The sequence below is a fragment of the Streptomyces sp. Q6 genome (assembly GCF_036967205.1).
Lineage (GTDB): Bacteria > Actinomycetota > Actinomycetes > Streptomycetales > Streptomycetaceae > Streptomyces > Streptomyces citrinus.
This window is the reverse complement of the sequence record NZ_CP146023.1, coordinates 110625-225045: the sequence shown is the minus strand read 5'-3', so window position 1 is coordinate 225045 and position 114421 is coordinate 110625. Positions and strand designations below refer to the sequence as shown.

Genomic DNA, 114421 nt, shown 5'->3' with positions numbered 1-114421 from the left:
GGCCGGACGGCCGTCGCTGCCCAGCAGTTCGGACGGATCGCCGTGCCCCAGCGCTGCGGCGGCCTCCGGGTTCGCGTAGCGCACGGTGTGCGCGGCGTCCACGGCCCAGACAGGCTGCCGTACGACGTCAAGAACGCCTCCCCAGGCTTCGAGGGCGTTTCCCCAGCCATCGGCGATCAACGTCATCGCACAAGTCCTTCCCCCGGCCCGGCGGCTCGCCCGCCGTATGCCACCGCTGACACGACTCTGGCAGGCGATTCTCGGCCACGCATACGTCATTTGACTCGGCTTCGCGGCGTCGCCGTCACCGGTGATCACACGACGCCGGAGTCAGCAGGGTGCCGAGAAAGGCGGCAAACATCGCCAAACCAGACCTTTCTTCACCTACAAGGTGTGAAGAGTCTTCAGGTCGGCGTCGAAGAACGGCGTGCCGCGGTCAGCTCGTCGGCCTCGGGCGGGTGCAGATCGAGCAGCGGTCCGTCAGGGCGATGGGCCCGCACCGCGGCCAGGGCCGAGGCGCCGTTCTGGTCAGCCCCGCGCTCGCGGCGACTGTAGGGCAAACCCCACCCCGCCGTCCTGTGCGATGGAGTACGCCCGCCGATTGCCGCCGCGGGCGGGGCGCCGTCAAGCCGCCAGCCGAGCCGCGCGTAGAACTCCCTCGCGCGCTCGACGTCGCTCAGCGGGATGGTCACCACTTCCCATCGCTCCACTGCCACGACGGTCTACCTCTCCGTGCATCTACCCGACGGCACAAACAATTCCAAACACGTATTTAACTTTCAACGATGAACCTCCGGGTGTGCGATCCACACACATACCTCCGCACTGGAGATACATTGCACGCTCGGATACTTCATCTTCGTTCAATCGGCGGGCAAGGCATGAGTGCACAGCAGGAGTACAGAGGCCGACGACTGGGGCTGACGAGCCTCACGGTCGCGGCGAGCGGCCTGCTCGCCCTTCTGATCGGGGTCGCGTTCGCGGTGCTGTTGTGGGCGATCTCGGACGCGAACAGCTCCGTCTCCGCCCGCCGTGCCTCCCGCACGGCCCTGGTCGAGGTCGGGGCGATGGAACAGCTGCTCCTCGATCTCGAGACCGGGCAGCGGGGCTTTGTCATCACCAAGCAGGAAACGTTCCTTCAGCCGTGGCGCGAGGCCCGTGCCACGCTGCCCGCGGAGGCCCGGCGGTTCACCGAGAGCGCCACCTCCGCGGCACAGCGGCGCGCCTCCGAGCAGATCACCCGGGGCGTCGAGTCCTTCCTGAACGACTACTCGGTGCCGCTGGTCAAGATGGTCCGGCAAGGCGATCCGGCCGCGTCCTCGCTGGCGACGACCACCGAGGGCAAAAGACGCGTCGACGCCTTGCGGGGCCGGTTCGACCGCTACATGGCGGACGAGCGCACACAGCTCGCCGAGCGCACCGACGCCGCCGGGACGAACAGCCGGCAAGCGGTGCTCGCGGCGGCCATCGGGCTCGCCGCGTCGACCGCGCTCGTGGCAGTGTTCACGATCCTCCAGCACCGTGCGGTGGTCCGGCCGGTGCGCGGGGCGGCGGCCGCGGCGCAGGAACTGGCGGGCGGCGACCTGAGCATGCGGATCCCGCCCAGCAAAGTGGCGGAGATCGGGGCGCTGGGCAGCTCCTTCAACAGCATGGCCGCCTCGTTGCAGGACAGCCGCCGCCGGATCATGGAGAGCACCGAGGCCGTGCACCGGCGGACCGCCCGGGATCTGCACGACGGGGCGCAGCAGCGTCTGGTGAGCCTGATGATCGGGCTGCGGCTCGCGCGGGAGATGCTGCCCGAGACGGAGACGGCGACGGCCGACCTGCTGGACCAGTCCATCGACAACGCGCAGACAGCGATCAACGAGCTGCGGGAACTGGCGTCCGGCATCTACCCGCTGGTGCTGACGGTGAAGGGACTGGTGGCGGCGGTGCAGGACCTGGCCTCCCGGTGCCCGGTGCCCACGGTCGTTCAGAGCAAGGACGAGCGGCGGATCTCCTCCACCATCGAGTCCAACGCGTACTTCGTCGTGGCCGAGGCCGTGACGAACGCGGTCAAGCACGCGCAGGCGTCCCGGATCGACGTGTCCATCGAGTTCGGGGACGTCCTGCAGATCAAGGTAGCCGACGACGGCATCGGCGGCGTGGGCAAGGCCACCGCCGGCAGCGGGATGACCGGCCTGACAAACCGCGTGGCGGCGTTCGACGGCAAACTGGCGATCGACTCCCCGCCCGGCGGCGGCACCGCGATCCTCATCCAGATCCCGATCCGGCACTGAAAAGGGCTGCGTGGCGGCGTTCCGCTTGTCCTGACGTTGTCCTGGTACACCGACTGAGACTGCTGTCCACCGGCCCGCCCCCCTCATCGGCCACCGACGGCTCAGGCTCCGCGACACCGCCGCGAGTACCTGGACTCGCCCACCGCGCCCCACCGCTGACCCGACTCTCACAGCCGGGCCCTGGGCACGCATCAGCCACATGACGTGAAAGCGCGCCCAGGAGGGGGATCGACCGCTTTCAATCCTTCGTGAGGGACATGACCCCGGCGATGCGGTAGGCATCCGCCTCGTCCAGCGTCTCGTGCTCCAGCAGTGCGTGCGCGAGGGCATCCAACTGACTGCGGTGATCGCGGAGTTTGCGGCAGGCTTCGTCGTAGCACTCGTCGACGATCCGGCGCATTTCGCCGTCGATGACGTCGAGGGTGTGCGGGGCGGCCGAGAGACCGTAGGCCTGCCCGCCGTCGTTGGGCAGCGCGGACAGCCTGCCCACCCGTTCACTCATGCCCCACCGGGCGACCATTGCGCGCGCGATGTCGGTGACGTGCTCCAAATCGCTCTCCGCCCCGGTGGTGATCACGCCGTAGACAACCTGTTCGGCGGCCATGCCGCCCAACGCGCCGATGATCCGGCCGTGCAGGTACTCCTCGGTGTACGCGTACTTGTCGGAGTCCGGCGTCGACAACGTCACGCCCAGGGCCCTGCCGCGCGGCACGATGGTGATCTTGCGGACGGGGTCGGCGCCCGGCTGGAGCATGCCGAGCAGGGCGTGACCGCTCTCGTGATACGCGGTGCGGCGGCGTTCCTCCTCGGGCATCATCAGCGGGCGCTGCGCACCGAGTTGGACCTTCTCCAGGGCGTCGGTCAGATCGTGCCCGGTGCCCCGGGGCCGGTCGCGCTTGACGGCGAGGAGGGCGGCCTCGTTGGCGAGGTTGGCCAGCTCAGCACCGGTCATTCCGGGGGTCGTACGGGCGACTTGGGCCAGGTCGACGTCCGGGGCGAGCGGCATGGCGCGCGTGTGGATGCGCAGGATCGCCTCGCGTCCGGTGCGGTCCGGCGGGGAGACGGTCACCACCCGGTCGAAGCGGCCGGGGCGGGTCAGCGCCACGTCGAGGATCTCGGCGCGGTTGGTCGCGGCGACCACCACGACCCCGTCGAAGGCGGAGAAGCCGTCCATCTCGGTGAGGATCTGATTGAGGGTCTGTTCGCGTTCGTCGTGGCCGCCGACCGCGGCACCGGTGCGGGCCCGGCCGATGGTGTCGATCTCGTCGATGAAGACGATCGAAGGGGCCACCTTGCGGGCCTCGGTGAACAACTCCCGCACCCGCGAGGCGCCCACACCGACGATCATCTCGATGAACTCCGAGGCCGACGCCGAGAAGAACGGCACCCCGGCCTCACCCGCCACCGCCCGCGCAAGCAGCGTCTTGCCGGTGCCGGGCGGCCCCGCGAGCAGCACGCCCCGCGGCATCTTCGCGCCCATCCGACGGTAGGCGTCGGGGCGCTTGAGGAAGTCGACGACGTCGTTGAGTTCGTCCTGCACCTCGTCGATGCCGGCCACGTCGGCGAAGCTCGTGCGCCCCTGCTCCGCCTCCACCTGCTTGGGCGGCTTGCGGCCCAGCACGCCGCTCATGCCGCCCAGCCCGCCGCCTGCCTTGCGGGCCACGAATACCCACACCCCGATCAGCAGCACGGTAGGCAGCAGCGAGACCAGCAGGGACTGGCCGAGCCCGGGGCCCTGCGCCACCGGCGAGGCGGAGACCAACACCTTCTTCTGCTCGATCTCCTTCCACAGCTGGTCGTCGTCGGTGAAGGCGGGCTTGTACGTCTTGAAGCGGACGTACGTCGCCTTGTCCGTACTGCCGGGCACGGTGCCGGGCTTCTTGAACGTGCCCTGGATCTGCGAGCCGCGTGAGTAGACGGACTTGACGTTGCCCGCGTCCAACTGCGCGGTGAAGACCGTGTAGTCGACGGACGTGGTGCCGTCGCCGTGCATGCCGTTGTAGAGGAAGCCGGTCGCCACGTAGATGGCGAGGAAGATCACGATCTGCACGAGGCATCCGTTGCGGGAGCGGCGCCCGTCCTGGGTCGGTGAACTGCCCGGCACTCCCTCGGAGCGCCAGGGGGACCGCAGGTCGTGGCGGGGTGGTACGGGTGCGGCCATCGGGCCTCTCCTCACAAGCGGGCACGGACTTCAGGGGACGCGGTTGGCGCGGCGGACCAGGACGGTGGACACCAGGCCGAGAACCAGAGCGAGGACGCCGAGGACCACACCCGCGACCGCAGTGGCGCGGCCCGGGACCTCGCCCACCACCCAGGGCGAGACCGCCATCCACAGGCCGGTCACCCCGAGCGCGCCGCTCAGCCCGGTCATGCGCTCCGGGGCCACCGTGAAGCCTCCGGCCAGCAGACAGACCGCGCAGCCCACGACCAGGTCGTGCACCGCGAGGTCGTGGTGGGTACCGGCGAAGCCCAGCACCCAGGGGGAGACCGCGTAGAACAGGCCGACCAGGAAGACCGGTCCGTTCACCAGCGCCACGTCGTGCCCGCTCAGCACCCGGAGGCGGCGTCCCCCGGTCTCGAAAGCACCGGGAGGGTACGTGCCGTCGTCCCTTCCCTGCATGAAACCTGGCACCTGAGGGCTCCTCACAATTGCCGTCCCATGGGCTGCCTAGGGCACATGTTGTCGTCCGGGTCCGGGGCGGAACATCACACATGTGAGTGATTGGTGACCGCTGGACAGGAGCCGCCCACCATGTGCCCCTTTTGGCATATTTGTGTGATGTGGTCCGCCAGTGCGCGGAGCACCCTCGGGCGGAGCGCTCTCCACTTCCGAATGGAGGAACCCGTGTCCGACACACAGAACTCGGTCCGCAGGGACGACAGCAATCTGGGCCGGGTGGGCCGGCGATGGGGCTGGCTGGCCGTCCTCGCCATCGGCCTGCTGGTGTTCTGGCTGATCCACTCGGCGCTGATCTCCACCGCAAACCCCAATCTCGTCCCTGCGCTGCTCTTCTTCGGGGCGGCCCCGGTCCCGGCGGCGTTCGTCAGTTTCGTGGCCGGGCGGCGACTCGACTTCGGCGTCGGATCGGCCGCCGTGGGCATCACAGCGCTGGTCGGCGGTGCCATCGGCGTGACCATGGCCGGGTTCCTGGAGTACCGGACGCTGATCCTGCTGGACGTGCTGCCGATGACCGCCGTGGGGGTGATCGAGGAGGCGGCGAAGCTCGTCATGCCGCTGGTGCTGCTGCTGTTCATCCGGCGCCGGTCCACCGGCGACGGCCTGCTCATCGGTGTTGCCTCGGGCGCGGGCTTCGCGGTGTTCGAGACGATGGGTTACGCCTTCGTCGAACTCGTCCAGTCCGGCGGTGACCTGCATGTGGTGGACCATCTGCTGGTGGTCCGCGGCCTGTTGAGCCCTGCCGCCCACATGGCGTGGACCGGGCTGACCAGTGCCGCGTTGTGGTCGGCCATGGCGCATCACTGGCAGCGCCGCTCCGTCGGGGTCCTGGTCCTGGTCTACGCGATCGCCGTGGGCCTGCACACGGCCTGGGACAGCTTCGACGACGACACGGCCTACGTGGTACTGGCGGCCGTCAGTCTCTCCCTGCTGGTGTTCACCACCCACCGACTGGCCGGCCTGTCCCGGTCTGCGGGCATCACTCTGCCCGCCGCCACGTCGGCGGTGGCTCCCGCCTCGCACGGCTGATCCGCACCGGGCGGTCCCACCACGGATCCGGAAGGGGGGTTCTACGACTGATCCGCCGTCGGCTTGTTGGTGACGGCGGATCAGGAGGGGCGGAGGCGGGTACCGGCGGGCGGGTCTGTCCCGGGGCCGAGCCCGTGCGGTCACCCCGACGCAACGTCGTACGTGTTGGTCCTCCCACCCCTCCCGGTCGTCTCGGCGCTGTCCGCGCCCGGACCCGTGCCCGTACCGAGCTGTCGGCGATCGTCATCGGACAGCCCGCCCCAGACTCCGTAGGTCTCCCCATGCCTGAGAGCCGTGGCCGCGCAGATGTCGACGACCTCGCACCCGCCGCAGACTGCACGGGCCCGATCCTCGCGGATGCGGCGCGCCCGACCCCGCTCCCCCGGCGGCGAGAAGAAGGTGGTGCTGCTCATGCCGCGGCGCGCTGCTGCCACTGCCAGTCGACCAGCAAGGGACGCAGTGTGTTCTTGGGTGTGTTGCGCATGGTCCTCTTCCTCTCTGTCTGCGCCTGCCCGCCACGGCGGTCGGCCCCATAGACGTCACTCGGCCAGCTGGGCCCACTCGTCCCAGTCCACGCCGTCCATTTCGGTCCCCCGCGGGACCATGTCGTAGGTCCTCGCCAACCAGGTCACGACCGGCTCGGCAGGGATCTCGAACACCGCCCTTTGGGGGTTGCCCACGCGGACGCAGAAGGAGGACGGCTCGCCGTCGTATGCGTGCATCGGCCAGAACGTCACGTCGCCATCGCCCACACGGGCGGTCATGCCCTCGGCCAGGAGATCTCGAGACAGGATCCAGGTCACCGGCCGCACGCCCGCGGTGCCTAGAACCAGGGTGACGGCGAGCGGGTCCTGGGCGTCGTAGGAGAACTCGCACTGCAGTGACAGGTCGAGTTCGGAGGACACCCAGTGCGTGATCTCCAGTACGAGATGGCACTTCTTCATAGTCGCCTCCCAGAAGGGCCTCAGCCGGTCATCCGGCGGGGAACGTAGGTTGTTGTGCTGCTGCGTCGTGCCGGGCTCAGCCGATGGCACGCAGAGCCCGGGTGTTTCGGCGTGCGGCGGCGATCAGTTCGAAGACCGCGGTGGCCAGCAGGACAAAGCCGCCGACGTCGGCCAGCTGCGCCGGTGATTCGTAGGGGAAGCCGGTCAAGAACAGGCCTGCCGAGACGATCACCGCGGTCAGGACGTCGTAGACGAGGACGTGGCTCACCGAGGGCGAGGTCACAGAGATCGCCATGGTCAGTCCCCGCAGCAGCCAGCCGCAGCCGGTCCACAGGCCGAGCAGGAACACCGTGTCGGCGCGGCCGGTGAGGAGGACCGCACCCAGCGGCAACGCGGCGCACCCGCCGACAGCCAGCAGCCACCGGACGGCCGCCGAGGCCGTGGACCGGCGCACGGCCAGCAGCTGGAGCACCCCCTGCACCGCGATGTGCACCCCGAACAGCGCCCCGGTCGCGGCCGGTGTGGGTACGGGTACGACGATCAGCAGAGCGCCGGCAGAAGCCGAGACCAATGAACCCGCCAGCATCGTCGCCCGGGTGAGGGCACCGCTCGGGCGGGCGGACCAGCGGGAAGGCTCGGAGTGCGGCGCGGGCCGGCGCATCCGGTCGCCCACCTCAGCGTGAGGTGTTTCCAGGTGAACCATGTCCACTCCCCGTTCCTGGCCACAAGTGTTCGGTCCGCTGCGGCGTATTTCTCTACCTGCCGGTGAGCGCCAAGTCTCAAAGTGGCCGACATCCCGGTCTGTCGTGTGCTCCCTCGCCCTTGCTCGGGGTTCCCCCGAACCCTTGTAGGGCCCACCCCACCTTCGGGCCGACTCCAATCGTTTGACCTGCGGCGGCGTCCGGCCGTCCGCGCAGGCCGCGACCGCCGGGAACGACCCGACCCTCGCCCGGAGCTCGGGTTTTCCCTACACCGACCGTCAGGTGGGCCCGCTGTGGGCGCTCCGGAGTCCTTGACAGCCACCGGGCGCAGCAAGGACACATGCTGGTAGCGGGCCACACACTCCATGTGTGCCGGCCGTGGACACAGCACGTGTGAGTGCGCGGGAGGCACGGCACACGGAACAGTGGAGGCTGCCTTGCTGAAGGCGACGACGACCGACATCCCTGACCAGCTTCTACGGCGGGTGCGGTGTCTCGTCCACCGTCACGAAGGTGGGGTGCTGTGGATCGAGGGCCCCGCAGACGTCGGCAAGTCCTACCTGCTGGCAACGACCGCCGAGCGGGCGGCCCGGACCCGGGCGGCAACGGTTCTGACCGCCCCTCTGCTCAGTGCTCTCGCACCCCAGGGGGACGGGGAGCCCGACTCTCCGTACCTGTTGCTGCGGCAGGTCGAGGACGGTCTGCGGGAACTCGCCCGCCAGGGCCCGGTCCTCGTGGTCCACGACGACGTGCACCACTGCGACCACCTGACGCTTCTCGCTCTGCGCACACTCACCGCACGGCTGGTCGGACTGCCCCTGCTGTGGGTGCTCGCCGCACGCTCCCACCTCGACGCGCCGACGGTCACGGCCCTGCGCCGCGGCCTGCCGGCCGAGCAGACGGATGGCTTCGAGCTCACCGCCCTCGAACCCGATGCCGTACGGCGGCTCGTGGCGGACCTCATGGGTGCACGCGCCGCGGAGGCCGAACCGTATCTGCCACTGCTCGGCGGGTTGCCCGGCGTGATCAGGCACGCCTGTGCGCTGCTCGCCTCGTCACCCGGCAGTCAGGAGATGATCGCGGCCGTCGTCACCCGCCGCCTCGACCAATTGACACCGCCCGCCCGGGAACTGGTGCTGACCGCCTCGGTGTTGGGCGACCGCCTCGATGTACGGCAGCTGTCCCGGATGCTGGAGCGCTGGGAACCCGCCCTGCTGAGCCCTCTGCGCGAAGTGCTCGCGGCGGGGCTCATGCGCACCGAGCAACAACACCTCGCCTTCGCGCATCCGTCGCTGCGCGCGGCAGTCGCTGCCACACTGCCCCCGCCGGTGCGCCAGTCCGTGCGCCGTCGGTCGGTCGACCTGGGCCTCGCGGACGGCACGCCCGCCACGACGCTCGCGGCCGAGATCGGCGCGCCCGCGGACCTCGGCGACGAGCAAGCTATCCGCGCGCTGGAGGCCGCCGCCCGAGAGGTCGCGCCGCTCGCGCCGGCGGCAGGCGCCGCGTATGTACGCCGTGCGATGGAGCTGGCCCTACCCGCCACACCCCGGCGCTCGCGGCTGGCGGCACGGCTGGTCCCGCTGCTGTGGGAGTCGGGCGAATCCGCCGAGGCCCGCACCCTGGCCCGCGAGGTACTCCAAACGCCTCCCGACGCGGTCACCCACGCCCACGTGTGCCTGGAACTGGCCCGGATGGGCGGCCCGTTCCCCTTGCCTCAGGCCGACGCCCACCTGCGACGCGCCTTGCACCACCCTGACGTCCCGCTGCCGGTGAAGGACCAGCTGCGCTCGACGACCCTGCTGCACCGTCTGCTGTCGGGAGAGGCCGATGAATCCGGCGGGATCCTGACCGGGGCGCTGGCCCACGCCCGTGGCACCCACCCGCTGAACGATCTGACCCTGCGCACGCTCCGCTCGATCAGCGTCTGTCGTCGGCAGCGCTGGAGCGACGCCCTGCGGCACAGCGAGCCGGTGCCGGCGCAGGCCGCCGAACTCGATACGGCGTGCGGACCCATGCTTCCTGAAGTCGTCCTGTCGATGGCCTGGAGAGCCGAGCTGCTGGGCCTGGCCGGCGACACCCGAGGTGCCGAGGATCTGGTCGAGGGCGGTCTGGCGGAAGCGGAGCAGCGGGGCCGCCGGGCGTACGCGGCGCTGTGGCGCACCGCGCGGGCCCGGCTGCTGCTGAGCAGCGGCCAACTGCGGAAGGCAGCACGGGAACTCACGGCAGCTCAGGAATCGGCCGCAGAGCAAGACCAGGCCACGGCAGGTACGTCCGACGCCGCGCATGAAGCAGCCGTGCTGTGCGTGCGGGCCCGAACCGCCTTCCACCTAGGCGACGACCGCGAGGTAGAGGCGTGCGCGGCGCGCGCGGAGGCGTATCTCGCGAGTGGAGACCAGCAAACGCGCCGGGCCGGAGCGTGGGTGTCGCTCCTGATCGCCCTGTACCGGGACGAGCCCGTGACCGATGAACGGCTCACGTCCGCCGCCGCCCTCCTGCGCCGCGGTCTCCTGCACGTGTCCTGTGTCGATGCGGGGGACATCGTCCTGCTGGTGGCGGCGGCGCTGACCGCCGGGCAGCGTGACATGGCGGCGGCCGCGGTGGATTTCGCCGCGGAGCGGGCCCGGCTCAACCCCGGCCTGCCCCTGTTCGCCGCCGCCGCCACACACGTGCGGGGCCTGTACGCAGGGGACGCGGAGTTGCTCATGGCAGCAGCCGAAGGTCACGGGCAGGCCCGCCCACTGCTGCGGGCCCGCGCTCTGGAGGACGCCGGTGCATGCGGGGCAACGGCCAATGCCGGCCCACGCTTGCAGGAGGCGCTCAGCGGCTATGGCAGCTGCGGGGCCGAGCACGACGCTCAGCGGGTGCGCGGCAAACTGCGCGCACTCGGCGCCCGACCTCTCTCCGCGGCCTCCGCCACCGCGCCCGGCGTGAAATGGCGCGGGCTGACCCGGTCGGAACTTGGCGTGGTGCGGCTGATCGCTCACGGCGCCACCAACCGTGAGGCGGCGGAACAGCTGTTCGTCTCCCCACACACCGTCAACACCCATCTGCGGCACGCCTTCGAGAAATTGGGCGTCCGCTCACGGGTCCAGCTGGCCCGGCTGTACGCGCGGGAGGTCGACTTGGCCGACGCTCCTGTCCGGCCCCCCTCGAGGTCGGCTTCGCGGAGCGTCACCCTGGGTACTCCCCGCTCCGCGGCAGGAGGATGACGGTGCGGACGGGCCGAACCCCGAGGCCGCGGGCCCGGCTGGCGGTTCGTCCGTCCCTTGCGTGCTCAAAGTCGTGACGCCACAGGCAGCCTGCTGCCCGTTCCTGGCCAACTGAAGCGCATACGCCCCCGGTTAGGATCTCGCCATGAGGCAACCACTGCGTGCGGTGCTCGGAGAAGACCAGCCGTTCATGCGTGAAGGCATCGCGGCCATCCTGCGCAGGGCCGGAATCGACGTGATCGAGGCCGTCGACAACGCGGTGGATCTCGTCCGGGCCGCCGAGGAACACCACCCCGACGTGGTGATCACCGACATCAGGATGCCTCCCGGTTTGGAGGCGGACGGTCTGCGGGCCGCGCAGAAGATCCGCGCGACCCGGCCGGAGACCGCTGTCATCGTCCTCTCCCAGTTCCTGGAAGCCTCCTACGCGCTCGACCTGGTCGGGGACGACCCGAGCGGAGTCGGTTATCTCCTCAAGGAGAAAGTGGCCAGTCCGCAGATCCTCATCGACGCCGTCGAGCGGGTCCTGGCCCGCGACTCGGCCCTGGACCCCGATGTGATCGCGGCATTGCTGGGACGCAAGCGCCCGGAGGACCCGCTGGCCGCGCTCACGCCGAAGGAGCGGGAGGTCCTGGCGCTCATGGCGGAGGGCCAGTCCAACACGGGGATCTCCGAGCAGCTCTTCGTGAGCGTCGCCGCCGTGGAACGCCATGTCACCGGCATCTTCCTGAAGCTGGGCCTGAACCAGTCGGCCACCGGGCAGCACCGGCGGGTCCTGGCGGTGCTGCGCTACCTCGGTCAGTAGGCGCGTGGGCCGTCACGCAGCCGTCAGGGCGCGGTGGGTGTGAAGAGGCTCTTCAGGTCGGCATCGAAAAGTTTGTCCTTGGCCACGAAGGACTCGATGCCCGCGCGCCGGAGTTCGTCCGGTGACCAGAACGATTTGTCGGTGGAGGTCAGTACGATCCGCGGCCGGTCGCTCTCCTGTGCCAGCCGGCGTGCCACGGTCAGCCCGTCGGTGTCGGGCAGGTGTAGATCGAGCAGCAGTCCGTCAGGGCGATGGGCCCGCACCGCGGCCAGGGCCGAGGCGCCGTCCTGGGACTCCGCCACGACACGCAGGCCACGTGCCGTCAGCAGCATCATGGCGATGCGGCGGAACCCAGGGTCGTCGTCGACGACGACGATGTTGATGGACATGCCTTCAGCATGCCGAACCGCCTCGCCACGGGACCATAGGGGGAGCCCTACGCTTTATGTATCGCTCACGCAAAGAGAACCCCAGCAGACCTCTCACCACCCCTTCCTCGCCGGCCTGGTCGGCAAGGGCAGCACGATCTGGTTGCCCTTTAGACTGCACCCATTACATGACCGCATGGAGCCAGGTGCAGCGCAGCCGGGTCGGCGGATGTCACCGGGTCTCCGGACGTCAGCCATGGAGGCCGCTGGATGAATGACCTGGACTCGACCGTCTGTCCGGCCTCGACACGACTGGTCGGACGCGACAGGGACCTCGCCTTCATCCACTCCTTCTTCGGTAACTCCGAGGTCCAGGGCGCCGCCCTGCTGCTGTCGGGCGAGGCGGGGGTGGGCAAGACGGCCGTGCTCGACGCGGTGGCGGCCGGTGCCCTCCACAACGGCGTCCGGGTGCTGCGCGCGGCCGGTGTGCAGTTCGAGGCGGACATCAGCTACGCCGGGCTCAACCAGCTTCTCGTGCCGCTCTTCGACGACTTCGACGTCCTGGACCCCGTCCACCGCGACGCCCTGCGGGTCGCCGTCGGCATCGGCAGCGGCCCGGCGCCGGACCAGCTGCTGACCTCAACCGCGGTCCTGCTGCTGCTCCGGCTGACGGCGGCCCGTACGCCGCTCCTGCTCGTCGTCGACGACCTGCCGTGGCTGGATCGGGCGACCAACGCCGTGCTCGGCTTCGTCGCCCGGCGGCTGGTCGGCAGCACGATCAGTTTTCTCGCCGCCTCCCGTGAGGGCTCCGAGAGCTTCTTCGAGTCCAGCGGTCTGACCGAGCGCCGTCTCGAGCCGCTGGACGACGCCTCATCCACCGAACTGCTGGTCCTCGCACACCCCGACGTCTCCCCCGCCGTACGACGCCGTATTGCGGCCGAGGCGCGCGGCAACCCGCTGGCGTTGGTGGAGTTGCCGGTGGCGCTCTCGGCGGAGCAGCGGTCGACGCTGGCGGCGGTGCCGGCCGTGCTGCCGCTGAGTGAGCGGTTGCAGGCGCTGTTCGCGTCCCGGGTGGCGGAGCTACCCGCACGCAGCCGTGAGCTGCTGCTGCTCGCGGCCCTCGACGGGACGGGGGACCTCGCGTCCGTCGAGGCGGCGGCGTCCGGGCGGGCCGATGTCGACGATCTCGTTTTCGCCGAGCAGGCCCGGCTGGTGACGATCTCCGCAGGCAACCGGCGGCTGTCGTTCCGGCATCCGCTGATTGGTTCTGCGGTGGTGGAGCTGGCGACGCCGACGGAGCGCAGACGAGCCCATCGGGCGCTCGCGGACGTCCTCGGGGGCCAGCTGGAGCGGCGTGCCTGGCACCTGGGCGAGGCGGCGACGGGCCCGGACGAGACGGTCGCGGCCCTGCTGGAGGAGGCCGCGCGCGGCCGACTGCGCCGCGGGGACGCGTTGGGCGCGGTGGCGGCGCTGACCCGGGCCGCGGGCCTCAGTCCGGCGGCGTCGGACGAGAGCCGCAGGCTGGCGGTGGCGGCCTATGTCGGCGTGGACTCGGGCGGTGAGCTGGAGGACGCCACCCGGCTGCTGGCCGAGTCCCGGCTCGTCCATCCGATCGGCCATCAGTCGCTGCACGCGGCGACGGCGTCGGCGTTTCTGCTGATCAACCGAGACGGCGACATCGACACCGCCTACCGGCTGCTGATCGGCGCGATCGAATCCGCGCAACCCGATCACGGCTACAACGCCTCGGACGAGGGGCTCATCGAGGCGCTGCATCTGCTGATCCTGCTGTGCTGGTACGGCGGTGACCCGAAGCTGTGGGAGCCGATGCTGGCGTTCATGGACCGGCTCACTCCCGAACCGCCCGAGCTGCTCCAGGTGATCACCCAGACCTTCGGCGACCCGGCCCGCACCGGTGCGGCGGCGCTACCTCGGCTGACGGAGCTGATCGCCACGGTCGGGGACGACCCCACCCGGGTGATCCGGGTCGGAACCGCCTCGGTCTTCGCCGACCGGCTCGGGGACTTCCGGTGGGCCACGCGCCGGCTGGTGGAACAAGGCAGGGCCGGTACCGCGCCGGTGCGTCGGCACCTGGGTGCGCTGATGCACCTGGGCCTGGACTACTTCCATCTGGGCCGGTGGGACGACGCCGCGCAGCTGGCGGCCGAGGGGCTGACCCTGTGCGAGAACCACGACTACCGGTTCTTCGCGTGGTACTTCCAGTACATCCAGGCGGCGGTGGCGGCGGCGCAGGGGGACGCGGAAACCAGCGCCGCGCTGACCGAGGAGATCGTCCGGTGGGCGATGCCGCGCGGAACGTACGGCGCCCGATTCTTCGCCTGTCACGCACGGGCGCTGGCCGCGCTCGGCAGCGGCGACTTCGAGACCGCCTACAAGCACGCCTGCACGCTGAGCCCGCCCGGGACGGTGGCCCCCTATGTGCAGATCGCCCTGTGGGGCACGATGGATCTGGTCGAGGCGGCCATCCGTACCGGCCGGGACCAAGAGGCCGCGGCGCACGCGGCGGCGATGCGCGCGTCGTCAATGGCGGCCCTGTCGCCACGGCTGGAGATGCTGGTGCTGGCCTGCGAGGCACTGACCACGCCCGGCCGGCCGAGCCTGGCGCTCTTCGAGCAGGCGCTGTCGCTGCCCGACCCGGAACGCTGGCCCTTCGACGTGGCGCGGGTGCGGCTCTTCTACGGCGAACGGCTGCGGCGGCTGCGGGCCACGGCGGATTCCCGGGAGCAGCTGACTCAGGCACTGGAGACCTTCCAGCGCCTCGGTGCCAAGCCCTGGGTGACGCGTACGGTGGCGGAGCTGCGAGCCAGTGGCCAGTCCACGCCCGCTGCCGCCCGGCCGGGGCCGGTGGCGCTGACCGCGCAGGAGTTGCAGATCGCGACGCTCGCGGCGACCGGGCTGACCAACAAGCAGATCGCCGAGCGGCTCTTCCTGTCCCATCGGACCATCGGCACACACCTGTACCAGATCTATCCGAAGCTGGGCATCACTTCGCGGGCCGCGCTGCGGGACGCGCTGTCGGAGCTCGACGCGCGCAACGACGGCGGGTGAGGCAACCCTCGTGATCCCCAAGCGTTTGCCGTTTCCCCAAGTCATTTGACCTATGCCGGGTCGGGGCCAGACGGCCAGAGTGGGGCGGGAGGGCGCCCTTCCGGTACGCCCTCGACTGGTGGCCGTTCCCGAGGTCACCCGCATCACGAAAGGGGAACCGGATGCCCGGCGCGTCGGAGAGCCATCCGGACATCCACTGGCCCTCGGGCTTCTCCCCCGACCAGGCCCAGAATTTCTGTCAGGCGCAGGCCGTCGTGCACGCGCCACCCGATGTGGCCTTCACACTGCTGAGCGATGTGGGGCGGTGGCCACAGTGGGTACCGGGCATCGCCAAAGTGCAGGCCGGGCAGCTCCCCAGGACCTACCAGGTGTGGTTCCACCAGCACCGGTTCGAGATCTTCATGGGCGAGCACGTGCCGCATCACCGGCTCGGCTGGTCGGGCATCGGCGCCGGGGTGCAGCTGTATCAGGCGTGGCTGCTCGTCCCGGTCGAGGTCGGTACGCATGTAGTAACCGAGAACGTCGTGCGCGGTGCCGCCGCCAAGTCATTCCAGGCAGCGTCCCCGGTGTGGGCGCAGCGGATGAATTCCCTGTGGCTGGCCCAGCTCAAGAGGCTCTCGGAGACTCCCCCGGAAGGCGCTTCCGGCCGGCACCCGTGAGGGCGTCGGCCGGGCGAAACGTGCTGGGTGCGATCGGTCAGGCGGCGGATACGGGCTCCTCGGCGACGGTGGCGGGAGCGGAAGCGGCCTCGCCGCCCTTGCGGGTCGGCTTGAGGAAGAGGGCGAGCAGGATGCCGACGGCGAGGGTGGGGGCGATCCAGAGATAGCCGGTGGCGGTGGCGTGGGCGAAGGCGTCCAGGGCGGTGTCGCGGAGGGCGCCGGGCAGCTGCCCGATCGTGTCGGGGCGGGCGGCGTCGAAGCCGCCGGCGGTGGGCAGGGCGTGGGTGCGGTCGGCGAAGCCGGTGTTGAGGAGGGTGCCGAAGACGGCGACTCCGAAGGCAGCACCGATGGAACGGGCGAAGGTGACCACGGCGCTGGCGGCGCCGAGATCGGCGACGGGCACGCTGTTCTGGACGGTGGTCAGGACGACCATGGGGACCATGCCGATGCCGACGCCGGTGATCAGGAAGTAGACGCTCAGCACGAGGGTGTTGGTGGCGGCGCCGATGGTGCCGAGCAGGAGCAGTCCGGCGAGGTTGGCCGCCAGGCCGCCGAGCAGGATCCTCCGCAGCAGGCCGACGCGCGAGGCCCAGCGTCCGGCCAGGGACTGGCTGATGACCAGACCGGCGACCAGCGGCAGCATGTAGACGCCGGACAGGGTGGCGGAGACGCCGTGGACGATCTGGAGGTAGGTCGGCAGGTAGACCAGTACGGCGAACATGGCGGCGTTGGCGAAGAAGCCGATCAGCGAGGAGAACACGACGGTCCGGGAGCCGAGCATGGCCGGCGGCAGGACGGGGGCGGCGGCGCGGCGCTCGACCGGGACCAGGAGCACGGCCAGCGCGACGGTGGCGACGATCAGGCCGACGATGGCCGGAGAGCCCCAGCCCCAACGCTCACCGAACGAGGTGATCAGGACCAGGCCGGTGGCGATGGCAGCCAGCAGGGTCGCGCCGAGGTAGTCGATGCGGGCCTTGGTACCCCGGGTGGCGGCGGGCAGGGCGCGGGCGGCGATGATCAGGGCCACGATGCCGACGGGCAGGTTGACCAGGAAGGCCCACCGCCAGGAGAGCTGGTCAGTAAAAACACCGCCGAGCAGGGGACCGACGATGCTGGCGACGCCGTAAACCGAGCCGAACATGCCCTGGTACCGGCCGCGTTCGCTCGGGGCGACGATGTCGCCGACAAGGGCGAAGGTCAGCACGATCATGCCGCCGCCTCCGATGCCCTGGAGGACGCGGGCGCCGATCAGCTCGGGCAGATTCTGGGCCAGACCGCAGGCGACCGAGGCGATCAGGAAGACCGAGGTGGCGGTCAGGTAGAGCGGCTTGCGGCCGAACATGTCGCCAAGCTTGCCCCACAGCGGGGTGACGGCGGTCGAAGCGAGCAGGTATGCGGCGCTGACCCACGCGATGTCGTCGAACCCATTCAGATCCTGTGCTATCCGGGGCAGCGCGGTGGAGACGATCGTCTGGTCAAGAGAGGCGAGCAGAACGGCCAGGATCAGTGCGCTCATCGCGGCGGCGACCCCGCCGACCTTGGGTGACGAGGACTCGGTTGCCTTCGACATGGAAGGTGACCTTTCTAGAAGTGAAACACCAAAATGACGAAACCTCTAAGATCTGTCACTTTAATGTAGCACTTACAGGTGTGGGATCTACTCCCACGGGGCGGTAGATGTCTCAGGCATCACATTCCGGCACTAGACTCGGGCCGGTGAGAGCCGACGCAGCACGCAATCTCAAAGCAGTCTTGGCGACAGGGGCACGTATGCTCGCCGCCGATCCCGGCGCCAGCATCGCGAGCATCGCCACCGAAGCAGGTGTCGACCGGCGTACCGTCTACCGGCGCTTCGCCAACCGCGACGACCTCCTCGCGGCCATCTACGAAGCCCGTCTCACGGCCATCGAGGACGCCATCGAGGAGGCCCGCCTGTGCGAAGCCCCTGTCGCCGTCGCCCTGCACCGCTACGTCGAGAACATCATCGTCGTCAATCGGATCTGGCCCGTCGACCTCCCCCGCATGCTCGCCGACGACAGCGTCCACGCACGCCGCGACGCGGCCATCCACGCGGTCGACGCCTTCCTGCAACGCGCCACCGATGAGGGCCTCATGCGTCCCGGCCTCGCAGAGGGCTGGGCGAGCGCGCTGCTGCCGCAACTCATGCACCTGGTGAACCAGCAACTGCCCGAGCTGAGCCCGGGCCAGGCTGCGGACGTGGTCGTCGACACCCTGCTGAACGGTCTGGGGACGTCCTGACACACCGAAGGCCCTCGGCAGACACCTTCCTTCACGTCTCTGCCGAGGGCCTTCGGCGCGGGGTGGCGGTGTCACAAGGGCACCGCCACCCACCTCATTCCACGACCTGTCGAGTCGTGTCCACCTCGGAGGCCTCCCGCTTCTCCCCCGCCTTCCGTGGACGCTGGGCCCCCCTGGAGGGCGACGGCACGGTACCGGGCAGGCGGACGCGGCGGAGTCGGGGCTGTACGTTCGCGGCGGCGGAGCGCTTCAAGGTTTCTCCCATCAGGGGTGCGAAGAGATCCCCAGGCGGATAGATCGCGGGGCGAGGAGATCGCCGGGCGAGGAGTGGATGTCCCGCAAACCACAGAAGCAGCCGACACATTCCGCATCTGCTCAGCCCTGCCGTACTCCTTCGAGGAAACGGCCCGCCAGGTCGACGCGTTCGGCGAGCGTGGCGGGTATCTGCCCGAAATCCACGAAGAGTTCGTGCACGCCCGCCTCTGCGGCGGCCCGCGCGTAGTCGACGTACTGGGTGAGCGTGCCCGCCTCCGGCATCCGGTCCACGTCGGTCTTCGTGTCGGTCAGCTCGGGGTTGACGCGCAGAGCCATGTGCAGGGCCGCAGGGTCGCGTTCGGCCTGCACCGCCTCCTTCTGGATGACGTCCCACATGCCCAGCAGGTGAGGCAGCGGCATCGCCACGGGCAGCCAGCCGTCGAGACGCCGTCCGACGCGCCGCAGTCCGCCAGGGCTGAACGCCGCGAGCAGCAACGGCGGCCCGGGCCGCTGGCTCGGCTTCAGGCCCACCACGGTCTCCGGGATGGTGAACAGCGGCCCCCCGTGCGCGAAGACGTCGTTGGCCCAGTACGCCTCCAGGACGTCCAGCGTCTCCTCGAGCCGCGCTCCGCGTCCCTTCCAAGGCACGCCGACCGCGGTGTACTCGTCGGGCATCCAGCCCAGGCCGAGCCCGACGACCAGGCGCCCATGGCTGACGACGTCGAGGGTGGTCAGGGAGCGGGCCAGCATCAACGGCGACTGCCACAGGCCGTTGAGCGTGCTCGTACCCAGGCGGACCCGGGTGGTGTGGGCCGCGGCGAACGTCAGGGCGACCAAGGGGTCCATGTGGTTCTCGTAGGCACGCGGCATCGCGCCGGACGAACTCGGGTACGGGGCGGTCGGCACCCGAGGCGCGAGGACACGGTCGCCGGTCCACAGGGAGTCGTATCCCATCTCCTCCGCGGTGCGGCTGACGCGCTGGATGCCTTCCGGGCCGGCTTCGGGGCCGAAGGTCGGCAGGGCGAGGCCGAGTTTCACAGATGTCTCCTCATGGGGTGGCCCGGTCCGGGACCAGGTCCGGGTGTTCGTCCGTCAGTGGGATGCCGAGCAAGGTCTCCACGGCGGCCACAGTTCGGGCCGGGGCCACGGCGTGGACGGTTGCGAAGCCCAACTCCGCCGCGGGTGGCAGGTGCTGCTCGGTGTCGTCCACGAACACGCACTCCTCGGCGGTCAAGCCGAGTTCCTGCAACACGATCCGGAAGATCTCAGGTTCCGGTTTGCGCGTGCCGTGCCCTTCGGACAGCACCACAGCGTCGTAGCGCGTCTCCAGGTCGTAGCCGTCGTACAGGTTCCACGGGGCCAGGCCAACCGAGTTGGACAGGATCCCGACCTTGACCCCCGCGCGGCGGGCGGCGGCGGCCGCGGCGATCATCGCGGGCTCAGGGCGCAGGTCGGCGAAGATGCGACCCATCAGGTTGTCAGGCGGGATACCGAGACGGATAGCCGCCGCCTCGTTCCACTGGGTCTGGGTGAGGTTGCCACGTTCCAGTTCCTCGGTCAGCCGGAGCGCTTCGGGGTCCAGGTAGAGGCCGGTGAGCAGGGTTCCCTCGGCAAGCCCCGCGCGTCGCTCGAAGGCGAACGCGGCGGGCACCAGAGGTGTTGTCAGCACACCACCGAAGTCAAGGACGAGGCCTTTACGGTGCTGGGTCATGCTCACACCTTAAAAGATCGTCATGGGTTGCTTCCCACCAGGTCATGTTTCTCTTCGAGAGGTGTCGACGCCCATGAACATGTGTCAGGTGTGAACCTTCGGGGCACGTAGTTACGTGTTCCGGTGAGGGGTGCTCCTGTGCCACGGCGACGGAGGAACCAGGGAGAGGGCAAGTGAGCACCCCCCCTTTCCGGACCGCTCTGCTCCCTTCCTGGTCCGAGGAGCGGAGCGCGACGACCCCGCACGACGTGCTGGAAGGTCGGCTGATGCACGTCGGCGCGGGGCTGTTCGCCGTCTGCGGCCGCGTGGCTGGGGGGCGCGGTCAGTTGCTCGTGCGGTGCGGGTGCGCCAGGTAGACGCCCAGGATGCGCACCTGCGGTGTGTCGCGGGTCAACGAGCTCAGCTGCCGCGCGGGCGGTTTCGTCGCTGACGAGGGTGCGACGGTCGCCGAGTTGGAGCCGGTTCACCCCGATACGCGGCGGGCATCACCGTGGTCAGCCTTCATCGGGGAGGTCATGTCGCGGGCGGCAGAAGCTCCGTCGTGCAGCGGGCCAGTTGGAGTATCGGTGAGCCTGCTTCGATCAGGCTCAGCAGGGGGTGCCACCCGCCGCCACAGTCTGCCGTCAGCGCGTGTTCGTACGCCACGGCGACCAGATACTGAACGGCCCTCCCGGCACGTGGAACGCGCGCAACGAGCCGCTTCTCAACGGCGGTCGGCAGCCCCTTCCGGGCCGAAGGGGCGTCGTGCAGCGCCGCGGCCAGGCTCAGCCGCTCGTCGTGGAGTACGGTGGCGAGTTCCGTAGCTGTGGCGGCCGCTTGGGGGGTACTGGCCGCCCCGCCCGCATGCGGAGCGGCCAGTACGTCGGTGATACGGCGGGCCGTGCCCAGTGCCAGGGCGGTGACCGCCGTCCAGAGGAACGCCGCGTCGCCGACGCGCAGCGGTGCGCCCGCCGAGTGCGTGGCGAAGCCAGCGGGAACGTACAGGTCGTCGAGGCGGACCAGGCTCCCGGCCCCGCCCCGCCCCGACAGCGCCTTCGTGGCGACGACGAAGAGGTCGGGTTCGCCGGTCGCCGACGCGGGAAGCGGCAGGGCCAGCCAGAGGCCGGTCTCCTCGGCCGCGGGAAGGCTCCACAGTCCGGACAGCGTGAAGCCACCGGGAGTCGGCCGCGCGGTCGCTCCCGGGAAGTCCGCGTGGCACGCCGCGGTCGGCAGGGGCGCGGCCCAGCTCCAGGCGCCCGTCAATGCCTGCCATGCCTCGGCCGGGGCGGCGTGCCCCGCCGACTCGCAGGCCGTGAACACCTGCGCGAGAGGGCTCTCCGGTCCGAGCAGTCGGGGGTGCTGGTCACCATACGTGGGGGTCGAGGACCTAGGCAGCCTGCTCGCCTCCTTCAGCGGGCGTCGCCGTGAGGACGACGTTGTGCAGTTCCTCGCCGCGCGCGTAGCGGTGCAGCTGACGTCGGATGAAATCCGTGGTCCGGGTGGGAAAGGCATCGGTGAACGCGGCGACGTGCGGGGTGATGAGCGCGCCGGGCAGGCTCCACAGGGGGTGTCCGGCGGGCAGGGGTTCGGGGTCGGTGACGTCGAGTGCGACGCGCAGCCGCCCCGCCCGTACCTCCCGAACCACCGCGCTGGTGTCGACGAGTTCGCCACGGGCGACGTTGACGAGCAGCGTCCCGTCCTTCAGCCGGGCCAGCGCCTCCGTGCCGAACATCCCGTGTGTGCCCTCTGTCAGCGGCGCGCACAACACCACGGCGTCCACGGTCGGCAGCAGTACGGGCAGCTCCGCCGCCCCGTGCACTTGGCCGGCGGGTGTGGTGCGCGCGGTCCGGGCCACGAGGACGACCTCGCACCGAAACGCGCTGAGCCGGGCGGCGACCGCGGCGCCGACCGCGCCGTAGCCGACGACGAGGACCCTCTTGCCGACCAAGGTGGAGTGGACTTCAGGCACCCACTCCCCCTGTGCCTGGTGGGCGGTGAACCGGTCGAGGCCCCGGCACAGGGACAGCAGCAAGGTGACGGCCAGTTCGGCGGTGGTCTCGCGGTGCACGCCGCGCCCTGTGGCCAGCCGACTGCCGGCGGGCAGGTCCCCGAGCAGTGGCGTCATGTGGTCGTAGCCGGAACTGAGCAGTTGAAGCACTTCGAGGTTGCGCATGCGGGGCAGTACGGGGCGCAGGACCCGTTCGGCACCGGGCGCGGGGATGCCGACGAGGAAGCGGACGTCGGCGGGGTCACCGGGCAGCGGTCCGGTACCGTCCCAGTAAGCGTAGGAGAGCCGGTCAGGCAGGCCTGGAATCTGATTTCGGTGGTAGGGGAGCCAGACGGTCGCGCCGTCCTTCATCATGCATCAGCTTCTTCCGCTCTGGTGTCACACGCCTTTGGGACGTGTGTAACTGGGCCCGGGGTTCACGTGAGCCCCGCCAACCGCATATGTGGACTGGTTTCAGGTGCTACATGGTCGACCGGGGAAGGCTGATCAGCGCGGAGTCCTCGCGGGCCGTCCGGAAGATCTCCGCCCGACCCACCGACGTGCGCCGGCGTAGCAGAGCGCGACGCTCCCACTCGGTCATCGCGCCCCAAACCCCGTACGCCTCACGGTGGTCGAGGGCATGGGCGAGGCAGTCGAGCCGTCCGGGGCAGTCCAGGCACAAGGTCTTGGCATCGTTCTGGGCTGGTCCCTCGACGAACATTCGGTCCGACTGCGTCCGGCACAACGCTTGGTCAGCCCAGTCCATGCCATCTCGCTTCCCAGCGGACGCCGGTCGGGCCCGCCCTTGCGTCCGTACACACGCACAGGTAGATACGTGTGAGCCTATCTCACATGTGTCTTATTCGTCGCGCCGGGCATCGTGCAGGAGACGGCAGGTAAATACCAAACCCGGCATCACCTCGGGGAGTTCCTCGAACCGGCTCTCGCCGCTGATCAGAGCGTCCAACACCGGGTCGGCGAGCAGGTCGAAAGCTGGGGCGAGCAGGTCGGCATAGGAGTGGAAAGGGCGATGCGCCGGTCGCCCTACCAGCTCAGGTCGACCACGGCGGCCTCGGCCCGAAGCCGTTCCAGGGAGCGGGCGAGACCCTGTTCGGTGGCACTGGCGTGAAGGACGAGACCGCACTCCCCCAGTGCCTGGGGCGGCGGAGCGTAGTCGGCGCCGAGCACCTTCGCGGTCTCGGCCCGCCCCGGATCGGTCTCCATCAACTGCACCCGCACACCGGGGGATCGGGCCAGCAGGGCCGCCACCGAGCAGCCGACAACGCCACCGCCGACCACGGCGATCCGGCCCCCGACCAGGGGCGCGGCCGGCGAGCGCAGAGTCCGGTACGACAGTGACAGCGGCGGCCGGGACGACGTACCGCGTCTGATGGAGCGGAGACAGAACGCGCGCGCCGAGTGGCTCCTGGCAGTGTTCCTCCTCGTGGTCCGGGGCTGTCACGCCGCCGGAACATGTCTCGTGGCAGAAGGTACATATCCGCTCGCGGTGAGGCGTCGGGGGCGGTGCGGAAACCGCCGGTGGTGGGGCCAGCCCTACAGATGGCCTCTCCAGGCGTGTGGGCCAGCCGTACAACACGAACTTTCCGGCCATAGAGGCTGACGGATTCTTCCGTGCGTTCTAGTCTTCTGCATGAGGTGTGAGGGGGCGGACGGCCAGACGTATCACGAGCACGACCGCTCGCCCTCAGGGATCACACCGAGGAGGGCCGGACCGACCACCAGCCGCGATGTCCCCTGAACAGCCGTCCGAGACCGGTTGCGGGCACGCATCACCCTTGAGCCCGGGCGGCTGACCGAGGGGACACCTGTCACGACGGCAGGGAGGGACAACAACGTACCCTCACAAGTGCTTTGGCCTGTTCCATGCGCCTGAATGCGAGAGCGTTCGGGCCGGGCTGGTTCATCGGGGAAGGGAGTGGGGGACGGTGGAGTCAGTGATCGGGACGATGATCGGACGCGACAGCGAGCAGGAGGTGCTGTCCGCGTTCGTGGCGGCCCCCGGAGGCAGGGCGCTCGTGCTGCGCGGCGACTCTGGTGTGGGCAAGAGCGCGTTGCTGGGACATGTGTCGCAGCTCGCGGTGGCGGAGCGGTACCGGGTGATCCGGGCGGCCGGAGTTGAGGCGGAGTCGGAACTTCCGTTCGCCGGGCTGCACCAGTTCCTGTATCCGCTGTTGTCCTACATCGACCGGCTGGACCAGGTCCACCGCAAGGTCTTCGACGTCGTCTTCGGCAGGAGCGAAGGCACTCCCCCGTCGGTCATGACCCTCGGAATCGCCGTCCTCGACCTGCTCTCCTTGGCCGCCTCTCAGCATCCACTGCTGCTCGTTCTGGACGACGGGCAGTGGCTGGACGCTTCCAGCACCGAGGTGATCGGTTTCGTCGGGCGTCGCCTCACCGGCAGCTCGGTGAAGCTCGTCGTCGTCCTGCGGGCTGGTGTGCCCTCGGGCTTCGACACCGCTGCGCTGAAGGAACTTGCGGTGACCACACTGTCGGAGAAGGCCGCCGAGCAGATGCTGGACCTGCACCACCCCGGACTGGCCGACCGTGTGCGCCGCCTGGTCCTGGAGGAGGCTCAGGGCAATCCGCTGGCCCTGTTGGAACTGCCTCCGTACGTGCGCGACCGTCGAACGGGGCACGCGCCGGAGGAGCCCTTCGGCTACACCGGCATCCCCCTGCCGCAGCGCCTGCAACAGGTCTACGGCGCCCGGATCAAGGCTCTGAGCGACCCCGTCCGCGCGGAGCTGCTGCGCGGCGCCCTGGACGGTGTCGGGGCCGGTACGGCGGCCGGTCAGGCCAGGGGTGGCCGGTACCGGATGACTGACACCGACGAGGCCACCGACTATGGGCTGCTGGTGGTCGATCCGCTCAGTGGTGACTTCGTCTTCCGGCATCCGCTGGTGCGGTCGTCCGTGGTGCAGACGGCGACTCCGAACGAGCGGCGCGCGGCACATACCGTACTCGCCGACGTCCACCGCGACAACGTGGAGCGGCGGGCCACGCATCTGGCGGCGTCGGCCGTCGACCCGGACGAGGCGGTCGCCGCCGCTCTGGAAGCGGCCGCCGAGTCCGCCACCCGGCGCGGCGGCGCGGTCGCCGCCGTGGCCTGGCTGACCCGCGCCGCCGAACTGAGCGAAACCCACCAAGAACGGTCCCGCAGACTGGGCAGCGCGGCGTACGTCGCCGGACACTCGGGCCGGTTGGACCAGGCAAGGCAGCTGGTCCGCGCAGGTGCCGGCGTAGACACCGGCGGCTCCCCGGACTCGGTGGTCGCGTCGGGCTATGTCGCCTTCTTCGAGGACGGGGACATCCGCTCCTCGCAGCACCAGGTCTTCGCCGCGATCGAGAGTCTGCGCGACCGCGGGGTCGGCCAGTCGAACGAGGTGCTCACCCGGCTGATCGACCTGCTGCTGGCCATCAGCCAGTACGGCAGTGACGAGGCGTGGTGGCTGCGGGTCCACGAGTTGCTGGACAGCCTGGGCGACCTGGTGCCCGCGCACTCGCGCATCTACCAGGACGCGTGGGGTGACGTCGTCCTGCGCGGGGCCGGGGTGAACGAACGGCTGGAGCGTGCCTTCGCCGACGTGCACTCGCTGGAACCTTGGGACGTCACCCGGCTGGGCGCCGCCGCCTATCACGTGGACGCGCTCAGTCAGTACCGGCCACATTTGCAGCGCATGGTGGACCGCGAGATCGAGACGGGCGCCCTGGCGGACGCCATGACGATGCTGCATCTGATCATGCTGGACCAGATCGCGGTGGGTGAGTGGGACGAGGCGGAGCGCACTGGGCGGCGCTGCCTGGAGCTGACGACGACGCACAAGCACGCGTTGTTCGTCCACCACACGCATGCCTACTTGGGGTTGTTGGCGGCGTTGCGGGGCCAGGTCGAGCACGCACGCGAGTTGCAAGCCACCGTCGACACCTGGGCCCGCCCCCGCGGCATCGGCTTCCTCACCCAGATCACCGACACCATCGGCACCACCACCGCCCTCGCCGAAGGCGACTACGAAGCCGCATACCTCCACGCCATCGGCATCACACCCCCCGGCACCTTCCACCCCTACGCCCACCAAGCCCCCCGCACCCTCCTCGACCTCGTCGAAGCAGCCCTCCACACCGGCCGCACCCAACAAGCCCACCAACACGCCCAAGCCGCCCACCACGCAGGCCTCCCCCACATCAGCCCCCGCCTCGCCCTCACCACCTACGGCGCCCTCGCCATGACCACCCCCGACCCCACCCAAGCCGACCACTACTACCACCAAGCCCAAACCCACCCCCACGCCCACCACTTCCCCTACGAACTCGCCCGCATCCACCTCGCCCACGGCATCCGCCAACGCCACACCCACGGACCCAAAACCGCCCGCCCCTCCCTCACCCTCGCCGCCCAGACCTTCCAACGCCTCGGGGCCGCCACCTGGGCCGAACGCGCCCAAGCCGAACTCCGCGTCTCCGGCCTGGTCACACGCGCGACCACGCAACTGACCGAACTCACCTGGCAGGAGCGCCGGATCGCCGACCTCGCCGCAAGCGGCCTGACCAACAAGGAGATCGGCGAACGCATGCACCTCTCCCCACGCACCGTCAGCTCACACCTCTACCGAGTCTTCCCCAAACTCGGCATCACCTCCCGCGCCGCCCTCCGCGACGCCCTGGGCAGGATCCGCGACGACCAGAACGTGTGAGTGCGCCCTCCCGGGTTCCTACAGGGGGTGGGCCCGCAGACCGTGTTCGTCGAGCCAGCCGAGCACGTAGTCCGCGACGAACCTCCATCCGTTGTCGATGGTCAGTGAGTGCGCGCGGTCCGCGAACTGCTTGAGGTCGGTGACGGCCATGGAGTCGCCGTACTGCTTGTACGCCGCGCGCGTGGCGGCGTCAGGCACCAGCAGGTCCTCCTGTCCCGAGATCAGCAGGAGCGGGCCGCGGCCCGCGTTGCCGACGTCGGCCACCGCGCGCGGACTGCGCGCCGAGTCTCCGCAGCCGAGGTCGGCGAGCAGCCGGCGGGGTGTCGGCACGACATAGCGTTCGTAGAGTCGGGCGGACTCGTCCGCGGTGACGGTGTTCGCAAAGAGCCGATGGAACTGATCCGAGGACAGGGAAACTGTTGGATCAGTGTCGTCGGACTGGCCCGGGTGCCACAGCCCGGTCTGCGGGGCGGACACCGCGATGTCGTTGACCGGAGCGGGGGCGATGGCCACTGCGGCCTGGCCGATGTTGGCTCCGATGAGGTGTTGGGCGATGAGCCCGCCGACCGAGTGACCGATGATCACCGGCGCAACATCGAACGAGCCTACGATTTTGGCGTAGTGGTCCGTCAGCAGGTCCAGGCCGATGTCGGTGAGCCGGTCGGAGGACTTCCGCATCTCCCCCACGGTGAACGCCTCCCCCGGCCAGCCCGGTGTGAACGCGAGGAAGCCCCGGCTGGCGAAACGCTCCGCCCACGACTCCCATGACAACGCGTGAAGCCACGCACCATGGATGAAGACGACGGGGGTACGGTTCACGGCTGCTTCCTCCGAGCACGACGACCACCCGGCACCGGCACGCGGGCGACCGTTTCAGCATCCTTCAAGGGCAGGTCAAGGGCGACAGTCGAATGACTTAATGTTCTTGGTCCGTGGTGTCCGACAGCGCCGGACAGCCCGTTCCCGGCGCCCCGGCCAAGTCGCCGCAAACGGACACGGGGCCGTCTGGAGCCGATCCCCCGCCCGCCCGGCACGGCGCCCGGGGCCCAACTCGGTCAAGTTGACCGGTCAAGTGACTTATGTACGTCGCTCTCGTGGCGGCAACAGTGGACGAGGCCAGCTTCCGCCACAGAGAGGGGCCAACTCGCCATGAGCGGCAACCCATCGGATCGACAGACCTGCCGCGCGGTATCGCACGGCCGCTCCGAGCTGGTCCTGGACATCGAGCGCGTACTGAACCTCACTACTCGGCAGCCCGTACGCGCCGCATTCCGGTTCGCCCCGGACACTCCCTGGGTCGTGTCCGTGGAATTGGCCATCAAGGGCGGCCCCTGCGTCCAGTGGCGGATCAGCCGCGCCCTTCTGCACCAGGGGCTCTACTCGGTGAGCGGCCTCGGTGACGTCCAGCTCTGGCCGTCCTACCCCGCCGACGGCGCCACCGCACGGCTGCGGCTGACATCCCGCGACACCGCTGCGCTGTTCGAGCTGCCCGTGCCGCCGCTGGCAGAGTGGCTGGCCGAGACCTACGAGGTGGTACCCGCCGAGGCCGAACTCAGCAAGATCGACTGGGACGCCGCGACCGTGGATCTGCTCCAGGAGCCCCAGACTCACTGCGACTGACCATGGTCGAGGGTCCTAAGCCCGCCCGTCGACCAGTGGTCGTGCGGATTGCTGCGCCCCGAGCGCTCCGCACAGCCGCCGGTGCGAACGTGCTTTCAGGGCGAGCGCGCGATGCCCATGCCGATTGGTCGAGCCGATCCGCCGGCACACGTCGAACAGCCGCCACTCCACCAGCCAGCCTGCGGTGGTCAGTTGGTCATGGACGAACGCCACGCTCCATGCCCCGTGGGGTATGCATCCAGATGCGGCGTTCGCCAGGGGGAGCGCGCAGGGCTGAACAGGCCGCAGCAGGTCGTTCGCCATCCGGTGCTCCCGTCTCCCTGCGGCCATAGGGGACAAACATGTTGAAGTCTCCCACCAAAGCCGTTTGCTTCGCTTTCCTGTGAACCTGCCGTGCCCTCAACCCCGTTGCCCTGGTGAAGAGCTCCTGCGTCAGGGTGTTGGTTGGCTGGCCTGGACGCAGGACGGGGTGGTCGTCCTCGTGATCTTCCCCCGACGCGAGGGCGGCCGCCCCACTCACAATGGACTGTCAGGACCTTGGGGTGAGGTCCTGACAGTCTGCGGTTCGCGCGGCTTCGAAGTGGGCTCGCAGTCCGGCCGGAGGCGCGGTGATCTTGCGGGTGCCGAGGTCGATCCAGGCGCCCAAGGTGCGTACCTCGGCAGCCCTTTCACCACTCGCGCGCGTCAGAATGTGCTCGAACTGCCAGCGCGAACCGTCCTCGCTCAGTCCGATGACGTGGGTGCCCACGGTGACGACTTCGGCGGGGAAGACCTCGCGCCGATAGCGGACATCATCGCTGAGTGTCACGGGGGCGAGTCCTGCCTGGCGCAGGGCTTGTGGGCTCCAGTCCGCTTCCATCAGGATGGCGAGCCGGGCCGAAGCGGCGTACTCCAGATATCTCGTGTTACGCAGATGGCCGTTGGCGTCCACATCGTCCCAACGGACCTCGAAGGTTTTCGTGAATGCCTTTGACATGTCTGAGGACCAGCCTTTCCGCGTCAAGCAGCCTGTCGAGGCTGCGCGCTTCTTGATACACGTGTCGAACCCTTCAACGGGTTCAGCGTTCTCAGCCGCGCGAGCAAGAGCGATGTGTGAGTATTCGCACCTGCTCAAACATTTGGTCGTATCGGAAGGAAACCGCGTGAGCCTCATGTCGGTCCGGCGATTCGCCGTGGCCTCCGCCACAGCGGTCACCGCAGTCGGAAGCGTCGTCGGCGTCGCTGGTACCGAGCACTCAGTTCCAGTGCTTCAGCAACCTCGTCGTGGACCACGAGCCCAGCTAAAACTAGGCCGCCGTCAACGCCTCCTCAGGCGCCGGACCAACCCGGCCACCCAGATCAAGTGGGGCCTCAACTACATGAACAGCGCCTATGGAAGCCCGTGCGACGCATGGCCCTTCTGGCAGACCAACCACTGGTACTGAGGCCGTCTCCTGTAAACGTTCAAGATAGAAAACACGTGTCGCGATCGGGAGGACGAGGTATGAGCGGAATACCGGGAGACACCGGCCCCGCACAGGACGCGGCCCTGACCCGGGCGGCGCAGTCAGGCGACGTGTCGGCGCTGGCCCTGCTCCTCGAGCGGCACCGGCCCGGCATGCGGGCAGTGGCCCTCAGCCTGCTGGGACCGGGCCCGGACGTGGACGACGTCCTCCAGGAGGCGGCGCTAGTGGCGCTGCGCCGGATCGTGGACGTCCGCGATCCGGAGGCCGTGGGGCCCTGGCTGCGCATGGTCGTGCGCAACAACTGCCGCACGCTGCTGCGGGCCGCCCGGCGGGTCGAGCCCATGGAGGCGGTCCCCCTGCCCGCTTCCGGCGCCACGCCCGAACAAGTCCTCCAGAACCATGCGTTGCGGGACTGGGTCTGGGAGGCCGTGGAGGCGCTGTCGCCCACACTGCGCCTGCCGCTCGTGCTGCGGTACTTCTCCACCGGGGTGACCTCCTACCAGCAGATCGCCGAGGCCTGCGCGGTGCCGGTGAGCACGGTACGCAGCCGACTGAACCAGGCACGCGCGGCCCTCGCCCAGGCCCTCACCGCCGCTGCGGCCTCAGCCCACGACGACATGACACGCCGCACGGAAACCAGTTGGCAGGAGGCGCGCGAGACCCTCGCAGCCGCGGAACGCGGCGAGTTCGGCGCGGTGGTCAAGGACCGCTACTCCCCCGAGGTCTCGCTGCTGGCCGGAGGTCAACGGCTGGGTGGGGCCGGTCTGTTGCTCGCGGGCATGGAGGGGGACCTCTCAGCCGGGGTGCGTCAGCGCCCCCTGCATGTGGTGGCCGGGCGGTCGCTGGTGGTCTGGGAGATGGAACTGGTCAGCCCGCCCAACGACCCGGACCATTGCCCTCCCGGGGTGGCCTGGATCATGTCGCTGGAGGGCAGCCGCTTCGACCGGGTCTCCCTCTACCACGCGGCGCGTCCCCCGCACGCGCCCGCTCCCGCGGCAGCCTGAACACGGGCCCACCCCGGAGGAGTGACCCAGATCACCTGCCGCCGATAGAACTCCCCGGTGCCTGGTGCGTCGTGTCGGTGTCACAGACACCTGCGGATCCACGGAGATCTCCATGAACATACCCCTCGCACCCACCGGTCCCCTCTCCCTCGGCACCCACTCCTACCAAACGGGCGGAATCGTCCAGCGCTATCACGTCCACGGCAGCGGCCCCGTATGCGTGGCGCACTCCGGCGGTCCCGGCATCTTCTACGAGTACCTGCGCATGCCCGCTCTCGAGGAGCACCTGACGATGGTCTACGTCGAGCCCGTGGGCACCGCCGAGGACAGCCGGCTGCCCTCGCATCCGCACGGCTACACCCGCGAGCGCTACAGCCGCTTCCTTCAGGTGCTGATCAGCCGGCTCGGGGTGCCCCGGGTGCACCTGCTCGGGCACTCGCACGGCGCGTTCGTGACCGCCTATCACGCGCTGCACCGGCCTGAGCAGGTGGCGGGCGTCGTCCTGTACGAAGGCGCGCCCGTCACCGGGCCGGAGCACGGGGCGGAGGCGAGTCGCATGGTGGAGGCGTTCGTCGCCAAGCATGCGGGCCACCCGGGGCTGCCGGATGTGCTGGCCGCGTTCGGCGCCATGGCAGATATCTCCAGCGACGAGCAGACCGTTGCGGTAGCGCGCGGAGTCCTGCCCTCCTACTTCGCCGACTACTGGGGCAATGAGGAAAAATTGGCCCCCTTCCGGGACGCGGTGCAGGCCACCTACATCTCGGGCCTGGACGAGAACCTCGTACCGGAAAGCATCGACGACCGGACCGCGCTGAAGAGCCTGGAGCCGCCGGCTCTGGTCATCGTGGGCCGACACGACGTGATCTGTGGGCCGCGCTGGGCGTACGAACTGGCCGAGCTGATCCCCGACTCACGGCTGCTCGTACTGGAGAACAGCGGGCATATGGGGCACATCGAGGAGCCGGAACTGTTCGCGAACACCGTCCGTGACTTCGTCCTGCGGACCGGGCGGTAGCGCACAACAAAGGTTCACGGGCGTCGCCCTGCTCGATGGCGCCCGTGAACCCGGGACGGGAGACGGTCCGTCGTAGTCCTGTAGAACTGTCTCCCCGCTTCGGGGGTCGAAGCCCGTGAAATGCTGTGCACGACATGTCGATCAGGCCGTACAGAGCCGTAAAAAACGGTGACGAACCGTGGAGACTCAGGGCACCGAAGCCACGGCTGCCGATCCCGACTGAGACCGGGGCGTCTTCGCTCCCGGCTTCCTCGGCTCGATCGTGCGCGGGTCAATGGCCTCGCCCGGGGCGCCCTCACGGTAGAGGCCGTCGGGGAGGCTGTCACGGTCGTGCGGCAGCAGGAAGAACACGCGCCGCTTGTACAGGCCGCTGTCCGGGTCCGGCGAGGCGTCCTCGTCCAGCAGCGCGTAGCCCACCATGCGGCCGTCGCGCGCGTACGGCGGCTTGGTGTTGCGCCGCTTGGTCTTGTCCAGTGCCTGACGGACGTAGTCGAGCCGTTCGAGGTTCTCCAGCCACACCACCTCGGCCTCGTGGATGAGGTCGCTCTCGGTCAACAGCGAACTCATGGCCGCTGCCCCTCCTTCGTCGGCATGCTCCCCGGCGCCGGGGGCGTCCGGGCATCGATCCGTCCCGCTCGCCGCAAGGTGACGGGCCGCTCCGTGGGGACAACCGGGTACGGGGCCGGGCCCCCATCGTAGAGCGCACCTCGGCATGGGTGTAAGGCACGTCGGGTGGATGACTGCCCCACGCCAGCCCTCATGCCTGCCCCAACAGGCCGATTCCGGGGTAATACTTGCGGCCGTTCGACTTGATCATGTCGGTCGGCGAGGCGACGCCCACCTCCTGGCGGATCCGGTTCGCGAAAGCACGCGGGGTCGCGGGCCGAATGCCTTCGCCGGCGTTGCACCAGGAGCTGTACTCGGCGTAGAGCAAACCCTGCTCCACCCGCAGGTCCTTGCCCGGATCACAGTCCCGCGTGCAGCACTCGGCGAGGAAACGGCCGATGTGGTCCTCGGTGGTGGCATACGCCGTGGTGGCCATACGAACCCGGTCGGGGCCCTCCAGCGGATCTCTGGTGCCCAAGTAGCGCCGCGCCCCCTGGATCAGCCAGTGCAGGATTCCCGGGCCTTCGTCCCGTACAAGTTCGAAGGCGAGGTTGTCGATCCTGCGGTGCGCCGGAACCGTGCGGGTGAAAGGCAGCAGACGGATGCGGCGCCAGAAGGCGAAGCCGCCGGTAGAGACCTCCGGGCGGTGGTTGCCGAGCAGCCACAGGTGATGGGTGGGGGTGAACGAGAAGTAGTCCTGCCGCATCCGACGGGCCTTTATCTTGTCGCCGCCCGTCAGCAGCCGAACGCGTGCCTCGTCGAACTTGTCGTTCGGCTTCAGTTCGCTGCACACCACCAGACGGCGCCCATGTAGTTCGGTCAGTTCTGTGGAGTGCTCCGAGAAGGCGCCCCGGTCCATCAGAAAGCCCGGCGGGGCCGCGTCGGCGTAGTCACCGAGGACCTGAATCATGATGTCGAGCAGGACGGACTTGCCGTTCTTGCCCTCACCGTGCAGGAAGGGCAGCACCTGAGCGCCGACGTCGCCCGTGATGGAGTAGCCGAGCAGCAGATGCAGGAAGTCGATCATCTCCCGGCCCTCGTCGTCGTCCCCGAAGGTGTCGGCGAGGAAGCGGTGCCAGCGCGGCGTCTCCATGTCCTGCGGGGCAACGCTGGTGGCGCGGGAGTGGAAGTCGCGGGTCGGGTCGGGCTTGCGCAGATGCCCGGTGTTCAGGTCGACCACACCCACGGGAGTGCACAGGGCGTAGGGGTCTCCGTCGAGCCGGTCGGGATCGACGGATATGTCAGGCGATGCCTTCGCCTGTGTCAGGAGGGCCTTGAGGCCCGTTGTCGACAGGGTGCGCCGCTTGTGCTGGACGAGGTCACGGTTACTGAAGACACCGCGCGGATCGCTGACCGGCATGTCCTCGGCCATCTCCCCCGCAGCCCACAGGGCGGCCTTCTCCCCTCCCCCACGCTTCCACCGATAGCCGTCCCACGAGAACCAGCCCAAGCCCTCCACATGACGGAACTGGTCACGGTGCAGTTGCACGAAGAGCCGAGCGTTTCCCCGGTCGGAAAGCGAGGGAGGCAACGCGGCCGGCACACCGATGGCAGCCCCCGTGGGAACGCTCACCGTTTGCGGAGCCGACGAGACAAAGGGACCGACCTGCGCGGGAAACCGGGCGGTACTGGGCACCGCGTCCGCCGACCCAAGGTCGAGCATCTGCTGAGCGGCAGCCTGCGGATCAAAACGCGGGGAGTCTTCGGCACTGCTGCTCATGAACGTCCTTTGAGGTGAAGAGGGCGGACGGACCCGACGGCAAGGGGGTCGTCAACGATCTGTTCATCCCTGGACTGCTGCCAAGGGTGGGCACGGTGAACGGCATGGACACATTGCTCGCGACTGGCGGCGAGCTCAAGGCCCGCACCGACCGGGCCACAGGCTGTGCAGGTAACCCTGTTGAGCTTCTCCGAGAAGTCCATTCCCTCCGAAGTAGCAGCCCGCGAAAGGGAGGGCCCTCCGCGGCAGACGCCCTTGGGCATACGGGTACCCCGGGGCACGATGAGGCTGCGGCCCGCCCGCACATCGGCCTGCCGGCCACGCGCCATGTTTCGCCCGGACCCCGTTGAGCAGCGGTAGCGGGTGTTGGCATCAGGGTTCCGGTACGAGACATACAGGCCGCCCGATGAAGGACGCACCCGCAGTGTGTCTTCGTCATACGCCGGATCATGCTCACTTCGCTGGACCGCAAGGAGCGCCGACGTATCGAAGCCAGAGACCGCGGCGAGTTCAACCTGGTCCGGAGCAGAGACACCCGGAAGCGGATGAATCCGGTTTGCCACGGGCACATGGTGAGCACCGATGCCGCTCACGACAAGATCCTCAGAAACACAGGCAACACCCGGGCCCGCGGAACGTGTGTCTGGCCACCATCGCTCAATGAGTTCAGGATCAGTCGTCGCGAAGTGGAAACCATGACAGGGACGGCCTGTGTGGAAGCAGAAGCAGCTCGCCGACTCATGCGGGCCCCTTGAACAGGAAAAATGACAGCTCCTGACAGGCAGACTGCGGCCCGCGCGGAGAGGATGCGCCGCCCAGCCCTGCGCCGCAAACCAGCGGGCGACGGCCTGCGGAGGGGCAGGAGCCGCGGGCGCCACTCTGACGGCACTGTCTCGGTTCTCTCCTTCGCTCAGCACAGGAATCGTCCTCGTCACTTCTGTCTGCCCGCTTACTTCACACACCTGACACGTTGCCAAACCGTCAGGGACCGAAGGGACTCTGATGCGAGAAGAGTGTACGGTCCGCCTTCACAGAAGGAAGGTTGTTCGATCGCCACGGCGTTTTTATTGGGCCCCTCAGTCCCTTGGGTCCCTCAAGGACCACGGTAGGTGTTTCACCGGGCCGCTCGAGGCACTCAGGGGCCAGGGACCGAACGGCGGGGTCTGGATGGAATGAAGAGCACCCGCTCAATCCCTGGGCATCATTGCAGTTCAGAGGCGTACATCCGATCCCGAGAGGGACTGTAGGGACTCTACTTCTCCATTATGAGCTGAAGTTGACATGTGTGTCACATCCTCCCGCGTATATGGATACATGTCTTGCCTGCGTCATCATGGCAAAGTTCAGTCCCTACAGTCCCTGTCAGGTTCTGCAAAGAGCCCTCCGACCTGCGTAAACACCTGGGCCCGCCTCGAGGACCACAGCGCGCCCGGTCCCTCCCCGTGCCCGCCTTCAAACCCTTGGTCTCTGAGGGCTTGTCTCCTCCTATCCTTGAGATCAACATGAGCGTGAATGTTCCTGGTACTGGACTGGGTGCCTTGTTGACACAGCCTCACGCGGTGATTCGCGCCGTGACCCACACCTTCAGCAACCCGGGGCGCTCGCCAACCGCTCGGCCGGAGTGTCCAGGAGGGGTTCCGGTATGGCGAGCAGGTGGGCCGGTCCCCGGGTGGCCAGCCGCCTGCTGGGCTTCTCCTCACACAGCGCCCCGGTGGTCTACGAGCCCCTCCTGGCGGCGGGAGCGTCCGCGAATGCCAGAAAGCCTTCTACGAACCCAATCGGCTGCGGCCGGGTGAGGAGTTGGAACCGCTTGATCGGCCTTCCGGCCAAAGCCGCTGCCGAGTGGCCTAGGCCACTGATCCTGGGCAGGCGCGAACAGCTCGGAACATGTTGTGTCGAGCGTTCCGGCGATCCGATGGATCGGTGCCCGGGCCGCCGGATTCTCGACCCTACGAACCCACTGACCCAGGCCCTTACGTCCCGGGTCAGGTGCTGGTCGGAGCTATCTCCGGGGTGCCCTGCGACCGGGCCGTCTTCTCCCCGAGCCGGCCCGGTCGCAGGGTGCGGGGGTCGACGGCCTCGAGGGGGGAACCGACGGCGTAGGGGCAGTCCTCGGGGTCGTTGGGCCGGTCGTGCGGCAGCAGGTAGAAGGTGCGCCGGGCGAACAGGCCGCTGTCGGCGCTGCGGGGCGCCTTCGGGGTGAGGTTGGCGTATCCGATGAGACGGCCGTCCCGCTCGTAACGGGGCTTGCCGCGGCGGGTGTTGACCTTGTCGAGGGCCTGGCGGACGTAGTCGAGCTCCGCGGGGTCCTCCAGCCACACGAGCTCGGCCTCCTGGGCGAGATCGCCTTCCTGCGGCATCGCGCTCATCGGGCCTCCTTCGTGCGGGCGGCCGTCGGACGGCCGGCTCGGGTGGTCTTCGCTCGGCTGGGTCCAGCTCGGCCGACAAGCGACCGCTTCGGAGAGCCGTCTCCATGGTACGGGCGGTCCGCCAGGGCGGACCGGGGTCCGGGGAGCGTCATGAGGTGGTGTCCCTGTCCTCGGGAGCTTCGGGCAGCAGGGCGAGTCCGGGGTACAGCTTCTTCGTGTTGTTCTTGATCATGTCGTTGGGGGACGAGAGTCCCAGTTCCTGGCGGATGCGACTGGCGAACGCCCGGGAGGTGGAGGCCCGGATGTCCTCGTCGGCGCACCACTGGCAGTAGGCGATGTAGAGAAGCTTCTGCTCGACCCGCAGATCGAGGTCGGGGCGGCCTCCGCTGCCGGTGGTGCAGCGTTCGCCGAGGAAGCGCCCGATGTGGTCCTCGGTGGTCTGGTAGGCGGCGGTGGCGATGCGTACGGAGTCGGGTCCGCGCAGCGGATCGCGGGTGGCCAGGTACCGCTGGGCGCCCTCGATGAGCCACTGCAGGATGCCGGGGCCCTCGTCGGCGACGAGTTCAGCGGCCAGGTTGTCGATCTTCCGGTCGTCGGGCACCCGGCGCTCGAACGGGATCAGCCGCATACGGCGCCAGAACGCGTGCCCGCCGGTACCGACCTCCGGGCGATGATTGCCGAGCAGCCACAGCTTGTGCGTGGGCGTGAATGTGAAGAAGTTCTGCCGCATGCGGCGGGCTGTGATGGTGTCGCCGCCCGTGAGCAGTTTGACACGAGCCTCGTTGAACTTGTCATTGGGCTTGAGTTCGGAGCACACCACGATGCGGCGCCCGTGCAGCTCGGTCAATTCCGTCGAGTGCTCGGTGAACTTGCCCTTCTCCATGAGGAATCCAGGCGGCGCGGCATTGGCGTAGTCGCCGAGGATCTGCATGGTGACTTCCAGCAGGACGGACTTGCCGTTGGCCCCGGACCCGTACAAAAAAGGCAGGACCTGGGCGCCGACGTCTCCGGTGATGGAGTAGCCGAGGAGCAGGTGCAGGAACCGGATGGTCTCCTCGCCCCGGGAGTCGTCGCCGAAAGTGTCGGCCAGGAAGTTGTGCCAGCGCGGGACCGGCATCTTCTGTGGTGCGACGGTGGTGGCCCGCGAGTGCATGTCGGTCAGCGGGTTCGGCTTGCGCAACACCCCGGTGCGCAAGTCGACGACGCCGGACGGGGTGCACAGGGCGTAGTTGTCGCCGTCGAGCAGGTCGGGGTCCAGCCGCAGCGCCGGGGCCGCCTGCGCCTGGTAAAGCATGGCCTTGACCCCGGAGGTCGACTCGGAGTGGCGGCGGTGGGCAGCGACCTGACGGTCGGTGAAGCGGCCGGAGGGGTCGCGGTCGCCGATTTGCTCGGCCATCTCCCCCGCCGCCCAAACGGCGGCTTCCTCTCCCCCGGTGAGTTTCCAGCGGTAGGTGTCCCAGGTGTGCCAGCCCATCCCGAGCACATAGCGGAACTGGTCGGAGTAGAGCCGGGCGAAGAGCTTGGCGTTGCCCCGGTCGGTGAGAGAGTCCGGTACGAAACCTGGCTGGGACGTTTCGGAAACGGGGCTCTGGTCGCGCTGCTGCGCGGGCAGTTGGGGATGATGCGGCGCCGGCAGGGGGAAGTCGAGGGCCTGCTGGTTGATCTGCGCTGCTGCGGCTTCCGCGTCGAAGCGGGCGGGCGGTTCGGCGCTCATGAGCGTCCTCGGGGATGGAGCGGGCGCTGGGCGCCGGCGGACAGAGCGGACTCGATGATCGTGCGGCTGCGGCGTTCCTGGCCGGGGCGGGCGGTGCGCGCCACGTCCCACAGCAGGGCCAGGCCCTCGGCCTCCGTGAGATACCCACCCGCGGTCAGTCCGCCGACGGTGTAGGCGGCACGGTTGAGCTTCTCGGAGAAGCTCGCGCCTTCCGGTACGGCGGCGCATGCGGCGACTTCGGCGAGAAGCGGAGCGAGCAGCCGGTCGGCGCCCTTGCCCGGCCGGCTGCGCCGCGGTACCGGCACCGGTGCGGCTGCGGGCGAGGGCGGGACATGGCCGGTGCGCACGAGCTCCGCGGCAAGCCAGTCGGGCAGCAAGGCCGGGGTGCGGGCGGTGCCCAGGGGGCGGTAGCTCCCGGCGGTGGTGCGGGTGGCAGGCGCAACGATGTAGCCGTTGTCGGCCCGGACATCGACCTGCCAGGCCAGCGCGGTCTTCGGGCTGGAGCCGGTGGAAGAGCGATAGCGGATGCGCGGATCGGGGTTGGTGTACCAGACGTGCACCCCGCCCGAGGGAGTACGCACTCTCAGAGTGGTCTCGTCCTCTGCGGGGCTGGGCTGTCCTCGCAGCGCGGCAAGCAGGGCGAGCGTGTCAAAACCGGTGGCCAGGCCCGCCAGATCGACCTGGGGGCCGATCGGGATCCCGGGCAGCAGGCGCGAGCGGTCGGGGACCTGCGCGGCATGCGCGTCGACGTCGAGAACCACGAGGTCGGCCGGACCGCAGGAGACACCGACCCCGAAGCGGGGCTGAGCGCCCCACCAAGCGTCGATCAGAGCGGGATCCGTGGTCGCGGCGTGGAACCCGTGGCACCAGCGGCCCTGCGTGCGACACGGACAGTCGGCCGGCGCGTGCCGGTCCGCCTTGCAGGCGCCGCAGTTGGCCGGGGGGACTTTCTGGCGGGGGGCCAGGGGGTGGACTGGCCAACCTGCCCGGGCGCACCAGCGGGCCACCTCGTGCACGGCATGCACGGCAGAAGTCGCGGTCTCGCGGGGCACCTACGGTCCTTGTCATGGTTGAGGCGATGCTGTCGTCGTCGAAAAATCCCTTGTCTCCCCTTGTAAGAGGCGACTGCGCGGGCCCAACGGGACTGAAGGGACTGAGGTTTCAACTTTGCGGCACCGAGCGTAGCCCACAAGGGGAGGCAATCCGTGAGCAGGGCGGGGCGTGTCGCGAAAGTTCGGTCCCGTCAGTCCCGTGCAAGAGGGGGTGATGGGCCACTGACCTGGACTTTTAGTAACAGGACTCATCAACGGGACCCGGCCCCCCCCCGGGGGTAGACGCACGCAGCCCGCAGGTGGGGGTCCCTCTGGGTGTTCCCCCAGGGCGTCTCGCCGACGTCTTGAGTCCCGTCAGCCACTCAGCCACTTCGGTCCCGTGGAATAAAACCCCTGGTCAGCGGTGCTTTGCTCTCCCGTCACGGGACTGACGGGACCGAACCCTGTAGTTATCTGCTGTGTAAACACATCCTCTTCATGCATGCGTACGCGCGTACGAGACTGTGTTCTATGTAGCTGATAACTACAGGACTGAGTCCCGTCAGTCCCGTGCCCCACGGTGTGAGCGGCTCTGACCTGGGCTTTTAGCAACGGGACTGAGCAACGGGACTCAGCCCACGGGACTCAGCAGCGCACCTTGTCGGCGCCGTCAGGGCAGCCGCGGTGACCGTTGGACCATGGTTCCCTGTGGGAGCGAGCGGGCGTGACCGCGCCTCCGCCCTGGATGTCAGTGCCGGCTGCTTGCATGAGCCCATGGACACCGTGCACACGACCGCCGCCCTTCTCCCGGACCCCGCCGAGCTCCACGGGTACCTGCGTGCGCTGGCCGTGCTGGACCAGGCCATCTGCCGCGACCCGCGGTTCTCCCGCTACTCCTTCTTCACCGCCTGGGGGCCTGGGACGGAGGCGGCCCTGATGGACAACGGCTCGGGTGACGACTTCTCCGTCCTCTTCCCCTCGGCCGGTGTGCTCGTCCGAGGCTTCGACCACGAGTCGGAGATGAGCCCGTACGCCGCGGACGATGAACAGGTCTGGCCCGGTGTCATCGACGAGGTGCCCGCCGCGCTGCGCCCGCTCCTGGACGACCCGGCCTTCGTCGACGAGGGCATCGGCGTCCCGCGGGTCACCGCCTGCCTGTGGTGGGAGATTGGTGGCAGCACCTGGCGCACCGGCTCGGGCATCGAGTTCCCCTCGGGCAACCCGGACCCGGACGGCTCCGGGCGCCTCTTCCGCCTCCTCACCGACCGCTCCCCCGAGGCCGTCCAGGCGCACTTCGAGGAGGACTACGGGCGGCCCGTCCCCCTCGACACCGTCCGCCACGTCCTTGCGGGCCACCCCCTGACCCCCGAAGGCGCCCGCGGGCTCAACCCGGCCGCCCTCGCCGACGAGGCCCTGCTTCGCCGGATCGCCGCTGACCCCGAGGTCGAGGCGTACCTCGCCTGCGACGGCGAGTTCGACCTCACGCGGACCGACCCCATCGAGTCGATCGCCCTGCCAGCCGGTCTCCCGGTGGAACCCGTGGCCGGCTGCAACGCGGGAGGCACCCACTACCTCTGCGCCCCGGCTGGCTCCGACCGCGTCCGCCCCGTCCTCTACACCGACTCCGAGGGCCAGGCTTCCCTCATCGCGGAGTCCCTAGCCGAGGCCCTGACCCTGGCCATCGTCCTCCCCTCCTGGCACGACGCCCTGGCCGGCTTCCGTCCCCCCGCACTCAACGCCGACTACCTTGAGGACAACCCGGACCACTCCGAGGTCCGCGACCGCCTCCTCGCCGCCCTCCGACTCCCCCCGGCCACCGAGCCCGATGTCCTGGCCCGCCTCCTCACCACGGCCGCCCGCACCGTCCCGGACGGCTTCCTCCCTTCGGTCGAGGGCGAAGAGGACGCGGCCTTCGAACCGATGCTCCGTCTGCCGGCCGAGTAGGACAGCACCGCCGCGCGCCGCCTTCCGGACCCGACACACCGCCACAGCGAAGCCATGACCGCACTGCCCCACTGGATGTGCCTGCCCCGGGCGGAGGGCTGATTCACGGAGGACGTGGAGGGATGGCCGCCACCGGGCATCACAACGACGTCTTACCCATGGCGGCCCCGAAGAGCTTCAGGATCAGTCGTAGATCGCTTGGCGGACGCCTGGAGCCGATACGCCCCAGGTGACCAAAAGGCGTTGGGTGTGGATCCTTTGAAGTGACCGTCGGGACGGCGTGGGTCAGTCATGATTCGCGTCGGGGCGAGGTCCTCTCAGTCAGCATCGGCAGCGACGCCAAGTGCTCCTCGGGCACGTCGAATGCCTCCGTCAGGGCCGTCAGATGCGGCGCAAGCCTCACTGTCAGGTTGCGCACCGTGTCGGGGAGGGAGCGGACCTGATCGGCGCTAAGGACGCCCTCGGCCAGCAGGAGTCCGCTGATCGGGGCCAGCCGGTCGAGCAGGAACAGGGTGCGCAGATCTTCCAGGGCGGCGCGGGTATCGGGGTCGGTGACCTGGGAGCAAGCCGAGGCGAAGGCGTCGGCGGCCTGGCCCAGCGTGTAGGTCTCGACCAGGGCGAGGGCCGCGGCGGAGGCATGGTTCCAGCGCCCGAGCGCATCGCCTGTACCGCCTCGGACGTCGCGGCGCGCGGTCAGGTGCCAGTAGCGTTCGGCGGCGGCCAACGCGCGGCGCAGGAAGGCGGGGTCGGTCAGGGACTCCTGACCGGTCGCCGCCGTCTCCGGTTCCGGGGCGGCTGCGTGCCCGAAGATCATCTCGGCTCCCGCTTTGCACCAGATAGCCAGGTTGTCGCCCTCTGCGGTGATGGCGCCATCGGCGTTCGCGGTGAATTCGGCGAGGCCGTTCACAGGGAACAGCGCGCGGGCGCCGCACCGTTCGCGGGCCTCCGTGGTGATGTCGCGGGCCTGCCAGGTGATCCAGCCCTTGGCCATCGCCACCAGCCGGGCTGCTTCCGCCTCGTCCTCGGGGCCGTGGGTGATCCAGCGTTCGGTGACGACCCGGTGCAGGAAGGTCATGGCGTAGACGGTGGCCGCGCAGGACAGGAGACGGGCATGGTGGCTGCGGTGTGCCGCCAGTTGGACGCGCTCTCCGGCCACCGGCCCAGAGATGTGACGCAGGTACGCGTAACGCACCGCGATCGCCAGCGCCGCACGGCTGCCGCCCAGAGTGCTCGCACTCATACACAGCTTGCCGACCGTCACCCGGCGGATGGCATGCAGGAACCGTTTGCGCGGACTGCCCAAGGCGCTGGTGAAGATGCCCTCGTCCGTGAGCCGTCCGTGCGCGCCCTGGAGCAGTGCGGTTCGGGGCAGGCGCACGTGGTCGAAGCTGGTGACACAGTGGTCCACCGGGCTGCCGATCCGGTCCGGCAGCATCGTCACTGTCACGCCCGGCAGGGTTCCGCGCTGGTCGCTGAGCGGGGTGAGGAAGAGGAAGACGCCCTCGTCCCGGTCGTCGACCACCAGCCGCGCCGCGACCACCGCGGTCTTCGGTCCGCCCGCGGGGCTGGTGTTGGGCATGTACTTCCGCGCGCCCTCGTGCGGGGTGTGCAGCACGAACCCGTCCCGCTCACGGTCGTAGCGAGCGATGGTCTCCAGCGCCGCCGCATCGTTGCCATGCGCGTGCTCGGTGCACAGGAAGGTCCCGGTGGCCGCCAGTGCGGTGAACTCGGCCAAGTTGCGGGCGGGGGACACGTCGTCGTCGAGGAGGCTGCCGAGGAAGAGGTTGTAGTGGATGCCCGCCACCGTCGCCGTGGCCCCGTCCACCACCGAAGCCCACTCGTGCAGGGCGGCCAGCGCGCGCGGGTCCCGGGCCAGATCCTGCACGCACAGCACTTCCTCGTTCAGGGCCCGCAGCCGGTCATACGACTGTTGCCATCGCTCCTCGACATACAGGTCGGTACGGTGGCGGAACAGGTCCGTCGAAATCGCCTTGCGCCACGCCGCATGGAGGTCGGGCCCCGAAAGCGTGTTGCACAAGGCCGTGAACTGGGCATATCCGGTGTATGGCTGGGGTGTTGAGGGCTGAACGGGTGTGGGTGGAGACGTTCACGGGGCTGTCGATGGAGCAGTTCGGGCGGCTGCTGAGGGTGGTCCGTGACCGAGGCGGCAACGGCACGCTGCGGGGCCGTCCGTGGTGTCTGCCGCTGGCCGAACGGGTCTTGATCGTGGCCGTGTACTACCGCACCAACCTGACCATGCGGCAGCTCGGGCCGCTGTTCGGGACCTCTTCCTCGACCGTGTGCCGGGTGATCCAGAAGCTCGGCCCGCTGCTCGCGCTGGAGCCGGTGGCCCGTCCGGCCGACGCGGCGGACCGGTTGTGGATCGTGGACGGCACCCTCATCCCGGTCCGCGACCGGCACGTCGGCTCCTCCTCACGCAACTACCGGTTCTCCGCAAACGTGCAGGTCATTGTGGATGCCGACACCCGTCTCGTGATCGCCGCGGCCCGGCCGGTGCCGGGCACCACCGCGGACGCGCACGCCTGGCGGGCCTCCGGCCTGGCCCAGCACTGCCAGGGCGTGACCATGCTGGCCGACGGTGCCTACCTCAACTGCGGGATGGTCACCCCGCACCGCAAACGCCCCCGACGCGAGCTGCTGGCGGGCGAGGAGGCCGACAACGCCGCCCATCGCACGGTGCGGGCCCGGGTGGAGCATGTGATCGGCCGGATGAAGAACTACAAGATCCTCCGCGACTGCCGGCAGCACGGCGACGGCCTTCACCACGCCGTCCAAGCCGTCGCCCAGATGCACAACCTCGCCCTCGCCTCATGACCAGAGGACTGCCCTCACTAACCCTGACCTGCCCGAACACCGCCTTGTGCAACACGCTTGAATCGCCGTCCCGGAAGAGGATCCCGGTGAGCGCCTGCGAACGAAGCGCGCGCCGCGGACCGTCCTGGACCTGCCAGCTCATGTTGATCGTCATACCCGGCCAACGACATGATCCGCACGCGGAAACCAGGGCAAAGTAAACAATCGGTTAATGGTGACCCGCGACCACCAGGCGGCCGTCCCGGCCCACCCACCGTCCGTTCCTTCTTTGAGCGGCCTCGCCGCATGATCCCGATCGTCACTTCAAAGGAACCGCACCCAAAGGCGTTGACCCAGCGGACCTTGATCCTGAGAGCAAGAGGAAGGTTCCATCGCCGGATGGCTGAGAGTGACATTGACCTGGGAATCGTGACAGCGCCGTCGGGAGTCCTTGTGTTGGGGATGGCGTCGTGGATCGACTACTGGCCGCAGCTGGGCCAACCGCTGTCCGTACGCGCAAGTGCCGCGGCATCGGTCGGCGGCGGACACGTCCACGACTGGATGTGTGAGATGGCCGCAGTTCGCGCCGTCAGTGACAAGCCGTTGATGGTGCGGGCTGGCATGGCGCCGTCGCCCTTCGACGGAGGGCCAACCATCGCAGTCCTTGAGATCGATCTCGGTCTGCTCTGGACAGGCACCGCCGGGGACGAGCCGATCATCCTTGGCGACCTACCGGTCGACCGTTGCGGCATGGTGCTCGGTGACGCACTGGCCCTGGACTCCTGGACCGGAGACGGCCACCCCTCAACCGACGGCCTTGCCGACGTCGCCTACTGGGGAGCCCACGCGGAGGCCGCCCATCGTCAGTTCGGCGGAGACATGGTCTCGCGACATGGCAGCCAAGTGCGAGGGTGGCTGGACCTCCCGCTCGATGACGCCAAGAAGCTCGGCGACGCCCTCAACGGCTGGGAAGGCGACGAACAGGGCCGGGGCGTCATGGTCGCAGTCGACGAGCACACCGACTTCCACCGCTTCAACCGGGCGAGCTGGACGCACCCGCTTCGGATCGGCGCCGTCGAGGTCGCCGACTGCCCAGTGCTGGGAATCAACTGGGCCAGCGGCGACCACTCGATGAGACATCGCGGCCAACGCAGCTTCGGACAGGTCTATCCCGTGACCCTTCAGCCTGGCCCCACGGGCCAGGCAACGATGCGCTGGACGATCCCGCCCTACGAGCCCGGTGACCACGGCGCAGAGTGACCAGCAGGCACCACCGACTACTCAGGGTGGTCAAGGGCGAAACCGTCCGAGAACATGCGGGCTTACCAGTCCCGGGCAGGCGTCGGGAGTCAGCCCCGATGCCACGCGCGCGCCCATCCGATCCGGCCGGGCGCGCGCGTGGCCGGCAGCGGCGACTTGGTGCCGCATGCGCCCCGGCAGTGTGCCGGACCGTGTGCCGGATGAGAGCGCCTGCGCTGTTTTGCGAACTCAGGTGGTCAAAGCCGTGCAGGGACCACCTGACAACCGGCGGGTGAGTCGTGACCCCGTTCCCGGCTCACGCGTCCCGGCGCCCCGGCAGGAACTGGTCGAGCACCACCGCGAGGAACTTGGTGTGGTCGGGCAGCCCGGACTCGGCGACAAGACCGTCGATGATCCCGTACTGCGCCCGTGTCGGCTTGTACTGCAACTGCACCGGGCCCAGGCCCCGCAGATCCGAGTTGTCCGGTGCCACGGCGAACAGCTTGGACTGGAACTTGGGTGCGCGCCGCGCGTCCTCGACGACCTCCGTGAGCCCCTTGTCGATGGCGGCCTCGATGGCGAGGAACACGATCTGCGTGTGCGTCAGATCGGTCTGCTTGCGGTACTTGCGGAAGCGGTTGGCGACATTGGTCGAAACGTAGAAGCCGACCGCCCTGGCGGTGTCCGCGTCGTTCGCGGGTGCTGCGGGCTCCTCGGCGACCGTACGCGTCGGCTGCGGCACCACGGCCATCGGGCGCGGCGCCGCAGTCACGGGGGCAGGCTGAGCGGGCGTGGCGGCCGGCTGGGCGGCCGGGGCGGACGTCTGCGAAGTGGCCCACCCGGCGAGCGCTCCGGAGGGCGCTCCTCCCCCGCTGAACAGGTTGCCGACACCCTCGTCCGACATGCTCTGCTCGTCCTCGTCGGCGTGGGTCTTCTTGTTCTTCGGCGGGGTCATGCCGCGGCTTCCTTCCTCAGTTCGAGTGCCCTGGCGAACATCTCTTCAGTGAATCCCTCGTAGTCCGCTGCGAGTCCCTCGGCGGTCTCCGGGATGCCTCGCTCCCCCGCCGCTCGCCGCTCGGCCAGCTCCTGGACGAGCAGTCCGCGCTTGCGCACGAGGCGCGCTACCGACTCGGTGTGCCCGATCAGATGCTTGAACATGTGGGCTTCTTCGCCCAGCACCTTCTGTACCTGGCGCCGTACGTCGGCGTGGATGCCCGTGTACGTACGGCCGGTGTCGAACAGCAGCACCCCGAGCAGCGAGACGTACGGGTTGATCTGGCTGACGAACTTGACGTACGAGAACTCGAGGCCGATCTGGGCCAGTCCGTCCTCCGCGCCGCCGTCGCTCTTGACCGGGATGATCAGCCAGCGCGCGGCGGAGAGCGCGAGCCGCTGCAGAGAGGGGTTCTCCGGCGGCGTGTCGAGGATGATGATCTGGTAGTTGTGCGCGATCGGCAGCAGGCACATCAGCAGCCGCAGGTACGCGTGCGGGCCTTCCTTCGCGAGCAGCGTGTGGAAGAAGATCCCGAACTCGTCACCGAGGGCCGGACCGCCCATGACCACGTCCAGGTTCTCCCGGACGTTCTCCCGTGGCGTCAGCGGTGCACCGGTCCTGAGCGCCTCGAGCAGCCCCGCTCCCCCGTCGTTCCACTCCGCTCGCTTGTACCCGAGCTCGCGCGCGATGTTGCCCTGCGCGTTGCAGTCGATGATGAGCGTCCGCAGCCCGCTGCGCGCGGCCTTGCCCGCGGCGTTCGCCGAGACGGACGACTTGCCGACGCCTCCCTTGCCGTTGCCGAACATGAAGATGTGCGACAGCGACTCCCAGGGGATGCCGGGTAGCTGCGTTTGGATGTCAGGTGCTTCAAAGGGACTGGCCATGGGTCCTCTCACTCTGCTTCAGACCTGAGAACGGGGTTCGTTATGCCCCATTTGTTCTGGTTCGGATGGTCAAAACTTCGCTCAGAACGATCCTGCGCTCCGAAGGGCTCCGGAACAGGGTCCAGGAGGGCCCGAACCCGTCCCCAGAACCCGTAAGAACGCTTCAGGAACGCTGTCGTACCAGCTCAGGCCCGCTGTGCGAGACGGCGGAACCATGGACTTGATCGCGTGAGCACAAGCTGACGACCCCGCTCCTGGCCCCGCTTGTCGACATGCGGTGAAGGCAAGTGATCGCACCACGTGGGAATCAGCTGACGCTTCCACAAGAACATTCACCTCCAGAGCAGTTGTGCCACAAAGCGGTGATCACGCTACCAGGGATATGGAGCACCGTGTGACCGGACACGCCGTCAGACCGGCTTCCGGGCAAGGATTCCGAGGGGTATGCGAGCCTGCACCCGATCGTGCGGCCCGTTCCACTGCTTCGTCTGGTGGGGAGCCGACCGTCCTTCATGCCTTGTGGCTCACTCTCCGGGGTATCGCCGTATCAGCTGTGCGGCCGACTGCCGGACCTGGAGGTTCGCGAGCTCGTGACCCGGTGGGGGAACCGGGCGGTCGTCCTGCCGCACGGCCTGCCAGGATTCGGATCCGGTGACCAGCCGACGATTGGGTGGGCGGGCCGGTCAAAGTGCCTGTCTTCAGACGTACTTGCCGGGTTGGCGACGGGTGGGCAGGGAGGCGTGCAAGCACTCAGGCCTTTCCCTGTACTTGCGATTTCGTGTCCTCCCCTGCAGACGTATGGGTTGACCGGCCGAGTTGCAGACGCATCAGGGAACACGGATGCGGGCCTGTGCCGAGACAGAGAGGCGTTCCTGCATGTGGGTTGATGTGGAGTCATCGTTGCAGTGCGGTGGTGAGGCAGGTGGTGTGGCCAGCCTGTGTTCCTGTGCGCAGACCGGCAAACGTGCCTGCTGGGAAGCAGGCGGCTGCACCGGTGCGTCTGCCCGCCCTTCGTCCTGCCTGCAACCGGGCGAGCGGGCGTGCCTCGATGTCGGTACCCCGGCCAACCCTCCGACCGACCGATCGGCGTGCCCGTCCGCCTGCGTGTATTCAGGGTGACGTACGCGCAGTTGGGCCGGTCGACGTACGTGCAGCCCACGAACCCTTGACGCAGGTGGACATGCCAGCCCGCTTCCTGGTTACCGTGCGCACTTATAGGCAGGTCTGCCCTTCTGCCTGGATGCCAACCGGCACAGCAGCCCCCTGGTGTACTCGCAAACTGGCTAACGGCAATGCCCATGGAGAGGTGGTTGCAGTGGGGTGCCTCAAAGCTCAACTCTGCACGATTGCTCACGCCTTGAGATTCACATGTGGTTACGTTGATCCTGTGGCCTTGCCAGCGACAGGCTTCAAGGTGGAACCCAGTGTGTGTCACAACCCCTCCTTCCATGTTTGCTCGTCAATGGGTGGCGATGTTTGCAGGATTGTTTGTTTCCGCAGGTCAGAGGGTGTTTCTAACCTCAACTTGAGCCATCGTAACTGATCGTGAGGCTGTGTATTGGCGATGCTAAGAGTCGCCAAGGTGGTGGTGATGTCAGCGGGTTGAAGAGATTGAAACGCTGTCATGAGTCAAGGGCCTCGGATGCCGGGTGCGTTGGTCCATGGGCGTCCTCCGCGCCCTGATCCTCAAGCCCCTAGGGCGGGTCGGTAAGGGTGCTGAAGGGGGCTGATAGACCAGGAAATTCCGAGGTGCTCCAGCCGAGAGTTCTCCAAAGCCGGGTGGTCAGCTCGTACGCCTCGATCGTGATGCTCCTTCAGCCTGCGCAGGCGTTCGGACGATCTGAACCTGCCATGCGGGGTGGAACGACGCTGGATCAGGCCGCGGGGTCGCGCACGGTCATTACCGGGCTGAGGTCTCTCGCCGGCTTACTGAGCCTGTTGGAGCAAGCACAGTTCTGCTGTGGATTGGTCCGCGACTTGTGCCCTCCGGCCGTGACGGTCGTGTATGTCGCGGTGCGGATCAGGAAGCCGGGAGGCAGGTGAGCAGTCGCCCCTGTTGGCGTCGGATCGACGGTCGATTGCCGCGGGCAGCGACGGTCCTGCAGGGTGTCTGGCACGCTGGCCTGCGAGCTGCCGCTCCAGATGATTGCGTGGTGGGCGTGCGCTGCTGACGCGTGCTCAAGGCGTGTTGTGCGACAAGTCGCTGAGGGCAGGAGCAAGAACCAGTGGGGGAGTGCCGGTCGCGGACTTGTCGGTCCGTGAAGGGCCGTGGCCAGGTCGATCTGTGGTTCGTCATCTGTGACAAGTCCGAGCACGGCGCGTCCTGTGGCCGTCCTCGGCTGCGAGGGTTCGCATTCGCGGCAGAGTCCGGCCACCGTGATGGGGAGCCGTGGCCGCTGCGGCCGACAGGCTTCACCCGGCGTCCTTCGGCGGTGCTGATTAGCTGAGGAGGACCGTACGGCAGCGCGTGCATCAACTGTGCGTGCTGGGAAGCGTGCACGGCCCGGGGCTCAGCAGCCGATACCCAAGACCGCGCGACCGTGTCCGCCGCCAGACGTTCAGACGTTTCGCTCGCCTCCTGCTCGCCGGTGCCTCCAAAACTGTGCTTCGCTGCCGCAGCTCGTCCGGAGAGGGCAGGACCGTCGTCGGCGTGTTTTCTGCGTCTGCCGTTGGCTGTTTCGTGCCGCGACATTCCGGGGTGTGCGACGGCCGGGGGCCCGAGGCTGGTCACGATGGTGACCGATCGCAGGACGACTACGCCCGGGGCCGCGGCTTTCCGAGGGGCGACCCCCTTCGGCGCCAACCGGCACGGACGTCCGGGACTGACGCGCCAGGGGCACGCTCCATGCGCGGAGAGTTGAGACCGGGCGGCCGGGGGAATGTTCGTGCCCTCCGGGTGTTGACCCGCCGCCGTGGCCCGCTGTCCCGCATGCGGATGTGGGGGCGGCGGGGGAGTGGTCCCGCTTGGGCTCCCCTTTTGGGCCTGGGGGCGGCGGGACCGGAAACGGGCTCGGTTCGCGAGCGTGACGTGGGGGAGGGGTCCGGACGGTTCGCCTCGGACCTGACCTCTGTAGGGGCTGATTCCGGGAAATCGGTGCTCCGGGGTTCGCGCTCTCGATGGCTCTGACAGAAGTCATTGAGTGTTCAATGAAATTCGGCGGGTCCTGGCCTCGGCGATGCCCTTGAGCGGCTCCGCCGTGGTTGCGCCGCCCGCCCCTGACCGGCAGGAGCCAAGCGCTCGGTCTCATTCTCCCGAGAGGTATTCACAGAGGTATTCGCTCCAGTATGCTCAAGTCATGGCTGACACCACCCTCAAGATCGACACAGAGACCCGGGACCGGCTGGCCGCTCTCGCCGCGGAGCACGGCCAGAGCATGCGCTCCTACATCACCGAGCTGGCCATCGAGCAGGAGAACCAGCTCAAGCTCGGGCGGGCCACGGCCTCCTTCCGGGACGCCGTGTCGCAGCCAGGCATCGCGGAGGCATTCGACCGCGACTTCGGCGGACTGCCGACGCGCGCGGCGCGGCAGGCGGCCTGACCCTTGGACCTGACGATCGACATCCGGTGGCTGCTTGACCGCCAGGAGGACCTCCTCGGCAAAGACCTCGCCGTACTCGACTACTCGGCCCTGGTCGCCGCGGTGGCCCGCCACCGGGTCAACACCCCTCAGCTGGACGAGAGTTCGCCCGACGCCTACTGGCGGGCCGCGGCCCTGCTGGAGCAGATCGTGCTGCTGCGCCCGCTGCCCGCGCGCAACGAGTACTTCGGCTACGGCGTCGCCATCGCCTACATCGAAGCTTGCGGCGAGAGCGTCGACCACTCCTATGAGCCGTGGCGGGACCTCATCACCGACATCCGGGCCCTGCGGCTCACCGTCTACGACATCGCCGACCGCCTGCGCTCCTGGCGGACCTGAGCAGCACGGAACCCGGCACACCCCCGCGCGCTGTACCGCCCGGACGGGATGCACCTGATCCGATCCCAGGCCTTCAGTAACCTGTGCAGGAAAGCGCTCACGGCGCACGATGCGGATCTGACCGTCGTCCGCGCCAAGGGCACCGACGAACTCCACGTCATCGGGGAGTGGCGGCGTTTCTTCCCCGAAGGTCGCGGCGTTACCGAAGTCAGGATCAAGGACATCTGCACGGTGGGCACCCAGGACGCGGTGCCCCACACCGGGGAGGCGTAAATGCCGGACAGAAACCACGAGTTCGGCAAGTTCGGCGCCCGGGGGGTCAAGGGCTACGAGGCCGCCGCCCGCCAGCTCGACAACCTGGTCGAGTTCATCGCCACCCCCGTCACTCAGCGCCGCGGCATGCTGGCCCGCCTGAACTACCTCACCCGCACCGAACACGCCAAAGCCGCCGCCCGTGCAGCCGGCCTGACCGTCACGGACCGTACCCTCAAGCGCTGGGCCGACGGCAAAGCGGCACCGTCGAGGAAGAGCCTGGCCCAACTGGAGGGCGCCTACCGGCAGGTGCGCCGCCAGAACGTCGCCCGCCACCTGCTGCAACGCCTCAACCAGGACGGCCGCGGTACCCGGGTGGAGTTCCACCCCCTCAACCAGTCCCAGGTTTCCCGTCCTCACGTACGGGAGGTGTCCTTCCGCACGCTGAACGTGCGCCACTGGGACCGAATGGTCGAGGCATGGGCGGCCGGCGACGACGAAGCCATGGACGACGCCTGGTTCAGCGACATCACCGCCGACCTCGGCTCCGACTACGGCGCCTATGAGTACGTCATGAACATCGGTTTCGCCGCCTGAGCCCCCTTCCGGAGAACGGGGAAGGGGGTGGCTCTTCTGGAGGGATGACCGCCAAGGATCGGGCATGGGCCCCGTGTCGGCGGCGCTGTCATGCCAATGCGGGGGACGCAAGGGCAAGGACGAGTGCAACGCCCGCAGTGATCATGGGCGGCCTCGTCTGTCCTTGGGCAAGCGCGTACGCCCCACCAGCGATACCGCCCAGGGCAACGCCGAGCGTGAGCGGCCCATGGGATCACTACCACGCACACGGTGTGGCCAGTGGGGAGCTGACCGCACCAGTGAGCGGAAGTCACCTGCTTGACGGGTGACGCGAATGACCGTCATGATGGCGTTACCGCCTCCACCGGTGACATGGTGAAGGTCCTGGTCGGCGGGCGTGCAGAGACCTTGTGCACGCGCGAACCCTTCGGCGACGCGTATACGTGTGAATGCCGCCGAAAGCACCGCGCGCATGCCCGGCGCGCCCCGGCTGAACATGTTTCCGATGAGCACGCGTCTCGATCCGGCCCCGCCAGGTCCGAGTGCCGCCCTGACCGGCTCTCGGGCGAGCAGGTCTGTGGCCGGGCGGTCGGCGCAGTGCTGTCGGGGCAGGCCCCGGGCCCGCGAGCCTTCTGTGACCGCGGGCCCGGGTGACGTCGGTGACGAATGGGCCGAAGACGTACCCGCGATTCACCGTCAGTTGACTGAGGCCGCACATGTCGGCCGCGGCCGACACTGAGCGCACTGCGCCGCCTGCGCAGGCCCCACACCACCGGAAGCGAGAACACAGCCATGGATATGAAGCTCGAAGTCGTCATCCTGCCCGTCTCCGACGTGGACCGGGCCAAGGGCTTCTACGTCGAGCAGCTCGGCTGGCGCCTCGACGCCGACTTCCCGATCAACGACGGCTACCGGATCGTGCAGGTGACCCCGCCCGGCTCCGAGTGCTCGATCATCTTCGGGGAGGGGCTCACCCGGCAGGAACCGGGCACGCTCCACGGCCTTCAGCTGACCGTCACCGACATCCTCAAGGCCCAGGAGGAGCTGACCTCCTGCGGCGTGGAGGTCCACGGCCCGTTCCGCGACAAGACGGGCGCCTTCCACCACGCCGGTGACACACAACGGGTGCTGGGCCTGCATCCGGAGCGGGCCAGCTACGGCACCTTCGCCGCCTTCAAGGACCTGGACGGCAACGAGTGGTTCCTCCAGGAGGTCACCGAGCGCGCCCCCGGCCGCTGACAGGCGCCCGACCTTGCCCACTCATCCATCCGCCCGGCACACAGTCACCGGAGGACACATGACGACCGAGAACATCCGCACGTACGACGTCATCGTCATCGGCGCCGGCCCGGTCGGGGAGAACGTCGCGGACCGGACCACCGCCGCCGGCCTGAGCACCGTCGTCGTCGAGAGCGAACTGGCCGGTGGCGAGTGCTCGTACTGGGCCTGCGAACCCAGCAAGGCCCTGTTGCGGCCAGCCCTGTTCCGGGCCGACGCCGCACACATCCCGGGGCTTGCCTCGGCCGTCGCGGGACCGCTGGACGTCGACGCCGTCCTCGCGCACCGCGACCGCATGTCCGCCCACTGGAAGGACGACGGCCAGGTCGAGTGGATCAAGTCGGCCGGTATCGATCTGCTGCGCGGCCACGGCCGGTTGGCGGGAGAACGTCAGGTCACGGTGGAGACGCCGGACGGCGACGCCGTCCGGCTGCGGGCCCGGCACGCGGTCGCCGTCTGCACGGGCAGCCGCGCGGCCCTGCCTCCGCTGCCTCGCATCGAGGAACTGCGCCCCTGGACCAACCGGGAGGCCACCAGCGCCCACCAGGCGCCGGAGCGTCTCGTCATCGTCGGCGCCGGTGTGGTGGGCGTCGAGATGGCCACCGCCTGGCAGGCCCTGGGCAGCAGCGTGACCCTGTTGGCTCGTGAGGACGTACTGCTGCCCCGGATGGAGCCCTTCGCCGGGGAGTTGGTCACCGAGCGGCTTCGGGAGGCCGGCGCGGACGTGCGGTTCGGTGTCTCCGTCACGGACGCGAAGCGAGCGGATGGCGCAGGCGAGGTCCGGATCCGGCTGTCGGACGGCTCCGAACTCACCGCTGACGAGATCCTGTTCGCAACTGGCCGTGCCCCGCGTTCGACGGACATCGGACTCGACAGCGTCGGACTGACGCCGGGGGACTGGCTGACCGTCGACGACAGCCTCACCGTCACCGCCGTCCCGGGGGAGTGGCTGTACGCCGTCGGCGACGTCAACCGGCGGGCCCTGTTCACCCACCAGGGCAAATACCAGGCTCGCGTCGCCGGTGCGGTGATCGCCGCCCGGGCACGGGGCGAGCAACTGGACACGGGCCGCTGGGCACCGCACAGCAGCACGGCCGACATCGAAGCCGTCCCCGGCGTCGTCTTCACCGATCCCACGGTCGCGAGCGTCGGCCTGACCGCACGGGACGCGGAGCGCCTCGGCCGGGACGTCGAGGTCGTCGACTACGAGATCGGCCACCTCGCGGGCGCCGTCCAGTACCGCCCCGACTACCGGGGCAGGGCCCGCATCCTCATCGACCGGGACCGGCAGGTGGTCGTCGGCGCCACGTTCGTCGGGCCGGGCGTGGAAGAGCTGGTGCACTCGGCCACCGTCGCCCTCACCGGCGAAGTGCCGGTCGAACGCCTCTGGCACGCCGTACCCGCCTTCCCCACCATCAGCGAGGTGTGGCTGCGCCTGCTGGAGACCAGGAGCAACTCATGACCACCGCACGCGACCTCGTGCTCATCGCGCTGACCATGTCGCCCGGGGAACTCACAGGCCAGGGAGAACTGTCGCTCGCACTCGCCGGGGCCGAGGCGATCGACCTGCTGCACAACGGGGCGCTGCGCCTGGACCGCGACCGTTTGGTGCCCGGCCCGCAGACGCTGTCCGGGGACTTGCTGCTGGACCAGGCGGGCGCCTCACTCGTCCGGCAGGAGCCCTACGAGACCCTCGACGACTGGCTGTGGCGCCGCGCCGAGACCCTCGTGCCGGCCTACGCGGACGCCCTGGAGCGGGCCGGGCAGGTCATCCGTCCGCATGGCCATGGGCTCCGGCTGCTGTCCGGGAAGGCCGTACTGACCGATTCGCAGAAGCGCCGCGAGGCGGAGGAACGCAGGGCCTCCGGCGAGCCCGTCCTCGCCGCTCTGCTGGCGGCCTTGGGACAGCCGTCCGAAGCCGACGACAGCCTCCTCGACGACGCCGTCACGACCGTACTGGCTGCCGTGGGCGACGCGGTGATGCAGCTGGAGACCGTACGACTTCGGCGGGACATCGAGAATGCCGCGTTCGACAACGTGTGGCGCGGCTGGTAAACGCCGCTGTGCCCGGGCGGCGGCCGTTGTCCGGGATGAGATACGTGCCTCTCCCGGTTCGCCGGGTCCGTCGAGACGTCTCGCCCGTCCCGCGAGGCGGGATGTGTCGCGCACCTGGTGCGCAGCGGTCCGGCTGTGGATCACCGCCCGCGGGACAAGCAGACACCTCAGTCGGAGCTGCCGCTGTCCGCCGCACCTGTCTTGACCAGGGTGTACATGACGGAGCGCTGCTGCTTGTGGCGCCGGATACGGCCCTTGGCGACCAGGGACTCGAGGGTGTTCCGCACCACCTGAGGAGTGGGGTTGCGGTCCGGGTGCTTCTCAAGGAGCTCGTCGCGCAGTTCCTTCGCCAGACGCGGTTCCTCGTACCGGCCGAGCAGGTCCGCGAGCAGATCACCGAGCAGAGGCTGACGCGACTTCCCCTGCGCGCCGGCCTTCGCCGTCCTGCCGGTCTGAGCGCTCTTGGCCGACGTCGAGCGTCGGGCGCGGGCTCCGGTGGACGTCTTCTTCGCCTTCGCGACGACCGGCTCGTCCTGCAACTGCTCAGGAAGCCGGGACGCATCGGCGAAACCCTCGTACCGCTCGGCGAGGTCGAGGATGTCCGCGAGGAGGGCTTCCTCCTGCTTCAACACGGTGATCCTCTCCGCCAGCTCCTGCTGTCGCCGACGGTTCTCCTCCAAGTCCGACGCGGCTTGTTCTACGTACCGCGACCGGAGCGTGGCGGCTGATTGGCTGGTCACAACCGTTCACTCCCTCGATATGAATGATGTTGCGCATGGTACCCACGCCGTGGGCTCCGTGTGGATAAGTGTCAACGCCAGATGGTTCCTCCGACATGCTCACTCTTCACGATAGGCGCTGATGTGCCCGCGCAGAGAGGAAGTGTGGGCGGTCCTTGGTGTCCCTCGGGCACCGACGCTGTCACTCGCACGAGGCAACCCCCCGTATGCACTGCCCGCCAGGTATGTGGTTGAACCACCGGCCATCAGATTGCGCCGACCGGGGGAGGGAGCCGGGAGAGGTTACCGATCACCGGGCCGTGTGCCTGAGCGCCGCCAACCACATGGGTCATGACATGACAGGAGTATGTGTACAGCGAACGCGGGGTGTGCGGGTCGGCCGTCCGGCCTCAGTCCCACCTGACGGCGTCGCACACCGAGTCCGTCAATGCGGCCACCGCCGCTTGCAGGTCCGGCGGCAAAAGGGTGGGGGACGAAGCGGTCCTACGGCCCCACAACGGCCCCTGCGGTCGGGGCACACCCGTTTCCCGGGTGGCCTGAACCGGCAGCCCCGGGCCGCTCATCGTGGCGCTGAACCGGGCTGCGACCTCGGCGCGTGCCGTGCTCAGAGCCTCCAGGACGCTGTCGCCGAGCTGGGCGGCGGGCATCTGTCTGAACCGCTCGTCGATGAACCGGATACTTGCCGGCCGACCGTCAGCACCCACGGTGACCTCTACGACGTCGTCCCTGGAACAGGCCGTCACCGACACTGCCCGTATCTGCTCCCGCGCCCTGGCCAGAGCCGCGTACCGCTCGGCGAAGTCGGCAAGGGCGTACTCCAGGCGTCTCACCGGTGGTGTTTCCATGGTCCTCCTCTGCCGGTGCGGTCGGCCGACACACCAAGGACACGAGAGGATCTCACATTTGGTTCACACATGAACTCACACACGCGTCCGCGATGCGTTCGCCGACGAGCGCACACCTCACGTGGAGTACCCTTGTTCAGCCACGTACGGTGACCGGGGGAGTGTTGTACCCCTCGACCCGCAGCCTCGGCCGGCCCGAAGACAGCGCGGACGCGGGCCATGACAACCTCACCGTGCGCGTCTCGCCGGGCAGCAGCCACAGGTAGTTGTCGTCGTAGAGGGTCGGCAGGACGCGGGTGCCGTCCTCCGCCAGCAGGGAGAGCCGAACCATGGCGGCGACCATCGACCCACGGTTGCGGACGGTGGCGGTCGTCGAACGGCGCTCCCCCTCCCGGGACACCCGGGTGACAGAGGCCGACAGCCTGGCCTGCGGGGCCCGGTCGAGCGCGCGCAGCGCATCGGGGGTGCGGCAGCGCCAGTAGGTGTTGCGGGACAGCAGCCTGCCGTCGGCGTCCTCGAGGGTCAGCCGGAGCAGGTGCAGGTTCGGCAGGTCGGCGGTGGGGGCCGCGGTGAACGCCCGTGCCGTCGCGGCCGGTTCCACGTCCACGTGGGTTTGCCGGGTGTCGGCCACGCGGCGGCCCGACAGGTCGTACGTTCGCGCCGTGACCGTCGCCCGCTTCAGTGCCTCGCGGGTGTGGTTGACGGCGATGACCTGCCACTTCACCGGGTCGGCCTGGACGTGCAGGGGCTCGCAGGCGGTGCGGCAGCCGAAGTAGGCGCCGTTGACGTCGAAGTCGTAGTCGTAGGTCTGCCAGACCGTGCTGTGCCAGGCGGGGTGGGACATCCACAGCATCAACCCGCTGGCGTTGTCCCACAGATGGGCGTTCCAGGCCTCGAACATGGCGCGGAAGTTCTCGTAGTTGACGAACTGTGCCTTGCGTGTGAAGTCGTCGAGGTCGCGGGCCGTGCCGAGGCGGGTCTCGATGGCGGCCTTATAGTTCTGCGGGGCCTGGTTGCCGTGTTCGCTCCAGTCGTGGTGGTACCAGGCGCCGCCGATCGGCCACTCCGGTCCGTCGTCGCCGAGCAGGGCGCGGGTGCTGGCGGCGGTGGAGACGACGGGCATGCCGATCTCGGTGTGGAAGCCGAAGTCCTGGTTGCCGTAGGTGGCGGGGTCGAAGTACTTCTCCGGCTCGACCCAGCCGTACGGGCCGCCGCCGGTGACGACACCGCCGGCGGAGTTGCTCTGGTAGAGCAGGCCCGGCGCCTGGCTCTCGACGGCCTCGCGCATGCCCTCGTCGACCGCGGCGGGCGGGTTGCCCTCGTTGGCGCCGCACCACACCGCGATGCTCGGGTGGCTGCGATAGCGCAGGACGGTGTCGCGGGCCGTGGCGAGGAACGCTTCGTGGTCCGGCGGGTCCATGGCCCAGGCGTTGGGGAAGTCGTTCCACACGAGGATGCCGTGCGCGTCGCAGGCGGCGTAGAACTCCTCGCGGTTGCTGCTGCCGACCCAGTTGCGGATCATCGTGAAGTTCATGGCCTGGTGCATGCGCACCGCCGCGTCCATGCGCTCGGCGGGCATCCGGCGCAGCAACTCGTCCCAGCCCCAGTTGCCGCCGCGCACCAGCACCCGTACGCCGTTGACACTGATCTTCAGAGGGTCGGGGGTGTTGGAGACGGTCGTGACATCGGTCCAGGTGTCGCCGTCGTCGGAGACCTGCACGGTGTACGTCTTCGGGTACGCCTGCTCCCAGACGACCGCGACCCGGTCGAAGCGCCGGGAGGTGCCGAGGTCGACCTGGAGCCACTGGTGGTCCTCGTAGGCGGACGACCAGCGGGTGCCGGCGTCGCCGTCGGTGGCGTGCGCGGCCGGATGGCCGTCCTCCGCGCTGGAGGCGGTGGCCTCGCGGCGTAGCGCGAGATCGGTGCCGGGCTCGGCGCTGTCGATGACGGCGAGGGACCACAGCGAGGTGCCCCAGCTGGTGTTGCGGATGCCGCAGGACAGGCGGACGTAACGGGCCGTACGGGCCTCGAAGTCGGTGATGCGCAGGCTCGCGTCGCCGCTGTTGAAGGGGAGGGGGACGGCCGTGTTGTCGATGGACGCGGCCTCCGTCCACTGCTCGCCGTCCTCGGAGACCTGCACGACGAAGGTGCGCGCGTAGGCCTGCTCCCACACCAGGTCGACCCGGTCGAAGGTCTGCGTCGCGCCGAGGTCGACGCGTATCCACTGGTCGTCGGTGAAGGCGGAGGACCAGCGGGTGGCCGGGTCGCCGTCGGTGACGTTCGCCGCCGCGTGCCCGTCCTCGTCGGTGCTGGAGGCATCGGCCGGAGCGCGCAGGGCGAGGTCGGTGCCGGGGCGGGTGCTGTCGTACACCGACAGGGTCCACAGGGAACTGCCCCAGTCGGTGGCCCGGGTGAGACAGCGGACGCGGACGTGGCGGGCCCGCTGGGGGCCGAGCACGACGGTCTGGGTGTACGCGTCGGAGGAAGGGGTGAACTTCAGCGGGGTGTCGCACGCGTAGCCGAACTGCCGTATGCCGAAACGGGTGGTGCGCCGGTCGCTCTCGGCGCCGCCGGTACGCGCGGTGAGGGTGAGGTCGTGGAGGGTGGGCTCGCCCAGGCCGTTCGGCCACCACAGCCCGGGGTCGCGTACGCGCAGCGCGGCGAACGCGTCCCGCGTGAAGCTGACATCGATGTCATCGCCCGCCGGGACGGTGACCGTGCGCGAGACGCGGACGTCGCCGAACTCGGCGGTGACGGTGGCCTCGTGGGCGGCGGAGTCGGCGTTGCGGACTGGGACGGTCAGGGTGAGCTCGGCGACCGACAGGTCCGGCAGCCCGGGCAGCACGGTGTCGACGCGCGGATCGCCGAGGACGATGTGGCCGGTCGATCTCAGGCGTACGTGGTTCCAGATGCCGGCCGCGCGGTCACGGACCGCGGGCATCCAGTCCCAGCCCGAGGAGGCCAGGTACGTCGGTGAGTTGCGGTTCATCGTGTCGGCTCCGGCGTCCACCCACGCCTCGCCCGCCGGCCCCTTGTCGCCGGGGCTTCCGGGCAACGGCATCGGGGAGATGCGTACGGCGAGCGCGTTGCCGTCCTTCCTGAGCAGCTGGGTGATGTCGTGGGCGGAGCGGGCGAAGGGGAAGGTCACCTCACCCACTGTGTGTCCGTTGAGCCAGATCTCGGCCTTGTGGTTGACGCCGTCGAACTCCAGCCATATGCGCCGCCCCTGGCCGGTGCGCAAGCCGTTGGGCAGGTCGAAGGCGCGCCGGTACCACCAGGAGTGGCGGGACAGGGCCTCGGGGATGCGCAGGTTGTTCAGGCCGGCGACGGGGTCGGGCAGCCTGCCCTGGTCGACGAGGGAGGCGAGGACGGTGCCGGGAACGGTCGCGGGCAGCCAGCGGGTGGTGTCGACGCCGGTCGCCGACAGGGTCGTACCATCCCCGTCCGCCCAGTCGTCCAGGGTGAGCGTCCAGCCCGACTCCAGCGGGACCGTGCCGTCGGCGGCCACTGCCAGGGGCGGCGTGTCGGCGTGGTGGGTGCCCCAGTCCGTCCAGCCGGTGGCCGTCGGGCGGTGGGCGGGCGCGGTGCCGTAGACCTCGAAGCCGTTCAGGCCCAGGGGGTGGGGGCCGGAGCGCAGGCGGACCGTCAGACGGACCCAGCGGGCCGTCGCGGGCTTCGGCAGCGGGATGTCCACCACGCCGCCGGTGCCGGCCGTGTCGCGGTGAACGCTGGTCCAGGATGCGTGGTCGCGGGACGTCGCCACTACGAACTCACGGGCGTAGCTGGAGAGCAGTTCCTTGCCGGTGGTGTCCTTGCGTGGGTTTCCGCCGGCAGGCGGGGTGAAGACCGGGTCGCTCGCGTCGGCCTCGAAGGTCAGCCGTACGCGGTCGACGCGGCAGTCCGCCTGGAGGTCGACCTCGATCCACTGCGGGTCGCCCGCCTCGGCACGCCAGCCCGTTCCGCGTACGCCCTGGACGGGGAGCGCGTCCACCACGAACCCGGCGGGGGTGGGCGCGTAGGCCTGCGAGGAGGCACGGACTGGGCGGTACGCGGCGATCTCACCCGGCACGGAGGCGGAGTCCGTGTCGGTCGCGCCGGCGGCCTCGGTCGCCGGCGCGAACACCGTGCCGAGGCCGAACCCGGCCAGCAGGGTCGAGCCGGCCGCGACGACGGCACGTCGGGAGGTGTGCGGGGCGCTGCGCCGCGAAGGGCCCGGCTGGTCGGCCATGTGTGATCGTCCCATCACAAGGTGTGAGCGAGCGGTGGCGTGTGTTCTGTCGGGCACGCCGACGCGTCCTGACAACGTTGCCATAGGCTGTTGGTACGGACACTTTCCTGTCAAGGCTCTTGACGAAGAAGAAACTCGCGGAGCACCCACAGCCGTCCCGGGCAAAGAAGCATGTGAACAGTGATGACAACGACACCCCTTGATGGCGACTTCGCCGAACTGCTGCTCTCCAGCCATCTGCGCCTGGTGGGCGGCCGCTGTGCCCTGCCGCGTGGGGGACCGGGCAGGACGCCGCGCGCTGGTTGTACGAGCGGGCCCCGTTCGGGCTGCTGGCGCACGACACGTCCGCCGACCCGCGCTTCGTCTACGCCAACGGCACGGCGCAGCGCTGCTTCGGCTACTCCTGGGACGAGTTCGTCGGCCTGCCGTCGCGGCTGTCGGCGCGGCCCGACGCCCAGGAGGACCGGGACGCCTTCGTGCGCGCCGTGACGGTGGATCACTACGCCACCGGCTACCGGGGGATACGAGTCGGCAGGACCGGCCGGCCCTTCTGGATAGAGGACGTGACGATGTGGGACCTGATGGACGCCGACGGGAGCCTCCATGGGCAGGCCGCGGTGTTCCGCTCCTGGTCACCCGCGAAGGGCTGAGACCTGCTGTCACGGCCCGGTGTGCGACGGGCCCGCCCCGGCCGGATGCCGCGGCGGGCTAGTGCGTGCGCAGTGGCGGGTTACTGGAAGTCGCAGCCCGGGTTGGGGGCGTCCTCCGACAGCGGAGCGCCGTGCGGCAGGACGTACAGGACGTCGAGGACGACGTCGGTCTTGCCGAGGTTGCGGCCGATGTGCACGTGGTCCGCGCCGGACGGCTCGGTCAGGGACTTGCCAGCCTTGTAGGCACCGTCGGCCCGGCAGTCGGAGTCGAAGTGGCTGAGCGTGCCGTGCTGGGCGAAGCCGTAGAGGGTTCCGTCGTGGTAGTGCCAGCCCGTGCTCTGGCCCGCGGGGATGGTGATCTGGCGCAGGATGTAGTCCGTGCCTCCGATGGTGGTCTGGGAGATGATCTTTCCGCTCACACCCGGTCCGGCCGGGGTGGCGAACGCGGTGCCCGCGCCCAGGGACAGGCCGACGGCGGCGGCCAGGGTCACGCCCAGCCGCAGCAGGTTCTCACGCATGGCGTTCACACCTTTCAGGTGACTCTCTCGGTCCGGCAGTCTCACACATGTGTCCCGCGCGGCGGGCTGATGCATACGTTGCGCTGCGGTCAAGGCGGCGCGACTGCGCGTGATATACACCTCATGTGCGTCGATTGTCAGGAATCCGTAAGGGCGGTGACTCGGCGGCCGGGATGACAAAAGCCCTGATGAATGAGGCTTTCTGGCGGGGCCGGTCAGGCATACGTGTTCATTGGGCGCGGGTGCGGCAGCTGGACGGCACAAACACAGCATTCTTCTGACACATGTCGCTGCCTACAGTGCGACTGCGGAGGTTAAATCCAGCCTCCGGTCGCCGCACCACAGAGAACCGAGGCGGTTCAGAACACCATGGCTACGCCCCCCACGGCTCCATCCCGGTCCGAACTGCTCGGCACGATCATGAGGGAACACCGGGAAAGCCTTGTCTCGTACGCCGAGAAGATGCTCGGAGACCACGGACTGGCCGAGGACATCGCCCAGGAGGCAATCATCCGGGCCTGGCGCAACATCGACCGTCTGCTCGGGATGGACGGGTCGGTCCGTGGCTGGCTCTTCACCGTGACCCGGCACCTTGTCATCGACTGGGTGCGCAAGCCCCACGCGCGCCGAGAGGTCGTCGGGGTCACCTACAACGACCCCGTGTCCCGCACCGACGCCACCGCGGCGGTGCACGACGTCATGGTGGCCAGGCCGCTGCTCCAGCGGCTGTCCGCCGAGCACCGCGCGGTGCTGGTGCACATCTACCTGTGCGACCGCAGCATCCAGGAGACGGCCGGCATCCTCGGAGTCCCGGCCGGCACGGTCAAGAGCCGTCACCACAACGCCCTGCGCAAGCTGCGGGGGACGGTGCGGCCGGAGGCCGCCTAGTCGTGTCCGCAAAGTCCCTGCTGCGACGCCAGGCAGGCGCCCTCGCCGCACCGGGCGCAACGTCAAGTGCGTCCTGTACAAGGCCTTGTGCTTGGCACGCCGAGAGAACTCACCGGCACTTCACGGACAGGCCCTGGCCGAGGGCGGCTAGGAGTTGTCGGGCTCGAAGCACATCTTCAGAGCCGAGGTCAGTCTGCGGTGGAGGGCCTCGTCCTGCGGGCGGTTCTCGATGGAGCGGACGAGTTCCGGCAGCAAATACTGCTCGGCCACGATCCACTCGGCGGCGTCCGCGCGTCCGTTGAACCGCTGAGGACGGACGCCGGGACGCGGGGGCGGCAGGAGTACTGGGCCGCGATGCGGCGCGAGATGTGCCGTGGCGGCGTCGGCGCTGTACAGGTAGTACTCGAACATCCTGGCCAGGGCCTCGGAGCGTACGGTGGGGGAGTCGAGGACCGCGCTGAGTTCTCTGGCGTGGGTACGGAGCAGTTCGTGGCAGGTGTAGCGCCCCGCGGTCAGTTCGGCCAGCAGGTGATGATCCATCAGCTCCGCCACGTCCTGCCGGGTTCTGCGCGGCTCAGTGCCGGCGAGGCCGGCGGCGGCCGGCAGGGCGATGTCCCGCGCGGGATGCAGGCTCAGCAGCCGGAACAGCCGCGCGGCGCTGCTGCTCAGTGCCTCGTAGGAGCGGTGGAACGAGGCGCGGATGTCGGTGCGCTCGTCGTGGCAGGACAGGGTGTCCAGGCAGTCGTCGGCGTCCTGCAGCCTGGCCGCGAGCGACACCAGCGGAAACCTCGACTGTGCCAGGGCCTGTGCGCCGGTGACGGCCAGGGCCAGCGGCAGTCCGCCGCACAGTTCGACGATCTCCTCTGCGGTGGTGTGCTCGGCCCGGATCCGGTCGGTGCCCAGGCGCCGGTCGAGGAGTTCCAAACCCTCCGCGCGAGTCATGGGCTGCAGTGTGATGATGCGGGCGTCGTCCGTCACCGCCAGGCCCTCCAGCCGCCGCCGACTCGTGACGACGGCGACACACCCAGGTGTGGCGGGGAGCAGGGGGCGTACCTGTTCACAGTTCTCCGCGTCGTCCAGGACGAGGAGCAGTCGGCGTCCGCTGAGGGCACTTCGGTAGAGGGCGGCGAGTGCGGCGACGCCGGTGTGGGCGCGGTCGTGCTCGACGCCCAGCGCGCCGAGGATCTCGCTGATGGCCTCGGCGGGGTCGAGCGGGGGCCGGGAGGGGTGGTGGCCCTGGAGATCGATGTGGATCTGCCCGTCGGGGAAGTGGTCGGCGACCCGGTGGGCCCAGTGCACGGCCAGCGTCGTTTTGCCGACCCCCGCCATGCCGCAGATGGCCGCGGTCATCGTGGGCGGGCGGCTCTCGCCCTCGATCGGCAGTAACTCCAGACACTGGCTCAAGGGCTCGCGCCGGCCGGCGAAGGAGGTGCAGTCTGCGGGGAGTTGGGAGGGTCGCCCGGCTTGCGCGGGCGGGGACGCGGGGGTGTCCGGCAGCCGCGAGGCCCGGCGCTGGAGCAAGTGCTGCTGGGCGGCACGCAGTTCGGCGCCGGGCTCGACGCCCAGTTCCTCGGCGAGTGCGTCGCGGATGGCCTCGAACTGCCGTAGGGCTTCGGCCTGTCGGCCGGTGGCGGCCAGGGCTGCTATCACCCGGGTGTGGAGGGCCTCGTCGAAGGGGTGGTTATCCAGGGCGATGCGCAGCACGGTGAGGGCTTCCTCGGTCAGCGCGGGCGCCGCGGTCAGGACGGCGTCGGCGGCTTCCTTCACCGTGGCGACGAATTCGTGACCGACGGAGGTGAAGACCGGGTGTCGGGCCACCGAGGTGCCCGCCGCGACGACGGGGCCGCGCCACAGCCGAAGGGCCTCGACGAAGTCCTGCGCGGCTTCGGCGGGAGCGCCGTCGCGGAGCGCGAGCTGCGCCTTGGTGCGCAGGTCGCGGAAGCGCAGCAGATCCGAGCTGGAGGTGTCGACCAGGAGCCGGTAGCCGTCGGCGGCACGGACGAGGTGTTCGGCGTTGCTGCGGCTGCGCAGTTCGGGTTCGAGCGTTCTGCGCAGGGCGCCGATGTGCCGGTGCACCACGTTGACGGCGCTGGGCGGCGGGTCGTCGTCCCACAGGATGTCCACGGCTTCGCCCAGGGTGAGCGGCCCGGGGGCGCGGAGCAGCAGCAGGGCGAGCAGGGCCAGTCGTTTCGGGGGGCCCACGTGGATCTCGGTGTCCCCGCGTGTCGCCCGTACGGTGCCGAGGACTGAATAGTGCACTGTCGCATCCATCTCGCGGCTGGCCTCGCTGTTTCTCCAGTGGTCTGCTGGTCGGCCATCGGGTCCGTGGTCACCACGTCGGCGGGGGTCTCACGCCCTCTCCGCGGGCGGGGCGTGTGGCCAAGACCGCGAAGTGTAGCCGCGTTCCGTGACATGTGTGTGCGGCCGGAGGCGTCGCGGCGGTGTGATGTGTCGAGTTTGGCAGCGCGTGTCGCTCGGTGGGTCGGTCATGCGACTGAGCACCCCGCGAGAGGGTAACCGTTTCAACTGGTAACGATATTCTCGCGCGATACGTCACCTGTCAAGGCGGTTGCTGGGTGGAGGTGGGCGAAACCTGTGAACCTCGCAGAGGCTCACTGCGTTGAATTCACAGGAGGTGCTCCTTGTACGTTCTGGTCCCCGACGACCCCGTGTTCTACGCGAAGTTCCAGAGCCTGGAGGAGCCGCTGCTGCGCCACCTCTACGGCCTGCATCGCTCGGGCGCGGCCTCGGACGACGAACGGGTCGTCGCGGACGCCTACGACAGCTGGGTGCAGGTCCTGCTCAAACTGCCGCTGTGGGCGCGCTGGCACACCGAGGACACACCCGCCGGTCCGCCCCGATACACCCTGTACGGCGCGGGTGGCGACCAGCTGACGAGCCTCTACCCGATCGACGTGGCCCCGGTTGACCTCGGACACCTGACGGCCGGTCTCGACCTGTTCGCCGGGGCAGGCAGCGCCTACCGGGAGGAGGGGTTCGCCGAGATCTTCCGCCGGGTCATGGAGGTGCTGCTGCTCCCGGCCCCGCCGGACCTGCTGAACGCCCTGCTGCTGAAGGTGTCCCAGGATGCCGCCGGTTGTGTGACCCTGCCGGCCGGCCGCGAGCGGGAGTACCGGCGCTTCTGCGAGGAGATCGTGACCATCCTCAGCTCGGGCGACACCTTCGGCTTCCGCAGCCACCTGGCCATGTATCTCTGAGGTGTGTCGCCGGCCGGGCGATGTGCCGCCCCTGTGGTGGTGAACCTCACCGGTGGTCCGAGTCTCCCCTTGGACCACCGGCGCGCTCACCGACAGGCGCTCAGGGGAATATCCGGAAGCTCCGCAAGGAATCCGGGCGGCGCTGATGGACCGGTTCCGCAGGCCTCTCAGGGATCGTGCGGCCGGCCGGCCCCGGCGACCGGGCAGGGGCTCAGCGCGCGGCCGCGGCGGGCGCGGACTTCTTGCGGGCCCGGTACGCGGCAGCCTTGATCTTGTTGCCGCAGGACTCCATGCCGCACCACTGGCGCCGCATGCCTCGGGAGCGGTCGATGTAGACGCGGGTGCACTCGGGGTTCCCGCACTCCTTTATCAACGGCACGTCCGGGCCGCTCAGCAGCTCCACCGCCTGCCGGGCGAGTGTCGCCAGCGCCTGCTCGGGGGTGGCGTCGATGAGCCGCCCGGTCGCGGTGAGCTGAGGCGTGACAGGAGTCTTGCGCGCGGCGGCGTTGACCGTGTCGAGCGCCTCCGGGTCGAACTCCTCGCCCAGGCGGCGGTCGGTCACGAGCCGGTAGATGGCCTCGCGTACGGCCGTGGCCTCCCGTACGTCGTCTTCCTGGCCCTCGGCGATCGTGTCCACCAGGCCGGACTCCAGGTACCAGGCGTTCAGCCGCTCCGGCGTCACGAACATCTCGAACCGGGTCGACCGCCGGGCCCGCAGGGTGGCCGCGAAGTCGAGAGCCGGGTGCCCGCAGACGAAGACATGGTCAAGATTCACATCACCATCTTGACAGGTGACTACGATCGGGCGCAAGAAGCGTCACCGTCCCAAGTGGTGCTCCCGGCCCTGCCAGCGCCGACGCAGCCAGCGGTCGTGGCTGGCGACGACGATCGCGCCGGGGCCCGGACCCAGGGCGGCCTCCAGTTCGTCGCACAGGACGGGGGAGAGGTGGTTGGTGGGCTCGTCGAGCAGGAGGAGCTGCGGCGGGCGGGCCACCAGAAGGGCCAGGGCCAGACGCCGACGCTGGCCAACGGAGAGGTGTCCTACCGGCTTGTCCAGGTCCGTCTGGTGCATGAGGCCGAGCGAGTCCAGGGGCACCTTCTCCGCCTGCCGCACTCCGAGCGCCTGCTCGTAGGTGTCGCGGACCGTGCGGTCGTACCGCTCGAAGGTCGTGTCCTGCGTGAGAAGCCCGACCGTCAGCCTGCGCCGCCGAACCAGCTCGCCCTCCGCCGGCAACTGTCCGGCGAGTACGGCGAGCAGCGTCGACTTGCCCGCCCCGTTGCCGCCCGTGACCAGCAGCCGGTCGGTCGGCGACACCTCTAGGTCGGCAGGCGCGAGCCGCCCCGGTACCCGCACCCCGCTCAGCGACACCAAAGGCTGAGGGCCCTCCTCGCTGCGCGCCACCAGTTCCCCGGCCGCGAACCGCAGCGGGCGGGGCGGCTCGGCCACCCGGGTGCGCTTCAGCTCCTCCAGGCGCCGGGTGGCGTTGCGGACCCGCCGGGAGATCTGGCTTTGCACCCTGCCCGCCCGGTGGCCGTACCCCATCTTCTCGTTGTCCGTACGGCCACGGTCCGGCGCGACCCGGTGCGCGGTCACCCCCGCGGACTCTCGCAGTTCCTCCAACTCCTCCTGCTCCTCGGCGAACCGCCGCTCCCAGCGCTCGCGCTCGGCCCGCTTCTCTGCCAGGTAGGCGGAGTAGTTGCCGCCGTAGCGGACCGGGCCGTCCACCGCCGGGTCGAGGTCGACCAGGTCGGTGCAGACGGCGTCGAGGAACGCCCGGTCATGGCTGGCGACGACGACCGTGCCGGGCAGGGCGCGGAGCTGTTCCTCCAGGAAGGCGGCGGCGTTGTCGTCGAGGTGGTTGGTCGGCTCGTCGAGGAGCAGGGCGGAAGGGCGGCGTACGAGGAGGGCGGTCAGGGCGAGCCGGCCGCGCTGGCCGCCGGAGAGTGAGCCAAGGGTACGGTCGTGGCCGAACGCGCCGAGGCCCAGGCCGTCCAGGACCAGGGCCGCGCGCCGGTCGGCGTCCCAGGACTCCCGGTGCTGGGCCAGTTCCAGACGCCTGCCATAGGTGTCGAGGAGGTCCTGGTCCTCCGGAGTGCGGGCCAGTTCCTCGCCGAGACGGTCCAGTTCTGCGAGGTCCTCGCGGGCCTCACGCAGCGCCTCGTCCAGGACTGCGGCGATGGTGGCCTCGGCGTCGTACGGCATCTCCTGGTGGAGAAAGCCCAGGCCGGCGGGGCGCGTGATGGTTCCGGTGTCGGGGTCGTCCGTGCCCGCGAGGAGGCGCAGAAGGGTGGACTTGCCGACGCCGTTCTCCCCGATGAGGCCGATGCGGTGGCCAGGGGAGGCGGTCAGGGAGATGCCGTCGAGGATGCGATGGCCGCCCAGGTTGCGGACCAGGTCGTGGGCGATCAATGCGGACACAGGTGTCCCCCAGAGGTGAGGCGTCGTCGGCCCGCCGGGCGCACGACGCCTCGGACGCGGGCCAGGTCACACGTCACCGGCTCACACCTCGGGTGCCCCCGTCTCCTTGAGCGTGCCGTCCGCCAGGCGCAGCCAGCGGTTCACACCGATCTCGGCGAGGAACCGTTCGTCGTGGCTGACCACTATGAAGGCGCCCTGGTAAGAGTTGAGCGCGCTCTCCAGCTGGCCCGCGCTGACCAGGTCGAGGTTGTTGGTCGGCTCGTCGAGCAGCAGCAGGTGGGGGGCCGGTTCGGCACACAGGATGCAGGCGAGGGTGGCGCGTAGGCGTTCGCCACCGGACAAGACGCCTACCGGGAGGTGGGCGCGGGCGCCGCGGAAGAGGAAGCGGGCGAGCAGGTTCATACGCTCCGCCTCGGGCCGCTCGGGGGCGAACTTCGCGAAGTTCTCGGCGACCGTGCAATCCAGGTCCAGCAGATCCAGGCGCTGGGAGAGGTAGGCGATCCGGCCGTCGTTGCGCTTGATCTCCCCGCCCGCCGGGGCGAGTTCGCCGGTGATCAGGCGCATGAGGGTGGTCTTGCCGGCGCCGTTGGGGCCGGTCAGCGCGATGCGTTCGGGGCCACGGACGGTCAGGTCCACGCCGCCGGGGGCGAACACGTCACGGTCGCCGAGGCGCACCTGCATGCCTTCGCCGAGGAAGAGGTTGCGGCCCGCGGGGACCTGGGTGTCGGGCAGTTCCAGAGTCAGGCGCTGCTCGTCGCGCAGGGCGCGGCCGGCCTCGTCGAGGCGGGCCTTGGCCTCGGTGACCCGGGAGGCGTGCATGGTGCCGGACTTGCCTGCGGCCTCCTGCGCGCCGCGCTTCATGTTGCCCGCGAAGATCTTGGGCAGACCGGCGTTCTTGAGGTTCTTGGAAGCGTTGCTCATCCGCCGCTCGGCACGTTCGCGGGCCTGCTGCATCTCCCGCTTCTCGCGCTTGAGCTCCTGCTCGGCGTTGCGGACGTTCTTCTCCGCAACCTCCTGCTCCGCACGCACGGCCTCCTCGTACTCGGTGAAGTTGCCGCCGTACAGGCGCAGTTCGTCACTGCCGAGTTCCGCGATGCGGTCCATGCGGTTCAGCAGGGCGCGGTCGTGACTGACCAGGAGGGTGCCGGTGAAGTCCGACAGCACGTCGTAGATCTTGTGCCGGGCCTCGACGTCGAGGTTGTTCGTCGGCTCGTCGAGGAGGAGGACGTCGGGGCGCTTGAGGAGCTGGGCGGCGAGGCCGAGCGAGACGACCTGGCCGCCGCTGAGGGTGCTCAGGCTGCGGTCCAGGGTGAGTTCAGCGAGGCCGAGGCGGTCGAGCTGGGCGCGGGTGCGCTCCTCGATGTCCCAGTCGTCGCCGATGGTGGCGAAGTGCTCCTCGGCCACATCGCCGGACTCCACCGCGTCCAGTGCACGGATGACCGAGGCGACACCGAGGACCTCGGCGACCGTGAGGGCACCGGCCAGGGGGAGGCTCTGCGGGAGGTAGCCGAGGCTGCCGCCCACGGACACCGAGCCGGTAGCGGGCTTGAGTTCACCGGCGATCAGCTTGAGCAGGGTGGACTTGCCGGAGCCGTTGGGGGCGACCAGGCCGGTGCGGCCGAGGGGCACGGAGAAGGACAGGTCCTGGAACACCGGGGTGTCGTCGGGCCAGGCGAAGGAGAGGTTCGAGCAGACGATGGACGCGTCGGACATGGAATGACCTCGGGGTGGATCGAGGGCAGAGATCAGACTTCTGCCCTGGTCAGATGCGGGAAAGGGGTACGACAAGACAGACCACCTCGGCAGCGCTCCTGAGCGCCGGCCGGTGGCCGTCAGATCCGGGTCTCACCCGGAGATGTCGTCTTCACCCACCACGTCTGTAACTCCTCGATACACGGCCAGCATCGCTTCCAGCCTAGCAGCCGTCGCTTCATACGTTTGCGGTTGACAGCTCCGACACCCCCATGCCAGCATGGTCACCAGTTAAACCGGTGACGATGGCTTGCGGGGCGTCGCCCCAGCTCACACGTGTCCCAAGGAGCGCACACCATGGCAGAAAAGCCGAAGCCCAGGACCGGCGGCGCACCCGTCGGCCGACGGGCGATGCTCGGCATGCTCGGCGCGGGCGCAGCCGGGCTCGCCGCCGCGCCCTACCTCCAGCAGGGCTGGGAGGGATTCCTCGCCAAGGCATCCGAGGCCGACGCCACAGGCCTGACCGGGCTGCTGCCCAACCCGGGCGGCTTCCGGTACTACAGCGTCGTCGGCTCGGTGCCGCACAAGGACGCGACGAACTACGCCCTGACGGTCAGCGGTCTGGTCGACCGTCCGAAGACCTACACACTCGAGCAACTGCACGCGATGCCGCAGACCCGGGTAGTCGGTGACGCCGTGTGCACCGACGGCTGGCGGGTGGACGACACGCCCTGGAGCGGGGTGAAGCTGGCGGACATTCTCGACGACGCCGGCGTGCGTTCCTCGGGCGCGGCGATCCGGTTCACCTGCTTCGACGGCGCCTACTCCGAGAGCCTCACGCTGGAACAGGCCCGCCGCTCGGACGTCCTGGTGGCGCTGAGGTTGCAGGACAAGCCCATCACCCACGCCCACGGCGGCCCCGTCCGCCTCTATGTGGCGCCCATGTACTTCTACAAGTCGGCCAAGTGGCTGTCCGGTATCTCGGTCACCGACAAGGTCGTCCCCGGCTACTGGGAGGAGCGCGGATATGCGGTCGACGGCTGGCTCGACGGCGCCGACCGGAACGCGGCCTGAACACGAGGGCCAGGTACGCCGCTTCACCAGCGCCGAGCGCATGGTCCACCGGGCCACCGGCTGTCTGATGCTGCTGTGCCTGGTCACCGCCGCCTGTCTCTACATCGGGCCGCTCGCCCTGCTCGTCGGCCGGCGGCACCTGATGGTCACGGTCCACGAGTGGTCCGGCATCCTGCTGCCCCTGCCCTTTCTGCTGGGCCTTTTCTCACCCGCCTTCCGCGCCGACCTGCGCCGCCTGAACCGCTTCGCGGTGTACGACCGCCAGTGGCTGCGGGCCGTGCGCCGGCGCCGCACGGCACCCGAGGCCCGCCCGGCGGGCAAGTTCAACGCGGGCCAGAAGCTCTATGCGGGCTGGATCGCCGGAGCGGTGCTGGTGATGATGTTCACCGGTCTGCTGATGTGGTTCATGGGCCTGCTGCCCTTCCTCTCCCGCACCAGCGCGATCTTCGTCCACGACATCCTGGCCTGGGCCATCACCTTCGTCCTGCTCGGACACATGCGCAAAGCCTTGGAGGACCCCGAGGCGCGGCTGGGGATGCGTACCGGATACGTAAGTCGGTCGTGGGCGGAGCTCCGTCACTCGCGGTGGCTGCGGGACGAGTGACAGACCGTCGAATGACTGTAGCCGCGCTGTGCGGCACACGGCCAGAGTGCACATGTGTCGCTGCCGCGGCGCACACCTACTTATCGGATGGATGACCCATGAGACGAATACTGACTGTCCTCGCGGCGGGTGTGCCGCTCGCCGCGGCGGTGTATCTGCCCTCCGCCTCCGCCTCTGCCTCCGCCTCTGCCGAGCCCCGGACCACCTCCACGCCCTTCAACTGCGCGGCGCCCTCCGTGAAGGCCCCCGCCGGCACCGAGGTGGAGTCCGTGACCGCGGTCAGTCAGCCTGGCGGCACCGTCCAGGGCACCGGCATCCTCCAGGGGGCGGTCACCGACGTCCCGGCCTACTGCGAGGTCACCGTCACGCTCACCCATCCGGGCGCCGACGACCACGCCAAGGTACGTACCTGGCTGCCCGTCAGCGGCTGGAACGGCCGCTTCCAGGGCCTCGGCGGCTCCGCCTACCTGGCCGGTGACAACAACCCGGGCCTGGCCACCGCCGTCAAGAACGGCTACGCAGCCGTCACCACCGACGCCGGGGTCGGCGACGCCCTCGACACCAGCTGGGCGCTGAACAGCCAGGGCCAGGTCAACACCGCGCTGTTGAAGAACTTCGCCTCCCGCTCCCAGCACGAAGCTTCGGTCGTCGGCAAGGAGGTCGTCGACGGGGTCTACGGCAAGCGCCCGGCGTACTCCTACTTCATCGGCTGCTCCACCGGTGGAAGACAGGGCTACATGGAGGCCCAGCGTTATCCCGACGACTACGACGGTATCCTTGCCAACGCGCCCGCCGTGAACTGGGACGAGTTCGAGGTCGCCACGCTGTGGCCGCAGGTGGTCATGAACAACGAGAAGACGCACCCGTCCTCCTGCGAGTTCAGCGCCTTCACCGCAGCCGCCGTCAAGGCCTGCGACAAGCTCGACGGCGTCAAGGACGGGCTGGTCAACGACCCGTCCCGGTGCGACTTCGACCCGCGTCGGCTGATCGGCACCAAGGTCGTTTGCGAGGGCAAGGAGCTGACCATCACGGCGGCCGACGCGGCCGTCGTACGCAAGATCTGGGACGGACCGCGCACACCCTCGGGCAAGAAGCTCTGGTACGGCGTCCCGATCGGCGCCGACATCAACGCGCTGGCCGGAGCCGACCCGTTCCCGGTGCCCGCCGCCTGGACCAAGCTGTGGGTCGCCAAGGACCCCTCCCTCGACCTGTCGACGATCACGTACAGCCGGTTCACGGAGCTGTTCAAGCAGTCCCAGGCCGAGTACGACAAGGTCATCGGCACCGACGACCCGGACCTGTCGGCCTTCCGCAAGTCTGGTGGCAAGCTGCTGACTTGGCAGGGCGACGCCGACCAGTACATCCCCGCGCAGGGCACCGCGCAGTACCGTGAGCGGGTCGAGCGGGAGCTCGGCAGCGCCAAGAAGGTCGACGACTTCTACCGCCTCTTCCTCGCCCCGGGCACGGTCCACTGCGGCCTCAACCAGGGTGACGGCACGACCGATGCCCTCGGAGCGCTGACCGCCTGGGTCGAGCACGGCAACGCGCCCAAGACGCTGCCCGCGACCCTGATCAACGCCGATGGGCAGAGCGTCGCCCGTGACCTGTGCAACTACCCGCGCGTCCTGCGCTACACGGGCCACGGTGACCCGGCCCTCGCCTCCAGCTTCAAGTGCGTTCTCCCGTCCCGGCACTGACCGGGCCCCCGACCCCCTGACCTGAGAGAGGCCGAACCACCATGAGCACCCAGACATCGACGCCGACGGTCACAGGCGAACGCGACTCCCTGCTGCGGCTGTACCTCGGCCGCGGTGTCCTGGCCGTGGCATGGGCCCTGGTCTTCGCCGGAGCACACGACAACCTCGACACAGTGGCGATCACGCTGCTTGTTGTCTACCCGCTGATCGACGCGGTGTCCTCGCTGATCGACTACCGGGCCACCCCGAACGGCACCGAACGCCGGGTCACCGCGTTCAACGGCGTGCTCAGCACACTGGCCGCCCTCGCGATCGGCATCGCCGGCGCCGGTGACGAGGCGTCCGTGCTCCATGTGTTCGGGGTCTGGGCCATCGTCTCCGGTGCCGCCCAGGTGATCGTCGGAATACGGCGTCGCGGCCCCGAACTGGGCAAGCAGTGGCCGACGCTCATCTCTGGCGGACTGTCCTTCCTCGTCGGCATCACCTACAACATCCAGGCCGCGGGCGACAATCCCTCGCTCGACGTCCTCTCGGTGTACGCGACGGGCGGCGGCGTGTGGTTCATCCTCCAGGCCCTGCTGCTGGGCTGGAAGTCCCGCCAGCTGCGCACCCGGACCGTGTGACTCGCTCACACCCCACCCCTCGACCCGCGGCCCTACCGGACCGCGGGTCGAAACGTTGCCCGACCACGACCTACCAGGCAGGTACTTTCACGCCATGAGTGCGACTGCGGACATCACGCCCATCACCAACTTGATTGCACGGTACGCGGAGCTGGTCGACACCGGCGACTTCGCCGGCGTCGGCGAACTGTTCGCCGACGCCGTGTTCATCGGCAGCGGCGCACCCGTTCCCGGCCGGGACGGTGGAGTGGCGAAGATGCTCAAGGACGGCGTCATCCTCTACGAGGACGGGACGCCGCGCACCCAGCACGTCACGACCAACATCGCCGTCGACATCGACGAGGAGGCGGGAACCGCCGCCGCGCGTTCGTACGTCACGGTGTTCCAGGCCCTGCCCGACTTCCCGCTCCAGCCGGTGGCCGCGGGCCGATACAGCGACCGCTTCGAGCGCGCGGACGGGCGCTGGCGGTTCACCGAGCGCCGGGTCCTCATCCATCTGGTGGGGGATGTCAGCCGCCATCTGCGCGCTCAGCCGACGCGGTAGCGCACCGGCAGGGCCAGCACCCCGCGGATGATGCCGGGACCGGTCCACTCCAACTTCCTCGCCCGTACGGCGAGTTCGAGCTTGGGGGGGCAGGTGAGCAGGACCCGCAGGGCGATGGTGCCTCCAGGCGGGTCAGCGGGGCGCCCAGGCAGTAGTGGAATGCCGTGGCCGAAGGCCAGGTGCCGGGCGGCCGGGCGGGGTCGGCGTCCTCGGCCTGCGGGGCGTCGCGTCCGGCCGCGCCGAGGACGACAACGACCACGCTGCCCCAGGGGATCGGCGCCCGGCGAGTTCGAGGTCCTCGGCCGCGTAGCGGCTGGTGGAGCGGCTCGACTGAGGGGTCATATCGCAGGAACTCCCCCCACCGCGCCGGGCATCAGCTCGGGGCGTTCACGCAACTGCCGCAGCTGGTCCGGGTGTTGAAGCAGCGCCAGGACGGCATTGCCGAGCACGTTCACGGTGCTCTCGTGGCCGGCGACGACCACCATCAGCGTCGTGCTGACGAGTTCCTCTTCCGAGAGGCGCCCCCGTCCTCCTCGTCCCGGACGGCGACGAGGACCGACAGTAGATCGTCCCCGGCGCTGCGGCGCTTGTCCGCGAGGAGATCGGCCAGCAGGCTGTGCAGACCGCTCGGCGCCGCGCGGTGTTCGGGGGAGGACACCCGGAGTGCCTGGGACGATCAGCGGCGGAAGTTCAGGCGGTGCTCGTCGGGATGCCGACGAGGTCGGCGATGACCGTGCCCGGGAGCGGGGCGTTGAAGGCTTCCACGAAACCCACCTCGCCCGTCGGCGGCAGGGCGTCGATCAGGGCGTGGGCGATCTGCTCGATGCGGGGCGCCAGTTCGGCCGTAGGGGGCGAACCCGGCTGAGGCCAACCGTCGCAGGCGAGTGTGCTCGGGCGGGTCGGCCTCCATCATCTGCGCGCCGAGCCCACGGAGGGTTTGTTGAGTGCGGCGGCGGCCAGCGCCCCGGCGGCCGGGGCGGAGTCCTTGAGCAGGGCAGGGTGGGGGAGTGCCTCGCGGGCCAGGTCGTGACCGACGACCCCCAGCCCTTGAGGCCGAGGTGAAACTCGGCCGGGTGAAGGGGGCCGAGCTCGCGCAGGCGGGCGTAGCGCGCGGGAGCGTCCGCTCTTGAAGGCCGGGTCGATGACGACCCTGGCGCCGACCTGCTCTTCTCCGCCTTCGGCGCCGGTGGACAGGACGGCCGTCAGGACCACGGTGCCGAGCGTCGTCGCAGTGCGGACGACGACGTCGTCCAGGGTGACGGCGATCTTGCCGGCCCCCAGGGATGCGTCCGCGCCCAGGGCGTAGGGGTTGGTGATGTAGTCGTCCGCCGGCCCGCCGCCTACCGTGGCGCCTACCGGTCGGCCCGTGCGTGCGGCTGTCCGACCGGTGTCATCGGCGCCGTCCCAGCGGAACAGGAATGGGTTGCTGGTCCTCACTTCGGTCCTCCTCGTCCACCGCACACGTGCGGCCCGTGGCACAGGTGTGTCGCCCCAGCAGGCGTGTCGTCGGGGCGACGGGAATCCTATGCATCACCACTCTGGCAGGTGACGAAATGGGAGGCGAGCTATCCGTGTGCCAACCGTGTGTCATCCGTATACGGATCCGGTCACGGTCACCCGGCAGCGGTCTCCGGACCGTCGAGCAGCTCCATGAGAAAGCCGTCCCAGTCCAGACCGGCCATCTCCCTCTCGGCCGAGACGATTCGGTACGTCGCGTCGAGCCAGTCGGCCAACGGCGGGATGGGCACTTCTAACAGGGCCTCCTCCTCCGTCGATTCCAGCAGCAGCCAGGCCGAGCGCCGCTCGCCGGGCGCCATCGGCCACATCCGGACGTCGCCGCAACCGCTCATAGCCGTCAGACCGCGATGGAGCAGACCGCGGCCGATGCGCCAGACAAGCCCCGGGCCACGTTCCGTCACGAACTCGACCGCGATCACCGCCGGCATGTCCGGGTCGAACCGGAATGTCGCGGTGATCGGTTGTCGGGTGAACTCATCGATCATCTGGTCGAGATCCAGATACAGCGAGGGCACGAGTTCGGGCGCCGAGCGCGCCTGCGGGGGTGACGGATCACGGTGCATGACAGGAGTTCCCCCTTCGTGGGACGAAGTGTGCGTTCACCACTCTTCGCCGGACGGTGGGGGCCGCACATCGGTCAGTTGACGGTGACGCAGGCGTCACCGAGGGGAGAGCGCCAGGAGGTGTCTCGCGGCCTATGGCGAGCCTGACGTAAGTCACGCAGACCTCCGCCCAGGTCGCGGGGCGCCACAACGGTAGGCCGCGGGAGTCGGTCATCCGTGGCTCCACCGCCGCGTCGCCCTCGGAGGAGCCGGCGCCGTCCTCGTGCAGGGGCGCGTCGACCACCACGACGGCCTCGCCCAAGCCGTCGGGGGAGAGCCGCCGCCCGGAGAGCTCGGCGCACCGTCACGCTCCTGCGGGGGCGACGGTCGCATGTGAGTGTGCCGGAACCGGCCGCCATCCGCACAGGTGAAATGGCGCATGTGAGCTGGAACGAAATGCACACGTGTCAAATTTCCCGCCCTCGTCGGGAATCGGGAATGGGACACAAGTGTTGGTGACATGTGAGTCAGAACCCAGCCCGGAGAGGCCCACCTATGACCACTGTGACCGGAACCTTCGTGGACATCACCACCGCCGACGGCATCGCCGACGCCTATCTCGCGCACCCGGACGACGGGCGGGCCCACCCAGGTGTGCTCCTGTACCAGGACGCGTTCGGAGTGCGTCCGCATCTGACGGCCATGGCCGACCGGCTGGCGGCCGCCGGCTATACGGTGCTCGTCCCGAACGTCTTCTACCGGCACGGGCGCAGCCCGGTCGTGGAGCTGCCCGAGTTCATCGACATGGAGGCGCGCCCGGACATCGTGGAGAAGGTCGTCCCGCTGATGGAGGCGCTCACCCCCGAGCTGACGGAGCGTGACGCCGAAGCCTACCTGGGGTGGTTCGCGCATTCGCCGGTGGTCACCGACGGCCCGGTGGGTATCACCGGGTACTGCATGGGGGCGCGGCTCGCGCTGTACACGGCCGGCACCCACCCCGACCGGGTCGCCGCGGCAGCCGGGTTCCACGGCGGCTGGCTGGCGAGCGAGGCCCCGGACAGCCCGCATCTGCTGGCCGACCAGATCACTGCCGAGCTGTACTTCGCGCACGCCGACGAGGACCCCTCAATGCCGCAGGAGCAGGTCCACAGGCTGGAGAAGGCGCTGTCCGACGCGGGCGTCAAGCACCGGTGCGAGGTCTACGCGGGCGCGCATCACGGCTACACCCAGTCCGACACCGCCGCGTACAACCCGGCGGCGGCCGAACGGCACTGGACGGAGCTGCTGGCCCTGTTCGGCCGCGTCCTCTGAGCGGCCCCTGCGCGAGGCTGCTCAGAGGAAACTCCTTGTGGGCGCCGGTCAGACGAGGCTGGCGTCGGCCAGGGCCGAGCAGCAGGTGTCGACCATCAGCCGAGTGACGACGTACGGGTCGACGTTGGCGTTGGGGCGCCGGTCCTCGATGTAGCCCTTCTTGTCGATCTCGACCTGGAAGGGGATGCGCACGGAGGCACCCCGGTCGGACACGCCGTAGCTGAACTCGCTGAAGTGCGCGGTCTCGTGCAGCCCGGTCAGCCGGTGCTCGACGCCTGAGCCGTACTGGCGGATGTGCTCGGCGGGCTTGTCACCGTGGCCGAGCGCCTCGCACGCGGTGATGATCGCGTCGTAGCCCTCACGCATCGCCTTGGTGGAGAAGTTGGTGTGCGCGCCCGCGCCGTTCCAGTCGCCCTTGACCGGCTTGGGGTCGAGCGTCGCGGATACGCCGAAGTCCTCGGCGGTGCGGTAGAGCAGCCAGCGGGCCACCCACAGCTGGTCCGCGACGTCCAGCGGGGACAGCGGGCCGACCTGGAACTCCCACTGTCCAGGCATCACCTCGGCGTTGATGCCGGAGAGTGACAGGCCCGCCGCCAGACAGTTGGACAGGTGGGCCTCGACGACGTCACGGCCGAAGATCTCGTCGGCGCCGACACCGCAGTAGTAGCCGCCCTGCGGGGCCGGGAAGCCGCCGGCGGGGAAGCCCAGCGGATAGCCGTCCTTGAAGAACGTGTACTCCTGCTCGATGCCGAACAGCGCTTCCTGCGGGGCGTGCCGCTCCGCGACAGGGCGCAGCGCGGCGCGGGTGTTGGAGGGATGCGGGGTGTCGTCCGGGTTGAAGACCTCGCAGAGCACGAGCACGTCGTCGTCGCCGCGGATCGGGTCGGCGTAGACGGCGACGGGCTTCAGGACGCAGTCCGAGCTGTGCCCCTCCGCCTGATTCGTGGAGGATCCGTCGAAGCCCCAGACGGGCGGCCGGGCGCCGTCGGCGAGGATCTTGGTCTTCGAACGGAGCTTGGCCGTCGGCTCGGTGCCGTCGATCCAGATGTACTCGGCCTTGAAAGCCATGTCGGTGTCTCTCCCGGGTCTTCTTGTGCGGGGGTGCTCCCCGTTCAAAGAACGGGAGAGAGAAACCTCGTGGTTCAAGTGGCGCGCATCACATGTAAGGGGGAAAGGCTTCTCCCAGGCAGAAACCTGTCTCTACCGGGTTCGAGCCGGGTGACCGAGTCTGGAGACACGTTCAGAACGAACGGATTCCCCGCCTCCCAGATGGAGTTGTTCTCATGTCCAGGACCCGTGTCAGCTTCGACAGCGCCGGTATCGACATCGCGGCGCACCTCTACCTCCCCGAGCTGAGGCGTCGGCCCCGCGTCCGGCGCTGGTGGTCGGTCACCCCGGCACCGGTGTGAAGGAACAGACTTCCGGCACCTACGCGCAGCTGCTGGCCGATCGCGGGTTCGTCACCCTCGCTTTCGACGCCGCCCACCAGGGCGAGTCGGGCGGTCTGCCGCGAGGTCTGGAGGACCCCGCCCAGCGCATCGAGGACTTCAAGGCGGCCGTGTCCGGCCTCGGGGAACATCGGTACAGCGGTTATCGGTGAGAACGATCATGGCCGTCTAGCACAGTGATCCACTTTGCCGCTGGGGTTCGGTGAAACGCCGCTGGGCCTGGTCTGGGGCTGGCTACGGTCCGGCTCGTGCCGGTGGAATTTTTGAGCGATGAGCAGGCCGAGGCGTACGGGACGTTCGCCGAGGAGCCGACGAGGCCCGAGCTGGAGCGGTTCTTCTTTCTGGACGACGTGGACCGGGATCTGATCGCCCTGCGACGGACGGAGCATCACCGGCTCGGCTTCGCGCTCCAGATGTGCACGGTTCGGTACGTCGGCCTGTTCCTGGAGGACCCGCTCGCGGTGCCGTGGCCAGTGGTCGAGCACCTGGCCGTGCAGCTCGGCGTCGAGGATGCGTCGGTGGTCAAGCGGTACACGGAGCGGCGCCAGACGCTGTACGACCACGCGTGGGAGATCCGAGACGCCTACGGCTACCACCCCTACGAGGACGCCGAGTGGGGCCGGCGGTTCCGTACGTTCCTGCACGGGCGGGCGTGGACGCACGCCGAGGGCCCGAAGGCGCTGTTCGACCACGCGGTGGGCTGGCTGCGCCGTCACCGGGTCCTGCTGCCCGGGGTGTCCGTGCTGGCCCGGCAGGTGGCGGAGGCGCGGACGGTCGCGGAGAAGCGGCTGCACGCCACCGTCGCGGGAGCTGCCCGCCGCGCGGACCCGGCGCTGCCCGGGGATCTGGTGGCGACGCTGAAGACGCCGGAGGGCTCGCGGTTCTCGGAGCTGGAGCGGCTGCGCCGGCCGCCGACGCGGACGACGGGCACGGCGTTCGCCCGCGCGCTGGAGCGGGTGGACGAGATCGGCGCGTACCGGCTCGGGCGGCTGAGGTTGTCGCAGATCCCGCCGAACCGGATGGCGGCGCTGGCCCGGTACGCGCTGGGGTCGAAGGCGCCGCTGCTGGAGCGGGCGGCGGAGCCCAAGCGCACGGCGATGCTCACCGCGGTGATGCGGCACCTGGAGGCGAAGGCGATCGACGAGGCCCTGGACCTGTTCCAGGTCCTCATGGCCACCCGGCTACTGAACACGGCGAAGCGCAAGACGGAGAAGGAGCGGCTGTCCACGCTGCCGCAGCTGGAGAAGGCGTCACGGGTGCTCGCGCGGGCGGCGAAGGTGCTCTTCGAGGAGCTGGAGCTCGTCGAAGAGCAGGAGGCGGACCTGGACGTGGCCGCGCTGTGGGCGGCGGTGGAGGAGGTCGCCCCGCGCGCCGCCGTGATGACCGCGGCGGCCACGGTGGTCTCGCTGGTGCCCGAGGACGAGAACTCGGCCGAGGTCGCCATGCGGGCCGCGCTGGCGAACCGGTACGCCACGGTGCGGCCGTTCCTCGCGTTGCTGGGCGAGTCGAAGGCGCTGGACGCGGCGAGCGCCGGGAAGCGGGTCCTGGCCGGGGTCCGGAGTCTTCCGGCGCTGGCCCGGCGGAAGGTGGGCATCAAGCCGCTGCTGCCGCGGGAGGTGGACGACAAGCTGGTGCCGCCCGCGTGGCGCAAGGCGGTGTACGCCAACCCCGATCTGCCGCAGGGCGCGGTGGACCGGGACGCGTACGTGGTGTGCGTGCTGGAGCAGCTGCACCGGGCCCTGAACAACCGCGACGTCTTCGCCTCACCCTCGCACCGCTGGTCCAACCCGCGGGCCCGACTGCTGGACGGGCCCGACTGGGACGCGGTCGAGGAGGACGTCCTGGCGGCCCTGAGCCTGGACATGCCCGTCACCGAGCACCTGGCGGAGCTGGTGCGGGGCCTGGACGCCGGATGGAAGCAGCTCGCCGAACGGCTGGAGGAGGCGGGGCCGGCGGCGAAGGTCTCCATCGAGGTGCAGGACGACGGTCGGGTGAAGCTGAACGTCGACAAGCTCGGCGCGCTCGGCGAGCCGAAGTCCCTGACCTGGCTGCGCCAGCGGGTCGAGAAGATGCTCCCGAAGATCGACCTGCCGGACCTGCTGTTCGAGGTGAACGCCTGGACCGGGTTCCTCGACGCCTTCGTCCACCTCGGCGACGGCACCACCCGGATGAAGGACCTGCCCACTTCGATGGTCGCGCTGCTGGTGTCGGAGGCGTGCAACATCGGCCTGGCTCCGGTGGTGAACCCCGGCTACGAGGCCCTGACCCGGGCCCGGCTCGTGCACGTCGACCAGTACTACCTGCGCGCCGACACCATCGCCGCGGCGAACGCAGCTCTGATCACCGCCCAGGCCGACATCCCGATCGTGCGCTACTGGGGTGACGGACTGCTCGCCTCCGCGGACGGGCTGCGCTTCCAGGTGCCGGTGCGCACCATCAATGCCGCCCCGTCGCCGAAGTACTTCGGGTTCAAGCGCGGCATCACCTGGCTCAATGCCGTCAACGACCAGGTCGCGGGCATCGGGCAGATGGTCGTCCCCGGCACCCCGCGCGACTCCCTGCACATCCTGGATGCCCTGCTGAACCTGGACGGCGGCGTGAAGCCGGAGATGGTGGCGACCGACAACGCCTCCTATTTAGTTACATGGACACCTCGCCTCTCGTTGAGGGTCGGGGGCGGCCGGCTGGGCCGTCGAGTGCGACGGCGGCGGAGGCTTCCATGCGGGTACGCGAGGGCCGGGAGAATGGGTCACTGCGCGTCGAGTTGCTCGACGACAGCGGCGAGCCGGTCGAAGTGGTCTGCGGCTTCCTGCGGTTCCTTGCGGCGCGGGACTGCTCGCCGAACACGCTGGTCTCCTACGCCTACGACCTGCGGCACCTGTGGCTCTTCTTCGCCGGCAGCGGGCTGAGCTGGGAGCGCTTCGGCCCTCCGGACTCGATCGCGCTGCTGAAGTACCTGCGGTCGGTACCGTCCCGGCGTCCGCGTCGGCGGATGACCCTGTCGGTGGTGACCGTGGACGCCGACGGGCCGGCGACCAAGCTCGCGGCGAGCACGGTGAACCGGATCCTGGCGGCGGTGTCCTCGTTCTATGAGTACGCGATCCTGTCGGGGCTGCTGGAGCGGGCCAACCCTTTGGAGAAGCGGCAGGACCCGGCGCTCACCCGGGTCTCCGAGCGGCACCGCCCTTTCATGGGCCGGGCCAGCCGCCAGCGACCTGTCCGCCGGGCCGTGCGCGTCAAGACCGTGCAGCGGGTGCCCCGCCCCCTGTCTGATGACCAGGTCCAGGCCCTGCTTGCACAGCTTCGGGGCCTGCGTGACAAGGCGATCGTCCTGCTGATGCTCCATGGCGGCCTGCGGCCCGGCGAAGTCCTCAGCCTGCACCTGGACGACCTGGCCTACGGCCGACGGCGGGTGACGGTCCGTCACCGTGACGACCATCCCAAGGGCGCCCGGTCGAAGTCGCGCTACGAACGGGTCGTCGACCTGCACGAGGCCGAGACCCTGGCCACGGTCAGCGCCTACGTGATGGGAGAGCGTCCCGCCGACGCCGACAGCCGGCTGGTGTTCCTGATCGGCGGGCGCGGCACCAGCCGGCTGGAGGCGTTGAGCTACGACGGCCTGGTGCGGATGTTCTCCCGGGCCTGCACGCGGGCCGGGATCCGCGAGCCATGGGTGACCCCGCACGCCCTACGCCACACCCACGCGACTAGCATGTGGGAGGGCGGCATGCGGGAACTGACGCTGCAGAAGCGACTCGGTCACGCCTCTCCCGAATCGACACGTATCTACACCCGGGTCTCCGACCCGGCCGTCGTCACCGACTACCACAAGGCACTCGACCAGCTCGGCCGCGGCGGAGCCGACACGTGAGGGCCGGAACAGTCTCCACCGCAGCCCAGCTCGCGGTGCCCCCGCAGCGCGTTTGGCGCCTGGCGAGGCACTGCCCCGAGGCCGACTACCTCGCGTTCGTGGACGGGCAGGACATCCACCCGGGCTACCGCGGCGCCAAGCTGCGGCACTACCGCGTGTTCATGCAGCGCTGGCCGAACATGACCGACTGGTTCGCCGCCCCACTGGTGGAACGGGTCGGCCGACTGCCTGGCGAACCGCACACGGCACCGTCCTTCCCGGTCTCCTTCCGGGCCCGCCCCTACCTGCTGTTCCTCGCCCTGCGTGGGCACATCGCGTTCGACTACCCGTGGATGCTGGGCGCCGGGCAGCTGCGGGTCATCGACCCGGCCGCCGAGATGGGCATCGACTTGGGCACCGGCGCCCTGATCGAGGAAGCCATCGCGCTCGGATACGCCGCAGGCTCGGCCAGGCAGGCGATGAACTGGACGGTCAGCCGGATCGCCCTGCACGCCGGCCTGTCGCGCGCCGAGGACATCACCGAGGAGCACATCGCCGAAGCGCTCGAAGGCGTCCGGCTGTTCAGCGAACGCGAGGACCTGCACCGCTTCTACCCGTCGGCGCAGAGCTACCGCGACAACGCCTCCAAGCAGTGGGTGACCCATCTGCACCAGTTGCAGGTCGTGCTGTTCCACCGCGGCCAGGTGGCCGCCCAGCCGCGCAAGCTGATGCCGTCGTGGAAGCCGCCGATGGACCTGCCGCCGCGCATGCTGGCGGTCGCCCAGAAATGGCTGGCGGCCCGCAAACTGACCGACGCTCCGTCGACGGTGGACAAGCTGGAGCTCGCCGTGCGCGTGTTCGGCGTCTGGCTCGGCGAGAACCATCCCGAGATCACCACCTTCGCCGATGTCACCAGGGAGCACTGCCTCGGCTGGATCGGCCACATCGCCCAGGCCCCGACGGAGAGGACCGGTAAGCCGCTGGGCGTGATGTCGCGGATCCAGCGGATCTCCGGACTCTCCCAGTTCTTCCGCGACACCGCCGTCTGGCAGTACGCCAACGTGCCCGGCCACACCCTCATCGGCGCGGGCGACGCACCCAAGTACCCCCAGAAGGTGCCCCGCTTCATCCCCGACCACGAACTCGACAAGCTGATGCCGGCCATCGAGGCGCTCGACTGCCCATTCCAACGCGCCGCCCTACTAGTGGCCCGCTGGTCCGGAGCCCGCCGCACCGAGATCCAGCGCCTACCGATCGACTGCCTGGACCGCTACCCCGACGGCACCCCGCGGCTGCGGCTGTCGGGACGCAAGACCTACCGCGAGCGGGTCGTCCCGCTGCACGAGGACGCCGCCACCGCCCTGCAGACCGTCATCGATCTGCGGAAGAACGCGCCCGAGCGTCCGTTCACCGACGAGCGCACCGGCGAGGAGATCCGCTACCTGTTCATGAGCCACGGCAAGCTGCTGTCGACCTATTACCTGTTTGAGACGCCGATCCAGGACGCCTGCAGAGCTGCCGGACTGGTCCGTCCGGGCGGTCGCGGCGGTACCGGACGCGGAACCGTCTCCGCCCACCGGTTCCGCCACACGGTCGGGACCCAACTCTCTGAACGTGGTGCGAAGCTGCACACCATCATGAAGGTGCTTGGGCACACCTCAGTGAGCATGGCACTCGTCTACGCGCAGGTCAGCGACCAGGAAGTGCTGCGTGACTACCGCGCGGTCCTCGGCCCCGGCGCGACAATCGCCGGGCCGGCCGCTGAGGAGCTGAGAACGGGCGCGCTGCCGGACACCTCGATCGACTGGCTCAAGACCAACTTCTTCAAGACCGAGCTCGAACTCGGCCGGTGCCTACGTCTGCCTGCCGAGGGCCCCTGCGAGTGCGACCTCTACCTGGCGTGCGCCAAGTTCGTCACCACACCCGACTATGCACCACGGCTACGGACGCGCCGCCGAGTCGAGCAGACCCTCGCCCTGGACGCAGCCCAGCGCGGCTGGGACCGGGAAGTCGAACGACACCGCTGCACCAGCCAGCGCATCGAGAAGCTGCTGGCCGACCTCAACGAACCCTTCGAGGATCCGAACGCACCCGAGGTCGATCAACTTGAATCCTCTCTCTAGACCCCGCCCTCAGCGATTACTCCCCAGCTCGCTCCCGTGCCTGTTCCAGAAGCACACCCATGTGCGAGACCTCGTCCGGCTCCAGCTGCTCAGCTGCTGCGGGCGTGTCCAGGATGAGCTGGATCCCGTCCGCGACAACCTTGGCGGCTGCCGGATCGGAGGCGGTGTCGTCCGGCAGCACGATCCCAGTCAGATTGGGCCGGTCACCCTCGGCCAGCGCACTGGCATCGGCCTGAACAGCAGCCCCCCTGGTCTGGGCGAACTGGAGGAGTTCGATCAGATAAGCGGCCGGCGAAGTGGTCGCCTCGATGGCACCGGGTAGTGCGTTGGAGTCCCAGCTCGGGCTGAACTGGCTCTCGAAGGTCGGGCCCTCAACGAGTCCCACGGGATGCCTCCAGAAGTATGTGCGCTGACTGCGCGAGTATCCCGAACCCTCGCCGCCCTGGGCGGCACTTCCGCGAAACCGATGCCCTTCGTGTCGGGGTACAGGTTCATTGGCACAGCCGGATGCAGTCTGACGTGCCCAGTGGCCCCAGCCCAGTGCTCAGTCGCAGGCCGTCACAGTCAGCGGCCAGCTGTGAACCACTGGTCGACTTGAACAGACTCTCTGACGCCCTAAACGACAAACCGAAGGATGATCGACTTGAACTGTCCACATAAACTCCGACATGGTGTTCGGCCTGTTCAAGATCCTCGGCTACAACTTCAGTCCGCGGTTCCGCGACCTGGACGACCAGCGGTTCTGGCGGGCCACGATGCCCGGCGTCGAGACTGGCACCTACGGTGCGGTGGAGGACCTGGCCCGCAACCGCGTGAACCTGAACAAGGTGATCACGCACTGGCCGGACATGCTGAAGGTCGCCGGTTCCCTGGTCACCAACCAGGTCCGCGCCTACGACCTGCTGCGCATGTTCGGCCGCGACGGCCGCCCGACCCCGCTCGGGGCGGCGTTCGCCGAGTACGGGCGGATCGCCAAGACCGAGCACCTGCTGCGCGTGGTCGACCCGGTGGACGACACCTACCGCCGCCAGATGAACCGGCAGCTCACCGTGCAGGAGTCCCGCCACAAGCTGGCCAGGGACGTGTGCCACGGCAAGCGCGGCACCATCCACCAGGCGTACCGCGACGGGATGGAGGACCAGCTCGGCGCGCTCGGCCTGGTCCTCAACGCCATCGTGCTGTGGACCACGAAGTACATCGACGCCGCCGTCGCCCAGCTCCGCGCCGAGGGCCACGAGATCCGGGACGAGGACATCGCCCGCCTCTCCCCGCTCAAGCACCGCAACCTGAACCTGTTGGGCAGGTACAGCTTCACCGCCTCCACCCCGTCCGGCGGCGGTCTGCGCCCGCTGCGCGACCCGGACGCGGCGGGTCTCGACGACGACGAGGAGGCCGGGGAGTAGGACCGCGCCGGGGAGCGTATGGGCGGGAGTCAGGGGGCCAGCAGCGGTCCGAAGGTCTGCGCGGCAAGCTTCTCCGCGTCCTGCTGGCCGACGATCCGGCCGGGAACCGAGGGATGCTCCTTCGCCCAGGTGCGGGCGGCGTTGTCGCTGGTGAAGAAGTTCAGTGCGTCGCAGCAGGTGGTGGCCGCCGGGCCGCCGCCGGGCCGCTGTCCGACGAACACCACGGCGTCCGCCGGCTCCCAGGTCATCAGCCCGCCGTCAGCGGTGACGGTGACCGCCTCTTCGGTGACCGGGTCGAGGGAGGTGATCACCGCGTCCCGGCCGAGCATCGGCGGGATGCCGAGCGCGTCGATCGCGCACATCGACCACACCTCGGCGCCTCCCTCGATCCGTACCCGGTGCCGGGTCGGTACAGCGGAGAACGGGTACGCGGCGCGGATACGGCCCTGCTCGTCCAGCGTCAGGAAGTCCTCGCGGGCCAGATCCTCCAGCACCTGCCCGGCCGTCCGGCCCGTTGAGGCGGCGGCCGTCGCCAGCTCGCCGGGCTCCGGAGCGATGCCGGTGGCGGCGAAGTGCCGCAGGACAGCCTGGTGCACCGCACGCAGTCCCCGCTCCGCCGGTGCCCGCCGCCCCCGGCCGCCCCGGCCGACCACAGCGAATCCTTCGCTCTCGCAGCAGTCACCCACGACGACGGACTGCGCCATGTCTGCGCCAGAGAGGGCCTGGCGCAGGGCGGCCACGCTCGGCGCCCCGGACACCGTGCCGTCCGCGTCCCGGTACAGGCGGCAGGACACACTCGGAGCTGCCCCGGTCGGGGCGAAGGGATCCACGCCGTCGAGCAGGACGGTCGGCGAGCCGGTCATGCCCCAGCGCGCGGCCTCGGCCTCGTCACACACCTCGACCAGTTCCACCTCCGCCGCCCGGCCGTCCAGCGCGGCAGCGATCCGCTCCTGTGCGAGGGGCACGTTCGGGCAGTCGGGAACCGTCAGTACGGTGATGCGCATGGCGCGTCCTTCCAGGTCGGAGTCTGTGCCCCGACGCTAGACCTTCCAGTGCACTGGAAGGTCAAGGCGTAGCCTGGAGCCATGCGCATCGGGGACCTCGCGACCGCCAGCGGACTGACCGCCAAGACCATCCGCTTCTACGAGCAGGCCGGACTCCTGCCCGAGCCGCCCCGCACCACGGGCGGTTACCGCGACTACGACGGCGACGCAGCGGGCCGGCTCGCCTTCATCCGCGACGCCTAGGGCGCCGGCCTCACCCTCGCCGAGATCCGCTCCATCCTCGCCCTGCGCGACGACGGCGAATCCCCCTGCGGCCACGTCACCGCACTGATCGGCCAGCACCTCGCCGACATCGAACGCCGCCTGACGGCACTCCGCACCACCCGCGCCGCCCTGCGCGAACTGGCCCAGCGGGCATCCCAGACCGACCCCGACACCTGCGGCTCGAACGGAATCTGCACCATCCTCTCGCCGCACTGACGGCACTCCGCACCACCCGCGCCGCCCTGCGCGAACTGGCCCAGCGGGCATCCCAGACCGACCCCGAAACCTGCGGCTCGAACGGAATCTGCACCATCCTCTCGCCGCACTGACGGCACCACGCCCGCTCTCACAAACGACCAGTTGCGAGAGTTCTGCGAGAGACCCGGAGTCGATCACGTATCCCCAGGTCGCCATTCGCAGAACCCCTCTCAAAACCAAGGCGTTGTGCGAGACAGTTCTGACAGACTGCGCGGGTGGATCTGACGCCCGATCAAGCCGCAAACGCGGTAGAACGAAACGACTGTCCGAAGTGTGAGGTCCCGGCGGGCAGCGCCTGCCGGACCCGCAGTGGGAAGTGCGCGACGAAGTACCACACCGCCCGCTTCATCCTCGTGCCCGCGCTCCGCGAGGAACTCGACGTCCTCGTGCCGGAGGACCGCGGCCCGGGACGCACCTGGAAGCAGGGCCCGCCCGTGGAGGCGGCGCCGGCCGCCGCGGCGGCCAAGCCGATCCGGATCGGCTACGCCCGCTGCTCGACCGCGAGCCAGGAACTCGCCTCCCAGCGCGCCGCGCTCGAACCGGTCTGCAAGCGGATCTTCTCCGAGAAGATCTCCACCCGGATCAAGACCCGGCCCGAGCTGGAGAAGGCCCTCAAGCTGGCGTACGACATCAAGGAGGCCGCCCCCGACCAGGAGGTCATCCTCACCGTCCACGAGCTCAAGCGCCTGGCCCGCAACGCCGCCGAGCTGATGACTCTCTCCGGCCAGCTCCAAGACGCCGGCGTGCAGCTCGAACTCCTCACCGGCCCGCTCACCGGCATCTACGACCCCAACGGCATGGGCGCCATGTTCTTCGCCGTGCTCGCCGTCGCCGCCCAGCTCGACCGCAACTACATCCGCGAGAAGACCCTGGAGGGCCAGCAGGCCGCCGCCGCCAAGGGCAACCACGGCGGACGCCCCAAGGTCATCGACGACGACATGCTCACCTTCGCCGTCGCGCTGAAGAACAAGGGCGTCCCCGTCCCCGACATCGCGAAGAAGCTGACGATCAAGACGGGCAAGAACGCTGGGCGCCACCCCTCGGTCGCCTCGCTGTACCGGGCCCTCGCCGAGGCCGAGGACGACACCATGGCGGATGACGCACAGGTCATCGGCCCCCGCCGCCCGGTCCGCGCCCGCATCACCGAGCCCGGCAGCGGCACCGACGTGGAGCTGATGGAACGGCTCACCGCGCAGGTCCTCGGCGGCGACACCGTGCTGGACGACCTGGCCCGTCAGGCGCAGGACCGTTCCGACGACGTAGTGGCCCAGCTGCTCGCACAGGCCCGCGACAGAGACGCCTGACCGGCCCCGGCCCGCACCGAGCTATCTCCAGGTCAGATCCATGATCGTTCTCACCGATAACCGCTGTACCGATGTTCCCCGAGGCCGGTGTCCTACCTGACCACCCGTGAAGAGGTCGACCTCGACCGCATCGGCCTGCTCGGCGTCTGTGCTTCCGGCGGCTACTCGCTGGCCGCCACCGGTGGGGACCACCGCGTCAACGCCGTTGCCACCGTGTCCACCGCCGAGCCGGCCCGCCAGTTTCGCTTCGGTGCCGACGGCTCTCAGGACCCGGCGGTCTTCCAGGCCCTCCTGGACGCCGCCGCTCAGGCCCGCAGCCGTGCCGCCCGTGGCGAGGACCCCGGTGTGCTGACGATGTTCCCCGAGACCGCCGAGGAGGCGGGCGCCCTGGGGGGCGAGCACGGCATTGAGGGCTGGGAGTACTACTGCGGCGCCCGCGGCTATCACGAGCGCTCCGCGAAGTTCCTCACCTGGGACAGCGTCGACAAGATGGCATCCAGCGACGTCTTCCGCTCGGTCCCGCTCATCGGCCCCCGCCCGATCCTTCAGATCATCGGCGAGCGGGCGGTCACTGCCTGGATGGCTACCGAAGCCCACCAGGCCGCCACCGGCCCCAAGGAGCTCCACCGCATCCCCGGCGCCAGCCACGTCGACCTCTACGACAAGCGCGAGTTCATCGATCCCGCCGTCGACAAGCTCGCCGACTTCTTCACAAGCCACCTGGCGAAGTGACCGACGGCGGGTCACTTCGCCTGCAACGGCCCCGCGAAGGACTTGCGCAGCGACCCGGGGGCGACGAGCGGCAGCAGGGCGGCGAGCATCTTGCCCTTGACTGTGCTGGGCTGCCGCGTCAGTTCGACGTCGACCCGGGTGCCCGCGCCCTGCGGCGTCATCCGGAAGACCCAGCCGCCGCCGGCGCCGAAGAGCTTCGAGTCGAGCGTGGTGATGGTGACGGTGTCACCGGCCGGCTCCCACTCGTAGCGGGCCCGCTCCCAGGCCGCGGCGGTCCCTTCGGTGACCTCGGCCCAGGTGTCACCGAGGTCGTGGACCTCGAAGTGCGTGGCGTCGATCGTGGGCCAGGCCTCGGCCCGCGCGGGGCTGAAGTCGGTCAGTACCTGGAGCACGTCCTTCGGGGCGAGCTGGGAGACGAGGTGGATGCGTACGACTGCCATGGGATGTCCTCACTGAGAAATGGACCGGGAAGCACGTGACCAAAAGTAACCGCTCTGGCCGGTGACGAGAGGTTCCCAAAGGCGTGCGTCACCTGTCAAGATGGTTACTCTCAAAGGTAGTCAGGTCCCAGCCAGGAGGGTCACGTGAGACATGTGTTTCCCTGCGGGACGCCCGCTCTCGACTTCGTGGGCACCCTGCAGGAGCGACGAACGCCGGTCCCGATCGAGCGGATCGGCTCGCCCGCACTGCTCGACTCCTGGTTCGTCGAGGCCGGGTTGCTCGACCGGCGGCCTGGATCGGACCGATCCGACCTGCGCGCCGCGCTGGAACTGCGAGAAGCGATCTACGCGCTGCTCAATGCCCGGCTCACCGGCCGCCCACGGCCCGTCTGGGCAGTGATCGCGGTGAACCGGCAGGCCGCCGGGGTGCCCGTGGTGATGCGCCTGGACGCCGCGGGGATGAGCCGTTTCGGGAAGGCCGTCCAGGCTCTCACCGAACTCGCCCGCGAGGCCGTCGAGATCCTCGCCGGGCACGAAGCCACGCTGCTGCGCGAGTGCGGGCGCCCCGACTGCACCCACGTCTACCTCGACCGTTCCCGGGGCCGCCGCCGGGAGTGGTGCGCGATGCGTTCCTGCGGGAATCGCGTCAAGGCAGCCGCCCTGCGGGCACGCAGACGGGTGTGACACGTGCACGACGGCGCCGTTCCCGCCGAACACGTGTCACACCCGCTTACGCGATCCTGGACCGGGCCTGTCTCAGTTCCGGTTTTCGGCCTGGAACATCCAGCTCTGCTTCTCCAGGGCGGCGGTCAGGCCGATCAGCAGATCCTGCGTGACCGCGTCCGCCGGGCCAGTCGCCTCGATGCGTTCCCGCACCCGCTTGATGACCGCGGAGAACGCCTCGACCAGGGCCTCCACGGCATCGACGTCCTTCGTCCAGCCTGCCTTGAACGCGGGCAGCCCGCTGGTGGCGGCGACGGTACTGGCCCGACCGTCCGGGCTGACGCCGAGCGCGGCGGCACGCTCGGCCACCGTGTCGGCGTACTCGCGCGCGGTGGTGACTACCTCGTCGAGCTGTAGATGAATGGAGCGGAAGCGCGGCCCGTACAGGTTCCAGTGCGCCTGCTTGGCCACCAGTGACAGGTCGAGCAGATCCACCAGGGTTGCCTGGAGGGCGCTGCCCGCGATCTCGCGATCCTGGTCCGGCAATGGGCTGTTGATGACCGTCATGGGTGTGCGGTTCCTTTCCTGATGGTCGCCTGTGCCATCAGTCTGGAAGCCGCCGGCATGTCCGGGATCAGTCGTTTGACTGTCGGGGCCGCGGGACGAAGACCGCAGGGTTGGGCAGCGACTCCGCCTCGGCGTCGAGCTCCGTCAATTCGCCCTCGGTCAGCTCGCGTTCATCCAGCCAGGCGAGACCGACGACGGCCCGTACCGTGCCGTCCGCGCCGCGCACCGGCAGCGCGACGGCGGCCTTGCCATCCACGGCCCCGGCCCCCGGCTTGACCACGCCGCTGTCGTCCTCCTTGAGATTGCAGGTCTGGATCGGCCGGTCCTGCTCCCAGGCCAGGCCCGCCATGCCCTTGCCGAGCGGTATGCGCGCCGTGATCTTCTGGACCTTGGGCGGGATGTTGTGCGCTGCCGAGATGTGCAGCACGTCGTCCCGCACCACGTGGACAGTCCCGGCGACGGCCCCGTGGCGGTCGAGCAGATCGCGTAGCCAGGCGCTCGTCGACTCATCCGGCATGGTGGTCCTCGCCCTCCGGCAGGCCGAGGGTCCGGGCGATCTCCGGGACTCGCCCCGACCACGGAGTGGGCCTCATGGTGGCGCTGTCGAGGCGAACGACGGTACGGCTGCCGTGGGCGTATGTCACCTTTCCGTCGGCTGAACACACCCGGTAGCCCGCGGTGGCCGATGTGGTGCCCAGGCGCTGCATCCACAGGTGTACGGCATACTCGCCGACGCCGGCGACGGGGCGGTCGTAGGTGATGTCGAACGTTTTGGCGGCGTTGAAGCCGTCCCCTTCGATTCCGCTCGTGCCGCCCACGCCCTTGCTCCGCCAGAGCCACCCCCACGCCCGTTCGACCAGCACCTGGTAGTGACCGTTGTGCAGCAGGCCCATCTGGTCCAGGTCGTCGAAGTGGACGACCACAGGCATCAGAACGCCGACATCGGCACCTGGTGCGTCGGCGGTGACATGGGAGGTGGCGCTCATCGTTGCTCCTAAGGTCGTGTCATTCACCCGTAGGCAGACATGTGTGAACACATATGAACGAGGATAGCCTCACGCGGCGTCGCGGACGAACTCCGCGGCGCGCTCCGCGATCGCGTACACGGTCGCGTTGGTGTTATTGGACGGGATCGACGGGATGACGGAACCGTCCGCCACCCGCAGCCCCTCCAGCCCCCGCACCCGCAGCCTGGAGTCCACCACGGACACCTCGTCCTCGCCCAGCGCGCAGGTGCCGACGGGATGGCAGTAGGACGTCACGGAGGTGCGGGCGTACCAGGCGAGCGCCTCGGCACCGGTGACGTCCGGGCCCGGGGCGATCTCTTCGCCACCCCAGGGAGACAGCGCCGCGGACCGGGCGATCGTCCGCGCCGTCCCGATCCCGGACAGCACGGCGCGGACGTCCCGCTCGTCGGTGAGGTAGCCCGGGTCGAGCACCGGCCGCGCGTACGGGTCGGCGGAGGTGATCCGCAAGGTGCCCCGGCTGTACGGCCTGAGCGGCGAGACCCCGATGGTGAAGCCGTTCTCCACGGGGGCCACCGGGTTCGGGAAGGGGACGTCGACGAAGATGATCTGCAGATCGGGTCCGTCGAGTTCGGGCGTGCTGCGCAGCAGACCGATGATCTCGCCGTGGTTGCCGCGCGACGCGGGCACCGTACGGCTGGCGCTGTGGACGATGTTGATGAGGGGGTGGTCGTGCAGGTTGCTACCCACGCCGGGCAGCTCGTGGAAGAGCTCCACACCGGCCTTGCGCAACTCCCACGCGGGGCCGATGCCCGAGCGCAGCAGCAGCTGGGCGGAGCCGATGGTGCCGGCGGCGAGGACGACCTCGCCTGCAGCTCGCACGGTGAAGACACGGCCGTCGACACCGAATTCGACGCCCGTGCAGCGCCGGCCGTCGAACAGCAGCCGGTGGGCTGTCGCCCCCGTGACGACGTCCAGGCCGGTGCGGCCGAGGGCGGGGGTGAGGTAGGCATCGGCGGCGCTCTGCCGCTGGCCGTCGACGATGTTCAGGTCGACCGGGGCGAAGCCCTCCTCCAGGCCGCCGCTGATGTCGTGTGCCCGGCGCTGTCCCGTCTCGACCGCGCCGTCGAGGCAGGCGAGCAGGACCTCGTTGGGCGCTGCCATCGGGGCGACGGTCAGCGGGCCGCTGGTGCCACGCCCCGGGGCGCCGCTGACTGCCGTCTCAGTGCGCTGGAAGTAGGGCAGGAGGTCGTCGAAGGCCCAGCCCTTGGCGCCGTGGGCGCTCCAGTCGGCGTAGCTGGTGTGGTGGCCGCGGGCGAAGACCATGGCGTTGATCGACGAGGAACCCCCGAGTCCCTTGCCGCGCGGGAGGAAGACGCGGGGACCGGGCTCGTGGAGGGCGGAGCCGGAATGCTGGGGGACGGTGGTGTCGCCCCAGTTGGCCGACGTTTCGCCCAGGGCGGGCCAGGCTGGCGGGTGGGCCATGAACTCCGGCATGTCGGCCGCGGCGGCGCCGGCTTCCAGGAGCAGGACGCGGACGTCGGCCTCTTCGGTGAGTCGGGCGGCGAGGACGCAGCCGGCCGAGCCACCGCCGACGACGATCACGTCGTACGCCTGGTTCGCGACATACTCCGGGTCGGCAGCGGACGGGGAACTTGCTGAGTGCTGACGGTCCATGGCTGTGAAGCTCCTTCGATATACCCACATGCGAGTTAGACGTGTCGGCGATGCGCCATCAAACGTATCACCGATCGAACCAGTGATACGTATGTACTGATACCGTCGATTCATGACGACGGAGACACGTGCGGACATGGAACACCACGGCCTCACGGCGCGGCGGAGAATCATCCTGGCCGCCGCCAGGCTGCTGGAGGAGGACGGCCTGGCGGCGGTGTCGACCCGGGCCGTCGCCACCGCTGCCGACGTACCGGCGCCGTCGATCTTCCGGCTCTTCGGTGACAAGGACGGGTTGCTGGAGGAAGTGGCGGACCACGGATTCAAGCGCTATCTGGAGGTGAAGGCCGAACTGCTCTCCGGCGACGACCCGGTCCAGGCGCTGCGGGACGCGTGGGATCTGCACATCCGCTTCGGGCTCGAACACCCCGGTTACTACGGGCTCGTCTACGGGAAGGTCCGCCCCGGCCATCTGCCGCGGGCCGGACAGCGGGCCGTCGCCGGTCTGCGCGGCATGATCACCCGGGTCGCCGCGGCCGGTCGGCTGCGGATGAGTGTCGAATGTGCCACCGAGGTCATGCACTCCGTCGGAGTGGGCACGACCATCACGCTGCTGAGCCTGTCCGAGGACGTCCGGGACCTGCGGACCTCCGAGGTCGCCCGCGAGATGGTGATTGACACGCTCACGCTCCCGGCGCCGAGGGACCCGGGCGACGCCGCCCTGCCGAGCCGCGCCATGTCCCTGCGCACCGTGCTCGACGAGGACGCCACCGCGCTCCTGAGCCCCGGCGAGCGGACCCTGCTGGGGGAGTGGCTCGACCGGCTGGCGGATGGCGACCGGAGGATGCGGGGAGGACGGTCGTCAGCCTGAGTCCCGCTGTCGCAGCGCGTTCCGCGGAGCCACGCGGAAGGCGATGACGAGCCTGGGACTGCGGTCGTCCGGATGCCGCCCCTTGCACGCCCGCTCGGCGCGGGCCGTCGACTCCGGCGCCGAGTGGCTGACGCCCGCCTCGAACTCGGCTTTCAGACCCCCGGTATGCGCGGTCGTCGTCGCCGTGGGCGTAGGCGACGAGGCCGAGTTCTCGCGCCGCGGCACGTTCAGCAGGTTCGCCATGACATGTGAACGGTGAGTGATGCCGGAGTACGCCCCTCGTTTCGTCACCGGCTTGACAGGTGACGCGATGCGGGCGCAGGCTGGCAGTGGTCCCGGCCGACGGGCCCGTTCACGATCGACGAAGTGGAGGCTGGCCATGAGCCAGGAAGCCACCATGGACACCGCCGCAGCGGTCAGGCGCGCACGCTTCGGCAAGCTGCCCGAGCGCATCCGACGCGAGGACATGATGGAAGAGGTGCAGTCCGGGCCGACCGGCGCAGTGAACACCTCGCCCGACGAGACGGCCGCGTACCGCACCTTCTCGTGTCTCGCCCTCGACATGGGGCTCTAAAGCCCTCGTAGCCCGTCAGAGCCCGCCCCTTGCGCGACAAGGTGCGGGCTTCCCGCTGTGAATTCGGCATTTCTGGCAGTCGGACGACCCAGCAGCCCTTACCGCCCCCGCCCCGCCCACGCAGTCATTCGACGGATGTGTGCTGAGTGCACGTTGCCGAACACTGATCAGGTACGTGCTCACACCCGACGAAAGGCAACCCGCATGCCCACCCTCGCGGACCACGTCATCGCCTCGCTCAAGGCATCCGGCGTGCACCGTCTCTATGGTCTGCCCGGCGACTCGCTCAACGGCCTGACGGACGCCATCCGCCGCGCGGACGGCGTCGACTGGGTCCATGTGCGGCACGAGGAGAGCGCCGCGCTCGCGGCGGCGGCCGAGGCTGGGCTGACCGGCGAGCTCGGCGTCTGCGTCGGCAGCTGCGGACCGGGCAATCTGCACCTGATCAACGGCCTCTTCGACGCCCAACGCAGCCGGGTGCCGGTCCTTGCCATCGCCGCCCAGATTCCCGGCAGCGAGATCGGCTCCGGCTACTTCCAGGAGACCCGCCCGCAGGAGCTGTTCGCCGAGTGCAGTGTCTACGCCGAGGTCGTCACCAGTCCCGAGAACGGGCCGCGCATCCTGGAGACGGCGATGCGCGCGGCCGTGGAACGCCGGGGAGTGGCGGTCGTCGTCGTGCCCGGCGAGAACTTCCTCGCCAAGACCGCCCGGGACCTCGCCCCCACCGTCGTACGCCCGACCCGGGCCGTCGTCCGCCCCGACGACGAGACACTCGCCGAGGCCGCCGAACTGCTCAACGCCGCCCAGCGGGTCACGATCCTCGCGGGCGCCGGCGCGGCCGGTGCGCACGACGACCTGGTCCGGCTCGCCGAGACCCTCAAGGCCCCGGTCGTGCATGCGCTGCGCGGCAAGGAGTACGTCGAGTACGACAACCCGTACGACGTCGGCATGACCGGCCTGCTCGGCTTCGCCTCCGGCTACAAGGCGATCGAGGAGGCCGACACCCTGCTCATGCTGGGCACCGATTTCCCCTACCGGCAGTTCTATCCGCGGGACGCCAAGGTGATCCAACTCGACCTGCGCGGCGAGCAGATCGGCCGCCGTACGCATGTCGACCTGCCGCTCGTCGGCAGCGTCCGGGACACCCTGCCCGCGCTGCTGCCCCTGCTCTCCGTCAAGACCGCCAAGCCCGCCCGCGACCACCTCGATGAGGCCCGCGCCCACTACACGCGCACCCGTAAGTCACTGGACGCGCTCGCCGTCAACGACCGTGAACGCACCCCCATCCACCCGCAGTTCGTCGCACGGACCATCGACCGGCTCGCGAACGAGGACACCGTCTTCACCGTGGACGTCGGTTCCCCGGTGGTGTGGGCGGCCCGCTATCTGACGTTCAACGGGCGCAGGCGGCTGCTCGGGTCGTTCAACCACGGCACGATGGCCAACGCCCTTCCGCACGCTGTCGGCGCGCAGGCGGCGTATCCGGGCCGTCAGGTCGTCTCGTTGTCCGGCGACGGCGGACTGACCATGCTCCTCGGTGAGTTGTTCACGCTGCGGCAGAACCGGCTGCCCGCCAAGATCGTCGTCTGCAACAACGGGTCGCTCAATTTCGTCGAGCTGGAGATGAAGGCCGCCGGCATCGTCAACTACGCGACCGAGCTGGACAATCCGCAGCTCGCCGAGGTCGCCACCGCGGTCGGGCTGTGGGCCCGCCGGGTTGAGCGGCCCGGCGATCTGGAGGACGCGCTGAAGAAGGCGTTCGCCCATGAGGGTCCGGCGTTGGTCGAGGTCATGACGGCGCGCCAGGAGTTGTCCGTGCCGCCCGCGGTCTCGGTGGAGCAGGCCAAGGGCTTCACCCTCTACGCGATCCGCACCGTCCTCTCCGGCCGCGGCGAGGAACTGCTCGACCTGGTGACCACCAACGTGGCCCGCCGCATCCTGCGCTGACACGCGCTGCTTCGGGCGACCGAGCAGCCCCATTAAACGGTTGCCTAAAGCAATGAAATAGACGAGACGCAACAGGAGACACATGTGGCCGACAGAGCCCAGTACGAGGAGCTGACCCGCCGGCTGAGCGCCGTCGGCGTCGTACGACGACAGCTGGACCGGACCCTACCCGGCGGTTGCTCCAGCGGCACCGCCGTGGTGCTGGCGCTGCTCGGCCGCGACGGCGACCTGTGCATCAGCAGGCTCGCCGAACTGCTCGGCGTCGACATGTCGGTCACCAGCCGTCACGTGGCCCACCTGGCCGAGCGGGGCTGGATCGACCGCAGCCCCGACCCCGCCGACCGGCGCTCGCGCATCCTGCGCCTGACCCCCGAGGGGCGGGACCGGCTGGCCGAACTGTCCGACCGTGCCGCCGAGTTGCTTGCCGTGCGGCTGAGCGACTGGAGCGAGGCGGACGTACGCCGGCTCACGGCGCTGCTGTCCCGGCTCCGGGCGAGCTTCGACGACGCCTCCACCCGTATCCCCGCACTCACCCTGTAAGGACGAGAAACCCCATGACCACCACCCCCAGGGCCGGCGTACCGGCCGACCGGACACGGACGGCGGACAACGCCGTACCGATGACCCACCCGCAGATCATGCGGGCGCTCTCCGGGCTGCTGCTCGGCCTGTTCGCCGCCATCCTGTCCTCGACCGTCGTCACCAACGCGCTGCCCAGGATCATCGGCGACCTCGGCGGCGGCCAGAGCGCCTACACCTGGGTCGTCACCTCGTCCCTGCTGGCGGTCACCGCCTCAACGCCCCTGTGGGGCAAACTCGCCGACCAGTTCAGCAAGAAGATCCTGGTCCAGTCGGCGCTGACCATCTACGCCGTCGGGTCGCTCGTCGCCGGTCTCGCGCCGAACCCCGCGACACTGATCACCGCACGTGTCATCCAGGGCCTCGGCGGCGGCGGTCTGTCCGCGCTCTCCCAGATCGTCCTGGCGGCGATGATCGCCCCGCGGCAACGCGGCCGCTACTCCGGCTACCTCGGCGCGACCTTCGCCGTCGCCACCGTCGGCGGCCCGCTCCTCGGCGGGGTCATCACCGACACCAGCTGGCTCGGCTGGCGGTGGTGCCTGTTCGTCGGCATCCCCTTCGCGATCGTCGCCCTGGTCGTGCTCCAGCGGACACTGAACCTCCCGGTGACCAAGCGGAAGGCCAAGGTCGACTGGGCGGGCGCGTTCTTCGTCACCGCGGCCGTCTGCACCCTGCTGATCTGGGTCACCTTCGCCGACGATAAGTACGCCTGGTTGTCCTGGCAGACGTACACGCTGGTCGGCGCCTCGCTCGTGCTCGGCCTTGTTTTTCTGTACGTCGAGACGAAGTCGAGCGAACCGATCATCCCGCTGCGGCTGTTCCGCAACCGCACCATCGCCCTCGCCTCGCTCGCCTCACTGTTCGCCGGCGTCGCTCTCTTCGCGGGCACCGTCTTCTTCAGCCAGTACTTCCAACTGGCCCGCGGCGACTCCCCGACCAAGTCCGGCCTCATGACGATCCCGTTCATCGCCGGCCTGTTCATCGCCTCCACGGTCTCCGGCCGGTACATCACCCGCACCGGGAAGTGGAAGGGCTGGCTGCTGGCGGGCGGTGTGCTGCTGACGGCCGGGCTGGCGCTGCTGGGCATGCTCCGCTACGACACCTCGTACCTGTTCATCGCGCTGTGCATGGCGCTGATGGGCCTCGGCGTCGGCATGACCCTGCAGAACCTCGTGCTGTGCACCCAGAACCAGGTGTCCCCGGATGACCTGGGCGCCGCCTCCTCCACGGTGACCTTCTTCCGCTCCCTCGGCGGCGCGGTCGGCGTCTCGGTGCTCGGCTCCGTCCTCACCACCCGGATCGGCCACTACGCGCGCGAGACCCTCACCCAACTCGCCCCGCAGGACCGGGCGACCGCCGCGAAGACCTCCGGTGGCGGCCGGCTGCCCGACCTCGCCCTGCTCCCCACCCCGGTCCGCACCTGGCTGGAGGGCGCCTACGGCCACGCCATCGGCAACATCTTCATGTACGTCGCGCCGATCGCCCTGATCTCCTTCCTGGTGACCCTCTTCATCAAGGAGGTCCCGCTGCGCACCGCCGGCGCCCTTGCACAGACGGGCCAGGAGACGGCGATCGCCGGTGCCCCGGCCGGTGATCCGCAGGAAACGGCCCTGGCCGTCGAAGCGGACGCGGGGAACACAGCCGCCGGCACGACCGGTAGGCAGGACAGTGCCTGATGACCTCCGCCGACGGCCGCCGACGAGTTGATCGTCTCCCGTCGGCGGCCGGCCGCGGAACATTACACAATCCGCATGTGTACGTATGGGGGAGCGGCTCTGAAGATACGTGTTCAGGTCTCGCCGCATGAGGGCGCCCATGTACTTGGTGACCGCCCGGTCCTGAGGCGCACCTCGCGTGGGTTGCTGAGGTTGAACTCGTGAAGCCGCCGGGTGCTGCGCGCTCTTGATCGTTTCGTTACGCCGTCTCGACCCCGTCCGGGAACACCCCGGCTCGGCAGGTCCGGGCGTTGCCGCTTCAAAAATGCACAGGTAACCTGTACGATTTTGTGGTGGCCCTGAATGACAACCCATCGGCAAATCTGGCCCTGGAACTCGTCCGTACCATGGACCGTCTGCGCGGACGCATTCGCTCGGAGACAGGCATGGGTGCCAGCCCCTGGAGCCGAAGCCAACTGGCCGCGCTGCATCGCGTGGTCTATGGATCACCCGCCACGACGAGCGACCTGGCCGCTGCCGAGTACATGCGCCCGCAGTCCATGGCTCAGACCATCGGCATGCTGGAGCAGCACGGCCTGGTCGCGCGCAGGCCTGATCCCGGCGACGGCCGTCGCATGCTGATCACGGCCACCCCGCGCGGCCGGAAGGAAGCCGAGCGCTGGCTCGAGGCGCGGGAGGCATGGCTCACCGCCGCGATCGATCAGACCCTGACTGCCGAGGAGCGTGCGGGCCTGACTGCGCTGATGAGGATCATGGAGCGCCTGGCCGACTCGGACGTCCCCTCGGAGGCACGCCGGGGCCCCGGGCGGGCTTCCGACGTGTGAGCGACGTTCGTTGACGTCAGAGCGCAGCGCTGCGTCCTCGTATGCCTTCACGTCCTTTGGCTCGCTTGACGTCCCTTCGGCTTCAAGGCACGCCCGGAGCACGGCTCACCCCGCTCCATGGACCGCCATGACGTTGTTTGTGGGAGCGATAGGTGGTGTCGACCCCACGTCCGTCGTGTGAGTGAGCGAAAAATTCTCCGTCACACATATACAGGTCACCTGTTCAGGTTGCCTGTACTATTGACACATGGACATACGCAAGGCAACAGCTGCTTGTCGCGCGGTGGCAAAGGCGCAAGGGCGCCCACGGGGAGGGGGCGAGGCCGCGGGCCCCGGCTGGCGGTTCGCCCTTCCCCTGATGCTTGGTTCGTCACTGAACCCGATCAACAGCTCGATCATTGCGACGACACTCATCGCCATCGGCCACACCTTCCACGTCGGCGCGGCATCCACCATCTGGCTGGTGTCGACCCTCTACCTCGCCAGTGCCATCGGGCAGCCCACCATGGGGCGGCTGGCCGAACGCCTGGGCCCGCGCCGCGTGTTCGTGGCCGGGCTGATCCTGGTGGGGGTCGGCGGAGCGCTGGGAACCGTGGCGCCGAACCTGCCCACCCTGGTGGCCGCCCGCGTCATCCTCGGGATCGGCACCTCGGCCGGCTATCCGACCGCGATGGTGATCGTGCGGCGGTGGGCCTCTGAACACGCAGAGGCGGAGACCGGCGGCACGCTGGGCGCTCTGGCGATCGCCGCCCAGGTCACCTCGGCCCTCGGGCTACCGCTGGGCGGCCTGCTGGCGGCGGCCGCCGGCTGGCGGATCACCTTCTTCATCAACGTCCCCCTGGTCGTCCTCGGAGTACTGATGACCCTCGCCTGGGTGCCGCGCGACCCACCCCGCGCCGAGGGGAGCGCACCCCCGGGCCCCCTCGACATCCCAGGCATGGTGCTGTTCGCCGGCACCATCGCGTCCCTGCTGTTCTTCCTCAACGACCTGCACCACCCGCGCTGGCCGCTGTGCGCGCTCACGCTGTTGCTGCTCGCGACCCTGATCATGTTCGAGCGCAAGGCCGACAGTCCGTTCGTCGACGTGCGCATGCTTGCCGGGAACAGGGCGCTGAGCGCCACCTATGTGCGCGTCTGCCTCACCTTCCTGCTCAACTACTGCATCCTGTACGGCCTGACCCAGTGGCTGCAGGAGACGCGGGGCCTGTCCGCGATCGGCGTCGGCCTGCTGATCCTGCCGATGTCCGTGTTCGCCGCCCTCATCTCCCTGCCCTTCGCCCGGCGCAACCTGGTCCGCCCGGCCCTGTACTGCACCGCCGCCGCGGCCGTCGTCGGTCCGGCGTGTCTGCTGCTGTTCACCGCGACCACGCCGGTCTGGGTCCTGGTGCTGATCACCATGGTGTTCGGGATCGTCTCGGGCCTGGGCGTGATCGGGAACCAGTCCGCCCTGTATCAACAGGCGCCCGCCGAGGCCGTGGGTGTCGCCGCCGGCCTCATGCGCACCTTCACCTACCTGGGCGCCGTGCTGTCGTCGAGCCTGATCAGCCTGTCCTTCGGTGACCGGGCCACCGATGGCGGCCTGCACACCATCACCTTCGCCCTGCTCGGCCTGGGTGCTGTCCTCCTCGCCATCACCCCATCCGGAGCACGCACCCTCAAGGCGTCCTGAGGGTGTGCGCGGCGCCGCTCACGCGACGCGGGACACGGCCCGCTGCCCGCGGCTGCGGAACACGAATTGAAGCGGAAGGCTACCTTCGGTAATATGGAGCCTTTCCTCCACTTTGGGGCAGTTTGTGAGGGCGGCGGTTGTCCGACCTCGACCGGAACACATGTTTCGCCTTCAGGGCTACGTCACCCGTGGGGAGCGCCATTCGCCGATGGGCCGTTTCGTCGGCTGTCGCGCTCTGCGCTCACTGCCCCGGGGGGCCTCTTGCGGTCGCCGCAACACATGTCGCACGCGTAAGCTCCTTCTGCGGACACACCTTGCACACGACTTCCGCGGCCTGCCCGGGTGCACACTCCGAATCGAGTGACCACAACAGCAAGGACATACGTATGGATATGCAACTGGCCGGAAAGCGGGCCCTGGTGACCGGTTCGAGCGCCGGGCTGGGGCAGGCGATCGCCGAAGCCCTCGCTCGCGAGGGGGCCACCGTCGTCGTGCACGGCCGCGACGAGGAGCGCACGAGGGGAACGGCCGACCGCATCAGGGACGGCGACGGTCAAGCCGAAGCGGCGATCGGAGACCTGAGCACGCCCGAAGGTGCTGCGGCTGTGGCCGAGGCGGCGCTGAGTGGCGGCACGATCGACATCCTCGTCAACAATGCCGGCGCGTACGACCAGGTCGGCTGGATGGATGCCACCCCGGAGATCTGGGCGGAGACGTACCAGAGCAACGTGCTCTCCGGCGTGCGGATGATCCAGAGTCTCGTTCCGCACATGCGTGAGACCGGCTGGGGCCGGGTCATCCAGATCGGGGGCGGCCTGGGGGCTCAGCCCATGGCGGCGCAACCCCACTACAACGCTTCGCTCGCGGCTCGCCACAACCTCACGGTGTCCCTGGCGCGCGAGCTGAAGGGCAGTGGCATCACCTCCAACACGGTGGCGCCCGGTGCGATTCTCACCGAGTCGGTGCGCAGCCTGTTGTGGCGGATCGCTCCCGCCCATGGCTGGGGCGACACCTGGGAGGAGATCGAGCGTGCGGCGGCAGAGAGCTGGGTGCCGAACGATGCCAACCGGTTCGGGCGGCCGGAGGAGATCGCCGCTGCGGTGGTCTTCCTGGCGAGCCCCCTTGCCGGCTACATCAGCGGCGCCACGCTGCGCGTGGACGGCGGAACCATCCGCTACGTGAACTGAGGCGGCGGGCGTGACCGAGCGAGGAAGTCTGCACCCGTAGACATTAAAAGTCTACGGGCGTATACTTAGTGGCAGATGCTTCCCGGTCACCCCGACACGGTGAAGCCTGAGAGAGGGAACAGAACCATGGAGCTGAATCTGAACGGACGGCGCGCGCTCATCACCGGTTCGAGCGCCGGACTGGGTGAGGCCACCGCCAAGCTGCTGGCAGCCGAGGGCGCGGCGGTCGTGGTCCACGGCCGCGACAAGGACCGTACCGAGAAGGTCGCGCAGGACATTCGTGACGCGGGTGGCACCGCGACCACGGTCTTCGGCGACCTGGCGGACGATGCGGTTGCCGCGGAGGTCGCCCGCGCCGCCTCTGCTGACGGCCCCGTCGACATCCTCGTCAACAACGCGGGCTTCTACCGGCACCTGTCCTGGGCCGAGGCGACACCGGACGAGTGGCGCGACACCTACAACATCAACGTTGTTTCCGGCGTCCGTATGATCCAGCACCTCGTGCCGGCGATGCGTGAACGCGGCTGGGGCCGCGTCATCACCATTGGCGGCGGCCTCGCCTCCCAGCCGATGAACACCCACCCGCAGTACAACGCCACCCTCGCGGCTCGCCACAACCTGACCGTGTCCCTCGCCCGCGAACTCAAGGGCACCGGGGTCACCTCCAACGTCGTCTCCCCGGGGGCCATCCTCGTCGAGGCCACCAAGGAACTCGTCACGGAGATCGGTCCGGCCCGTGGCTGGGGCAACACATGGGAAGAGATCCAGCCCAACGCGGTCAACGCTCTGATCCCCAATGACCAAGAGCGCTTCGGCAACCCCGACGAGATCGCCGGCGCCGTCGCCTACCTGTGCAGCGAGTACGCGCAGTACATCAGCGGAGCCACGATCCGTGTGGACGGCGGTCTCATTCGCTCCGCCTTCTGAACCGCACACTCCCGCACGACCGACACCGGTGCGAACGCCGAACGGCACCCGCACCGGTGCTCCGTGCTTCCCCTTTCGCGATGCTCCTCGTCCGAGGTATCAGAAGCCTGGTTCGCAGCCCCTATACACCGCGCGCGGTCCTTGCCTCCTGTGCGGCCCGCCGGTGGGGGCGGCCGTGATCCGGGGTTCGCCCCACCGCAAACCCCCTCCGCCACCCCAACCAGGACCACCTCGGCCGGTCACTCTCATCGGGCACCTTTGCCGTTCACCCGCCGGGCACCTCAGGTGCCCGGCTCTGTCGTGGCGCGCTCAATGTTGTACAGGTCCTCGAACCCGGCGAGATCCTGCATCTGCTCGAAGAGGGCGAAGACCTCGGCCGCGGGTCGGCCACTCAGCCGTCCAGACCGCTGTTGCCGGTAGGCGTCCCGCAACGCGCTGAAAGCGGCAGTCTGCCCGGTGACCGGGTCGATCACCAGTGAGTACCCGAATTCTTCCCACTGCCGCGGTGTGTGCAGGTCGAACGACGTCAGCAAAGCCACGGGGCCGGACAGGCGCCGCGGTGCGGCAGCCCTCTGCTCGGCGCTCTCCGGGAGCAGCATGACGGCGTCGGCGCCCGCGGCGAAGTACGCCTCGCAGCGCTCGATGGCCGCATCGAAGCTCTCGTTCTGGACCGCACCGGTGCGGGCGATGAGCAGCAGGTCCGGGTCCTGGCGGGCCGTCACCGCGGCCTTGATCTTCCCCGACATCACCTCGACTGGCACCAGATGCTCCACATGGCGGTGATGGCTGGCCCGTTTGGGCGCCACCTGGTCCTCCAGCTCGATGGCATGGACACCGGCGGACTCCAGATCCCACACCATGCGGGTCACATGCACGGCGTCACCGAAACCGACTCCGCCGTCCACCACCAGGGGCAGCGTCGAACGCCGGCGGATGGCCGCCGCCGTCTGGGCCAGTTCCGTCGTCGTCAGCAGCGCCTCGGAGACGGCGAGGGACAGACCGATACCACCTCCACCGAGGTATCCACCGTCGAAGCCCAGTTCCTCACACAGGCGGGCAGTCAGCGCGTCCGGGCAGTGCGGGATCATCAGGGGACCCTCGTTCTCCACACGCCTGCGGAACGCCGCACGTGCCAGGCTGTCCATCTCACACTCACATCCTTCTCGTACGGGCAGTCCGACGCACCGCCGAACACACACCTGCTGAGTGGACGGTCATTCGCAGAGACTTGCGACCCGTCATGTATGCAACTGTAGACTTGTTGTGTTTACTTGACTACACTGAACGTGTGAAAAGTGACGTGACTCATCGAGGCCCTCCCGCCGAAACCCACGTCGCTGCCGCGACACACATATCCCGAGCGAACTTCGTGACCGCCTCGGTCGGCGCCGTGGCAGACTGCTGACGGCATATCAGTTCTCGTGGAACGCAGAGCCGGCCCGTCATCTACCGCGGACCGTTGCCGAACACCCGGCAGCCCACCGAGACTCTGCTCCCGATCCCCCCGGCGCACCAGAGGCGACCGCCTCGGTCGGCGGACCGGTTCACGCTCATCGGCGCGTGCAACACCGCGCTGACCCCAGGCGCTGCGCGCTGAAGCCTTCGAAGAGCGCGCGAACCATCATCTCGTGCAAGGAGGAAGTCATGACGGAACGAGGACCCCTGGACGGCCGCGTGGCCATCGTGACCGGTGCCGGACGTGGCATCGGCCGGGGCGAGGCGATCGCGCTCGCGGCCGCCGGGGCGAAGGTCGTCGTCAACGATGTCGGTGTACGCGCTGACGGCCACGGGGCCGCCCAGGGCCCGGCCGACGAGGTGGTCGAGTTCATCCGCGCCCAGGGTGGCGAAGCGGTGGCCAGCTACGAATCTGTGGCGGACTGGGAGGGCGCCGGCCGCGTGGTCGCGACCGCTGTCGAGCAGTTCGGACGGCTCGACATTCTGGTCAACAACGCGGCGATCGTGCGGCAGCACAAGATCGAAGAGGTGACGGAGGAGGACTTCGACCTGACCATCGACACCAACTTCAAAGGCACCTTCGCGATGTGCCGCAGCGCGATCCCGGTAATGCGGGAGCACGGCGGTGGTCGCATCCTCAACACCTGCTCCAACCAGTGGGCGGCGCCGATCGGCAACGCCGAGTACGCGTCCTCCAAGGGCGGCGTCGTGAGCTTGACCTACGAGCTGGCGTGGGAACTCAACGGCGACGGCATCACGGTCAACGCCCTCGCGCCGTTCGCCCTGACGAGGATGACTGCGGACGCTCAGCAGCGTGATGCCGCGCTGGTTGCCTCAGGTGCCATGAGCGCGCGCCGGGCAAAGGCCAAGGAAGCACGGGCCGACGCAGATCTGGTCGCACCGATCGTCGTCTACCTGGCCTCCGACGCGGCAGCCGAAGTAACGGGCTGCGTCTTCCGGGCCGGTGGAGGCAAGATCGGCATCTACAGCCACCCCGTCGAGACACGGACGATCTTCCGGGACGAGCAGGACGGTCCGTGGTCGTACGACGAACTCGTCGACCTACTGCCCCGGACCGTGCTCGCCGCCGGCAGCAAGGCCCCTCACATATTGTGACGTTCCCCTTGTCACCGTCGCGCACCCGGTTCGTCGTTGGACCCCGCTTCGCACTCGGCAACCGCTTCCACCAGGACCCCGGCTGGCCTGGGCGTGCCCGGCCGCCCCGGGGTCACCGACAACGGCTGGTGTCCAATGCGGGGAGGAAGCGGCGAAGATAGCAAGGACGTCGATCTGGTCCGGGTCGGTGCCGCGCAGGGCGACGTAACCGTCCGGCTGGATGACAAACAAGGTGTCGCCGTCGGCGCCGTAGTCCTGGTGTGCCCCGGTCCTCGTGGTCGGTGAAGTGGGAGGGCGCGGCATCGGCGGTGGACGCCTCGGCCGGGAGCAGAGTGGCGGGCTTGAGGTGTTCCGGAAAGCGGTGGACGTGCGCGTTCGCGACCTTCGAATTCTGTGCACCGAAGGCCAGTACGGTGGTGTGTCCCGCGGAAGAGGTCGAAGAGCCGTGCGGCTGCTCCGTCCGGCATATACGCCAGTTAATCCGGTGCGCGGTCGCCGGCCTGAAGATGGGCGTGCTCGCTGCGAGCGGATCCGTTGAGTGAACTGACGGGATAGCGCACCTTGAGCTGTAGCGTGTCGGAGCCCTGCCCTTCACCCGGCACCGCGCCTCGAACGCGCTTGGCGATGAGTTCAAAGGACAGGTTCAGCACGTCGGCTGCGATCGGGAGCCGCTCCTCCTCGTAGGTGTCACGTAGCGCCTCGGGCGCACCCTGCAACACGTGAGCTCCCCAGCCCCGGGTACTCGACGGTCAGACCGGACTGGGCCAATTGGTCGGTGACCGAGCGGAACTCGGACTCGTCCATCCGGCCCTTGCGGTACCAGGAGGTCTCCAACACCGTTAACACTCCTTGTCTTCATGGCCCGCCAGGGGGGGGAGACGTACGCAACAGACAGAGTTTCACTGGGCCTGGCCGCACTGAGAACGTTCAGTCATTTGACCGATGCCTGTGTGGTCATCTCAGGCGATTCTGGTGAGAGTGCCCACGATGTATGCACCTGGACACTACTCCCATTGACTCATCAGCCTGGAGGAGTATTCAATGTCTTCTGAGGGATTCGCCCTGCGGAGCCAGGGGCGACATAGACGTGTAAGCCTTCTTTCTGCGCTCAGTGTCTTTGCTGTCACTCTCGTGGCTCTTTTTACGGGAGTCAGCCCCGCGAAGGCAGACACGCCGGAAGGAAGGATCTCGCACGTCTGGTACAGCTTGACCGGAACTGGTAATACGCCAGCCAGTCAGTACGGCGGGTTCATTTCAAGCCTGCAAAACGCTGCAGGGCACTACTGGTGGAACGGGATAGCCGCCACTCAAACAGCCGGCAGAGGTGACTCGCTAATCCGTGCGGATTTGAACTTTAATGGCGAGGAGCTGCGCCTGTGGTTCACGCCGAACAACCTTTACCTGCGTGGCTTTACCACCCACAACGGTGATACGTGGCAGTTCGCTGACTCCGATTACAACCTCGGCGAGGTCATGGAGAATCTCAGTCGTGGTCCTGATGGCGGCTTGCTGCCTCCGCTTGGGCAGGTCCGCACGCTGAGCTTCACGTCCCACTACAACGACATTGTGCAGCATGCGAACGGGTACTCGAGAGCGAACCTGCCCTTCTCTTACAGTCTGCTGTACAACCACGCCTATCAGCTGCAATACGGTGGCGACGGTAGCAGTACAGCGACCTCTCTGCTATTCCTGATCCAGTACACGTCAGAGGCTGTGCGATTCTGGGACGTGTACGGAGTCATGGTTGACATCATGCGTAACTCGAGCACCTACTACCCGTCGCTTCCGTTGAGGCAGCAAGAATTGGAAAATGACTGGTCGCAACTTTCCAATTATGCCCGAAATCTGCAGGCTGGGCGTAATCCTGCGCCGGTCTACGTGGGCCCTAACGCTGGGACAATTTCCAGCAGTTCGCAACTAAACTCGCGTGTCCGGATGGTCATAGGTGACCCCTCGCAGGTCAATGCCGTCGGCGACTGGTGGCACACAGAGCTCTGAATCCCTATTCCCTAGAGCTGCGGACTTATTTGTGCATGCATGGGGCCGCGTTGCGGGCCTGGTGCGCATTTGGAGATGGCTGGTGCCAGCGGCCCGGGTTACGGTGTGCGGCACCGGTCATCAGGGTGAGGGCCGTGACAGTTCGCGAGCAGGCACAGAGCGCCAGCCAGCCGGCAGGCCGGCTGGCGACCGCTGGCCATAGGGAAATGGCGGAGGCCTGGCGTTGAAGGTCTTGTGCGAATATTCGACCGGGGAAATTGAGCTCTCTGCGGCTCGCTCCGAGCTTTGATACTACTAATCCGGCGGCGGAGTCCCTAAAACGTGGCTCTGAAGCGGCCTCACCGGGCCCATTCGGTGGGGCCGCTTCAGCGTCTGACGGCAGTATTTGACGGCAACGGCGGCGAACACCAGGGGTGTTCGCCGCCGTTGCCGAGTACGTGGGGTAGGCGCGTCGCTTGATGGTGCGGACGGCCGCAGAGTGAGCGTTTTTAGTGGCCCCTCGCGGTTCCGCAGCGCGGCTCGGCGCTGGTGACCCCTGCGGTCACGGATGCGGCCAAACGAATAAGTGGCCCGGCGAGCACGGCACGATCGGGCGTGTACCGGGGTACAGCATCGCCTCCCCCTCGTGCGCAAGTCCACCAGCGTCAGCGGCCAGACCTATCAGGAGCGGCTCGGCGTCGTCCGTTTTCCCGCACTCCATCCGGATCGAGGCGTTCGCCGGGCTGCGCGCCGCGGCAGGCCGTCTGCGCCAGGCGCGCCTGTCCGCGCTGCAAAACGCCTACGCGTTTCGCTCTACGGCGACCTCAAGCCTGAACACGTGCGACCCCTGCGAGCGGCCGCTGTTCATCGACCCAGGCCTGAGCCAGGACCGCCCAGCGCTGATGCGGCCAACCTGAGGAAACGCATCATGCTGCGCCTGCTCCCAGCCGCGCTGCGCAGCGCGGGAATTCCACGCCTTGAACACCTCTTCCAGAAGCTCCAATGTCCCCGGGCACAGGATCGGTAAGCGGACTTTCGTCGATGCCAAGTTGCTGCGCGGGGACCTGTCGCCTCAGCGCGCTCGGGGGCGTTGGGGGAGCTGCTTTCAAGGATGGGTAGTGCCAGCAGTACGGCTTGGGGAGGGCAGCCTTGATCTGGGCGGAGGAGCGCGGTGGCGGTTCACGTTCTCGACTCAGGACGGCTCTCCTCCACCTTCGGTCGCTCCGTCGGTTCAGGGGAAAAGCCCAGTTCAGATGGGTCTGACACGCACTAACAGCGACTGAAGCGACTGAACTTTCCTATCTATGAAACGCACGCGCACTACTTGTCTGTGCTCATAGTTCCAAGCTTGAGTCGCTCGGGTCGCTTCTGTAGGCTCATCGTGGCTTTGACCTGCGGTTTCTTTCAAAGACTGAGGGCAGCTACTGAAGCGAATCCGTCGCTGGATCGTCAGTAGCTGCCCTCAGAACGCCGGTGCAGAGCTCGCTGGACAGTGCGGTTCAGTCGCTGCGCAGCAGGCTCTAGCTCTTGGGTAGCTCTATGCCGAGTTCCCGCATGGCGTCGGAGGGGGGCCCGCCCTCGGACCGCTCGGTCTTGTAGCCCTTGGTGCTGGCGCTGAGGGTGCGGGGATCGACGGCCTCGGAAGGGGCGGCCGAGGCGTAAAGGCCGTCCGGCTGCTGGTCGCGGTCGTGAGGGAGGAGCCAGAAGACGCGGCGCAGGAAGGTGCCTGAGGCGCGCGATGCACGTGCTTCTTGAGAGAGCGTCGCGTAGCCGACCATACGTCCGTCGCGGTGGTAGGCGGGTTTACCGCGGCGGGTGGGCAGCCGGTCCAGGCTCTGGCGGACGTAGTCGAGGGCGTCGATGTCCTCGAGCCAGACCAGGTCTTGTTCGTGAGCGATCTGGCTGGGTTCGATCAGGGAGCTCATGCTGTTGCTTCCTCCGCCTCAGCGTTCAGCCCGATACCCGGATAGTACTTGCGCTGGTTGGACAAGATCATTTCTTTGGGGGAAGAGAGGCCGACAGTCTCCCGTACCCGGGCCGCGAACGCCCTGGACGAGACCGGGTTGGCGCCCTCCAGGGAGCACCACTGCTTATAGGACGCGTAGAGCTGGGCCTGCTCTGCCCGCATGGCGGGATCCAGCGTGCAGCATTCGGTGAGGAACCGGCCGGTGTGGTCCTCGGTCTCTGCATACGCGGTGGTCGCGGTGCGCACCCGCTGCGGCCCGGTGAGGTCTTTCTCGCCGTTGAGGTAGCGCCTGGCTCCGGTGATCAGCCAGTGCAGGATGCCCGGGCCTTCTTCGGTGACCAAGACGTCGGCGAGGTTGTCGACCTTGCGGTGGTCGGCAACGACCCGTTCAAAGGGGATCAGCTTCATTCTCCGCCAGAACGCGTAGCCGCCGGTGTTCACTTCGGGGCGGTGGTTGCCCAGCAGCCACAGCTTGTGCGTGGGGGTGAAGGAGAAGAAGTCCTGGCGCATCCGCCGGGCCTTGATGCGGTCGCCGCCGGTCAGGAGTTTGACGCGGGCCTCATCGAAGCGGTCGCCGGGCTTGAGTTCGGAGCAGACGATGATGCGCCGGCCGTGTAGCTCTGCCAGGTCGGTGGGGTGGCCCTCGAACGGTTTGGCCATGAGGAACCCGGGAGGTGCGGCATCGGCGTAGTCGCCGAGCAGCTTCACCATGACATCGAGGAGCACGCTCTTGCCGTTCTTTCCCTGTCCGTACAGGAACGGCATGATCTGCCCGCCGACATCCCCGGTGATGGAGTAACCGAGCAGCAGGTGCAGGAAGTTGATCATTTCCTGGCCGTCGGTGTCCTCGCCGAACGTGTCCTGGAGGAAGTGCTGCCAGCGGGGGGCTTTCATGGCGCGCGGGGCGAGCGCAGTGGAGCGCGAGTGCAGATGCTTTTCCGGGTCGGGGCTCTGCAGCATGCCGGTGCGCAGGTCGACCACGCCGTTGGGGGTGCACAGGGCATAGGGGTCGGCATCGAGCAGGGCGGCGTTGAGCACCATGCCGGGCGCCGCTTTGGCCTGCATGAGCATGGCCTTCATACCGGACGTCGACAGTGCACGGCGGCGATGGCGGCGCAGCACGGTCGAGGAGTGGCGCCCGCTCGGGTCCTCTTCAGCGAGGGCCTCGGCCATTTCGCCGGCCGCCCACAGGACCGCGTCGTCCTCGTCGAGTTCCCAGCGGAACCCGGACCAGCGATACCAGCCCAGACCCGGGACGTGTCGGAAGTCGCGGCCGTAGAGGTGCACGAACAGCTTGGCGTTGCCGCGATCGCTCAGCGAATCGGGCAGCAGCCCGCGGGAGGTGGCGCCTGCGGTGGCAGGCGCGGTGGCGGCCTGGGTCTGGGCGGGCAGGGCGGGCGGGTTGAGGATCTGCTGGGCGATGGCCGCCGGGTCGAACAGCCCCTCGCCGGGGTAGTTGTGGTTCACGGGCGGTCGTCTTTCAGGACGAGGGGGCGTCGCATGCCTGCCGCGAGGCCGGCACGGATGACGGAGGCACAGCGGTGCTGCTGGCCGGGGCGGGCATGTTCGGCGGCCTCCAGGAGCACAGTCTCGGCGGCGTGTTGGTCCAGGTGCCCGGCGGCGACGAGGCCGCCCGTCGTGAAGGCAGCCCGGTTGAGCTTCTCAGTGAAGGAGGCCCCCTCGGGCGTGGCCCGGCAGTCGGCGACCGTGGTGAGCGCGGCCGCCAGGATGCGGGTAGCGCTGTCCCGGCCGGCTCCCGCGGCGATGACGGCCTGACGGGCCCGGAACGGTGTGGGGTGCCCCGTGCTCTGGCGCGGCACGGCGACGCTCTGGTGGCCGGTGCGGATCAGCTCGGTCTCCAGCCAGCCGGGCAGCGGCGCCGGGGCGGGACTCCCCGGCAAAACTTCGTAACGGCCGCTGGAGGTCACCGTGTTGGGTGCGACGATGTAGCCGCCGTGTGCACGGATGTCCACCTGCCATGCCAGGGCTCGCCGCGGGCTGGATCCCGTCGAGCACGCCCAGGTGTGGCCGGGCCGAGTCTGGTACCACACGTGCAGTCCGCCGCTGGGGGTGCGCACCCGCAGGGTGCTGGTGTCGTGGACGGGGTCGGCTTCCTGGCGCAGCGCGGCGAGCAGGGCCAGGCTGTGGAATCCATGCCGCAGGCCGTCGAGGCGTACGTGCGCGCCGATGGTGATGCCGGGCAGCAGCCGCTCACGCTCGGGCAGCGGGGTCTCGTGGGCGTCGACGTCGAGGACCAGGAGGCCGGCCGCGCCGCAGGCCACGCCAACGTCGAAGCGGGGCTGAGCTCGCCACCACCCGCGGATGCGGTCGGGGTCGTCGGTCGCTGCGTGAAAGCCGTGGCACCAGCGACCGTCAGTGATGCAGTCGCACGTGGCGGGGGAGTGGGCGGAGCCCTGGCAGCGCGCACAGTTGGCCGCTGGAGTCTTCCGCCCGGGGGCCAGGGGGAGGACGGGCCAGCCGCGCGCGGCGCAGGCCAGCGCCGTCTGCAGCGTCGAGCCGGGGCGCTCGGTCGCTGCGTCAGCTACTGAGTAACTGGGGGGAAATCCCAGCTCATCCAGCATGTGACGACCTTTCCAGCGACCGAAGCGACTCAACATCCAAATGTGTTGCGCGCACAGGCTAACGCTTCTCGGCGGCTGCTTCAGGCGACTTGGCCGTGACCTGAGTGATTTTTCGGTCGCAGGTAGGAGTGTGGGTCGCTTGAGT

At 69.1% G+C, this 114421-nt stretch carries 98 protein-coding genes and 7 pseudogenes (1 of these 105 running past the window's edge); 53 read left to right on the top strand and 52 right to left on the bottom strand.

Features of this window, described 5'->3' with window-relative positions:
• Together V2W30_RS40610 and V2W30_RS40605 are read right to left on the bottom strand one after the other, a co-directional pair.
• A protein-coding gene (locus V2W30_RS40610) for a histidine kinase (RefSeq protein ID WP_338704203.1) crosses the window boundary here: on the bottom strand, positions 1-186 show its start. 813 nt of this gene lie to the left of the window's left edge; 186 of the gene's 999 nt are visible here — the first part of the coding sequence; its start codon is at positions 184-186; its stop codon lies beyond the left edge, outside the window.
• Between the two features lie 218 nt (positions 187-404).
• Positions 405-716, bottom strand: coding sequence for a hypothetical protein (locus V2W30_RS40605; protein WP_338704202.1), 312 nt, complete (start codon positions 714-716; stop codon positions 405-407).
• A gap of 165 nt (positions 717-881) precedes the next feature.
• Between V2W30_RS40605 and V2W30_RS40600 the strand changes: the two genes are divergently transcribed.
• Positions 882-2279 (top strand): CHASE3 domain-containing protein, encoded by a 1398-nt coding sequence (locus V2W30_RS40600; protein ID WP_338704201.1) that lies wholly within the window; start codon positions 882-884, stop codon positions 2277-2279.
• Positions 2280-2517: 238 nt separating this feature from the next.
• On the opposite strand, the gene ftsH is transcribed toward V2W30_RS40600, so the two are convergent.
• Together ftsH and V2W30_RS40590 are read right to left on the bottom strand one after the other, a co-directional pair.
• Positions 2518-4440 (bottom strand): ATP-dependent zinc metalloprotease FtsH, encoded by a 1923-nt coding sequence (gene ftsH, locus V2W30_RS40595; RefSeq protein WP_338704200.1) that lies wholly within the window; start codon positions 4438-4440, stop codon positions 2518-2520.
• 30 nt (positions 4441-4470) lie between these two features.
• Positions 4471-4899 (bottom strand): SPW repeat protein, encoded by a 429-nt coding sequence (locus tag V2W30_RS40590; RefSeq protein ID WP_338704199.1) that lies wholly within the window; start codon positions 4897-4899, stop codon positions 4471-4473.
• A gap of 225 nt (positions 4900-5124) precedes the next feature.
• On the opposite strand from V2W30_RS40590, the gene V2W30_RS40585 reads away from it, so the two are divergent.
• Positions 5125-5985, top strand: a complete 861-nt coding sequence (locus V2W30_RS40585) for a PrsW family intramembrane metalloprotease (protein ID WP_338704198.1) — start codon at positions 5125-5127, stop codon at positions 5983-5985.
• Positions 5986-6125: 140 nt separating this feature from the next.
• Here the strand turns inward: V2W30_RS40585 and V2W30_RS40580 are convergent, their stop codons facing one another.
• The 3 genes from V2W30_RS40580 to V2W30_RS40570 all read right to left on the bottom strand — a co-directional run bounded on the left by V2W30_RS40580 (position 6126) and on the right by V2W30_RS40570 (position 7632).
• Positions 6126-6398, bottom strand: a complete 273-nt coding sequence (locus V2W30_RS40580) for a WhiB family transcriptional regulator (protein WP_338704197.1) — start codon at positions 6396-6398, stop codon at positions 6126-6128.
• A gap of 126 nt (positions 6399-6524) precedes the next feature.
• A complete protein-coding gene (locus V2W30_RS40575; RefSeq protein ID WP_338704195.1) occupies positions 6525-6929 on the bottom strand; it encodes an SsgA family sporulation/cell division regulator in 405 nt (134 codons plus the stop codon).
• Positions 6930-7005: 76 nt separating this feature from the next.
• Complete coding sequence (locus V2W30_RS40570; protein WP_338704194.1) at positions 7006-7632, bottom strand: hypothetical protein; 627 nt, start codon at positions 7630-7632, stop codon at positions 7006-7008.
• Between the two features lie 516 nt (positions 7633-8148).
• Between V2W30_RS40570 and V2W30_RS40565 the strand changes: the two genes are divergently transcribed.
• Both V2W30_RS40565 and V2W30_RS40560 read left to right on the top strand, forming a co-directional pair.
• The gene (locus V2W30_RS40565) at positions 8149-10839 is read left to right on the top strand and encodes a helix-turn-helix transcriptional regulator (RefSeq protein WP_338704192.1); all 2691 of its coding nucleotides are present in this window, start codon (positions 8149-8151) and stop codon (positions 10837-10839) included.
• A gap of 145 nt (positions 10840-10984) precedes the next feature.
• On the top strand, positions 10985-11644 hold the full coding sequence (locus tag V2W30_RS40560; RefSeq protein ID WP_338704191.1) for a response regulator transcription factor: 660 nt from the start codon (positions 10985-10987) through the stop codon (positions 11642-11644).
• Between the two features lie 23 nt (positions 11645-11667).
• Here V2W30_RS40560 and V2W30_RS40555 read toward each other — a convergent pair whose 3' ends face one another.
• Complete coding sequence (locus tag V2W30_RS40555) at positions 11668-12033, bottom strand: response regulator transcription factor (protein ID WP_338704190.1); 366 nt, start codon at positions 12031-12033, stop codon at positions 11668-11670.
• A gap of 249 nt (positions 12034-12282) precedes the next feature.
• Between V2W30_RS40555 and V2W30_RS40550 the strand changes: the two genes are divergently transcribed.
• Together V2W30_RS40550 and V2W30_RS40545 are read left to right on the top strand one after the other, a co-directional pair.
• A complete protein-coding gene (locus tag V2W30_RS40550; RefSeq protein ID WP_338704189.1) occupies positions 12283-15081 on the top strand; it encodes an ATP-binding protein in 2799 nt (932 codons plus the stop codon).
• A gap of 161 nt (positions 15082-15242) precedes the next feature.
• Entirely contained in the window at positions 15243-15740 is a 498-nt protein-coding gene (locus V2W30_RS40545; protein WP_338704188.1) for an SRPBCC family protein, read from the top strand.
• A gap of 37 nt (positions 15741-15777) precedes the next feature.
• On the opposite strand, the gene V2W30_RS40540 is transcribed toward V2W30_RS40545, so the two are convergent.
• Positions 15778-17310, bottom strand: coding sequence for an MDR family MFS transporter (locus tag V2W30_RS40540; protein WP_338704187.1), 1533 nt, complete (start codon positions 17308-17310; stop codon positions 15778-15780).
• A gap of 200 nt (positions 17311-17510) precedes the next feature.
• Here V2W30_RS40540 and V2W30_RS40535 point away from each other — a divergent pair, with 200 nt between their 5' ends.
• Complete coding sequence (locus V2W30_RS40535; RefSeq protein WP_338704186.1) at positions 17511-17999, top strand: TetR/AcrR family transcriptional regulator; 489 nt, start codon at positions 17511-17513, stop codon at positions 17997-17999.
• 375 nt (positions 18000-18374) lie between these two features.
• Here V2W30_RS40535 and V2W30_RS40530 read toward each other — a convergent pair whose 3' ends face one another.
• Positions 18375-19292, bottom strand: coding sequence for a TIGR03619 family F420-dependent LLM class oxidoreductase (locus tag V2W30_RS40530; RefSeq protein ID WP_338704185.1), 918 nt, complete (start codon positions 19290-19292; stop codon positions 18375-18377).
• Positions 19293-19302: 10 nt separating this feature from the next.
• Positions 19303-19965 (bottom strand): HAD-IA family hydrolase, encoded by a 663-nt coding sequence (locus V2W30_RS40525; protein WP_338704184.1) that lies wholly within the window; start codon positions 19963-19965, stop codon positions 19303-19305.
• A gap of 173 nt (positions 19966-20138) precedes the next feature.
• Between V2W30_RS40525 and V2W30_RS40520 the strand changes: the two genes are divergently transcribed.
• Positions 20139-20321 (top strand): hypothetical protein, encoded by a 183-nt coding sequence (locus V2W30_RS40520; RefSeq protein WP_338704182.1) that lies wholly within the window; start codon positions 20139-20141, stop codon positions 20319-20321.
• Between the two features lie 157 nt (positions 20322-20478).
• Here V2W30_RS40520 and V2W30_RS40515 read toward each other — a convergent pair whose 3' ends face one another.
• The 4 genes and pseudogenes from V2W30_RS40515 to V2W30_RS40500 form a co-directional block, all read right to left on the bottom strand.
• A complete protein-coding gene (locus V2W30_RS40515; RefSeq protein WP_338704181.1) occupies positions 20479-21264 on the bottom strand; it encodes a hypothetical protein in 786 nt (261 codons plus the stop codon).
• Between the two features lie 67 nt (positions 21265-21331).
• Complete coding sequence (locus tag V2W30_RS40510) at positions 21332-22306, bottom strand: NAD(P)-dependent oxidoreductase (RefSeq protein WP_425244733.1); 975 nt, start codon at positions 22304-22306, stop codon at positions 21332-21334.
• Positions 22307-22412: 106 nt separating this feature from the next.
• On the bottom strand, positions 22413-22697 hold the full coding sequence (locus V2W30_RS40505; protein WP_338704180.1) for a WhiB family transcriptional regulator: 285 nt from the start codon (positions 22695-22697) through the stop codon (positions 22413-22415).
• 93 nt (positions 22698-22790) lie between these two features.
• A pseudogene (locus V2W30_RS40500) lies at positions 22791-23324 on the bottom strand (NAD(P)-binding protein); the annotation flags it as partial.
• A gap of 574 nt (positions 23325-23898) precedes the next feature.
• Between V2W30_RS40500 and V2W30_RS40495 the strand changes: the two are divergent.
• Positions 23899-26640: a helix-turn-helix transcriptional regulator gene (locus tag V2W30_RS40495; RefSeq protein WP_425244740.1), complete on the top strand. Its 2742-nt coding sequence runs from the start codon at positions 23899-23901 to the stop codon at positions 26638-26640.
• Between the two features lie 18 nt (positions 26641-26658).
• Here the strand turns inward: V2W30_RS40495 and V2W30_RS40490 are convergent, their stop codons facing one another.
• Positions 26659-27459 (bottom strand): alpha/beta hydrolase, encoded by an 801-nt coding sequence (locus tag V2W30_RS40490; RefSeq protein WP_338704178.1) that lies wholly within the window; start codon positions 27457-27459, stop codon positions 26659-26661.
• A 330-nt stretch (positions 27460-27789) separates the two neighbouring features.
• Between V2W30_RS40490 and V2W30_RS40485 the strand changes: the two genes are divergently transcribed.
• Positions 27790-28260, top strand: a complete 471-nt coding sequence (locus tag V2W30_RS40485) for an SsgA family sporulation/cell division regulator (protein WP_338704176.1) — start codon at positions 27790-27792, stop codon at positions 28258-28260.
• Between the two features lie 15 nt (positions 28261-28275).
• Here V2W30_RS40485 and V2W30_RS40480 read toward each other — a convergent pair whose 3' ends face one another.
• On the bottom strand, positions 28276-28563 hold the full coding sequence (locus V2W30_RS40480) for a hypothetical protein (protein WP_338704174.1): 288 nt from the start codon (positions 28561-28563) through the stop codon (positions 28276-28278).
• Positions 28564-28789: 226 nt separating this feature from the next.
• Positions 28790-29236 (bottom strand): acyl-CoA thioesterase, encoded by a 447-nt coding sequence (locus V2W30_RS40475; protein WP_338704173.1) that lies wholly within the window; start codon positions 29234-29236, stop codon positions 28790-28792.
• A gap of 340 nt (positions 29237-29576) precedes the next feature.
• On the opposite strand from V2W30_RS40475, the pseudogene V2W30_RS41790 reads away from it, so the two are divergent.
• The 3 genes and pseudogenes from V2W30_RS41790 to V2W30_RS40460 form a co-directional block, all read left to right on the top strand.
• Positions 29577-29684 (top strand): annotated as a pseudogene (locus V2W30_RS41790) (lytic transglycosylase domain-containing protein); the annotation flags it as partial.
• A 59-nt stretch (positions 29685-29743) separates the two neighbouring features.
• Positions 29744-30709, top strand: coding sequence for a sigma-70 family RNA polymerase sigma factor (locus V2W30_RS40465; protein WP_338704172.1), 966 nt, complete (start codon positions 29744-29746; stop codon positions 30707-30709).
• A gap of 112 nt (positions 30710-30821) precedes the next feature.
• Complete coding sequence (locus V2W30_RS40460) at positions 30822-31724, top strand: alpha/beta hydrolase (protein ID WP_338704171.1); 903 nt, start codon at positions 30822-30824, stop codon at positions 31722-31724.
• Between the two features lie 186 nt (positions 31725-31910).
• Here the strand turns inward: V2W30_RS40460 and V2W30_RS40455 are convergent, their stop codons facing one another.
• The 6 genes from V2W30_RS40455 to V2W30_RS40430 all read right to left on the bottom strand — a co-directional run bounded on the left by V2W30_RS40455 (position 31911) and on the right by V2W30_RS40430 (position 39140).
• On the bottom strand, positions 31911-32291 hold the full coding sequence (locus tag V2W30_RS40455) for a DUF6009 family protein (protein ID WP_338704169.1): 381 nt from the start codon (positions 32289-32291) through the stop codon (positions 31911-31913).
• A 190-nt stretch (positions 32292-32481) separates the two neighbouring features.
• Positions 32482-34050: a DNA primase family protein gene (locus tag V2W30_RS40450; protein WP_338704168.1), complete on the bottom strand. Its 1569-nt coding sequence runs from the start codon at positions 34048-34050 to the stop codon at positions 32482-32484.
• Positions 34047-34928 carry a bifunctional DNA primase/polymerase gene (locus V2W30_RS40445; protein ID WP_338704401.1) on the bottom strand — a complete coding sequence of 294 codons (882 nt, stop codon included), beginning with the start codon at positions 34926-34928 and terminating at the stop codon, positions 34047-34049. The genes V2W30_RS40450 and V2W30_RS40445 overlap by 4 nt, the downstream gene beginning before the upstream one ends.
• Positions 34929-36035: 1107 nt before the next feature.
• Positions 36036-36419 carry a DUF6009 family protein gene (locus V2W30_RS40440; protein ID WP_338704166.1) on the bottom strand — a complete coding sequence of 128 codons (384 nt, stop codon included), beginning with the start codon at positions 36417-36419 and terminating at the stop codon, positions 36036-36038.
• Positions 36420-36567: 148 nt separating this feature from the next.
• Entirely contained in the window at positions 36568-38133 is a 1566-nt protein-coding gene (locus V2W30_RS40435; protein WP_338704165.1) for a DNA primase family protein, read from the bottom strand.
• The gene (locus V2W30_RS40430; RefSeq protein ID WP_338704400.1) at positions 38130-39140 is read right to left on the bottom strand and encodes a bifunctional DNA primase/polymerase; all 1011 of its coding nucleotides are present in this window, start codon (positions 39138-39140) and stop codon (positions 38130-38132) included. Before V2W30_RS40430 ends, V2W30_RS40435 begins: the two co-directional genes overlap by 4 nt.
• A 798-nt stretch (positions 39141-39938) precedes the next feature.
• Between V2W30_RS40430 and V2W30_RS40425 the strand changes: the two genes are divergently transcribed.
• Complete coding sequence (locus V2W30_RS40425) at positions 39939-41108, top strand: hypothetical protein (protein WP_338704164.1); 1170 nt, start codon at positions 39939-39941, stop codon at positions 41106-41108.
• 289 nt (positions 41109-41397) lie between these two features.
• Here the strand turns inward: V2W30_RS40425 and V2W30_RS40420 are convergent, their stop codons facing one another.
• The gene (locus V2W30_RS40420; RefSeq protein WP_338704163.1) at positions 41398-43146 is read right to left on the bottom strand and encodes an acyl-CoA dehydrogenase; all 1749 of its coding nucleotides are present in this window, start codon (positions 43144-43146) and stop codon (positions 41398-41400) included.
• 26 nt (positions 43147-43172) lie between these two features.
• Here V2W30_RS40420 and V2W30_RS40415 point away from each other — a divergent pair, with 26 nt between their 5' ends.
• Positions 43173-43943, top strand: a complete 771-nt coding sequence (locus V2W30_RS40415; RefSeq protein WP_338693547.1) for a transposase family protein — start codon at positions 43173-43175, stop codon at positions 43941-43943.
• Positions 43944-44321: 378 nt separating this feature from the next.
• Positions 44322-45182, top strand: a complete 861-nt coding sequence (locus tag V2W30_RS40410) for a hypothetical protein (protein WP_338704162.1) — start codon at positions 44322-44324, stop codon at positions 45180-45182.
• Positions 45183-45477: 295 nt separating this feature from the next.
• Here the strand turns inward: V2W30_RS40410 and V2W30_RS40405 are convergent, their stop codons facing one another.
• A complete protein-coding gene (locus V2W30_RS40405) occupies positions 45478-46116 on the bottom strand; it encodes a hypothetical protein (protein ID WP_338704161.1) in 639 nt (212 codons plus the stop codon).
• Positions 46113-47039, bottom strand: coding sequence for a ParA family protein (locus tag V2W30_RS40400; protein ID WP_338704159.1), 927 nt, complete (start codon positions 47037-47039; stop codon positions 46113-46115). The genes V2W30_RS40405 and V2W30_RS40400 overlap by 4 nt, the downstream gene beginning before the upstream one ends.
• 3296 nt (positions 47040-50335) lie before the next feature.
• Here V2W30_RS40400 and V2W30_RS40395 point away from each other — a divergent pair.
• The 7 genes and pseudogenes from V2W30_RS40395 to V2W30_RS40365 all read left to right on the top strand — a co-directional run bounded on the left by V2W30_RS40395 (position 50336) and on the right by V2W30_RS40365 (position 55117).
• The gene (locus V2W30_RS40395; RefSeq protein WP_338704158.1) at positions 50336-50578 is read left to right on the top strand and encodes an antitoxin MazE7; all 243 of its coding nucleotides are present in this window, start codon (positions 50336-50338) and stop codon (positions 50576-50578) included.
• Positions 50579-50581: 3 nt separating this feature from the next.
• Positions 50582-50956, top strand: coding sequence for a toxin Doc (locus tag V2W30_RS40390; protein WP_338704157.1), 375 nt, complete (start codon positions 50582-50584; stop codon positions 50954-50956).
• Positions 50957-50980: 24 nt separating this feature from the next.
• Positions 50981-51229, top strand: a pseudogene (locus V2W30_RS40385) (transcriptional regulator); the annotation flags it as partial.
• Entirely contained in the window at positions 51230-51805 is a 576-nt protein-coding gene (locus V2W30_RS40380) for a transcriptional regulator (protein WP_338704156.1), read from the top strand.
• A gap of 771 nt (positions 51806-52576) precedes the next feature.
• Complete coding sequence (locus tag V2W30_RS40375) at positions 52577-53023, top strand: VOC family protein (protein WP_338704154.1); 447 nt, start codon at positions 52577-52579, stop codon at positions 53021-53023.
• A gap of 58 nt (positions 53024-53081) precedes the next feature.
• Positions 53082-54524 carry an NAD(P)/FAD-dependent oxidoreductase gene (locus tag V2W30_RS40370; RefSeq protein WP_338704153.1) on the top strand — a complete coding sequence of 481 codons (1443 nt, stop codon included), beginning with the start codon at positions 53082-53084 and terminating at the stop codon, positions 54522-54524.
• Entirely contained in the window at positions 54521-55117 is a 597-nt protein-coding gene (locus V2W30_RS40365; protein ID WP_338704152.1) for a GPP34 family phosphoprotein, read from the top strand. The genes V2W30_RS40370 and V2W30_RS40365 overlap by 4 nt, the downstream gene beginning before the upstream one ends.
• Before the next feature lie 167 nt (positions 55118-55284).
• On the opposite strand, the gene V2W30_RS40360 is transcribed toward V2W30_RS40365, so the two are convergent.
• The 3 genes from V2W30_RS40360 to V2W30_RS40350 form a co-directional block, all read right to left on the bottom strand.
• The gene (locus V2W30_RS40360) at positions 55285-55857 is read right to left on the bottom strand and encodes a hypothetical protein (RefSeq protein WP_338704150.1); all 573 of its coding nucleotides are present in this window, start codon (positions 55855-55857) and stop codon (positions 55285-55287) included.
• Positions 55858-56246: 389 nt separating this feature from the next.
• Positions 56247-56702 (bottom strand): YbaB/EbfC family nucleoid-associated protein, encoded by a 456-nt coding sequence (locus V2W30_RS40355; RefSeq protein ID WP_338704149.1) that lies wholly within the window; start codon positions 56700-56702, stop codon positions 56247-56249.
• Between the two features lie 136 nt (positions 56703-56838).
• A complete protein-coding gene (locus tag V2W30_RS40350; protein WP_338704148.1) occupies positions 56839-60930 on the bottom strand; it encodes a discoidin domain-containing protein in 4092 nt (1363 codons plus the stop codon).
• Positions 60931-61232: 302 nt separating this feature from the next.
• On the opposite strand from V2W30_RS40350, the gene V2W30_RS40345 reads away from it, so the two are divergent.
• Positions 61233-61580, top strand: coding sequence for an MEKHLA domain-containing protein (locus tag V2W30_RS40345; RefSeq protein ID WP_338704147.1), 348 nt, complete (start codon positions 61233-61235; stop codon positions 61578-61580).
• A gap of 80 nt (positions 61581-61660) precedes the next feature.
• Here V2W30_RS40345 and V2W30_RS40340 read toward each other — a convergent pair whose 3' ends face one another.
• Positions 61661-62098, bottom strand: coding sequence for a cupin domain-containing protein (locus V2W30_RS40340; RefSeq protein ID WP_338704145.1), 438 nt, complete (start codon positions 62096-62098; stop codon positions 61661-61663).
• Between the two features lie 369 nt (positions 62099-62467).
• Here V2W30_RS40340 and V2W30_RS40335 point away from each other — a divergent pair, with 369 nt between their 5' ends.
• On the top strand, positions 62468-62986 hold the full coding sequence (locus V2W30_RS40335) for an RNA polymerase sigma factor (RefSeq protein WP_338704144.1): 519 nt from the start codon (positions 62468-62470) through the stop codon (positions 62984-62986).
• A gap of 147 nt (positions 62987-63133) precedes the next feature.
• Here the strand turns inward: V2W30_RS40335 and V2W30_RS40330 are convergent, their stop codons facing one another.
• Complete coding sequence (locus V2W30_RS40330; RefSeq protein ID WP_338704143.1) at positions 63134-65245, bottom strand: AfsR/SARP family transcriptional regulator; 2112 nt, start codon at positions 65243-65245, stop codon at positions 63134-63136.
• Positions 65246-65628: 383 nt separating this feature from the next.
• On the opposite strand from V2W30_RS40330, the gene V2W30_RS40325 reads away from it, so the two are divergent.
• Positions 65629-66204 (top strand): hypothetical protein, encoded by a 576-nt coding sequence (locus V2W30_RS40325; RefSeq protein WP_338704142.1) that lies wholly within the window; start codon positions 65629-65631, stop codon positions 66202-66204.
• Positions 66205-66415: 211 nt separating this feature from the next.
• Here the strand turns inward: V2W30_RS40325 and V2W30_RS40320 are convergent, their stop codons facing one another.
• From V2W30_RS40320 to abc-f, 3 genes are all read right to left on the bottom strand, one after another.
• Positions 66416-66979 (bottom strand): CGNR zinc finger domain-containing protein, encoded by a 564-nt coding sequence (locus tag V2W30_RS40320; RefSeq protein ID WP_338704141.1) that lies wholly within the window; start codon positions 66977-66979, stop codon positions 66416-66418.
• 42 nt (positions 66980-67021) lie between these two features.
• On the bottom strand, positions 67022-68623 hold the full coding sequence (locus tag V2W30_RS40315; protein ID WP_338704140.1) for an ABC-F family ATP-binding cassette domain-containing protein: 1602 nt from the start codon (positions 68621-68623) through the stop codon (positions 67022-67024).
• A gap of 81 nt (positions 68624-68704) precedes the next feature.
• Entirely contained in the window at positions 68705-70336 is a 1632-nt protein-coding gene (gene abc-f, locus V2W30_RS40310) for a ribosomal protection-like ABC-F family protein (RefSeq protein WP_338704139.1), read from the bottom strand.
• 336 nt (positions 70337-70672) lie between these two features.
• Between abc-f and V2W30_RS40305 the strand changes: the two genes are divergently transcribed.
• The 5 genes from V2W30_RS40305 to V2W30_RS40285 all read left to right on the top strand — a co-directional run bounded on the left by V2W30_RS40305 (position 70673) and on the right by V2W30_RS40285 (position 74857).
• On the top strand, positions 70673-71389 hold the full coding sequence (locus V2W30_RS40305; protein WP_338704138.1) for a molybdopterin-dependent oxidoreductase: 717 nt from the start codon (positions 70673-70675) through the stop codon (positions 71387-71389).
• Positions 71343-71993, top strand: coding sequence for a cytochrome b/b6 domain-containing protein (locus tag V2W30_RS40300; RefSeq protein WP_338704137.1), 651 nt, complete (start codon positions 71343-71345; stop codon positions 71991-71993). The genes V2W30_RS40305 and V2W30_RS40300 overlap by 47 nt, the downstream gene beginning before the upstream one ends.
• A gap of 98 nt (positions 71994-72091) precedes the next feature.
• Positions 72092-73690 (top strand): tannase/feruloyl esterase family alpha/beta hydrolase, encoded by a 1599-nt coding sequence (locus tag V2W30_RS40295; RefSeq protein ID WP_338704135.1) that lies wholly within the window; start codon positions 72092-72094, stop codon positions 73688-73690.
• Positions 73691-73731: 41 nt separating this feature from the next.
• Positions 73732-74313: a DUF308 domain-containing protein gene (locus V2W30_RS40290; protein ID WP_338704134.1), complete on the top strand. Its 582-nt coding sequence runs from the start codon at positions 73732-73734 to the stop codon at positions 74311-74313.
• A 94-nt stretch (positions 74314-74407) separates the two neighbouring features.
• The gene (locus tag V2W30_RS40285) at positions 74408-74857 is read left to right on the top strand and encodes a nuclear transport factor 2 family protein (RefSeq protein WP_338704133.1); all 450 of its coding nucleotides are present in this window, start codon (positions 74408-74410) and stop codon (positions 74855-74857) included.
• 338 nt (positions 74858-75195) lie between these two features.
• Here the strand turns inward: V2W30_RS40285 and V2W30_RS40280 are convergent, their stop codons facing one another.
• The 3 genes from V2W30_RS40280 to V2W30_RS40270 all read right to left on the bottom strand — a co-directional run bounded on the left by V2W30_RS40280 (position 75196) and on the right by V2W30_RS40270 (position 76938).
• Positions 75196-75342, bottom strand: a complete 147-nt coding sequence (locus tag V2W30_RS40280) for a hypothetical protein (RefSeq protein WP_338704132.1) — start codon at positions 75340-75342, stop codon at positions 75196-75198.
• 424 nt (positions 75343-75766) lie between these two features.
• Positions 75767-76294, bottom strand: coding sequence for a hypothetical protein (locus V2W30_RS40275; RefSeq protein ID WP_338704130.1), 528 nt, complete (start codon positions 76292-76294; stop codon positions 75767-75769).
• Positions 76295-76470: 176 nt separating this feature from the next.
• The gene (locus tag V2W30_RS40270; RefSeq protein WP_338704129.1) at positions 76471-76938 is read right to left on the bottom strand and encodes an SsgA family sporulation/cell division regulator; all 468 of its coding nucleotides are present in this window, start codon (positions 76936-76938) and stop codon (positions 76471-76473) included.
• A 534-nt stretch (positions 76939-77472) separates the two neighbouring features.
• Between V2W30_RS40270 and V2W30_RS40265 the strand changes: the two genes are divergently transcribed.
• Positions 77473-78228 (top strand): dienelactone hydrolase family protein, encoded by a 756-nt coding sequence (locus V2W30_RS40265; RefSeq protein WP_338704128.1) that lies wholly within the window; start codon positions 77473-77475, stop codon positions 78226-78228.
• 48 nt (positions 78229-78276) lie between these two features.
• Here V2W30_RS40265 and glnII read toward each other — a convergent pair whose 3' ends face one another.
• Positions 78277-79296, bottom strand: coding sequence for a glutamine synthetase (glnII, locus tag V2W30_RS40260; protein ID WP_338704127.1), 1020 nt, complete (start codon positions 79294-79296; stop codon positions 78277-78279).
• 215 nt (positions 79297-79511) lie between these two features.
• Between glnII and V2W30_RS40255 the strand changes: the two are divergent.
• The 4 genes and pseudogenes from V2W30_RS40255 to V2W30_RS40240 form a co-directional block, all read left to right on the top strand.
• Positions 79512-79798 (top strand): annotated as a pseudogene (locus V2W30_RS40255) (alpha/beta hydrolase); the annotation flags it as partial.
• A gap of 126 nt (positions 79799-79924) precedes the next feature.
• Positions 79925-82312 (top strand): annotated as a pseudogene (locus V2W30_RS40250) (Tn3 family transposase); the annotation flags it as partial.
• An 83-nt stretch (positions 82313-82395) separates the two neighbouring features.
• Positions 82396-83547, top strand: a complete 1152-nt coding sequence (locus tag V2W30_RS40245; RefSeq protein ID WP_425244732.1) for a tyrosine-type recombinase/integrase — start codon at positions 82396-82398, stop codon at positions 83545-83547.
• On the top strand, positions 83544-85649 hold the full coding sequence (locus V2W30_RS40240) for a tyrosine-type recombinase/integrase (RefSeq protein ID WP_338704125.1): 2106 nt from the start codon (positions 83544-83546) through the stop codon (positions 85647-85649). The genes V2W30_RS40245 and V2W30_RS40240 overlap by 4 nt, the downstream gene beginning before the upstream one ends.
• 16 nt (positions 85650-85665) lie before the next feature.
• Here the strand turns inward: V2W30_RS40240 and V2W30_RS40235 are convergent, their stop codons facing one another.
• On the bottom strand, positions 85666-86034 hold the full coding sequence (locus V2W30_RS40235) for a Tc toxin subunit A (RefSeq protein WP_338704124.1): 369 nt from the start codon (positions 86032-86034) through the stop codon (positions 85666-85668).
• Positions 86035-86311: 277 nt separating this feature from the next.
• Here V2W30_RS40235 and V2W30_RS40230 point away from each other — a divergent pair.
• A pseudogene (locus tag V2W30_RS40230) lies at positions 86312-87052 on the top strand (Tn3 family transposase); the annotation flags it as partial.
• 29 nt (positions 87053-87081) lie between these two features.
• Here the strand turns inward: V2W30_RS40230 and merB are convergent.
• Positions 87082-88056, bottom strand: a complete 975-nt coding sequence (merB, locus tag V2W30_RS40225; RefSeq protein ID WP_065848419.1) for an organomercurial lyase — start codon at positions 88054-88056, stop codon at positions 87082-87084.
• A gap of 81 nt (positions 88057-88137) precedes the next feature.
• Here merB and V2W30_RS40220 point away from each other — a divergent pair, with 81 nt between their 5' ends.
• The 4 genes and pseudogenes from V2W30_RS40220 to V2W30_RS40205 form a co-directional block, all read left to right on the top strand.
• Positions 88138-88299 carry a MerR family DNA-binding transcriptional regulator gene (locus V2W30_RS40220; RefSeq protein WP_338704121.1) on the top strand — a complete coding sequence of 54 codons (162 nt, stop codon included), beginning with the start codon at positions 88138-88140 and terminating at the stop codon, positions 88297-88299.
• Positions 88300-88323: 24 nt separating this feature from the next.
• Positions 88324-88536, top strand: coding sequence for a MerR family DNA-binding protein (locus V2W30_RS40215; RefSeq protein ID WP_338704398.1), 213 nt, complete (start codon positions 88324-88326; stop codon positions 88534-88536).
• Positions 88537-88793: 257 nt separating this feature from the next.
• Positions 88794-89882 (top strand): recombinase family protein, encoded by a 1089-nt coding sequence (locus V2W30_RS40210; protein WP_065848421.1) that lies wholly within the window; start codon positions 88794-88796, stop codon positions 89880-89882.
• 87 nt (positions 89883-89969) lie between these two features.
• A pseudogene (locus V2W30_RS40205) lies at positions 89970-90614 on the top strand (alpha/beta hydrolase); the annotation flags it as partial.
• Between the two features lie 11 nt (positions 90615-90625).
• On the opposite strand, the gene V2W30_RS40200 reads toward V2W30_RS40205, so the two are convergent.
• Entirely contained in the window at positions 90626-91054 is a 429-nt protein-coding gene (locus tag V2W30_RS40200) for a hypothetical protein (RefSeq protein ID WP_338704120.1), read from the bottom strand.
• A 144-nt stretch (positions 91055-91198) separates the two neighbouring features.
• On the opposite strand from V2W30_RS40200, the gene V2W30_RS40195 reads away from it, so the two are divergent.
• On the top strand, positions 91199-91738 hold the full coding sequence (locus tag V2W30_RS40195) for a CGNR zinc finger domain-containing protein (RefSeq protein ID WP_338704119.1): 540 nt from the start codon (positions 91199-91201) through the stop codon (positions 91736-91738).
• A 72-nt stretch (positions 91739-91810) separates the two neighbouring features.
• On the opposite strand, the gene V2W30_RS40190 is transcribed toward V2W30_RS40195, so the two are convergent.
• From V2W30_RS40190 to V2W30_RS40175, 4 genes are all read right to left on the bottom strand, one after another.
• Complete coding sequence (locus tag V2W30_RS40190) at positions 91811-92284, bottom strand: DNA starvation/stationary phase protection protein (RefSeq protein ID WP_338704118.1); 474 nt, start codon at positions 92282-92284, stop codon at positions 91811-91813.
• A gap of 67 nt (positions 92285-92351) precedes the next feature.
• Complete coding sequence (locus V2W30_RS40185) at positions 92352-92801, bottom strand: GAF domain-containing protein (protein WP_338704117.1); 450 nt, start codon at positions 92799-92801, stop codon at positions 92352-92354.
• Positions 92791-93270, bottom strand: a complete 480-nt coding sequence (locus tag V2W30_RS40180) for an acyl-CoA thioesterase (protein WP_338704115.1) — start codon at positions 93268-93270, stop codon at positions 92791-92793. The genes V2W30_RS40185 and V2W30_RS40180 overlap by 11 nt, the downstream gene beginning before the upstream one ends.
• Positions 93271-93339: 69 nt before the next feature.
• On the bottom strand, positions 93340-94926 hold the full coding sequence (locus tag V2W30_RS40175) for a GMC family oxidoreductase (RefSeq protein WP_338704114.1): 1587 nt from the start codon (positions 94924-94926) through the stop codon (positions 93340-93342).
• 112 nt (positions 94927-95038) lie between these two features.
• On the opposite strand from V2W30_RS40175, the gene V2W30_RS40170 reads away from it, so the two are divergent.
• On the top strand, positions 95039-95797 hold the full coding sequence (locus V2W30_RS40170; protein ID WP_338704113.1) for a TetR/AcrR family transcriptional regulator: 759 nt from the start codon (positions 95039-95041) through the stop codon (positions 95795-95797).
• Here V2W30_RS40170 and V2W30_RS40165 read toward each other — a convergent pair.
• The gene (locus V2W30_RS40165; protein ID WP_338704112.1) at positions 95789-96040 is read right to left on the bottom strand and encodes a hypothetical protein; all 252 of its coding nucleotides are present in this window, start codon (positions 96038-96040) and stop codon (positions 95789-95791) included. The genes V2W30_RS40170 and V2W30_RS40165 overlap by 9 nt on opposite strands.
• A 136-nt stretch (positions 96041-96176) precedes the next feature.
• Between V2W30_RS40165 and V2W30_RS40160 the strand changes: the two genes are divergently transcribed.
• The 8 genes from V2W30_RS40160 (at position 96177) to V2W30_RS40125 (ending at position 105180) form a co-directional block, all read left to right on the top strand.
• Entirely contained in the window at positions 96177-96371 is a 195-nt protein-coding gene (locus V2W30_RS40160; protein ID WP_338704111.1) for a hypothetical protein, read from the top strand.
• Between the two features lie 204 nt (positions 96372-96575).
• Complete coding sequence (gene poxB, locus V2W30_RS40155) at positions 96576-98318, top strand: ubiquinone-dependent pyruvate dehydrogenase (protein ID WP_338704110.1); 1743 nt, start codon at positions 96576-96578, stop codon at positions 98316-98318.
• A gap of 84 nt (positions 98319-98402) precedes the next feature.
• Positions 98403-98858, top strand: a complete 456-nt coding sequence (locus tag V2W30_RS40150) for a MarR family winged helix-turn-helix transcriptional regulator (protein WP_338704109.1) — start codon at positions 98403-98405, stop codon at positions 98856-98858.
• Between the two features lie 14 nt (positions 98859-98872).
• Positions 98873-100573: an MDR family MFS transporter gene (locus V2W30_RS40145; protein ID WP_425244731.1), complete on the top strand. Its 1701-nt coding sequence runs from the start codon at positions 98873-98875 to the stop codon at positions 100571-100573.
• A 332-nt stretch (positions 100574-100905) separates the two neighbouring features.
• On the top strand, positions 100906-101397 hold the full coding sequence (locus V2W30_RS40140; RefSeq protein WP_338704108.1) for a MarR family winged helix-turn-helix transcriptional regulator: 492 nt from the start codon (positions 100906-100908) through the stop codon (positions 101395-101397).
• Between the two features lie 358 nt (positions 101398-101755).
• Positions 101756-103066 carry an MFS transporter gene (locus tag V2W30_RS40135; protein WP_338704107.1) on the top strand — a complete coding sequence of 437 codons (1311 nt, stop codon included), beginning with the start codon at positions 101756-101758 and terminating at the stop codon, positions 103064-103066.
• Between the two features lie 386 nt (positions 103067-103452).
• Complete coding sequence (locus V2W30_RS40130; RefSeq protein WP_338704106.1) at positions 103453-104253, top strand: SDR family NAD(P)-dependent oxidoreductase; 801 nt, start codon at positions 103453-103455, stop codon at positions 104251-104253.
• Between the two features lie 126 nt (positions 104254-104379).
• Positions 104380-105180 carry an SDR family NAD(P)-dependent oxidoreductase gene (locus V2W30_RS40125; protein WP_338704105.1) on the top strand — a complete coding sequence of 267 codons (801 nt, stop codon included), beginning with the start codon at positions 104380-104382 and terminating at the stop codon, positions 105178-105180.
• A gap of 281 nt (positions 105181-105461) precedes the next feature.
• Here V2W30_RS40125 and V2W30_RS40120 read toward each other — a convergent pair whose 3' ends face one another.
• Entirely contained in the window at positions 105462-106325 is an 864-nt protein-coding gene (locus V2W30_RS40120; protein WP_338704104.1) for an isocitrate lyase/PEP mutase family protein, read from the bottom strand.
• 529 nt (positions 106326-106854) lie between these two features.
• On the opposite strand from V2W30_RS40120, the gene V2W30_RS40115 reads away from it, so the two are divergent.
• Positions 106855-107751 (top strand): SDR family NAD(P)-dependent oxidoreductase, encoded by an 897-nt coding sequence (locus V2W30_RS40115; RefSeq protein ID WP_338704102.1) that lies wholly within the window; start codon positions 106855-106857, stop codon positions 107749-107751.
• A 476-nt stretch (positions 107752-108227) separates the two neighbouring features.
• Here V2W30_RS40115 and V2W30_RS40110 read toward each other — a convergent pair whose 3' ends face one another.
• Positions 108228-108470 (bottom strand): hypothetical protein, encoded by a 243-nt coding sequence (locus tag V2W30_RS40110; protein WP_338704099.1) that lies wholly within the window; start codon positions 108468-108470, stop codon positions 108228-108230.
• A gap of 322 nt (positions 108471-108792) precedes the next feature.
• Here V2W30_RS40110 and V2W30_RS40105 point away from each other — a divergent pair, with 322 nt between their 5' ends.
• Positions 108793-109749 carry a ribosome-inactivating family protein gene (locus V2W30_RS40105; RefSeq protein WP_338704097.1) on the top strand — a complete coding sequence of 319 codons (957 nt, stop codon included), beginning with the start codon at positions 108793-108795 and terminating at the stop codon, positions 109747-109749.
• 1499 nt (positions 109750-111248) lie between these two features.
• Here the strand turns inward: V2W30_RS40105 and V2W30_RS40100 are convergent.
• The 3 genes from V2W30_RS40100 to V2W30_RS40090 are packed head-to-tail and all read right to left on the bottom strand — an operon-like array spanning position 111249 to position 114156.
• On the bottom strand, positions 111249-111653 hold the full coding sequence (locus V2W30_RS40100) for a DUF6009 family protein (protein ID WP_338704096.1): 405 nt from the start codon (positions 111651-111653) through the stop codon (positions 111249-111251).
• Positions 111650-113161, bottom strand: a complete 1512-nt coding sequence (locus tag V2W30_RS40095) for a DNA primase family protein (protein WP_425244730.1) — start codon at positions 113159-113161, stop codon at positions 111650-111652. The genes V2W30_RS40100 and V2W30_RS40095 overlap by 4 nt, the downstream gene beginning before the upstream one ends.
• Positions 113158-114156, bottom strand: a complete 999-nt coding sequence (locus V2W30_RS40090) for a bifunctional DNA primase/polymerase (protein ID WP_338704395.1) — start codon at positions 114154-114156, stop codon at positions 113158-113160. Before V2W30_RS40090 ends, V2W30_RS40095 begins: the two co-directional genes overlap by 4 nt.
• Positions 114157-114421 lie beyond the last annotated feature (265 nt).

Coding starts and splice junctions, on each gene's coding strand:
- V2W30_RS40135 (WP_338704107.1), top strand. CDS start 101,756: ATGCTTGGTTCGTCACTGAACCCGATCAACAGCTCGATCATTGCGACG.
- V2W30_RS40440 (WP_338704166.1), bottom strand. CDS start 36,419: ATGAGCGCGATGCCGCAGGAAGGCGATCTCGCCCAGGAGGCCGAGCTC.
- V2W30_RS40570 (WP_338704194.1), bottom strand. CDS start 7,632: ATGGTTCACCTGGAAACACCTCACGCTGAGGTGGGCGACCGGATGCGC.
- abc-f (WP_338704139.1), bottom strand. CDS start 70,336: ATGTCCGACGCGTCCATCGTCTGCTCGAACCTCTCCTTCGCCTGGCCC.
- V2W30_RS40510 (WP_425244733.1), bottom strand. CDS start 22,306: ATGATGAAGGACGGCGCGACCGTCTGGCTCCCCTACCACCGAAATCAG.
- V2W30_RS40485 (WP_338704176.1), top strand. CDS start 27,790: ATGAGCGGCAACCCATCGGATCGACAGACCTGCCGCGCGGTATCGCAC.
- V2W30_RS40435 (WP_338704165.1), bottom strand. CDS start 38,133: ATGAGCGCCGAACCGCCCGCCCGCTTCGACGCGGAAGCCGCAGCAGCG.
- V2W30_RS40180 (WP_338704115.1), bottom strand. CDS start 93,270: ATGAGCGCCACCTCCCATGTCACCGCCGACGCACCAGGTGCCGATGTC.
- V2W30_RS40425 (WP_338704164.1), top strand. CDS start 39,939: ATGGACACCGTGCACACGACCGCCGCCCTTCTCCCGGACCCCGCCGAG.
- V2W30_RS40415 (WP_338693547.1), top strand. CDS start 43,173: ATGGCTGGGGTGTTGAGGGCTGAACGGGTGTGGGTGGAGACGTTCACG.
- V2W30_RS40370 (WP_338704153.1), top strand. CDS start 53,082: ATGACGACCGAGAACATCCGCACGTACGACGTCATCGTCATCGGCGCC.
- V2W30_RS40300 (WP_338704137.1), top strand. CDS start 71,343: ATGCGGTCGACGGCTGGCTCGACGGCGCCGACCGGAACGCGGCCTGAA.
- V2W30_RS40265 (WP_338704128.1), top strand. CDS start 77,473: ATGACCACTGTGACCGGAACCTTCGTGGACATCACCACCGCCGACGGC.
- V2W30_RS40540 (WP_338704187.1), bottom strand. CDS start 17,310: ATGTCGAAGGCAACCGAGTCCTCGTCACCCAAGGTCGGCGGGGTCGCC.
- V2W30_RS40575 (WP_338704195.1), bottom strand. CDS start 6,929: ATGAAGAAGTGCCATCTCGTACTGGAGATCACGCACTGGGTGTCCTCC.
- V2W30_RS40295 (WP_338704135.1), top strand. CDS start 72,092: ATGAGACGAATACTGACTGTCCTCGCGGCGGGTGTGCCGCTCGCCGCG.
- V2W30_RS40380 (WP_338704156.1), top strand. CDS start 51,230: ATGCCGGACAGAAACCACGAGTTCGGCAAGTTCGGCGCCCGGGGGGTC.
- ftsH (WP_338704200.1), bottom strand. CDS start 4,440: ATGGCCGCACCCGTACCACCCCGCCACGACCTGCGGTCCCCCTGGCGC.
- V2W30_RS40535 (WP_338704186.1), top strand. CDS start 17,511: ATGCTCGCCGCCGATCCCGGCGCCAGCATCGCGAGCATCGCCACCGAA.
- V2W30_RS40375 (WP_338704154.1), top strand. CDS start 52,577: ATGGATATGAAGCTCGAAGTCGTCATCCTGCCCGTCTCCGACGTGGAC.
- V2W30_RS40495 (WP_425244740.1), top strand. CDS start 23,899: ATGATCGGACGCGACAGCGAGCAGGAGGTGCTGTCCGCGTTCGTGGCG.
- V2W30_RS40130 (WP_338704106.1), top strand. CDS start 103,453: ATGGATATGCAACTGGCCGGAAAGCGGGCCCTGGTGACCGGTTCGAGC.
- V2W30_RS40335 (WP_338704144.1), top strand. CDS start 62,468: ATGGCTACGCCCCCCACGGCTCCATCCCGGTCCGAACTGCTCGGCACG.
- V2W30_RS40160 (WP_338704111.1), top strand. CDS start 96,177: ATGAGCCAGGAAGCCACCATGGACACCGCCGCAGCGGTCAGGCGCGCA.
- V2W30_RS40475 (WP_338704173.1), bottom strand. CDS start 29,236: ATGTCAAAGGCATTCACGAAAACCTTCGAGGTCCGTTGGGACGATGTG.
- V2W30_RS40560 (WP_338704191.1), top strand. CDS start 10,985: ATGAGGCAACCACTGCGTGCGGTGCTCGGAGAAGACCAGCCGTTCATG.
- V2W30_RS40145 (WP_425244731.1), top strand. CDS start 98,873: ATGACCACCACCCCCAGGGCCGGCGTACCGGCCGACCGGACACGGACG.
- V2W30_RS40450 (WP_338704168.1), bottom strand. CDS start 34,050: ATGAGCAGCAGTGCCGAAGACTCCCCGCGTTTTGATCCGCAGGCTGCC.
- V2W30_RS40405 (WP_338704161.1), bottom strand. CDS start 46,116: ATGACCCCGCCGAAGAACAAGAAGACCCACGCCGACGAGGACGAGCAG.
- V2W30_RS40200 (WP_338704120.1), bottom strand. CDS start 91,054: ATGGCAGTCGTACGCATCCACCTCGTCTCCCAGCTCGCCCCGAAGGAC.
- V2W30_RS40505 (WP_338704180.1), bottom strand. CDS start 22,697: ATGGACTGGGCTGACCAAGCGTTGTGCCGGACGCAGTCGGACCGAATG.
- V2W30_RS40100 (WP_338704096.1), bottom strand. CDS start 111,653: ATGAGCTCCCTGATCGAACCCAGCCAGATCGCTCACGAACAAGACCTG.
- V2W30_RS40280 (WP_338704132.1), bottom strand. CDS start 75,342: ATGGTGGTCGTCGCCGGCCACGAGAGCACCGTGAACGTGCTCGGCAAT.
- V2W30_RS40580 (WP_338704197.1), bottom strand. CDS start 6,398: ATGAGCAGCACCACCTTCTTCTCGCCGCCGGGGGAGCGGGGTCGGGCG.
- merB (WP_065848419.1), bottom strand. CDS start 88,056: ATGCGCATCACCGTACTGACGGTTCCCGACTGCCCGAACGTGCCCCTC.
- V2W30_RS40395 (WP_338704158.1), top strand. CDS start 50,336: ATGGCTGACACCACCCTCAAGATCGACACAGAGACCCGGGACCGGCTG.
- V2W30_RS40455 (WP_338704169.1), bottom strand. CDS start 32,291: ATGAGTTCGCTGTTGACCGAGAGCGACCTCATCCACGAGGCCGAGGTG.
- V2W30_RS40355 (WP_338704149.1), bottom strand. CDS start 56,702: ATGGAAACACCACCGGTGAGACGCCTGGAGTACGCCCTTGCCGACTTC.
- V2W30_RS40165 (WP_338704112.1), bottom strand. CDS start 96,040: ATGGCGAACCTGCTGAACGTGCCGCGGCGCGAGAACTCGGCCTCGTCG.
- V2W30_RS40410 (WP_338704162.1), top strand. CDS start 44,322: ATGGCTGAGAGTGACATTGACCTGGGAATCGTGACAGCGCCGTCGGGA.
- V2W30_RS40245 (WP_425244732.1), top strand. CDS start 82,396: ATGCGGGTACGCGAGGGCCGGGAGAATGGGTCACTGCGCGTCGAGTTG.
- V2W30_RS40175 (WP_338704114.1), bottom strand. CDS start 94,926: ATGGACCGTCAGCACTCAGCAAGTTCCCCGTCCGCTGCCGACCCGGAG.
- glnII (WP_338704127.1), bottom strand. CDS start 79,296: ATGGCTTTCAAGGCCGAGTACATCTGGATCGACGGCACCGAGCCGACG.
- V2W30_RS40185 (WP_338704117.1), bottom strand. CDS start 92,801: ATGCCGGATGAGTCGACGAGCGCCTGGCTACGCGATCTGCTCGACCGC.
- V2W30_RS40545 (WP_338704188.1), top strand. CDS start 15,243: ATGCCCGGCGCGTCGGAGAGCCATCCGGACATCCACTGGCCCTCGGGC.
- V2W30_RS40350 (WP_338704148.1), bottom strand. CDS start 60,930: ATGGCCGACCAGCCGGGCCCTTCGCGGCGCAGCGCCCCGCACACCTCC.
- V2W30_RS40465 (WP_338704172.1), top strand. CDS start 29,744: ATGAGCGGAATACCGGGAGACACCGGCCCCGCACAGGACGCGGCCCTG.
- V2W30_RS40270 (WP_338704129.1), bottom strand. CDS start 76,938: ATGCACCGTGATCCGTCACCCCCGCAGGCGCGCTCGGCGCCCGAACTC.
- V2W30_RS40590 (WP_338704199.1), bottom strand. CDS start 4,899: ATGCAGGGAAGGGACGACGGCACGTACCCTCCCGGTGCTTTCGAGACC.
- V2W30_RS40170 (WP_338704113.1), top strand. CDS start 95,039: ATGACGACGGAGACACGTGCGGACATGGAACACCACGGCCTCACGGCG.
- V2W30_RS40290 (WP_338704134.1), top strand. CDS start 73,732: ATGAGCACCCAGACATCGACGCCGACGGTCACAGGCGAACGCGACTCC.
- V2W30_RS40555 (WP_338704190.1), bottom strand. CDS start 12,033: ATGTCCATCAACATCGTCGTCGTCGACGACGACCCTGGGTTCCGCCGC.
- V2W30_RS40480 (WP_338704174.1), bottom strand. CDS start 28,563: ATGGCGAACGACCTGCTGCGGCCTGTTCAGCCCTGCGCGCTCCCCCTG.
- V2W30_RS40190 (WP_338704118.1), bottom strand. CDS start 92,284: ATGACGGTCATCAACAGCCCATTGCCGGACCAGGATCGCGAGATCGCG.
- V2W30_RS40120 (WP_338704104.1), bottom strand. CDS start 106,325: ATGGACAGCCTGGCACGTGCGGCGTTCCGCAGGCGTGTGGAGAACGAG.
- V2W30_RS40400 (WP_338704159.1), bottom strand. CDS start 47,039: ATGGCCAGTCCCTTTGAAGCACCTGACATCCAAACGCAGCTACCCGGC.
- V2W30_RS40285 (WP_338704133.1), top strand. CDS start 74,408: ATGAGTGCGACTGCGGACATCACGCCCATCACCAACTTGATTGCACGG.
- V2W30_RS40365 (WP_338704152.1), top strand. CDS start 54,521: ATGACCACCGCACGCGACCTCGTGCTCATCGCGCTGACCATGTCGCCC.
- V2W30_RS40125 (WP_338704105.1), top strand. CDS start 104,380: ATGGAGCTGAATCTGAACGGACGGCGCGCGCTCATCACCGGTTCGAGC.
- V2W30_RS40550 (WP_338704189.1), top strand. CDS start 12,283: ATGAATGACCTGGACTCGACCGTCTGTCCGGCCTCGACACGACTGGTC.
- V2W30_RS40305 (WP_338704138.1), top strand. CDS start 70,673: ATGGCAGAAAAGCCGAAGCCCAGGACCGGCGGCGCACCCGTCGGCCGA.
- V2W30_RS40220 (WP_338704121.1), top strand. CDS start 88,138: ATGCGCATCGGGGACCTCGCGACCGCCAGCGGACTGACCGCCAAGACC.
- V2W30_RS40525 (WP_338704184.1), bottom strand. CDS start 19,965: ATGACCCAGCACCGTAAAGGCCTCGTCCTTGACTTCGGTGGTGTGCTG.
- V2W30_RS40460 (WP_338704171.1), top strand. CDS start 30,822: ATGAACATACCCCTCGCACCCACCGGTCCCCTCTCCCTCGGCACCCAC.
- V2W30_RS40340 (WP_338704145.1), bottom strand. CDS start 62,098: ATGCGTGAGAACCTGCTGCGGCTGGGCGTGACCCTGGCCGCCGCCGTC.
- V2W30_RS40105 (WP_338704097.1), top strand. CDS start 108,793: ATGTCTTCTGAGGGATTCGCCCTGCGGAGCCAGGGGCGACATAGACGT.
- V2W30_RS40600 (WP_338704201.1), top strand. CDS start 882: ATGAGTGCACAGCAGGAGTACAGAGGCCGACGACTGGGGCTGACGAGC.
- poxB (WP_338704110.1), top strand. CDS start 96,576: ATGCCCACCCTCGCGGACCACGTCATCGCCTCGCTCAAGGCATCCGGC.